Annotated in this window: 92 protein-coding genes and 1 tRNA gene (1 of these 93 only partly in view); 35 read left to right on the top strand and 58 right to left on the bottom strand. The window is 68.4% G+C overall.

The genetic code is table 11. From position 1 onward, the window contains the following. The first annotated feature begins 118 nt into the window (after positions 1-118). On the top strand, positions 119-964 hold the full coding sequence (locus ACZ5PO_RS14030) for an arylamine N-acetyltransferase family protein (RefSeq protein ID WP_464194415.1): 846 nt from the start codon (positions 119-121) through the stop codon (positions 962-964). A 157-nt stretch (positions 965-1,121) separates the two neighbouring features. On the opposite strand, the gene ACZ5PO_RS14025 is transcribed toward ACZ5PO_RS14030, so the two are convergent. After that, a complete protein-coding gene (locus tag ACZ5PO_RS14025; protein WP_464194413.1) occupies positions 1,122-1,250 on the bottom strand; it encodes a hypothetical protein in 129 nt (42 codons plus the stop codon). Positions 1,251-1,432: 182 nt separating this feature from the next. Here ACZ5PO_RS14025 and ACZ5PO_RS14020 point away from each other — a divergent pair, with 182 nt between their 5' ends. After that, entirely contained in the window at positions 1,433-2,656 is a 1,224-nt protein-coding gene (locus ACZ5PO_RS14020; RefSeq protein ID WP_464194411.1) for a reverse transcriptase/maturase family protein, read from the top strand. 423 nt (positions 2,657-3,079) lie between these two features. Further along, positions 3,080-4,570 carry an ApeA N-terminal domain 1-containing protein gene (locus ACZ5PO_RS14015; protein ID WP_464194409.1) on the top strand — a complete coding sequence of 497 codons (1,491 nt, stop codon included), beginning with the start codon at positions 3,080-3,082 and terminating at the stop codon, positions 4,568-4,570. A gap of 107 nt (positions 4,571-4,677) precedes the next feature. Here ACZ5PO_RS14015 and ACZ5PO_RS14010 read toward each other — a convergent pair whose 3' ends face one another. The 7 genes from ACZ5PO_RS14010 to ACZ5PO_RS13980 form a co-directional block, all read right to left on the bottom strand. After that, a complete protein-coding gene (locus ACZ5PO_RS14010) occupies positions 4,678-5,772 on the bottom strand; it encodes a hypothetical protein (RefSeq protein WP_464194407.1) in 1,095 nt (364 codons plus the stop codon). A 436-nt stretch (positions 5,773-6,208) separates the two neighbouring features. Continuing rightward, on the bottom strand, positions 6,209-9,058 hold the full coding sequence (locus tag ACZ5PO_RS14005; RefSeq protein ID WP_464194405.1) for a DUF4114 domain-containing protein: 2,850 nt from the start codon (positions 9,056-9,058) through the stop codon (positions 6,209-6,211). Between the two features lie 468 nt (positions 9,059-9,526). Next, entirely contained in the window at positions 9,527-10,351 is an 825-nt protein-coding gene (locus ACZ5PO_RS14000) for an extensin-like domain-containing protein (RefSeq protein WP_464194403.1), read from the bottom strand. Positions 10,352-10,428: 77 nt separating this feature from the next. After that, a complete protein-coding gene (locus tag ACZ5PO_RS13995) occupies positions 10,429-11,436 on the bottom strand; it encodes a L,D-transpeptidase family protein (protein ID WP_464194401.1) in 1,008 nt (335 codons plus the stop codon). 43 nt (positions 11,437-11,479) lie between these two features. Continuing rightward, positions 11,480-14,323, bottom strand: a complete 2,844-nt coding sequence (locus ACZ5PO_RS13990) for a DUF4114 domain-containing protein (protein ID WP_464194399.1) — start codon at positions 14,321-14,323, stop codon at positions 11,480-11,482. Positions 14,324-14,652: 329 nt separating this feature from the next. Continuing rightward, the gene (locus tag ACZ5PO_RS13985; protein WP_464194397.1) at positions 14,653-17,502 is read right to left on the bottom strand and encodes a DUF4114 domain-containing protein; all 2,850 of its coding nucleotides are present in this window, start codon (positions 17,500-17,502) and stop codon (positions 14,653-14,655) included. Positions 17,503-17,836: 334 nt separating this feature from the next. Beyond that, positions 17,837-20,683, bottom strand: a complete 2,847-nt coding sequence (locus tag ACZ5PO_RS13980; RefSeq protein WP_464194395.1) for a DUF4114 domain-containing protein — start codon at positions 20,681-20,683, stop codon at positions 17,837-17,839. Positions 20,684-20,981: 298 nt separating this feature from the next. Between ACZ5PO_RS13980 and ACZ5PO_RS13975 the strand changes: the two genes are divergently transcribed. Beyond that, a complete protein-coding gene (locus tag ACZ5PO_RS13975) occupies positions 20,982-22,154 on the top strand; it encodes a lactate 2-monooxygenase (protein ID WP_464194393.1) in 1,173 nt (390 codons plus the stop codon). Between the two features lie 262 nt (positions 22,155-22,416). Here ACZ5PO_RS13975 and ACZ5PO_RS13970 read toward each other — a convergent pair whose 3' ends face one another. Next, positions 22,417-22,833: a PaaI family thioesterase gene (locus ACZ5PO_RS13970; protein WP_464194391.1), complete on the bottom strand. Its 417-nt coding sequence runs from the start codon at positions 22,831-22,833 to the stop codon at positions 22,417-22,419. Next, positions 22,830-23,303 (bottom strand): PaaI family thioesterase, encoded by a 474-nt coding sequence (locus tag ACZ5PO_RS13965; protein ID WP_464194390.1) that lies wholly within the window; start codon positions 23,301-23,303, stop codon positions 22,830-22,832. The genes ACZ5PO_RS13970 and ACZ5PO_RS13965 overlap by 4 nt, the downstream gene beginning before the upstream one ends. A gap of 61 nt (positions 23,304-23,364) precedes the next feature. Between ACZ5PO_RS13965 and ACZ5PO_RS13960 the strand changes: the two genes are divergently transcribed. From ACZ5PO_RS13960 to ACZ5PO_RS13950, 3 genes are all read left to right on the top strand, one after another. Then, positions 23,365-23,949 carry a TetR/AcrR family transcriptional regulator gene (locus ACZ5PO_RS13960; RefSeq protein ID WP_464194388.1) on the top strand — a complete coding sequence of 195 codons (585 nt, stop codon included), beginning with the start codon at positions 23,365-23,367 and terminating at the stop codon, positions 23,947-23,949. A 629-nt stretch (positions 23,950-24,578) separates the two neighbouring features. Further along, positions 24,579-25,994, top strand: coding sequence for a D-alanyl-D-alanine carboxypeptidase family protein (locus tag ACZ5PO_RS13955; protein WP_464194386.1), 1,416 nt, complete (start codon positions 24,579-24,581; stop codon positions 25,992-25,994). Beyond that, positions 25,991-27,202, top strand: a complete 1,212-nt coding sequence (locus tag ACZ5PO_RS13950; protein ID WP_464194384.1) for a CobW family GTP-binding protein — start codon at positions 25,991-25,993, stop codon at positions 27,200-27,202. The genes ACZ5PO_RS13955 and ACZ5PO_RS13950 overlap by 4 nt, the downstream gene beginning before the upstream one ends. 71 nt (positions 27,203-27,273) lie before the next feature. Here the strand turns inward: ACZ5PO_RS13950 and ACZ5PO_RS13945 are convergent, their stop codons facing one another. Next, on the bottom strand, positions 27,274-28,500 hold the full coding sequence (locus tag ACZ5PO_RS13945) for an MFS transporter (RefSeq protein WP_464194382.1): 1,227 nt from the start codon (positions 28,498-28,500) through the stop codon (positions 27,274-27,276). A 341-nt stretch (positions 28,501-28,841) separates the two neighbouring features. On the opposite strand from ACZ5PO_RS13945, the gene ACZ5PO_RS13940 reads away from it, so the two are divergent. Then, complete coding sequence (locus ACZ5PO_RS13940) at positions 28,842-29,732, top strand: DUF3108 domain-containing protein (protein WP_464194380.1); 891 nt, start codon at positions 28,842-28,844, stop codon at positions 29,730-29,732. 89 nt (positions 29,733-29,821) lie between these two features. Here ACZ5PO_RS13940 and ACZ5PO_RS13935 read toward each other — a convergent pair whose 3' ends face one another. Further along, entirely contained in the window at positions 29,822-30,616 is a 795-nt protein-coding gene (locus tag ACZ5PO_RS13935; RefSeq protein WP_464194378.1) for an enoyl-CoA hydratase/isomerase family protein, read from the bottom strand. Positions 30,617-30,875: 259 nt separating this feature from the next. On the opposite strand from ACZ5PO_RS13935, the gene ACZ5PO_RS13930 reads away from it, so the two are divergent. Then, on the top strand, positions 30,876-31,475 hold the full coding sequence (locus tag ACZ5PO_RS13930) for a TetR/AcrR family transcriptional regulator (protein ID WP_464194376.1): 600 nt from the start codon (positions 30,876-30,878) through the stop codon (positions 31,473-31,475). Next, positions 31,472-32,284 carry an amidohydrolase family protein gene (locus ACZ5PO_RS13925; protein WP_464194374.1) on the top strand — a complete coding sequence of 271 codons (813 nt, stop codon included), beginning with the start codon at positions 31,472-31,474 and terminating at the stop codon, positions 32,282-32,284. Before ACZ5PO_RS13930 ends, ACZ5PO_RS13925 begins: the two co-directional genes overlap by 4 nt. An 84-nt stretch (positions 32,285-32,368) precedes the next feature. On the opposite strand, the gene ACZ5PO_RS13920 is transcribed toward ACZ5PO_RS13925, so the two are convergent. The 3 genes from ACZ5PO_RS13920 to ACZ5PO_RS13910 form a co-directional block, all read right to left on the bottom strand. After that, on the bottom strand, positions 32,369-33,415 hold the full coding sequence (locus tag ACZ5PO_RS13920) for an MBL fold metallo-hydrolase (RefSeq protein ID WP_464194372.1): 1,047 nt from the start codon (positions 33,413-33,415) through the stop codon (positions 32,369-32,371). Between the two features lie 157 nt (positions 33,416-33,572). Next, complete coding sequence (gene arfB / locus ACZ5PO_RS13915) at positions 33,573-33,995, bottom strand: alternative ribosome rescue aminoacyl-tRNA hydrolase ArfB (RefSeq protein ID WP_464194370.1); 423 nt, start codon at positions 33,993-33,995, stop codon at positions 33,573-33,575. Between the two features lie 44 nt (positions 33,996-34,039). Then, a complete protein-coding gene (locus tag ACZ5PO_RS13910; protein ID WP_464194368.1) occupies positions 34,040-35,872 on the bottom strand; it encodes a potassium/proton antiporter in 1,833 nt (610 codons plus the stop codon). 499 nt (positions 35,873-36,371) lie between these two features. Between ACZ5PO_RS13910 and ACZ5PO_RS13905 the strand changes: the two genes are divergently transcribed. Further along, positions 36,372-38,675, top strand: coding sequence for a transglycosylase domain-containing protein (locus tag ACZ5PO_RS13905; RefSeq protein WP_464194366.1), 2,304 nt, complete (start codon positions 36,372-36,374; stop codon positions 38,673-38,675). A gap of 25 nt (positions 38,676-38,700) precedes the next feature. Here ACZ5PO_RS13905 and ACZ5PO_RS13900 read toward each other — a convergent pair whose 3' ends face one another. Then, complete coding sequence (locus tag ACZ5PO_RS13900; protein WP_464194364.1) at positions 38,701-39,474, bottom strand: M48 family metallopeptidase; 774 nt, start codon at positions 39,472-39,474, stop codon at positions 38,701-38,703. Positions 39,475-39,732: 258 nt separating this feature from the next. Between ACZ5PO_RS13900 and ACZ5PO_RS13895 the strand changes: the two genes are divergently transcribed. Together ACZ5PO_RS13895 and ACZ5PO_RS13890 are read left to right on the top strand one after the other, a co-directional pair. Beyond that, the gene (locus ACZ5PO_RS13895; protein ID WP_464194362.1) at positions 39,733-41,079 is read left to right on the top strand and encodes an ActS/PrrB/RegB family redox-sensitive histidine kinase; all 1,347 of its coding nucleotides are present in this window, start codon (positions 39,733-39,735) and stop codon (positions 41,077-41,079) included. A 308-nt stretch (positions 41,080-41,387) separates the two neighbouring features. Continuing rightward, positions 41,388-41,948: an ActR/PrrA/RegA family redox response regulator transcription factor gene (locus tag ACZ5PO_RS13890; RefSeq protein WP_188611130.1), complete on the top strand. Its 561-nt coding sequence runs from the start codon at positions 41,388-41,390 to the stop codon at positions 41,946-41,948. Positions 41,949-42,011: 63 nt separating this feature from the next. On the opposite strand, the gene ACZ5PO_RS13885 is transcribed toward ACZ5PO_RS13890, so the two are convergent. Next, positions 42,012-42,497 (bottom strand): MmcB family DNA repair protein, encoded by a 486-nt coding sequence (locus tag ACZ5PO_RS13885; RefSeq protein WP_464194358.1) that lies wholly within the window; start codon positions 42,495-42,497, stop codon positions 42,012-42,014. A gap of 117 nt (positions 42,498-42,614) precedes the next feature. Further along, entirely contained in the window at positions 42,615-44,282 is a 1,668-nt protein-coding gene (locus ACZ5PO_RS13880) for a GMC family oxidoreductase (RefSeq protein WP_464194356.1), read from the bottom strand. 387 nt (positions 44,283-44,669) lie between these two features. On the opposite strand from ACZ5PO_RS13880, the gene ACZ5PO_RS13875 reads away from it, so the two are divergent. From ACZ5PO_RS13875 to ACZ5PO_RS13845, 7 genes are all read left to right on the top strand, one after another. Next, positions 44,670-47,210, top strand: a complete 2,541-nt coding sequence (locus tag ACZ5PO_RS13875) for an ABC transporter transmembrane domain-containing protein (protein WP_464194354.1) — start codon at positions 44,670-44,672, stop codon at positions 47,208-47,210. Positions 47,211-47,281: 71 nt separating this feature from the next. Beyond that, positions 47,282-48,172: an MBL fold metallo-hydrolase gene (locus ACZ5PO_RS13870; RefSeq protein ID WP_464194352.1), complete on the top strand. Its 891-nt coding sequence runs from the start codon at positions 47,282-47,284 to the stop codon at positions 48,170-48,172. Between the two features lie 202 nt (positions 48,173-48,374). After that, positions 48,375-49,382 carry an MraY family glycosyltransferase gene (locus ACZ5PO_RS13865; protein ID WP_464194350.1) on the top strand — a complete coding sequence of 336 codons (1,008 nt, stop codon included), beginning with the start codon at positions 48,375-48,377 and terminating at the stop codon, positions 49,380-49,382. A 96-nt stretch (positions 49,383-49,478) separates the two neighbouring features. Then, positions 49,479-50,624, top strand: a complete 1,146-nt coding sequence (locus ACZ5PO_RS13860; RefSeq protein ID WP_464194348.1) for a polyamine ABC transporter substrate-binding protein — start codon at positions 49,479-49,481, stop codon at positions 50,622-50,624. 90 nt (positions 50,625-50,714) lie between these two features. Further along, entirely contained in the window at positions 50,715-51,092 is a 378-nt protein-coding gene (locus ACZ5PO_RS13855; RefSeq protein ID WP_464194346.1) for a TIGR02300 family protein, read from the top strand. A 93-nt stretch (positions 51,093-51,185) separates the two neighbouring features. Next, positions 51,186-51,261: transfer RNA gene (locus tag ACZ5PO_RS13850), tRNA-Ala, on the top strand. A gap of 458 nt (positions 51,262-51,719) precedes the next feature. Further along, positions 51,720-52,778, top strand: coding sequence for a DUF2252 family protein (locus ACZ5PO_RS13845; protein ID WP_464194344.1), 1,059 nt, complete (start codon positions 51,720-51,722; stop codon positions 52,776-52,778). A gap of 92 nt (positions 52,779-52,870) precedes the next feature. Here the strand turns inward: ACZ5PO_RS13845 and ACZ5PO_RS13840 are convergent, their stop codons facing one another. Beyond that, positions 52,871-53,155, bottom strand: a complete 285-nt coding sequence (locus ACZ5PO_RS13840) for a GlsB/YeaQ/YmgE family stress response membrane protein (protein ID WP_464194342.1) — start codon at positions 53,153-53,155, stop codon at positions 52,871-52,873. A 248-nt stretch (positions 53,156-53,403) separates the two neighbouring features. Between ACZ5PO_RS13840 and ACZ5PO_RS13835 the strand changes: the two genes are divergently transcribed. Beyond that, positions 53,404-55,029, top strand: coding sequence for an NAD-dependent malic enzyme (locus ACZ5PO_RS13835; protein WP_464194340.1), 1,626 nt, complete (start codon positions 53,404-53,406; stop codon positions 55,027-55,029). Positions 55,030-55,303: 274 nt separating this feature from the next. Here ACZ5PO_RS13835 and ACZ5PO_RS13830 read toward each other — a convergent pair whose 3' ends face one another. After that, positions 55,304-57,715 (bottom strand): phosphoketolase family protein, encoded by a 2,412-nt coding sequence (locus ACZ5PO_RS13830; protein ID WP_464194338.1) that lies wholly within the window; start codon positions 57,713-57,715, stop codon positions 55,304-55,306. Between the two features lie 424 nt (positions 57,716-58,139). Between ACZ5PO_RS13830 and ACZ5PO_RS13825 the strand changes: the two genes are divergently transcribed. Then, a complete protein-coding gene (locus tag ACZ5PO_RS13825) occupies positions 58,140-59,303 on the top strand; it encodes an acetate/propionate family kinase (protein ID WP_464194336.1) in 1,164 nt (387 codons plus the stop codon). 3 nt (positions 59,304-59,306) lie between these two features. On the opposite strand, the gene ACZ5PO_RS13820 is transcribed toward ACZ5PO_RS13825, so the two are convergent. From ACZ5PO_RS13820 to ACZ5PO_RS13755, 14 genes are all read right to left on the bottom strand, one after another. Beyond that, the gene (locus ACZ5PO_RS13820) at positions 59,307-60,590 is read right to left on the bottom strand and encodes a DNA-binding protein (RefSeq protein ID WP_464194334.1); all 1,284 of its coding nucleotides are present in this window, start codon (positions 60,588-60,590) and stop codon (positions 59,307-59,309) included. Next, positions 60,587-61,240, bottom strand: a complete 654-nt coding sequence (locus ACZ5PO_RS13815; RefSeq protein ID WP_464194332.1) for a tetratricopeptide repeat protein — start codon at positions 61,238-61,240, stop codon at positions 60,587-60,589. Before ACZ5PO_RS13815 ends, ACZ5PO_RS13820 begins: the two co-directional genes overlap by 4 nt. 7 nt (positions 61,241-61,247) lie before the next feature. Next, positions 61,248-62,171 (bottom strand): VWA domain-containing protein, encoded by a 924-nt coding sequence (locus ACZ5PO_RS13810; protein WP_464194330.1) that lies wholly within the window; start codon positions 62,169-62,171, stop codon positions 61,248-61,250. Next, positions 62,168-63,166: a VWA domain-containing protein gene (locus tag ACZ5PO_RS13805; protein ID WP_464194328.1), complete on the bottom strand. Its 999-nt coding sequence runs from the start codon at positions 63,164-63,166 to the stop codon at positions 62,168-62,170. The genes ACZ5PO_RS13810 and ACZ5PO_RS13805 overlap by 4 nt, the downstream gene beginning before the upstream one ends. Beyond that, a complete protein-coding gene (locus ACZ5PO_RS13800) occupies positions 63,166-63,639 on the bottom strand; it encodes a DUF4381 domain-containing protein (RefSeq protein ID WP_464194326.1) in 474 nt (157 codons plus the stop codon). The genes ACZ5PO_RS13805 and ACZ5PO_RS13800 overlap by 1 nt, the downstream gene beginning before the upstream one ends. Continuing rightward, positions 63,636-64,586 carry a DUF58 domain-containing protein gene (locus ACZ5PO_RS13795; protein WP_464194324.1) on the bottom strand — a complete coding sequence of 317 codons (951 nt, stop codon included), beginning with the start codon at positions 64,584-64,586 and terminating at the stop codon, positions 63,636-63,638. Before ACZ5PO_RS13795 ends, ACZ5PO_RS13800 begins: the two co-directional genes overlap by 4 nt. Before the next feature lie 17 nt (positions 64,587-64,603). After that, positions 64,604-65,590 (bottom strand): AAA family ATPase, encoded by a 987-nt coding sequence (locus ACZ5PO_RS13790; RefSeq protein ID WP_464194322.1) that lies wholly within the window; start codon positions 65,588-65,590, stop codon positions 64,604-64,606. A gap of 163 nt (positions 65,591-65,753) precedes the next feature. Beyond that, positions 65,754-67,412: an arylsulfatase gene (locus tag ACZ5PO_RS13785; protein WP_464194320.1), complete on the bottom strand. Its 1,659-nt coding sequence runs from the start codon at positions 67,410-67,412 to the stop codon at positions 65,754-65,756. A gap of 58 nt (positions 67,413-67,470) precedes the next feature. Continuing rightward, entirely contained in the window at positions 67,471-68,490 is a 1,020-nt protein-coding gene (locus ACZ5PO_RS13780) for an HAD family hydrolase (RefSeq protein ID WP_464194318.1), read from the bottom strand. A 98-nt stretch (positions 68,491-68,588) separates the two neighbouring features. After that, positions 68,589-69,035, bottom strand: coding sequence for a hypothetical protein (locus ACZ5PO_RS13775; protein WP_464194316.1), 447 nt, complete (start codon positions 69,033-69,035; stop codon positions 68,589-68,591). A 116-nt stretch (positions 69,036-69,151) separates the two neighbouring features. Beyond that, a complete protein-coding gene (locus ACZ5PO_RS13770) occupies positions 69,152-70,765 on the bottom strand; it encodes an arylsulfatase (RefSeq protein WP_464194314.1) in 1,614 nt (537 codons plus the stop codon). 74 nt (positions 70,766-70,839) lie between these two features. After that, on the bottom strand, positions 70,840-72,489 hold the full coding sequence (locus ACZ5PO_RS13765) for an arylsulfatase (RefSeq protein WP_464194312.1): 1,650 nt from the start codon (positions 72,487-72,489) through the stop codon (positions 70,840-70,842). 464 nt (positions 72,490-72,953) lie between these two features. Further along, on the bottom strand, positions 72,954-74,759 hold the full coding sequence (locus ACZ5PO_RS13760; protein ID WP_464194310.1) for a hypothetical protein: 1,806 nt from the start codon (positions 74,757-74,759) through the stop codon (positions 72,954-72,956). A gap of 103 nt (positions 74,760-74,862) precedes the next feature. Further along, positions 74,863-75,129: a hypothetical protein gene (locus tag ACZ5PO_RS13755; protein ID WP_464194308.1), complete on the bottom strand. Its 267-nt coding sequence runs from the start codon at positions 75,127-75,129 to the stop codon at positions 74,863-74,865. Between the two features lie 504 nt (positions 75,130-75,633). On the opposite strand from ACZ5PO_RS13755, the gene ACZ5PO_RS13750 reads away from it, so the two are divergent. The 6 genes from ACZ5PO_RS13750 to ACZ5PO_RS13725 all read left to right on the top strand — a co-directional run bounded on the left by ACZ5PO_RS13750 (position 75,634) and on the right by ACZ5PO_RS13725 (position 81,265). Next, the gene (locus ACZ5PO_RS13750; RefSeq protein ID WP_464194306.1) at positions 75,634-76,368 is read left to right on the top strand and encodes a SphA family protein; all 735 of its coding nucleotides are present in this window, start codon (positions 75,634-75,636) and stop codon (positions 76,366-76,368) included. 65 nt (positions 76,369-76,433) lie between these two features. Further along, positions 76,434-77,837, top strand: coding sequence for a DUF1254 domain-containing protein (locus tag ACZ5PO_RS13745; protein WP_464194304.1), 1,404 nt, complete (start codon positions 76,434-76,436; stop codon positions 77,835-77,837). Between the two features lie 35 nt (positions 77,838-77,872). Continuing rightward, positions 77,873-78,916, top strand: a complete 1,044-nt coding sequence (locus ACZ5PO_RS13740) for a DUF1254 domain-containing protein (RefSeq protein ID WP_464194302.1) — start codon at positions 77,873-77,875, stop codon at positions 78,914-78,916. A 35-nt stretch (positions 78,917-78,951) separates the two neighbouring features. Beyond that, positions 78,952-79,206: a DUF3302 domain-containing protein gene (locus ACZ5PO_RS13735; protein ID WP_464194300.1), complete on the top strand. Its 255-nt coding sequence runs from the start codon at positions 78,952-78,954 to the stop codon at positions 79,204-79,206. Next, positions 79,203-80,144, top strand: a complete 942-nt coding sequence (locus ACZ5PO_RS13730) for an HlyD family secretion protein (RefSeq protein ID WP_464194298.1) — start codon at positions 79,203-79,205, stop codon at positions 80,142-80,144. The genes ACZ5PO_RS13735 and ACZ5PO_RS13730 overlap by 4 nt, the downstream gene beginning before the upstream one ends. Before the next feature lie 158 nt (positions 80,145-80,302). Further along, positions 80,303-81,265, top strand: a complete 963-nt coding sequence (locus tag ACZ5PO_RS13725; protein ID WP_464194296.1) for a helix-turn-helix domain-containing protein — start codon at positions 80,303-80,305, stop codon at positions 81,263-81,265. Between the two features lie 212 nt (positions 81,266-81,477). Here the strand turns inward: ACZ5PO_RS13725 and ACZ5PO_RS13720 are convergent, their stop codons facing one another. The 10 genes from ACZ5PO_RS13720 to ACZ5PO_RS13675 form a co-directional block, all read right to left on the bottom strand. Beyond that, positions 81,478-82,884, bottom strand: a complete 1,407-nt coding sequence (locus ACZ5PO_RS13720) for an amidase (RefSeq protein ID WP_464194294.1) — start codon at positions 82,882-82,884, stop codon at positions 81,478-81,480. Between the two features lie 186 nt (positions 82,885-83,070). Beyond that, entirely contained in the window at positions 83,071-83,292 is a 222-nt protein-coding gene (locus ACZ5PO_RS13715) for a CbtB domain-containing protein (RefSeq protein ID WP_464194292.1), read from the bottom strand. Between the two features lie 50 nt (positions 83,293-83,342). After that, positions 83,343-83,705 (bottom strand): nitrile hydratase accessory protein, encoded by a 363-nt coding sequence (locus tag ACZ5PO_RS13710; protein WP_464194290.1) that lies wholly within the window; start codon positions 83,703-83,705, stop codon positions 83,343-83,345. 8 nt (positions 83,706-83,713) lie between these two features. After that, positions 83,714-84,073 carry an SH3-like domain-containing protein gene (locus tag ACZ5PO_RS13705; protein ID WP_464194288.1) on the bottom strand — a complete coding sequence of 120 codons (360 nt, stop codon included), beginning with the start codon at positions 84,071-84,073 and terminating at the stop codon, positions 83,714-83,716. Next, a complete protein-coding gene (locus ACZ5PO_RS13700; protein WP_464194286.1) occupies positions 84,073-84,399 on the bottom strand; it encodes a hypothetical protein in 327 nt (108 codons plus the stop codon). The genes ACZ5PO_RS13705 and ACZ5PO_RS13700 overlap by 1 nt, the downstream gene beginning before the upstream one ends. A 13-nt stretch (positions 84,400-84,412) precedes the next feature. After that, on the bottom strand, positions 84,413-85,012 hold the full coding sequence (gene nthA, locus ACZ5PO_RS13695; RefSeq protein ID WP_464194284.1) for a nitrile hydratase subunit alpha: 600 nt from the start codon (positions 85,010-85,012) through the stop codon (positions 84,413-84,415). Between the two features lie 212 nt (positions 85,013-85,224). Continuing rightward, the gene (locus ACZ5PO_RS13690) at positions 85,225-86,262 is read right to left on the bottom strand and encodes an ABC transporter permease (protein WP_464194282.1); all 1,038 of its coding nucleotides are present in this window, start codon (positions 86,260-86,262) and stop codon (positions 85,225-85,227) included. After that, complete coding sequence (locus tag ACZ5PO_RS13685) at positions 86,259-88,745, bottom strand: ATP-binding cassette domain-containing protein (protein WP_464194280.1); 2,487 nt, start codon at positions 88,743-88,745, stop codon at positions 86,259-86,261. The genes ACZ5PO_RS13690 and ACZ5PO_RS13685 overlap by 4 nt, the downstream gene beginning before the upstream one ends. An 11-nt stretch (positions 88,746-88,756) precedes the next feature. Further along, positions 88,757-89,797 (bottom strand): substrate-binding domain-containing protein, encoded by a 1,041-nt coding sequence (locus ACZ5PO_RS13680; protein WP_464194278.1) that lies wholly within the window; start codon positions 89,795-89,797, stop codon positions 88,757-88,759. A gap of 330 nt (positions 89,798-90,127) precedes the next feature. Next, positions 90,128-91,351 (bottom strand): MFS transporter, encoded by a 1,224-nt coding sequence (locus tag ACZ5PO_RS13675; protein ID WP_464194276.1) that lies wholly within the window; start codon positions 91,349-91,351, stop codon positions 90,128-90,130. A 77-nt stretch (positions 91,352-91,428) separates the two neighbouring features. Here ACZ5PO_RS13675 and ACZ5PO_RS13670 point away from each other — a divergent pair, with 77 nt between their 5' ends. Beyond that, entirely contained in the window at positions 91,429-92,391 is a 963-nt protein-coding gene (locus ACZ5PO_RS13670; protein WP_464194274.1) for an AraC family transcriptional regulator, read from the top strand. A 111-nt stretch (positions 92,392-92,502) separates the two neighbouring features. Here the strand turns inward: ACZ5PO_RS13670 and ACZ5PO_RS13665 are convergent, their stop codons facing one another. Beyond that, on the bottom strand, positions 92,503-93,003 hold the full coding sequence (locus tag ACZ5PO_RS13665; RefSeq protein ID WP_464194272.1) for an ester cyclase: 501 nt from the start codon (positions 93,001-93,003) through the stop codon (positions 92,503-92,505). A gap of 53 nt (positions 93,004-93,056) precedes the next feature. After that, the gene (locus ACZ5PO_RS13660; protein WP_464194270.1) at positions 93,057-94,118 is read right to left on the bottom strand and encodes a phenylacetaldoxime dehydratase family protein; all 1,062 of its coding nucleotides are present in this window, start codon (positions 94,116-94,118) and stop codon (positions 93,057-93,059) included. Positions 94,119-94,551: 433 nt separating this feature from the next. Between ACZ5PO_RS13660 and ACZ5PO_RS13655 the strand changes: the two genes are divergently transcribed. Both ACZ5PO_RS13655 and ACZ5PO_RS13650 read left to right on the top strand, forming a co-directional pair. Next, positions 94,552-95,058 carry a CinA family protein gene (locus ACZ5PO_RS13655; RefSeq protein WP_464194268.1) on the top strand — a complete coding sequence of 169 codons (507 nt, stop codon included), beginning with the start codon at positions 94,552-94,554 and terminating at the stop codon, positions 95,056-95,058. Positions 95,059-95,077: 19 nt separating this feature from the next. Beyond that, positions 95,078-96,334: a NupC/NupG family nucleoside CNT transporter gene (locus tag ACZ5PO_RS13650; protein WP_464194266.1), complete on the top strand. Its 1,257-nt coding sequence runs from the start codon at positions 95,078-95,080 to the stop codon at positions 96,332-96,334. A gap of 16 nt (positions 96,335-96,350) precedes the next feature. Here ACZ5PO_RS13650 and ACZ5PO_RS13645 read toward each other — a convergent pair whose 3' ends face one another. Beyond that, a complete protein-coding gene (locus ACZ5PO_RS13645) occupies positions 96,351-97,142 on the bottom strand; it encodes a helix-turn-helix transcriptional regulator (RefSeq protein ID WP_464194264.1) in 792 nt (263 codons plus the stop codon). A 102-nt stretch (positions 97,143-97,244) separates the two neighbouring features. Between ACZ5PO_RS13645 and ACZ5PO_RS13640 the strand changes: the two genes are divergently transcribed. Continuing rightward, positions 97,245-98,453 (top strand): ABC transporter substrate-binding protein, encoded by a 1,209-nt coding sequence (locus ACZ5PO_RS13640; RefSeq protein ID WP_464194262.1) that lies wholly within the window; start codon positions 97,245-97,247, stop codon positions 98,451-98,453. Positions 98,454-98,499: 46 nt separating this feature from the next. After that, a complete protein-coding gene (locus ACZ5PO_RS13635) occupies positions 98,500-99,957 on the top strand; it encodes a flavin-containing monooxygenase (protein WP_464194260.1) in 1,458 nt (485 codons plus the stop codon). Here the strand turns inward: ACZ5PO_RS13635 and ACZ5PO_RS13630 are convergent, their stop codons facing one another. From ACZ5PO_RS13630 to ACZ5PO_RS13605, 6 genes are all read right to left on the bottom strand, one after another. Further along, positions 99,958-100,161: a hypothetical protein gene (locus ACZ5PO_RS13630; RefSeq protein WP_464194258.1), complete on the bottom strand. Its 204-nt coding sequence runs from the start codon at positions 100,159-100,161 to the stop codon at positions 99,958-99,960. A 194-nt stretch (positions 100,162-100,355) separates the two neighbouring features. Then, positions 100,356-101,711, bottom strand: a complete 1,356-nt coding sequence (locus tag ACZ5PO_RS13625; protein ID WP_464194256.1) for a peptide ABC transporter permease — start codon at positions 101,709-101,711, stop codon at positions 100,356-100,358. 201 nt (positions 101,712-101,912) lie between these two features. Then, positions 101,913-102,791, bottom strand: coding sequence for a 3-hydroxyisobutyrate dehydrogenase (gene mmsB / locus ACZ5PO_RS13620; protein WP_464194254.1), 879 nt, complete (start codon positions 102,789-102,791; stop codon positions 101,913-101,915). A gap of 257 nt (positions 102,792-103,048) precedes the next feature. Next, on the bottom strand, positions 103,049-104,191 hold the full coding sequence (locus ACZ5PO_RS13615) for an isobutyryl-CoA dehydrogenase (protein WP_464194252.1): 1,143 nt from the start codon (positions 104,189-104,191) through the stop codon (positions 103,049-103,051). 32 nt (positions 104,192-104,223) lie between these two features. Beyond that, the gene (locus tag ACZ5PO_RS13610; RefSeq protein WP_464194250.1) at positions 104,224-104,406 is read right to left on the bottom strand and encodes a hypothetical protein; all 183 of its coding nucleotides are present in this window, start codon (positions 104,404-104,406) and stop codon (positions 104,224-104,226) included. A 50-nt stretch (positions 104,407-104,456) separates the two neighbouring features. Then, positions 104,457-105,953, bottom strand: a complete 1,497-nt coding sequence (locus tag ACZ5PO_RS13605; protein ID WP_464194248.1) for a CoA-acylating methylmalonate-semialdehyde dehydrogenase — start codon at positions 105,951-105,953, stop codon at positions 104,457-104,459. Between the two features lie 241 nt (positions 105,954-106,194). On the opposite strand from ACZ5PO_RS13605, the gene ACZ5PO_RS13600 reads away from it, so the two are divergent. Continuing rightward, positions 106,195-107,088: a LysR family transcriptional regulator gene (locus ACZ5PO_RS13600; protein WP_464194246.1), complete on the top strand. Its 894-nt coding sequence runs from the start codon at positions 106,195-106,197 to the stop codon at positions 107,086-107,088. Positions 107,089-107,561: 473 nt separating this feature from the next. Next, positions 107,562-108,146 carry a TIGR00645 family protein gene (locus tag ACZ5PO_RS13595; RefSeq protein WP_464194244.1) on the top strand — a complete coding sequence of 195 codons (585 nt, stop codon included), beginning with the start codon at positions 107,562-107,564 and terminating at the stop codon, positions 108,144-108,146. A gap of 76 nt (positions 108,147-108,222) precedes the next feature. Here ACZ5PO_RS13595 and ACZ5PO_RS13590 read toward each other — a convergent pair whose 3' ends face one another. The 5 genes from ACZ5PO_RS13590 to ACZ5PO_RS13570 all read right to left on the bottom strand — a co-directional run. Beyond that, positions 108,223-109,911, bottom strand: coding sequence for a thiamine pyrophosphate-binding protein (locus ACZ5PO_RS13590; RefSeq protein WP_464194242.1), 1,689 nt, complete (start codon positions 109,909-109,911; stop codon positions 108,223-108,225). A gap of 1 nt (position 109,912) precedes the next feature. Beyond that, the gene (locus ACZ5PO_RS13585; protein ID WP_464194240.1) at positions 109,913-111,115 is read right to left on the bottom strand and encodes a CaiB/BaiF CoA transferase family protein; all 1,203 of its coding nucleotides are present in this window, start codon (positions 111,113-111,115) and stop codon (positions 109,913-109,915) included. Between the two features lie 7 nt (positions 111,116-111,122). Then, positions 111,123-112,346 carry an acyl-CoA dehydrogenase gene (locus ACZ5PO_RS13580; RefSeq protein ID WP_464194238.1) on the bottom strand — a complete coding sequence of 408 codons (1,224 nt, stop codon included), beginning with the start codon at positions 112,344-112,346 and terminating at the stop codon, positions 111,123-111,125. Between the two features lie 137 nt (positions 112,347-112,483). Then, entirely contained in the window at positions 112,484-113,467 is a 984-nt protein-coding gene (locus ACZ5PO_RS13575; protein WP_464194236.1) for a transporter, read from the bottom strand. Positions 113,468-113,764: 297 nt separating this feature from the next. Then, positions 113,765-115,343, bottom strand: partial view of an inorganic phosphate transporter gene (locus tag ACZ5PO_RS13570; protein ID WP_464194234.1) — the 3' portion only. 32 nt of this gene lie beyond the right edge of the window; the window shows 1,579 of its 1,611 coding nt (coding positions 33-1,611); its start codon lies off the right edge, out of view; it ends in the stop codon at positions 113,765-113,767.

The raw sequence follows: 115,343 nt of genomic DNA, 5'->3' as shown, positions 1-115,343 counted from the left end.
ATTAATGAGAGTACTCGCTCAGGCCTTCCGGTGACGATAACATCGCCGGGCCGGGCGATAAGTCGTTTTTAATACTGCATCGAGAGCTCAACAGCGGTTCAACATAGGAAGCCGACGGATGACGCACGCGCCCTTGAACGACGACGATACGACCCTGACCGCTGCCCAGCTCGAGGCCTACCTCGCAAGGATCGGCATGGAGCGGCCGGGCTCCCTCGACATCCGCAGCCTGTCAAGACTTCACCGCGCGCACCTGATGACCTTCACCTGGGAGGCGCTCGATGCGTTCATGGGATGGCCATCCTCCATTGCCCCGGCATCGATCTTCACCAAGATGGTGGACGGCAAGCGCGGCGGCTGGTGCTACGAGCAGAACGGCCTCTTCGGCGCCGCGCTCGCGGCGCTCGGCTTCCAGGTGACGCGTCTTTGCGGCGGGGTTGACCGGGAGAAGCATGGCGATATGGCCATCGGCAATCACCTCACGCTGCGGGTCGATCTCGACCGTTCCTATCTTGCCGAGGTCGGCCTGGCGGATGCCATCGTCGAGCCCGTGCCGATGGCCGTCGGACCGATCAGCCAGCGCGGTTTCGATTTTTCGATTGCGCCGGTGCAGGGCGGCTGGCTGCGCTTCAACAACCATGCTCGCGGCATTGCGAAAACGCTCGATTTCCGGCCCGACCACTGCGACGAAGCCGCCATGGCCGCGACCCATGGCTGGCTGATGCAGGATTCCGGCTCGCCGTTCACCAATGCGCTCGCCGTCCTCCGGCATACGAGCGACGGCTATGTGGGCCTGCAGAACGATTGCCTGCGCCGGGTGACGGCGAGCCGCCTCAGCGAGCAGTCCATCACGAGCGCCGACCATCTCGCCGACACGCTTGCAACCGTCTTCGATATCGACGTTCCCGGGCCGGGACGTGTGTGGGAGAAGATCCAGAGCATCCGGCGCGACAAGGCCGCCTGAATAGGCGCCGCTTTCACCTACCAGAGTATGTCATGGCCGAGGTGCTCGCTCGGGTGCAACCGCTGTGCGACGGACCGCAGCTCGTAGCCCCTTGCGCAGGAAAAAAGGTGGAGAGGGCCACGAGGTGCCCTTGCGGAACAGACTGGCAACCTCCACCTTAGCCGGGCCGCCGGAATTGGCCGTCGGTACGGTCGTTGAAACTGTCAACCTCATACAGGGCCGCATCGACGATGCCGACGAGCGTCAGCATCATCGCCGCGATCCGTATCGACGAGACTTCGAGCATCGCTCGGACCTCCACGACCACACTATACTGCCTAGCGTTATTTGACCCGCGTTGGGGGAAGCCTGGTCTGACGAGAACGGGACGATGCTGACGGATTGAGGCGTGCGTTTGGGGGGCGTTCGGTGCAGACCGAGGCTCTGGGTCGGAGCTAGCCCCCCAGACACTGCAATAGCGGGATAGCGATGCGGCCAGCCTGGTTCACCAAGCGTGGATACAAGCACTTCGACGCGCCGGTCGGTGAGTCCTATGCCTGCGGCCTCGAGGCTGGTGCCGGCATCCATGGGCATGCGTGGTCGCCGCTCATCCATTTTGAAAAGCGGGTCAAGCGCTACAAGCCCAAGGACGGCAAGACAGTCTACAAGATCAGGCCGATCATGTACGCCTCACATCGCGACGCGTGCATCCTGTCGAAGTATGCCTTCGAGCTGACAAATCGCCTCGACGATCTCTACGAAAGCGAACGCCTCACCTCTCACGTGATCGGCTACCGCCGTCTCGGCAAATCCAACTACGATTTTTCCGCGGATGCCTACCGGTTCGCGAAGACCAACGCACCCTGCATCGTTTTTTGCTTCGACATCACCGGCTTCTTCGACCATCTCGACCATCGGCTGCTCAAAGAGCATCTCAAGCGATTGCTCGGCACGGCGGAACTGAGCAAGGACTGGTACAATGTCTTTCGGCATGTGACCCGATACCACTGTGTGAGCCGGGAAGCCCTCGCAGCGCATCCGGATATCGGTCCAAGATTGAAGTCGCCAAAGCCCGAACCTGTAGCGTCGATCGCCGAGGTGAAAGCCGCTGGCGTACCCATAAAACCAAACCCCAACGCTTTTGGCGTTCCCCAGGGGACGCCGATCAGCAGCGCGTTCTCGAACCTCTATATGATGGATGTCGACCGGGCGATGGCATCGCTTTGCCGCGCCCACGCTGCGCTGTACCAGCGCTACTCCGACGACATCCTCGTGATCTGCAAGCCCGAGCAGGAGGCAACGATCCGGGCCGCTTTGATGGCGGCCATTGCGGCAGCGAAGCTGGAGATCAAGGATGAGAAAACGGAGCGCGCTGTTTTTGATAGCAGTGGCAATGCAGGCTTCCAGTATCTGGGCTTCAACCTCACCGAGGCGGAAGCGACGATCCGACCCAGCTCGTTCGCTCGGCAATGGCGCAAACTGAAATACAACATCAAGAAGACACGCAAGATCGGGGCGCGGGCCATAGCTGAAGGGCGTGCCAACAAGATCTATACCAAGCGGCTAAGGCGCAGGTTCTACCCTGTCGGCGTCAGGAATTTCTCGGCCTATGCGCGCCGGGCGGCCAAAGCCTTCGAGTCGAACGCTATCGCCCGGCAAGTGCTTCGCCTGGAACGCTATGCCGACAAAGCCATTCGCGATCTGACGACCTGATGGCGTTCGCTATGTTCACCCGGCCAGGGCGGCCCCGGCAACTGTTTGAGCAGAGAATTAAACGCCGTTCACGCAGTGTAACGTTGTTTGGCAAATTCGAATAGCGGTCGCGCAATAGGCGTCCGGCGACGAGTAGTGGGCACCCCGCCAGCAAAACACGCCAGAAGCAGAAGTTGGGCATCCCGCGCTTGGGCGACTGAAACGGGCCCCGGAAGCGAACGGTTGGCTCCGGACTAGCAACTTTAGGAAAGCTGCCGCATGCTTGGTGTCGATCGAGTGCGTTCTGCTCAACGTCGACGAGGACAACGAGGCTGGCATGAGAAATGCGCGCCACCCACGATCTGCGTCGAGACCGACCGCATGATCGATGCGCTCTCAACCCCTTACACTCGGAGCTAGTGATGATGTGCGCGGGAGATCTCGATGCGGCTTGAGAGTTTCGAGGAATGGTTCGCCGTTCGTCCGAACCATAGCAACGAAGCCGATCACCTGCCCGGACGCCTCACCTTCGATTTGGATGAGGGGATATATCTGGACACGATTCGCTTCTCGGGGAGCAGCGAGAACCAGGAGGCATTTCTCGTCAGCGGTCAGACCTTGACAGGATGGCTAGACTATCAGCGGCCGGCAACACTCATCCAGCCGTGGCTTCAGAGAACCGGTGGATTGAACATCAGCATGGATACCCCGGCAATGCGGGAGTCCCAGCGGTTCGTCGCTAGCGCCCTCCTCAAGAATGTCTTCTTAGAGGACATCAGCGCCCCCATCTTCACGGGACTCGTGGTCGAACACCCGGCATTTCATGCTTGGGTAAATCCTCGCCTTGTCAATCGAGGCTGGTCGCGGCCCGAGGACGTTGGTCTCCCTTCCCTTTCTGTCGACGTTCAGCCGCCACAGCAGCGCATTTTCACCTTGGCAGATGGAACGCAGGCGAAAGTCACCAGCGCGACCCGCGTTCCCCGCGGCGAGGCCACGACGCTGGAAGAGTACACCGTGCTGGAACTGCAGTTCCCCGAACCTGTCGATTTCGACGCGATCACTCGTGTGGCGTGGCGGCTTTCCGCCCTGTTCGAATTTCTGATCGGCGCACGCGTGCAGGCACCTACCTTTCATCTCCCTACGACGCATAAACGCCTGTGGAATGGAGAGGAACGCGAGGTCGTCGCCGAGTTCTGGTATCGTCCTATCTCCAGAAAGAATCGCCGAGACACTCCACCAGACGTACACCGTCGCTTGACGTTCGAGAAACGGTCCCCTGTTCCGATGGAAGCGCTGCTGAACCACCTCTCGGGAGGCAGTGACGAACTCATCTTCCTGGCCGACCAAATTCAGAGCGTGGAAGATTACGATCTCTCCCCCACTCAAGGATATGGTGAGCTTCTTGGCTGCCTAGAAGCCTTTGACGATCGCACCTTCGGATCGGGATCGGATGAAAATTTCAAGCAGGATATGAAGAGTCTGAAAGATCTTGTCGAGAATCATGGCTCAACTGCGGACATTGACTTATTCAGACGAATAAGCGGAGCCGCATCCAATAGATTTTCTCTTCTAAAACGTCTCGAACGTCTGCATCAGATGTGGAAAGAGGATGGGTTTAGGGGAAATCCGGACCTTAAGCGTATCCGAGATTTACGAAATATCGTTCCACACGGACGGGGGCTGGAAGTGTCCAGTCACGTTGCAAAGGAAATGATGAGTTATCTTCGCTACCTCACGGCGTTAGGTCGCTATCATGTTCTGAAGGTGCTCGGATTCACCGGGGATGAGATCGGAGCCGCCTTCTTGTGGCAGGCGCATCCCTATGTAATGTTTATCCCGGAGCGGATGATCCCGTCACATCAAGGGATCGATGACGATAGCAGGGTTGGAGACAATGCGGCGTCTTTAGACTTTAATGCCCAGGCGCCGTCATGAAAAAGGTTCTGGCTTCCGTCCCTTGCTCTATGAATCGGCTGGCCGGCAGCAACATGACGCCCGAGCGGATCGGAACGGGCGCAAAGCGTGGAAGTGACGCGGGAGACCTAAGCTTTGACGGAGACGCGGATCAAAATTCGCGAGAGGAGGTATTCACCAGATTGGACGTGGAGCCCCCAAAGCCCCTCACGATCAAACGTCGTGCCGATCATTACCGGCCAGATGTAGCTGAGACCGGATAGGGCTGTCTGCGGCAGTCCAATTGCAATTCTCGACACCTCCTCGCCATTTGGATTCGTGATGCAGATCTGCAGTCCGCGCGTGCGACCAGGCTCAAGCTTCTCCCAACCGACTATGCAGATTATCTGCCACGCTGCCTCGCAAGGGAATTCGGGCACGTAGAAAGTTTCCCAGGCACCGCCTAGTACGTGTAGCCGCCCCTGATGGAAGTCACATGAGTCAAATGGCATGAGAGTGGAAACTTGAAAGCCGCCATCAAGGTCAGCCGCAGTAATCGTGGGCCAATCGTCGAGGAGCTTGCCCGATTTACCCCCCTTGCCGCCTTTAGTGCGATACTCTCGGATCAGCTCCCCGGCTGCCGTTCTATGTCGGAGGACCGTATCACCGCCGGATGCTGGGTGTTGCCCAGGCTGAAGTGGGCTTTTCCCACCCTCCCCAATCTCGATATCGAAGACGTCACCCGGCTGCACTTCCGCAGTGAATGACATGCCATCACCACCGTCACCGCCATCGCCGCCGATGGCACCCGGATCGATTACTCCTGCGCCACCTCCGCCAGATCCGGGCGCAGGTAAGCCGCCCGACATTAGGAAACGCTCGAGTTCCTCCGGAGGCAACGGATCTCCGTCTGCATCCGTGATCCGCCCCCCATCTCCACCGCGTCCCGCGCGTGCTCCCTCACCGATAGCACCGCCTCCACCTCCACCAGCGCCAGGGGCCCGACCGCCTTCGCCGCCTAGGTGTACGATTGCGTCACGGATGGAAATCGCCGCGTCCTTGGACGCCAGCAGCGCTTCGTCAGCCATTTTGCTTGTGATTGGCCAGCCTTCGCTTCGACGTCGGTGCTCCGCTAGCTGTTCCTCCTTCCAAGTGCGCAGGAGTTCTGCAGGATAGGACTGCAGCGACAACGGGTCGTCGATGACGCTCGCGTGTGCGATGCACATCAGGATGAGGTTCTCCACGGACCGGTTTCGCTCGCTCGTCTGGTGCGCGTCCCATCTAGGACCACCCTCGCTGCGCGCGCAGATGTGGCAGATCCGGGAATTCAATACCCAAATTCCGGACACAGGATCTTCCCGAAATAGAGGCTGGCTACAACTAGGGAAGGCGCAGGAAAAAGCTCGTGCGTATAGCTGCTTGACAACCGAATTTGTGGGCGGCTGATGTTCAATTGTCATGTAAATTTTACGTATTATCGGAGCGAACTGATTTCAGTGAAATCGAGATCTAGAATTCAACATCGATCTAGCAACTCCGACCCAAAAGTACACACGGAAGTGCGACTTGACATCCGGCTCCAGACGCACTGCCTATAAGCAGGCGTTCCGAATTTCTCAGAAGGGCCACGAGCAGTCCATGAGGTGTAGTTGAAATACCCGCGCCGCGGTCCGACACTTGTCACACCACCCCCTTCCCCGCCGCGCCCGTAAAATCCAGCTGCACCACCAAATCGTTATAATCCCGGTCGCCGCCGCCGAAGAGGTCTTCCCAGCCCCAGGTGTTGAGGCCGTAGCTCCACAGATGCGGCACGTGGTAGCCGTCGACCTGCTCGTTGCCCTCGGCGAAGCTGGAGTAGGTGTGGCCGCCACTCTTGAGCTCCATGGCGATGAGGTCGCCGGCGTCGATGCCGGTCAGCTCCGTCTCGCTGTACTGGCCGTAGCCGCCGCCGTGGATCCAGATCTCGCCGGTCTTGTCCGCGTAGGCGCGGGCCAGCGCCGCGAGGTCGTAGCCGGGGTCGCCGGGCGCGAGATCGCCGATCTTTCCGGCGAAATCGTCGACCTTGTAGAACATCACCTGCTGGTCGCTGGTGCCGTTCTGGCGCAGGCGCACGAGGGCGTCCTGGTCGTCGGCCGCCTGCGCCGTCTCGGCGACGGCGACCGGGCGCGCCGCCCGCACGGTGCTGCCGCTGTCAGCGGCGACGAAATCGACGAAGCCGAAGGGGGCGGAGAGCGTCGCCTGGGGCGTGGTGACGGCCGCCCCGCCGATGGCCACCGCCACCGTCTCGCCGCTCTTCACGTCGGCCTGGATGGTCGCGCCCTGCGCCTGCTGGTCGAACATCGTCACGAGCTCAGGCGAGAAATCCGACTGCAGGCTCTGTTGCGCGAACTGGCTGGTCCAGGCGAAGGCGCCGCCGGCGTGGCCGGCGACCTCCGCGCCACCGGAGCCGATGCCGACGAACAGGTTCGCATCGGTGCCGAGCGCCGACTGGAACAGCAGGCTCTGGTCGACAGGGCTGGTCCAGCCGCCGCTGCCGCTCACGAGCACGTCGGGTGTGTCGAAGTAATACTGCGAGGTGGCGATGGCCGAGAGCGAGCGGGCGAGCAGCGTCGCATTGGGTGAGCCGAGGCCGGTCGCCAGGTCGTAGCCGGGCGCGGCCTGGTTGCCGAAGCCGGTGGGGGTGAGGAAGCCGTAGGCGCCGTCCTTGCCGACCGGCGCCATGAGCGGGCCGCCGTCCACATAGGTGGAGATGTTGTTGCCCAGCGTGATGTCGTTGAACGAGGCCGGCGCCACCACCGAGGCGGTGTAGAAGAGATCGTTGGCATAGCCCAGCTGCGGCAGGCCGATGGCCGCGAGCTCGGCGTTGATGTGCGCGGCGATCGAGGCCCAGAACGGCGTTGCGGCGCTGGTGCCGAAATCGTCAGAAATGCCGGTCATGTCCTCGTGCGGCGTCTTGTAGAATAGGCCGCCGCCGGCGAGCGCCGAGACGTCGGGCGTGCCGCGGCCGACCTCGTGCAGCGGATCCGCGGTGACGGGGTAGAGGCCGTAGGCGAGCTGGTATGAGGGGATCGGGTGGCTCGGATCGGCGCCGCCGGAGCCCGCGTCGTTCTTGAGATAGCCGGGGTCGAGCAGCGTGCCGTTCAGGCTATAGGAGTTCCAGACGGTCTCGACCTCGCGGGTGGTGAGGGAGCCGGCCTGAGGCAGCGCGGTCAGGCCGCCGGAGACGAGCTGCCAGATGGTGGCGAGGTCCCCCGCCGCGACCTTGGCGGCGATGTCGGTGAGCGTCGCATCGGCTACCACCTGGCCGGGCGAGCTCATCGCCGTGCCGCCGACCATCATGTTGTAGGGGCTCATGTAGACCCCGTACAGATTGGCGAGGCCGGTGCCGATCTCGCCGCCGGAGCCGCCGTCGCCGTTGGCGGCGTAGACCGAGATGTTGCGCAGCGCCGCATCCACGAACAGCTCGTTGGCGGCGTCGTAGAAGGGCGAGCCCGGCGCCGGCCGCTGCGGGCCGCCGAAGGAGGAGGAGATGACGGTGGGGTTGTTCGCCGTGTCCCAGAAGGCGGCCTGGTAGGCGGTGTAGGTGGTGGAGGCCGCCGCCCCGTTGAGGCCGGAGCCCACATAGAGGCCGATGGTGCTGCCGGGCGCCGCCGAAGCGACGACGCCGACGTCGAGCGAGCGCTCGCCGGCGGAGTCGTTGAAGGCCTGGCCGGCGGCGTTCTGGGTGTAGTACGAGCCGCCGGTGGTGATGCCGGCCTTCTCGCGAAAACCGTCGAGCAGTTGGCCGAAGGTCTCGATGACGTTGTCCGGCAGGGCGCTGCCGACGCCGGGCTCGATCAGGCCCACGGTGCCGGTGGCCTGCGTCGCCCAGCTGTCCGGGAAGTTGTAAAAGTCCTGGCCGATCTGCTGGGAAAAATAGGCCGGCTTCACGGTCGAGCTGTTGCCGAGGCTCTGCGGCCCCTGCGGCAGGGCGGCCGCGACGTCGCCGGCCAGGTTGGAGACGGCGTGCGGCGACTGCACGTCGGGCCAGAGGCCGGTGACGTCCCAGCCGTCGGGTAGCGACAGGTTGCCGTTCCAGAAGATCAGGCCCTTGTCGTCGCCGGAGACGACGCGCAGCAGCGGCGTGCCGAACAGTTTTTCGAAATTGGCGCTGTCGAGCGTCACCCAGATGGTGCGGGATTCGACCGAGCTGACATAGCCGCCCGCGCCGGTGGCATCGCCCAGGAGCGGGATGCCCAGGGCGGCCAGGCCGTTCACCACCTGCTGGTATTCTGCCGGATCGGCACCGTAGGTGGACCACAGGCTGCTGCTCTTGTTGAGATCGATGAGCGCCTTCTGCCGGCTCGCCCAGTCGCCGTTCAAGAGCGCCGTGGGGTCGTTGGCACGGTCGAGCACCAGGGCCACGTTGACGACGGAGCCGGTCTTCTGGACATCGGCGGGGTCTATGCCGTAGGCGGCGTACGGATCGGTGGCCGACGTGGTGCGGTAGCTGGTGAAATCGAGAAACGACGAATTGGCGATTTCAGCCATGAGTCGACCCCCCTTGTTTCCCCGCCATCAGGAGTAGCGAGGGGTGGAGCGGCTGACAAGGCGGGAGCTTGGCCTCGGGAGCTTGCGCGGATACTTCGGCGGCGCGGCGAACCGGCGCACATCACCTTGCGAATAGGGATAGCACCGCGCTCACCGCGTCATGGCCGGGCTTGACCCGGCCATCCATCGATCGCAACAGCTTCAGCCCGCCAGGGCTGGCCGTATGGCGGCGTTCCCGCGTGGATGGATGGCCGGGTCAAGCCCGGCCATGACGGCGAGGGAGATGGACCGTGGCAAGCTAAGCCCAGCCGCGGTGAATGCTCATAACCTTTTGGATCTGGGGCGCTTCGCTTGCGATTGGGTGACCCCCCACTCGATCGCAGGCGCTCAAGGCCAACATCGGCCGGCGCATCAACGTCGAGCAGCCTCGGATATGTGAATCCGGTCGCCCCAGGCGGAGTACGACCCTCAGTCGACGTTCCACTGACAGAGTCGGAAGCCGCCCCGGCGCTGGCGCATGTCGACGTGAAGATGTTCTGCGTGGGAACTGTCTGCGCCGGGGCCGAGGACGGTCGCGAAGCGCGCGCAGGCGCTCTTCTGAACCGCTTCGCGGAAGGCTTTGGTACCTGGGTCGGCCTGCGCGAGCGCGATCACGCGCCCGTCGGCCAGCTTGATGGCGCGCAGGTCGAAGGCGTTGCCGCTGGCGTGCTCGCTGATCGGCGCGCCCGCCTGGCCGTTGCGCGGGCGGCAGGCGTAGCCGCCGACGCCGATGACTTGGGCCAGCGGCGCGCCGTGGCGCACAGCGATGGCAGTGAGGTCGTCACGGATCCAGCTGACCAGCTCGACGGCCAGCGTGCATCGCACGGTCACCGCGCTGTCGAGGGTGACGGCGGCCCCATCGGGCAGGCGCACGCGCCCGAATGTCACCGGCCCGGGGATGGCGCAGGCGCCGCCCATGTCGGCGGAGCCCTCCGCGGCCCGCGGCGGCGTCGCCTCGCCGCCGCGCGCCGCGAAATCCCTGAGGCAGGCGGCAAGCGCCGCCGGGTCGATCGCCGGCGGGGCCGCGGCGCTCCCGGCCTGGGCGCCGGGCGGAGCCGGCAGGTCCGGCGGGCGCGGCGGCGGCAGTGGCGCCGTGGCGGGGACGGGCGTGGACGCGCGCCACACCGCCTGCTGCGATACGGGCGAACGCCCGCTCGCCCGCGCCTCCGCGGGCTGGGCCGGCATCAGCGCGACATGCGTGAAGGCGGCGACCATCACCCCGATCACCGACGCAATCTGGCGCACGGCCCGCATGCGGGGTGTCGCGCCCCGCCCGCCTCGGCCCGGGTGTCCGCGTCGATGGAGGGTCGGGACATGCCTTGCCAGCGCCGTTACTCCACGAAGCGCACGGGCACGCCGGGCTTCACCATGCCCGCGAGCTCTTCGGCATCCCAGTTGGTCAGGCGCACGCAGCCGTGGGACGAGGTCTTGCTCACCTTCGACGGTTCGGGCGTGCCATGGATGCCGAAGGTCGGCTTCGAGAGGGCGATCCACACCGTCCCCACCGGATTGTTGGGCCCCGGCGGCAGGGTGAGCTTCCGCCTGTTGCGGCCCTGCTGGAAATTCTTGTCGGGATCGTAATGGTAGGCCGGATCGTGGGCGATGCGCGCGACCTTGTATTCGCCCGTCGGCGACGGCGTCTCGCTGCTGCCGATGGTGGCGGGATAGCTCGCCAGGATCTGCTCGCCCGGCCCGTAGACGACGACCATGCCGGTGCTCTTGACCGCGTCGATGCGCTCGACCGCGGCATCCGACGGCTGGCGCGCCGCCGAGACCACTTGCAGCCGTTCGCCGGCCTTGGCCGGATTCGCCTTGGGATTGAGGGCGTTGAGTAGCTCCTCGCTCATGTGGAAGCGCTCGGCCAGCATCTCCCTGGCGCCGGTATAGCCGAGCCGCCGCATGGCCGCCTGCCTGGCGTAGTCGTGCGGGATGCGGCGCACGAAATCGGTCGAGGCCTCCTTCTCCGTCACCGTATACTCGGTCACGATGGCGCCGGTGCCGTCGCCCCCCAGCGCCTGCCACGTCGGTGCATCCATCCCGTCGCCCTCCCCGAGCCCGTTCTGCCGGCGGAACTGGGCTATGGCCTTATGGTAGTTCTCCCCGTCGACGCCATCGATCTCCCCGGGCGAGATGCTGCGCCGGCTGAGCAGAACCTGGGCCTTGACGATGAAAGGATCGGGCCGCTTGTGGGATTCACGAGCCGCGCCGAAGGCCGCCCGGTTCACGTCGTCCGCCGTGAGCGCCAGGGCGGGACCGGCGGCGAAGGCGGGCAGCAGCGCCAGCGCCAGGAGGACTATACGCGGCGCCTTCGCCAGCGTCCGATGCGGTGACACGACCATACAATTGATACGGCCGACGGCCTTCGTTGTTCCGCGCTTCGTCTTACGCCAGCCCCTTGCTGGCGGCGCTCGTAAAGTCGAGCTGCACCACCAGATCATTGTAGTCCCGGTCGCCGCCGCCGAAGAGGTCTTCCCAGCCCCAGGTGTTGAGGCCGTAGCTCCACAGGTGCGGCACGTGCTGGCCGTCCACCTCTTCGTTGGCGTCGGCGAAGGCGTAGTAGCTGTGGCCGCCGCTTTTGAGCTCCATGGCGATGAAGTCGCCGGCGTCGATGCCGGTCAGCTCCGTCTCGCTGTACTGGCCGTAGCCGCCGCCGTGCAGCCAGATCTCGCCGCTGGTGTCCTGGTAGGCGCGGGCCAGCGCCGCGAGATCGTAGCCGGGATCGCCCGGCGCGAGGTCGCCGATCTTTCCGGCGAAATCGTCGACCTTGTAGAACATCACCTGCTGGTCGTTCTCGCCGTTCTGGCGCAGGCGCACGATGGCATCCTGGTCGTCGGCCGCCTGCGCCGTCTCGGCGACGGCGACGGGGCGTGCGGCCCGCACCGCGCTGTCACCGGCCACGAAGTCGACGAAGCCGAAGGGAGCCGAGAGCGTCGCCTGCGGCGTCGTCACGGCGGCCCCGCCGATGGCCACCGACACCGCATCGCCGCTCGTCACCTCGGCCTGGACGATGGAGCCTTGCGCCTGCTTGTCGAATAGCGTCACCAGGTCCGACGAGAAGTCCGGCTGCAAGCTCTGCTGGGCGAACTGGCTGGTCCAGGCGAAGGCGCCGCCCGCCTGACCGTCGATCGCCGTGCCGCCCGAGCCGATGCCGACGAACAGGCTCGCATCGGTGCTCAGCGTGCTCTGGAACAGCAGGCTCTGGTCGACCGCGCTGGTCCAGCCGCCGTTCCCCTGCGCCAGCACGTCGGGCGTGTCGAAGTAATACTGCGACGTGGCGATGGTCGAGAGTGAGCGTGCCAACAGCGTCGCGTTGGGCGAGCCCAGGCCCGTGGTGAGGTCGTAGCCCGGCGTGGCGCTGTAGCCGTAGCCCGTGGGCGTGAGGAAGCCGATGGCGCCCTCCTTGCCGACGGGCGCCGACAGCGGCCCGCCCTCCAGGTAGCTCGAGGTGTTGCCGCCCACGGTGATGTCGTTGAACGAGGCCGGCGCCACCACCGAGGCGATGTAGAAGAGGTCGTTGGCATAGCCCAGCTGCGGCAGGCCGATGGTCGCGAACTCGGCGTTGATGTGGGCGGCGATCGAGGCCCAGAACGGGGTGGCGGCGCTGGTGCCGAAATCGTGCCAGACCTCGGTCATGTCGTCGCTCGGCACCTTGTAGAATAGGCCGCCGCCGGCGAGCGCCGAGACGTCGGGCGTGCCGCGCCCGGATTCGTGCATCGGGTCGGAGGTGACGGGGTCGAGGCCGTAGGCGAGCTGGTAGGAGGGGATCGGATGGCTCGGATCGACGCCGCCGGAGCCGGCGTCGTTCTTCAGGTAGCCGGGATCGAGGCTCGTGCCGGTGAGCAGGTAGGCGTTCCAGACCGTCTCGATCTCGGTGGTGGTGAGCGCGCCGGTCTGCGGCAGCGTGGTCATGCCGCCGGCGACGAGCTGCCAGATGGTGGCCGGGTCCCCGGCAGCCGCCTTGGCGACGATGGCGGCGAGCGTCGGATCGGCCGCCGCCTGGGCCGGCGAGCTCAGCGCCGTGCCGCCCACCAGCATGGCATAGGGGCTGATATAGGCGTTGTAGACGTTGGTGAGGCCGTTGCCGACGAGGCCGCCGGAGCCGCCGTCGCCGTTGGCCGAATACACGGAGATGTTGCGCAGCGCGGCGTCGACCATGAGCTCGTCTGCCGCATCGGCGAAGGGCGACCCCGGCGCCGGGTGCTGTCCAGCGAGGAAGGACGAGGAGACGACGCCGGGGTTGTTGGCGGTATCCCAGAAGGCCGCCTGGTAGGCGGTGTATTCGGTTGCCTGGGCGACGTCGGTGCTGCCCGAGCCCACATAGAGGCCGATAGTGCTCGCCGGCGCGCCGGAGGCGACGACGCCGACATCGAGCGAGCGCTCGCCGGCCGACTGGGTGAAGGCCTGGCCGCCGGGGTTCTGGGTGTAGGTGCTGCCGGGCGTGGTGATGCCGGCCTTCTGGCGGAAACCGTCGAGCAGCGCGTCGAAGCTCCCGGTCGCGCCGTCTGGCAGGGCGCTGCCGACGCCCGGCTCGATCAGGCCGATGGTGCCGGTGGCCTGCGTCGCCCAGCTGTCGGGGAAATTGTAGAAGTCCTGGCCGATCTGCTGGGAAAAATAGGCCGGCTGGAGGGTGGAGCTGTTGCCGATGCCCTGCGGCCCCTGCGGCAGGGTGACGGAGACGTCGCCGGCGAGGTTGGAGACGGCATGGTTGGCGTTGACGTCCGGCCACAGGCCGCTGACGTCCCAGCCGTCGGGCAGCGACAGGTTGCCGTTCCAGAAGATCAGGCCCTTGTCGTCGCCGGAAGCGACGCGCAGCAGCGGCGTGCCGAACAGCTTTTCGAAATTGGCGCTGTCGAGCGTCACCCAGATGGTACGGGATTCGACCGATGTGACGTAGCCGCTGGTGCCGGTGGGGTCGCCGATGATCGGGATGCCCAGCGCGGCGAGCCCGTTGACCACCTGCTGGTAGTCGGCCGGGTCGGCGCCGTAGGTGGACCAGAGGCTGCTGGTCTTGTTGAGGTCGATGAGCGCCTTCTGCCGGCTCGCCCAGTCGCCGCTGAGCAGGGCCGTCGGGTCGTTGGCGCGGTCGAGCACCAGGGCGACGTTGACGGACGTGCCCGTCTTCACGACGTCGGCGGGGTCGATGCCGTAGGCGGTGTACGGATCGGTGGCCGACGTGGTGCGGTAGCTGGTGAAATCGAGAAACGACGAATTGGCGATCTCAGCCATGAGTCGGCCCCCTTTGCTTCCCCGCATTCAGCGGTAGCCGTCGACGCAAGCCCTGACAAGGCGGACGCAGGGCGAAGCGACTTGCTGGCCGGATGCTTGGGTTGCGGCCCGCCAAGCCCGATATGATCTTGCGAATAAATGGAGAAGGTCACGCTCCACGTCATGGCCGGGCTTGACCCGGCCATCCATCGCTCCCGGCAACGTCAGCCCGCCAGGGCTGGCCGCATGGGGGTGTTCCTGAGCGGATGGATGGCCGGGTCAAGCCCGGCCATGACGCTGGGAGGGTGTGGCCATGCTTCCGAGCCCGGGGCAGCCGTGCCTCTCCCCTCCTACGCCAGTCCCTTGCTGGCCGCGCTCGTAAAGTCCAGCTGCACCACCAGGTCGTTGTAGTCCCGGTCGCCGCCGCCGAAGAGGTCTTCCCAGCCCCAGGTGTTGAGGCCGTAGCTCCACAGGTGCGCCACGTGCTGGCCGTCCACCTCCTCGTTGGCGTCGGCGAAGGCGTAGAAGGTGTGGTCGTCGCTCTTCAGCGCCATGGCGATGAAGTCGCCGGCGTCGACGCCGGTGATCTCACCTTCGGTGTAGGCGCCGTAGCCGCCGCCGTGCAGCCAGATGTCGCCGTTGGTGTTCTCGTAGGCGCGGGCGAGCGCGGCGATGTCGTAGCCGGGATCGCCGGGGGAGAGGTCGCCGATTTTGCCGGCAAAATCGTCGACCTTGTAGAACATCACCTGCTCGTCGTTCTCGCCGTTCTGGCGCAGGCGCACGATGGCCTCCTGGTCGTCGGCCGCCTGCGCCGTTTCCGCCACCGCCACGGCGCGTGCCGCCCTGACTGCGCTGTCGGCGCCGGCGGCCACGAAATCGACGAAGCCGAAGGGGCTGGAGAGTGTCGCCTGCGGCGTCGTCACGGCGGCCCCGCCGATGGCCACCGACACGGCGTCACCGCTCTTCACCTCGGCCTGGACGATCGAGCCTTGCGCCTGCTTGTCGAACAGCGTCACCAGCTCCGGCGAGAAGTCGGGCTGCAAGGTCTGCTGGGCGAACTGGCTGGTCCAGGCGAAGGCGCCGCCGGCCTCGGCGGCAACGTCCTGGCCACCGGTGCCGATGCCGACGAACACGTTCGCGTCCTGGCTCAGCATGCCCTGGAACAGCAGGCTCTGGTCGACCGTGCTGGTCCAGCCGGCGCTGCTCTGGCTCAGCACGTCGGGTGTCTCGAAGTAATACTGCGAGGTGGCGATGGCCGAGAGCGAGCGCGCCAGCACCGTCGCGTTGGGCGAGCCCAGGCCGGTGGTGAGGTCGTAGCCCGGCCCGGCGTGGGTGCCGTAGCCCGTGGGCGTGATGAAGGCGAGCGTGCCTTCCTTGTCGACGGGCGCCGAGATGGTGCCGCCGTCGACATAGGTGGAGATGTTGTTGCCGAGCGTGATGTCGTTGAACGAGGCCGGCGCCACCGCCGAGGCGATGTAGAACAGATCGTTGGCGTAGCCCAGCTGCGGCAGGCCGATGGTGGCGAACTCGGCATTGATGTGCGCGGCGATCGACGCCCAGAACGGCGTCGCGGCGCTGGTGCCGATGTCGTCGGAGAGGCCGCTCAAGTCGGCCTTCGGCGTCTTGTAGAACATGCCGCCGCCGGCCAGCGCCGACACGTCCGGCGTGCCGCGCCCCGGCTCGGCCAGCGGGTCCGTGGTGACGGGATAGAGCCCGTAGGCGAGCTGGTAGTTCGGGATCGGGTGGCTGGGATCGGCGCCGCCGGAGCTGGCCTGGTTGGTGAGATAGCCCGGATCGAGCAGCGCGCCGTTCAGGTGGTAGGAGTTCCAGACGGCCTCGACCTCGGTCGTGGTGAGCGAGCCGGCCTGCGGCAGCGTGGTCATGCCGCCGGAGATCAGTTGCCAGATGGTGGCGAGATCGCCGACCGCGACCTTGTCGACGATCCCCTTGAGCGTCGGATCGGCCGCGGCCTGGGCCGGCGAGCTCAGCGCCGTGCCGCCCACCAGCATGCCGTAGGGGCTGACGTAGGTGGAGTAGACGTTGTTGAGGCCGGTGCCGGTGAGGTCGCCGGAGCCGCCGTCGCCGTTGGCGGAATAGACCGAGATGTTGCGCAGCGCCGCGTCGACGAACAGCTCGCTCGTCGCGTTGTAGAAAGGCGAGCCCGGCGCCGGCCGCTGCGAGCCGATGAACGAGGACGAGATGACGCCCGGATTGTGCTCGGTGTCCCAGAAGGCCGCCTGGTAGGCGGTGTAGGTGGTGGAGGCCGCCACCCCGTTGAGGCCGGAGCCGACGTAGAGCCCGATAGTGCTGCCGGGCGCGCCCGATGCGACGACGCCGACGTCGAGCGCGCGCTCGCCGGCCGAGCCGGTGTAGGACTGGCCGGCGGCGTTCTGCGTGTAGTGGTGGCCGGGCGTGGTGATGCCCGCCTTCTCGCGGAAACCGTCGAGCAATTGGGCGAAGGTTTCGGCCACGTCGCCCGGGAGGGCGCTGCCGACGCCGGGCTCGATCAGCCCGATGGTGCCGGTCGCCTGCGTCGCCCAGGTGTCCGGAAAGTTATAGAACTGCTGGCCGATCTCCTGGGAAAAATAGGCCGGATGGACGGTGGAGCTGTTGCCGACGCTCTGCGGCCCCTGCGGCAGGGCGGCGGCCACGTTCCCCGCCAGATTGGAGACGGCGTGCGGAGCGTCCACGTCCGGCCAGAGGCCGCTCACGTCCCAGCCGTCCGGCAGCGACAGGTTGCCGTTCCAGAAGACCAGGCCCTTGTCGTCGCCGGAGGCGACGCGCAGCAGCGGCGTGCCGAACAGCTTTTCGAAGTTGTCGTTGTTGAGCGTCACCCAGATGGTGCGCGATTCCACCGAGCTGACGTAGCCGCTCGCCCCGGTGGGGTCGCCCAGGATCGGAATGCCCAGCGCGGCGAGCCCGTTCAGCACCTGCTGGTATTCGGCCGGGTCGGCACCGTAGGTGGACCAGAGGCTGCTGGACTTGTTGAGGTCGATGAGCGCCTGCTGCCGGGCGCCCCAGTCGCTGTTCAGCAGTGCCGTGGGATCGTTGGCGCGGTCGAGCACCAGGGCGACGTTGACGGTCGTGCCCGTCTTCACGACGTCGGCGGGGTTGATGCCGTAGGCGCTATACGGGTCCGTGGCCGACGTGGTGCGATAGCTGGTTAGATCGAGATACGACGAATTTGCGATTTCAGCCACGACTCGCCCCCCTTGTGCCCCCGCATCAGCAGTAGCGGCCGGTGGAGGGGCTGACAAGGCAGTAGCGGAAGGCGCGCGCTTACTCGGCGAATGCTACCGGCGGCCGAGCGCAAACTCAGACATCACCTTGCGAATAGGGATAGTGCAGCGTTCACCGCGTCATGGCCGGGCTTGACCCGGCCATCCATCGATCGCGGCAACGTCAGCCCGCAAGGGCTGGCCGCATGGAGGCGTTTCCGAGTGGATGGATGGCCGGGTCAAGCCCGGCCATGACGCCGGAAGGTCGCAGCCATGCCTCGAAAGTCGCATGGCCCCGCAGAGGCGGCCGCCTCCCCTACGCCAGGCTCTTGCTGGCGGCGCTCGTAAAGTCGAGCTGCACCACCAGGTCGTTGTAGTCCCGGTCGCCGCCGCCGAAGAGGTCTTCCCAGCCCCAGGTGTTGAGGCCGTAGCTCCACAGGTGCGCCACGTGCTCGCCGTCCACCTCCTCGTTGGCGTCGGCAAACGCATAGTAGTTGTGGCCGCCGCTTTTGAGCTCCATGGCGATGAAGTCGCCGGCGTCGATGCCGGTCAGCTCCGTCTCGCTGTACTGGCCGTAGCCGCCGCCGTGCAGCCAGATCTCGCCGTTGCTGTTCTCGTAGGCGCGGGCCAGTGCCGCAATGTCGTAGCCCGGGTCACCGGGCGCGAGGTCGCCGATTTTGCCGGCAAAATCGTCCACCTTGTAGAACATCACCTGCTGGTCGTTTTCGCCGTTCTGGCGCAGGCGCACGATGGCGTCCTGATCGTCGGCCGCCTGCGCCGTCTCCGCCACCGCCACGGGGCGGGCCGCCCTGACCACGCCGTCCGCTGAACTCGCAACGAAGTCGATGAAGCCATAAGGCGCCGACAAGGTGGCCTGCGGCGTGGTGACGGCGGATCCGCCGATGGCGACCGACACGGCGTCACCGCTCTGCACGTCGGCCTGGACGATCGAGCCCTGGGCCTGCTTGTCGAATAGCGTCACCAGCTCCGGCGAGAAGTCGGGCTGCAAGCTCTGCTGGGCGAACTGGCTGGTCCAGGCGAAGGCGCCGCCCGCCTGGCTGGCGACGGCCATGCCGCCCGAGCCGATGCCGACGAACAGGCTCGCATCGGTGCTCAGCGTGCTCTGGAACAGCAGGCTCTGGTCGACGGTGCTGGTCCAGCCGCCGCTGCCCTGGGCGAGCACGTCGGGCGTGTCGAAGTAATACTGCGAGGTGGCGATGGCCGAGAGCGAGCGCGCCAACAGCGTCGCGTTGGGCGAGCCCAGGCCCGTGGCCAGGTCGTAGCCGGGCCCGGCCTTGTCGCTGTAGCCGGTGGGCGTGATGAAGCTGATGCCACCGTCGTAGTTCGGCGACGAGATCGTCCCGCCCTCGCGGAAGGTCGACATGTTGTCGCCCACGGTGATGTCGTTGAACGAGGCCGGCGCCACCACCGAGGCGGTGTAGAACAGGTCGTTGGCGTAACCCAGCTGCGGCAGGCCGATGGTGGCGAACTCGGCGTTGATGTGCGTGGCGATCGACGCCCACAGCGGGGTCGCGGCGCTGGTGCCGAAATCGTTCCAGATCTCGGTCATGTCGGCGCTCGGCACCTTGTAGAACAGGCCGCCGCCGGAGAGCGCCGCGACGTCCGGCGTGCCTCGCCCCGGCTCGGCCAGCGGGTCCGATGTGACGGGATAGAGCCCGTAGGCGAGCTGGTAGTCCGGGATCGGATGGCTCGGATCGGCGCCGCCGGAGCCAGCATTGTTCTTGAGGTAACCCGGCTCGAGCAGGTCGCCCCTGAGCACGTAGGAGTTCCAGACCGTCTCGATCTCGGTGGTCGTCGTCGAGCCGGCCTCGGGCAGCGTGGTCATGCCACCGGAGACCAGTTGCCAGATGGTGGCGAGATCTCCTGCAGCGACCTTGCCGACCATCTCCTTGAGCGTCGGATCGGCTGCCGCCTGGGCCGGCGAGCTCAGGGCCGTGCCGCCCACCAGCATGCCGTAGGCGCTGGAATAGGTGGAGTACTGATTGGTGATGCCGTTGCCGGTGATGTTGCCGGAGCCGCCGTCGCCGTTGGCGGCATAGGCGGAGATGTTGCGCAGCGCCGCATCGACGAACAGCTCGTTCGCCGCATTGGAGAAGGGCGAGCCCGGCACCGGGCGCACCTCGTCGATGAACGAGGAGGAGATGACGCCCGGATTGTGCACCGTATCCCAGAAGGCGGCCTGGTAGGCGGTGTAGGTGGTGGAATAGGCAGCACCATTGAGGCCCGAGCCGACGTAGAGGCCGATGGTGCTGCCGGGAGCGGCCGAGCTGACGACGCCGACATCGAGCGAGCGCTCGCCGTCGGAGTCCGTGTAGTATTGGCCGGCGGCATTCTGCGTGTAGTGCTTGCCGTCGGTGCCGATGCCGGCCGTCTGGCGGTAGCCGTTGAGCAACTCGCCGAAGGTCTCGATCACGTCGTCCGGCAGGGCGCTGCCGATGCCGGGCTCGATCAGCCCCACGGTGCCGGTGGCTTGCGTCGCCCACGCATCCGGAAAGTTGTAGAAGCTCTGGCCGATCTGCTGGGGGAAGAGGTCCGGCTGCACGGTGGAGCTGTTGCCGATACCCTGCGGCCCCTGCTTCAGGTCGACCGAGACGTCGCCGGCGAGGTTGGAGACCGCGTGGCCGGGATCGAAGTCCGGCCAGATGCCGGTGACGTCCCAGCCGTCGGGCAGCGACAGGTTGCCGTTCCAGAACAGATAATCGGGGTCGTCGGGCGGCCCGACGCGCAGCAGCGGCGTGCCGAACAGCGCCTCGAAGGCGTTGTTGTCGAGCGTCACCCAGATGGTGCGGGATTCGACCGAGGTGACATAGCCGCTGGATCCGGTGGGGTCGCCGATGATCGCGATCCCCATGGCGGCGAGCCCGCTCACCACCTGCTGGTAGTCGGCCGGGTCGGCGCCGTAGGTGGACCAGAGGCTGCTGGTCTTGTTGAGGTCGATGAGCGCCTTCTCCCGGCTCGCCCAATCGCCGTTCAAGAGCGCCGTCGGGTCGTTGGCCCGCGGGAGCACCAGGGCGACGTTGATGGTCGAGTTCTCGTGACGGATGTCGGCGGGATCGATGCCGTAGGCGCTGACCGGGTCCGTCGCCGACGTGGTGCGATAGCTGGTGAAATCGAGATACGAAGACTGCGCGATTTCAGCCATCGCCTGCCCCCCTGAGACCCCGCCTCAGCAGTAGCGGCGAGTTGAAGACGTGACAAGGGAATGGCGGGTTAAGCCCCACACCAGATGGAAGCTTCAATAAGGGCGTGTACGGGCGGTCGGCGTGTCGCGAAGCCGGAGATCACCTTGCGAATAGGATTGCGCGGCATCGCACACAGAGGCGCGCACCGACGGCGCCGCATCGCCCTCTCGCCGCAAGCGGGAGAGGTTTGCAGGCCCCTTGCCTGAACCAGGGCGAGCTGAAACTCTCGCGCCGACACAACAAGCCGGGAGCCCAGGGATGCCGCACTTCGGCGATTACCAGAACGAGATCTACTTCGCCGGCCTGATGGGCACGGTGCCCAAGCTGCCGATGAGCTTCCAGGAGCTGGAGGCGCGGGCGCAACAGGCCATGGCGCCGGGGCTGCTCTCCTATGTCGCCGGCGGCTGCGGCGACGAGCATACCCAGGACGTCAACGCCAGCGCCTTCCGCCATTGGGGCATCGTGCCCCGCATGCTGGTGGGCGCGGCCAAGCGCGACCTGTCCATCGAGCTGTTCGGCCTGAAGCTGCCGACGCCGGTCTTCATGGCCCCCATCGGCGTCATCGGCCTCTGCGCCCAGGACGGCCACGGCGACATCGCCACCGCCAAGGCCGCCGCCAAGAGCGGCGTGCCCATGGTGGCGTCGACGCTGATGGAGGACCCGATGGAGGTGGTGGCCAAGGAGTTCGGCGCAACGCCCGGCTTCTTCCAGCTCTACACGCCGACCGACCGGGACCTGGCGGCGAGCCTCGTGAGCCGCGCCGAGGCGGCCGGCTTCAAGGGCATCGTGGTGACGCTCGACACCTGGATCACCGGCTGGCGGCCGCGCGACCTCGCCACCTCCAACTTCCCGCAGCTGCGCGGCTTCTGCCTCGCCAACTACTTCTCCGATCCGCGCTTCAAGGAGCTGGTGGGCAAGCCGCCCGAGCACGATCCGCGCGCCGGCGTCATGACCTTCGGCCGCGTCTTCGGCAATCCGCTGACCTGGGCCGACCTGCCCTGGCTGCGCTCGCTCACCAAGCTGCCGCTGATCCTCAAGGGCATCTGCCACCCGGACGATGCCAGGCGCGCCATCGACGGCGGCGTCGACGGCATCTACTGCTCCAACCACGGCGGCCGCCAGGCCAACGGCGGCATCGCCGCCATCGACATGCTGCCGGCGGTGGTGAAGGCCAGCGGCTCGACGCCGGTGCTGTTCGATTCCGGCGTGCGCTCGGGCAGCGACATCGCCAAGGCCCTGGCGCTCGGCGCCACCGCCGTCGGCATCGGCCGCCCCTACGCCTACGGCCTGGCGCTGGGCGGCGTCGACGGCATCGTGCACGTGCTGCGCACGCTGCTGGCCGAGGCCGACCTGCTGATGGCGGTCAACGGCTTCCCCACCATCGCCGACCTCAAGGGCGTCGCCGTCCCCGCCGGCCCGCAGCCCGTGTAGGCGGGAGGCCATGTCGCCCAGCAACTATCCGACTAAGCTATTGTTCTGCAAGCCAAACGCAAGCTGGACCGCCCCCCACCCCTACCCCTCCCCGCCACTTCGTGGGGGGAGGGAGGTGCGCTTGCCTGATGTGTTTGGAGAGTTGCGAGGCGGCTAAACGAACGGCCTCCCCCTTGTGGGGAGGCTGTCCCGTAGCGAAGCGGAAGGGACTGGTGGGGGCGGGTCCAGCCGCCGCAACACGGCCAGGAAAGTCGCGCGCCTCTCACCCCTCGATCGGGACGAGGATGGCCTCGCCGGTGGCGACCAGCTTGCGCTCGGCGCTGGTCACGGCGGTGATCTCGGCGCGGGCGAAAACCTGGCGGCGGCCGGCCTTGACCAGCGTGCCCGTCGCGATGAAGCGCTCGCCGACGGCGGGGGCCAGGCAATTCACCGAGAAGTGGGAGGCGAGCACACGGCCGACCTGGGTCGCGGCGGCGTAGCCGCAGGCGGTGTCGGCGAGGGCCCCGACCATGCCGGCGTGGAGGTAGCCGGCGTATTGCCCGAAGTCGTCGCGCCAGGCGAGATGCAGCTCCGCGTGGCCCGGCCCCGCGTCCGCCACCTCGAAGCCCGCCCAGCGATTGAATGCGGCTGTCGCGTTGATACGCCGGAGCGTCTCCAGCGCTTCGTTGGTCCCGCTCATGCGGAGGCTCCTGTCGTTGGCGTGGTGCGCGGCACCACCCGGAACGTGGCGTTGGCCCGGGCACACAGGGTCTCGTCCGCCAGCACCTCGGCTGCGACGAAGCACAGGGTGGCGCCGGCCTTGAGCACCCGCGGGCGGATCTCGATCCATTGGCCGAGCCGGCCCGAGCCCAGGAAGTCGACCATCAGGCTGACGGTGACGAGCGAGACATCGGCGCCGCGCGCCTGATCTCCCCGCAGCGCCTCGCCGCAGCTCAGGCCCATGGCGTTGTCGGCGAGCGCGGTGATCAGGCCGCCGTGCACGAAGCCGCGCGAATTGGCGTGGGCGGCCGCGGCCAGCAGGCCGAGGCGCACGCTGCGCTCGCCGCGGCAGGAATAGAGCGGCTCCCACGGGTCGGTCAGGCCGCTCCTGCGGAAGTGCCGGTCGAAACCGGCCGGCGGGCTCCACGCCGCGGTGCTTTGTGTGATCATGTAGACCAGTCTACATAGTACCGTGGCTGGATCAAGACCGCCGCCAAGCTATAGAGGCCGCATGGCCCCAGCCCGCAAACACCGCGATTCGATTCTGGAGCACGCCGTGCGACTGTTCCGCGAGCGTGGCTACGCCTCGACCGGTCTCAACGACATCCTGACGGCGAGCGGGGCGCCCAAGGGCTCGCTCTACCACTACTTCCCGGGCGGCAAGGCGCAGATCGGCGCCGAGGCGGTGCGGCTCGCGGGCGAGAAGGTCGCCGGCACCCTTAGAGCCATCGCTGCCGAGGAAGCCGACGTGGCCGAGATCCCACGCCGCTATATCACCCTGCTCAGCGGCTGGCTCGCCGAGTCGGCCTTCCGCGATGGCTCGCCCATCGCGGCGACCCTGCTCGAGACGGTCGCCGACCACGAGCTCATCCGGGCGGAAGGGGCCGGCGCCTATGGCTCATGGATCGAGGTTCTGCAGCAGGCGTTCGTGGGCGGCGGCATCGAAGCGGGCCGGGCGCGGCGCCTCGCCGGGCTGGTGGCCGTCACCCTGGAGGGCGCCTTGCTGCACGCTCGCGTCTTTCGCGATGCGGCGCCGCTGCTCGACGCCGCCGAGGAGCTGGCCGCCGTAATCAACGAAGCGCGGCGGACGGCGTAGCTCCGGCTGGCGCAAATCACGCTGTCGAGCACGAATGCGCCCCACGAGCAGAAAAACGGCAAGTGTGATAAATTTGCCATAAACTGCCGGGCCCGCTGGCTGGCGCGGCGGCGCGCCGGTGCGCTCAACCGCTTGAAACGGTGGCGTTTCAGGGCCGGCGGCCACACACCGCGGACGCGACCGAGGGGGAGGCCGGCGACGCCTGCCGCGGCAGCCCGGCGCAGCCACCTCACGCATCGAGCCCGCACCGAAAAGCTCCACCCTTGCAATGGCTTGCCGCCTAAGCACCGGCGCCGCACCGCCCTGCCCGGCGTGTGTGAAAGCCTGTGGACGCCGCCGCCGGGTGCCCCGAGTGTGCCTCATTCGCTTCTTAGAGCGCCTTTCAGGCGGGTCGAACGATCCGGCACCGCGTGCCGCCCGCCCCACGCCTCGTTTGCACCGCCCGGCTCCGGCCGGGCCACCCGGCCCCAGCAACCGAATGGGCACGACGGCGGTGCCCTTGCCTAGGCAGAGGACGGCCTTTCAGGTTAGAAGACCGGAATGGGCCGTGGGGAATCACCTCTCGCTTGGGTTTGTCACACAGCGCGTCGGCATCCCGTATGTCGGCGTCGAACCCGGATCGGACCCGCATGAGCTCGCTTAAGCTTGCCCGCTTCGCCGCCGGTTTGGCTTTGGCCCTGCCGATCGCATTGTCCGCGCTGCCCGAGCGGGCGGAGGCCACGCCGATCCTCGTCGCCGACGTCAGCACCGGCCGGGTGCTCTACGCCAAGGAGGCGACGGAGCCCTGGTACCCTGCCTCCGTCACCAAGCTGATGACCGCCTACCTGACGCTGAACGCCCTGCGCGACGGCCGGCTGCACGCGGATACGCCGCTCAGGGTCAGCGCGCGGGCGGCGGCCGCTGTCCCCTCCAAGATGGGCTTCAAGCCGGGCATGGAGGTCACCGTCGAGAACGCGCTCAAGATGATGCTGGTGAAGTCGGCCAACGACATGGCCGTCGTCCTGGCCGAGGGCGTCGGCGGCTCGGTGGAGAACTTTGCCGAGATGATGAACGCCACCGCAGCGCAGATCGGCATGCGGCAGAGCAACTTCGTCAATCCCAACGGCCTGCCGGACGAGCGCAACCAGACGACGGCGCGGGATCTCGCCGTCCTCGGCCGCACCATCCTGCTCGAATATCCCAAGAACAGCGACCTGTTCGGCATCGGCGCGTTGCAGTTCGGCGGCCGCATCATCAAGAACACCAACGGCCTGATCGGCCGCTATCCCGGCGCCGACGGCATGAAGACCGGCTTCATCTGCTCGGCCGGCTTCAACGTGGTGGCGACGGCGACCCGCGGCAGCCGGCGGCTGATCGTCGTGGTGCTGGGCGCGCGCTCGGGCGTCGAGCGCACGCTGAAAGCGGCGGCCCTGTTCGACCGCGGCTTTGCCGACAGCGGCTGGGGCGGCCCCGGCACGCTCGACACGCTGCCGATCACCTACACCTCCGGCCCGCCCGACATGCGCAACTCGATCTGCGGCGCTGGCCGCTATCGCGGCGAGGAGGAAGCCGAGACCGCGAGCCAGACCACCACCACCGACAACCCGATCTTCGCCCTGTTCACCCGGGCCAAGGCGACCGACTGGGACGTGGACGTCTCCTCGCTCGGGCCGCTGGGACCGCGGGCCGAGTTCGCGCCGATCCCGGTCTTCGTCGGCCGCACGCCCGGCGCGGCGCCCTCGCCGACGGAACCCAAGCTGGCCAAGCGGCGCGGCTCCAAGACGGCGACCGCCTTTGCGCCGGATCAGGCGGATGCGGCCGAAACGGCCGAAGGGCAGCGGGCGCTCAAGGCGGCGACCAAGCCGGTCGGCAAGGCGGCCGCCAAGGACAAGACCCAGGCGGAGGCCAAGCCGCACGGCAAGGATAAGCCGCAGGGCAAGGACAAGACGGCCGGTGACGCCGCCAAGGCCCATGCCAAGGCCAAGACGCCCGCCAAGCCCGCCGCCGGCAAGGACGGCAAGGCGGCCGCCAACAAGGCAGGGTCGACGGCGCAGTCGAGCCAATGACCGGCCCGCACGCGGCCGACGCCGCCCCCCGGCCCGCCAAGGGGCCACAGCCGCCGATTCCGCTCGTCGTGCTCACCGGTTTCCTCGGCTCCGGCAAGACGACGCTGCTCAACCGCTGGCTGGCCGATCCGGCGCTGTCCGAGAGCGTCGTCATCATCAACGAGTTCGGCGAGATCGGCCTCGACCACCTGTTCGTCGAGGTGGCGGACCAGGGCCTGATCACCCTCGCCGCCGGCTGCCTGTGCTGCACCGTGCGCGGCGACCTGGTCGCGACGCTGGAAGACCTGCTGCGCCGGCGCGACAACGGCCGCATCATGCCGTTCCGCCGCCTGATCATCGAGACCACCGGACTGGCCGACCCGGCGCCGGTGCTGCAGGCTGTGCTGCGCCACCCCTACCTCGCCCAGCGCTATGCGCTCGCCGGCGTCATCACCACCATCGACGCGGTCAACGGCGCCGACACGCTCGACGCGCACGACGAGGCTGTGAAGCAGGTGGCCGTCGCCGACCGGCTGGTGCTGACCAAGACCGACCTGGCCAGCGCCGAGGCCGTGGCGGCGCTGACCGAACGGGTGCGCCGCCTCAATCCTCTGGCCCGCATCGTCACGGCCGAGGCCGGCTCGGCCGACGCCACGCTGGTCACCGGCCTCGGGCTGTTCGGCGTCGACGGCAAGATCGCCGACGTGCAGGCCTGGCTCGGCGCCGCGGACGACCATGACCATGGGCACGATCACCACCATGGGCATGGCCACGCGCACGGGCACGACCATCACCACCATCACGGCGACCACCGGCACGGCCATGACGTGAATCGCCAAGACTTGAATCGCCAAGACGTGAACCGCCACGACGCGCGCATCCGGGCGGTCTCGATCGTCGAGGAGCAGCCGATCGGACGCGGCGCCTTCGACGCGTTCACCGATCTGCTGCGCTCGGCGCACGGCCCCGACCTGCTGCGCGTCAAAGGGCTGGTGAAGCTCGCCGACGATCCGGAGCATCCGGTGGTGGTGCAGGGCGTCCAGCACGTCTTCCACCCGCCGGTGACGCTGCCGGCGTGGCCCGATCAGGACCGGCGCAGCCGCATCGTCTTCATCCTGCGCGACATGGACGAGGATTTCCTGCGCCGCATGTGGGACGCCTTCCTCGGCCGCCCCGCCATCGACATGCCCGACCGCACGGCGCTGACCGACAATCCCCTGGCGCTATAGCGCTGGTCGCTGGCGCTATAGCGCCGGCCTCATGGCCGGGCCTGACCGGGCCATGAGGCAGTGGGCTGCGCTCAAGCCGCCGCGACGCGGGGCTTGCGCTCGATGTGCGGCAGGAACCAGGCGAGCAGGCCGATCGCCGGCAGGAACGCGCACAGCCGGTAGACGAACTCGATACTGGTGGCGTCCGCCAGCTCGCCCAGCACCGCGGCGCCGATGCCGCCCATGCCGAAGGCGAAGCCGAAGAACAGGCCGGCGATCATGCCGACCTTTCCGGGCATCAGCTCCTGGGCATAGACGATGATCGCCGGGAACGCTGACGACAGGATGAGGCCGATGATCACGCTCAGCACCGGCGTCCACATCAGGTTGGCGTAGGGCAAGGCCAGCGAGAACGGCAGCACGCCCAGGATCGAGAACCAGATCACCGGCTTGCGGCCGAAGCGGTCGCCCAGCGGGCCGCCGACGATGGTGCCGACGGCCACCGCCCCGAGATAGAGGAACAGGTAGAGCTGCGCCTCCGGCACCGACAGGCCGAACTTGTGGATCAGGAAGAAGGTGTAATAGGTGCTGATGCTGGCGGTATAGAAGAACTTGGAGAAGATCAGCAGGCCCAGCACCACCAGGGTGGCGATCAGCTTGTTGCGCGGCACCACCGCGCCGAAACCGGCGGCGGGTGGCCCCTTGGCGCGCATCTTGGCGACGTGGTCGCGGTACCAGCGGCCGACGTGGAACAGCACGAACATGCCGAGCAGCGCCACCACGGAGAAATAGACCAGGCTCGACTGCCCCCGCGGCACGACGATGAAGGCGGCGAGCAGCGGGCCGAGCGCCGTTCCGGCGTTGCCGCCCACCTGGAAGAGCGATTGCGCCAGGCCGTGGCGACCGCCGGCGCCCATGCGGGCGACGCGCGACGCCTCCGGATGGAACACGGCCGAGCCGGAGCCCACCAGCATGGCGGCGATGAGGATCATCGGGAAGCTCGAGGCCACCGACATCAGCAGCAGCCCCACCAGGCTGCTCCCCATGCCGATGGCGAGCGAGAACGGGCTCGGCCGCTTGTCGGTATAGAAGCCGACCAGCGGCTGGAACAGCGACGAGGTGAGGTAGAAGCAGAGCGTGATCAGGCCGATCTGGCTGAAGTCCAGATTGTACGACGTCTTGAGGATCGGATAGATCGCCGGCAGCAGCGATTGCAGCAGGTCGTTCAGCAGGTGCGAAAAGCTGATCGCGGCCAGCACCCGGAAAGCAGTGCGGTCTTCGGCAGCGGGGATCGACGAGACGCTGGCGGGCGCGGTCAAGGCGGTGTCCTCTGGGCGCGGCTCGCGCCGGCCATTGGTCCGTCGTTGCTGCCGAACGGACGTTGCGACGTGACGGGGGATGCGCCCCATATCGGGCCGGATATGGGGGCGCGTTTGGTTCTTTACGCTGCAGGAAGCGTAAAATCTCGCCAATTTCCGCAGGTCTGGATTGATCCCACGGCAGGCGCCGGCCGCGGGACGGCGCGAGCGGGGCGGAGGTGCTCGCTTTTTGTCGCCCGGCACGTCACGATAATGTCTGATTCGCGCACGACACCAGCCTCCTCCCGCAGCGCCAGGTTCGTCGATTCGCCTGCCTGGAGATGGTCCATGAGGATCACATATTGACGTCGTCCGTTGTCCGGCGCCCCGGCAGGGCGGCCCGTCTGCTGCGCCGCCGCGCCATCGCGGGCTGCCTCGTGCTCCCGAGCCTCGTCGGCCTCCCGGCGGCGCGCGCCGACGACGGGGCCTTCACCGCGACCTACGACATTTCCCTCGCCGGCGTGACCATCGGCGCCGCCACCATGGTGGCCAACATCAACGGCGCGGCCTACACGGTCGACCTGCACGCCAAGCTGACCGGGCTCGCCGGCGTGCTCACCAGCGGCAAGGGCGGCGCCAAGGCGGCCGGATCGGTCAGCGGCGCCGCGCTGTCGCCGGCCTCGCTCGCCGTCGTCTCGTCCACCTCCGATACCACCCGCACCCTCAGGCTGGCGTTCGCGTCGGGCCACGTCGATGCCGTCGAGATCAAGCCGCCGCTGGAGGATTGGGACCGTCCCGACCGCGTGCCGGTGTCCGACGGCGACAAGCGCGGCGTCATCGATCCGCTGAGCGCCCTGCTGATGCCCGTCACCGCCGGCGCCGACCCCCGGTCGGCCTGCCAGCGCACCATCCCGATCTTCGACGGCGCCACCCGCTTCAACGTGGTGCTGTCCTACGTGCGCACGACACAGGTGGCCAGGGACGGCTACCGCGGCCCCGCCATCGTCTGCGCGGCGCGCTACGTGCCGGTCTCCGGCCACCGGCCGGCCCGGTCGGTGACGCGCTACATGGAGCAGAACCGGGACATGGGCGCCTGGCTCGTCCCGGTCGCCAACACCAACGTCTACGCGCCCTACCGCATCTCGGTGAAAACCATGATCGGCACGACCGTGCTCGAGGCGGCCAAGCTCAACATCGCCGGCACCCAGACGGCGGCGGCGCCGCCGTCGATCAAGACGAAGGCCAGGAACTAGAGCGCTTCGCGATTGGGTGGACTCACCCGATCGCAAAAGCACGCTCCGGGCCGCATGGAGCCCGACGGGCGCCGCCCGCCATCGGGCGCTCAGCCGGCGGAGGCCCTTTCGGCCCTCCCCCGCCGCAGCTTGGCAAGGGCCGCGGTGTTGGCGGCCACCGACCGCTCGCCCTGCCCGGCGCCGACGAAGCCGTCGTCCAGCTCGGCGGACAGGGATTCGATCCTGCGCATGGCCGGCGCCCTGAGTGCGACCTTCGAGGCGACGAAGGCCTCGACGGCGTCGGCGCTCAGCTCGTGGGCAATCTCGACGGCGCGGTCGAGCACGCAGTCCTGCGGCACGATCTCGTCCAGGTAGCCGTCGGCCACGGCCTGCTCGGGCGCATACTGCCGCCCGAAGAGCGTCCAGACGTTCGTCGCGCGATCGCCCACCGCGCTCCTGATGATTTCGACGTACACGCTCGGCATCCGCACGCCGATCGGCACTTCGTTGAGGGCGAACAGCGCGCCGGCCGCCGGGCCCACCCGGTAGTCGCAACAGAGCGCCGTGATGAGCCCGCCGGCGAAGGCATGCCCGTTCACGGCCGCGATCATCGGCCGCCGCGCCGCGAACAGCCGCACGTTCGTCGCACGATAGCGCGTCCACCATTCCGAGATGCGCCGGTGATCGCCGCTCGCAAAGATGGGGAACGTGTCATCCAGATCGAGGCCCGCGGAAAAGATCTGTCCCGTGCCGGTCAGGACGACAGGCGCGCTCGAAGCGTCCCGGTCCAGACGATCCAACGCGTCGTGCAGGTCGGCAAAGAACGTGTCGTTCTGCGTGTTGGCCTTGTTGGTGTTCATCGTCACGACGTGCGCGCGCCCGCGGCGCTCGATGCTCCAGCTCACTGCTTGCCTCCTCGTCTCGGGACAGAAATCCGTCCGGAATGCTTTGGAGCCACCCGCGCCCTTCTTCCCTGGAATCTTGCCGGGCTCCACAGGTGATCGCGCGCTCCGCCGCCTGGATCAATACTCTAGAGTACTGATCCACTTCGCAAGCCCGGCAACGACCGCCCCTCGGCCGCTCGCGATGTCCGGGCCCCGACGCGCTTGACAGCCGGATCCGATTGGAGCACTGCTCCAGAGTATTAATCCAACGGCCTCATCCATGCAGACGCGCGAGCGAATCCTTACGGCGGGCCTCCACCTCATCGACGAGCGCGGCTACGAAGCCGCCACCGTCGCGGCCATCCGTGCGAAAGCCGCCGTTTCCAACGGCAGCTTCTTCCACTTCTTCGATTCCAAGGAAGGCCTCGCCGCCCAGCTCTTCCTGGACGCCATCCGCGCCTACCAGCAGGCGATGCTCAGCGCCCTCCGCGACGGCCCTGACGCGGAGGGCGGAGTGGCCGCCCTCATCGAGGCGCACATCGGTTGGGTCACCACCGACCGGCCGCGGGCCCGCTTCCTCTTCGAGCAGGCCCGCGCCGAATGGTTCGAGAGCATCGTCGAGGCCCTGCAGGCGGAGAACGAGTACCTCCGGCGCGGCATCGATCAATGGCGGCTGCCGCTGGTCGAGGCCGGCCGGCTCCGGCCGATGCACGCGCTCGTGTTCCACAGCCAGGTCATCGGCCCGGCCCAGATGTTCTGCCGCGCGTGGCTGTCGGGACGCGACAGGACCAAACCGGACGAGCATGCGCAGGAGCTCGTCGATTGCGCCGTCAGGGCCGTCGTCGCGCCGGTGGACAAGACCAGGAGGAGACGGACATGATCGTGGACGCATGGATGCAGCATCCGACCGAGCGGCACTCCCGGCACGAGATGTTCGCGTCGCTCCGGCGCTGGACGGCGCAGACGGACCGCCCGGCCGTGATCGCGCCGGAAGCGACGGTCGCCGCCATGGATCAGGGCGGTGTCGACGTCGCACTGGCGTCGGCGTGGTGCGGGCCGGAGGGCTTTCTCATCTCGAACGACGAGGTCGCCGCGTTGGTCCGTCAGTTTCCGGACCGGATCGTCGGCGTGGCGAGCGTCAACCTCCACAAGCCCATGGAGGCCGTCCGAGAACTGCGACGGGCCGTCAAGGAGCTGGGCTTCCGTGCCCTTCGCATCGTGCCCTGGCTGTGGGGATATCCGCCCAACGACCGGCGCTACTATCCCCTCTATGCGGAGTGCATAGAGCTCGACATCCCCTTCTGCACGCAGGTCGGCCACACGGGGCCGCTGCGGACATCAGAAACCGGCCGGCCCATTCCCTACCTGGACGACGTCGCGCTGGAGTTTCCGGAGCTGACCATCGTCGCCGGCCATATCGGCTATCCCTGGACCCAGGAGATGATCGCCGTCGCGACGAAATACGAGAACGTCTTCATCGACACGTCGGCCTACACGATACGGCGCTATCCGCCGGAGATCGTGCAATACCTCCGGACGAACGGCCGCAAGAAGGTGCTGTTCGGCACGAACTATCCAATGATCACACCGGCCAAAGCCCTGGAAGGCATCGACGAGCTGGGACTGGATGCGGAAACTAGGCGGTTGTTCCTCGGCGACAACGCCGCGCGGGTCTTCGGCCTCCATTGAAGGGCGGCGGACGGTCCCGTCCGCCGCGAGGGATCAACGGTTGCGCAGCCGTCGAGCGACCGAAACACACCGAAAACGGGCGGCCTACGCCGGCTTGAGGCGGCGGATGCCGTCGCTGGTCTCGTCCCACACCAGCTGTTCTTCGTTGAGCAGGTAGTTCACGTGGGCGAGCACCTCGCTGAAGGCGAAGCTCATCTGGTGCGGATCGAGCACGCGCGGGAACATCACCGGCACCAGCTCGGCCACCGACAGCGGCTTGGCGCGGCAGGCGGTGAGGATCAGGTCGCAGCGCTGCACGTGGTGCTCCTCGAGCGCGTCGGCGCGCTCGTGCAGCCCGTAGAACGGCAGGTTGTGGCCCGGCAGCACCAGCGCATCATTGGGAATGCGGGCTTTGAGCTCCTTGAGCGAGCGGCGGTAGAGCCCCAGCGGATCGCCTTCCGGATCGACGGCCCAGACGCTGACGTTGGGCGTGATCTTGGCCATCACCTGGTCGGCGCCGAGGAAGAAATTGTCGTCCGGGGCATAGAGCATGATCTGCTCCGGCGAATGGCCGCCGCCCGACAGCACCTCGAAGCGGCGGCCGCCGATCTTGATCCGGTCCCCGCCCACCAGGCGGCGGAAGGTCGGCGGCAGTGGCGTCACCATGCGCAGATAGCCGTGGCCCTGCTTCAGCACGACGTTGGTCGTCGTCTCGTCGAGGCCGTGCTCGACGTAGAACTGACGGTAGGGCCCGGTCTCCATGCCGCCGGGGTTGAGCGCGATGGTCTGCCCCTCCAGGTATTCGGTCTGGCTCATCAGCAGCTTGAGGCCGAAGCGCTCGGTCAGCCAGCCGGCGAGACCGATGTGGTCCGGGTGGTGGTGCGTCACGATCAGCCGCGTCAGCGGCCGGCCGGCCAGCGGGCCGCTGACCAGGGCCTCCCACGTCTGCCGCGTCGTGTCGTTGGCGATGCCCGCGTCGAGCACGGCCCAGCCGTTGCCGTCGTCGATCAGGTAGATGTTCACATGGTCGAGCCGGAACGGCAGCTTGAACCGAACCCAGAGCACGCCGGGGGCGACCTCGACGGGCGTGCCCAGCTCGGGCGCGGCGGCGAACGGAAATTTGAGCAGCGGCTCTTGCAGCAGAATGGACATGGACACTTCACGGGTCTGGGCGCGCGCATCGGACGCACGCCGGGATTGGCTCGATTGGATCACGTCTAACCTAGATGCTTGCCGCAGCGCCGCATAGCGCGTCTGTGTCACACGAGATGGGACCGCACGGCAGGGGTCGAGCCCGCCCCTCCCGGTCTCACTCGTCGTCGGACGTCCGGCCGCGCAGGCTCTTGACGGCGCCGCGCTGCGCCTTCGCCTCCAGCCGGCGGCGCTTGGAGGCGAGCGTCGGGCGCGTCGGCCGCCGCGTCACCGGCCTGACCGCGGCCTGGCGGATCAGCTCGAACAGACGCTCGCGGGCATCCTCGCGGTTGCGCTCCTGGGTGCGGAAGCGCTGGGCGGAGATGACGATCACGCCCTCGCGCGTCAGCCGGCGGCCGGCGAGCCGCATCAGGCGGGCGCGCACATCCTCGGGCAGGCCCGGCGAGCGGGCGGCGTCGAAACGCAGCTCGACGGCGGTCGACACCTTGTTGACGTTCTGGCCGCCGGGGCCCCCCGCCAGCACGAAGCGCTCCTCGAGCTCTCGCTCGTCCAGGCTGATGGCGGAGGTGACGGGGATCATGGCGAAGGCGTCCGAAGCGGCGGCGGTCGAGCAGCGACCAGCGCTCAACCGAGCAGCGACGTCAAGCGGCGGCGGGCCGCGCCGTAGGCCTGCCCGACGGCGCGCCAGGCCGCCAGGAGCCGTGGCATGATCTTGGCAAAGGCGACGCCGGCCAGCGAGGCCTCCACCTCGACGGCCTCGTCGATCAGCAGCGTCACGGTGGTGGCAGCGCCGTCGTCGACGGCGCGGGCGATCAGCGTCACGGGCCCGAGCCCGATGCGGTCGCCCTCGCGCACGCCTTCCGGGAAGGTATCGGCGAACAGCTCTCCCAATGTCTGATTGGCCACGTCGGGCGCGAGCTCGAGCGAATAGGCGAGCGCGATTTCCGACAGCCGCGCCGCGGCGGGAAAGGTGAACACGCCGGCGAGCGAGCGTTCGCGATGGCCTTCGAAGCTGGCGAACAGGCGGTCGAGCCGGCGCACGCGCATGGGCGGACACAGGAAATAGCCGTAGTCGCCCGCCTGTAGCGGCCCGGCCTGCTCCGGCGTGAGCATGGCATTGCCGCGCATGACCAGCGTGGGCCGCACCCAGCTCGGCAGCCGGCCGTGATCGAGCACCGGGCTGTCGGCCAGGATCGGATAGCCCACCAGCTCGAGATCGGCCTGGCCCGGCAGGTCGATCTCGACCCGGTCCACCGCCGGGGCCGGATCGGCGAGCGCCACCGACAGCCGCCGCGCCGTCCACGGCAGGCTCCAGCCCTGCACCACGAGCGAGACCAGCACCACGAAGAAAGCGACGTTGAAGTAGACAGCCGAATTGGGCACGCCGGTCAGCGTCGGAATGGTGGCCAGGAAGATCGATACCGCGCCGCGCAGCCCGGTCCAGGAGACGAACAGCTTTTCGGGCCGGCTGAAGCGAAACGGCCAGAGGCTGAGCCACACCGCGGCCGGACGCCCGACGACCATGAGGAAGACCGCGACGGCGATGCCCGGGACGGCGTAGTGTATCAACGTCTTGGGCGTGACCAGGATGCCGAGGACGAGGAACATGACGATCTGGCAGAGCCAGGTCGCCGCGTTGTGGAAGGAAATGACCGACGGCAGGGCGCGCACCGGGCGGTTGCCGACCACCAGCCCCGCCAGATAGACCGCGAGGAAGCCCGATCCCTCCGCCACCGACGCCACCGCGAAGATGAAGATGGCGCAGAACACCACGAAGAGCGGATGCAGGCCCGCCGGGAAGGCCAGCCGGTTGAGCGCGACGGCGATGGCGCTGCCGCCCACCAGGCCGAAGATGCAGCCGACGGCGGCGCTGAGCGCCAGGTGCTCGATCAGGGTCAGCGCCGACGCGCCCTGCGGCGCGAGCGCCAGCTCGACCAGCGCCAGCACCAGAAACACGGCGATGGGATCGTTGGTGCTGGATTCGATCTCCAGCGTGGCATTGACCCGCCGGCGCAGCGCCAGGCCGTTCGAGCGCAGGAGGAAGAAGACGGCCGCCGCATCGGTGGAGGCGACCACCGACCCCACCATGAGGCCGCCCAGCAGGTCGAGCCCGAGCGCCACCATCGCGAACAGGCCGGTCAGCAGGCCCGTGACGAGCACGCCGAAGGTCGCCAGGGTCACGGCCGGCGCGATGGCCCCACGCAACTCGGCGACCCGGGTCCGCAGGCCGCCGTCGAACAGGATCACGGCCAGCGCCAGCGAGCCGATCAGATAGATCGCCCGGTAGTCGTCGAAGACGATGCCCAGGCCGTTTTCGCCGACCAGCATGCCGAGGCCGAGGAAGACGAGCAGCAGCGGCGCGCCGAAACGGGACGCGACCAGGCTGCTCAAGATGCCGAGGACCACCAGGCCCGACCCGACCAGAAGCGCCGTATTGATCAAGGCGATGCTGTTCATGCTCCTCCGCGCCGCCGCTCGAGCATTTCGTCATTGGATGGGATCATCCCATGACAGAGAAATGCTCATAACCTTTTGAATCTGGAGCGTTTCGCGATTGGGTGATGCCACCCGATCGCGAAGCGCTCCTAGGGCGAATGGGCTCGTGTCTGCTGGCGGGCGGCCGCCCGCGACATCGCTCCAGGGCGAGGCGAAGTCCGGGGCCGCGCGGGCGGAAGCGAAGAGGCGCATCGGGGACGGCTCCCTGCGCCGGATCGAGCTCCCGCCGGGGCCGATGCGCGATCGCGCCCGTCCCGCAATCGATATGGAGACAAGCCACCCTGCTGACGCTGCAATGCGGCAGAAGCAAGCCTCAGCGTGGCCGCGGGGCAAAAAATCACAGCTGCGAGCGCGATACGGGCGCCGCCTTAACGGCCCCTTAAACCGCCACAATTAACGTCTGTGTCCGAGCCGTGGAGTGCGCGGCGTGCTCCCGTTCAGCAGGAATCACGGGAGGCTCATGGCGCGCTCCAACGGCCCGTTCGACCGACGCGAGCCCGTCCTCGGCGAGGGGGCGGCGACGCGTCCGTCCGGGCGACACGTCGGCGGCGATCTTCGCCTGTCGGCCGCGGACCGGCCAGCCCCGACGGGCCGACCGGCACGATCGGCGGAGGCGAAGCCGGAGGGTACGCCGGGGCGGCGCGAGCCGCGCCTCGACGGCGTTCCGGCCGGCGCCGACGATTTCGACCGCAGCGCCGGGCCGTATGCGGAGGACTTGAACGCCGATCCTCGTCGTGCGCGAGGCGTCGCAGCGGAGGCGGGATTGGCGAGCAGGAGGGCGAAGGGATCGGGCGCGCGGCGCCCCGAGCGCGCGCGGCGCAGGCGCTCGTTCATCGGCCACATCGTTCGCTGGACCTTTCTGCTGGGCCTCTGGGCGGTGGTCGGCGCGGGCGGCATCGTCGCCTATCAGTTTGCGAAGCTGCCGCCGATCGACCAGCTCGCCGTACCCAAGCGGGCCCCGAACATCGCCATCGTCGCCGCCGACGGCAGCCTGATCGCCAACAAGGGCGACATGGGCGGCCGCGCCATCGACATCAAGGAGCTGCCGCCCTACCTGCCCAAGGCCTTCGTCGCCATCGAGGACCGGCGCTTCTACGACCACATGGGCATCGATCCGGCCGGCATCGGGCGCGCGCTGCTGCGCAACGTCAGCGCCGGCGGCGTGTCGCAGGGCGGCTCGACGCTGACCCAGCAACTCGCCAAGAACCTGTTCCTGACCCAGGACCGGACCATGTCCCGCAAGATCCAGGAGGCCATCCTGTCGATCTGGCTGGAGCAGAAGTACACCAAGGACCAGATCCTCGAGCTCTACCTCAACCGGGTCTACTTCGGCTCGTCCGCCTACGGCGTCGAAGCCGCCGCCCAGCGCTATTTCGGCAAGCCGGCCAAGGATGTGACCCTGGCCGAGGCGGCGATGCTGGCGGGCCTGGTGCAGGCCCCCTCGCGGCTGGCGCCCAACCGCAACGCGGAGGCGGCCCAGGCGCGCGCCGGGCTCGTGCTCGCCGCCATGGCCCAGGAGGGCTTCGTCAGCGACCAGAAGGCCAAGGCGGCGATGATGACGCCGGCGATGCCGGTGAAGCACGCCGGGCCCGGCTCGGCCAACTATGCGGCCGACTACGTGATGGACGTGCTGGACGATTTCGTCGGCTCCATCGAGCAGGACATCGTGGTGCGCACCACCATCGACCCGGCCCTGCAATCGACGGCGGAGCGCGCGCTCGTCGAGGAGCTCGGCCAGAAGAGCGGCAAGTTCGGCGTGAGCCAGGGTGCGGTGGTGACGCTGGCGGCCGACGGCGCGCTGAAGGCGCTGGTCGGCGGCCGCAACTACGCCGACAGCCAGTTCAACCGCGCCACCGTGGCCAAGCGGCAGCCGGGATCGTCCTTCAAGCCCTTCGTCTACCTGGCCGCCATGGAGCGCGGCCTGACGCCCGACACGGTGCGCGAGGACGGGCCGGTGAACATCCGCGGCTGGACGCCGGAGAACTACTCGCGGCGCTATTCCGGGCCGATGACCCTGTCGACGGCGCTCGCCCATTCCATCAACACCATCGCCGTGAAGCTCGGCGTCGAGGTCGGCGCCAAGACGGTGGTGCGCACGGCGCAGCGGCTGGGCATCACCTCGCCGCTGCAGACCAACGCCTCGATCGCGCTCGGCACCTCCGAGGTGACGCCGATCGAGCTGGTCGCCGCCTACACCGCCTTCGCCAACGGCGGCATCGGCGTCATCCCCTACGTCATCACGTCGGTGAAGCAGACCGACGGCAAGGCGCTCTACACGCGCGTGCCCACCAGCCTCGGCCCGGTGATCGATCCCAAGGCCGTCGGCATGATGAACGCCATGCTGCGCGACGTGGTCACCAGCGGCACGGCCAAGAGCGCCAACCTGTCCGGCTGGGACGTGGGCGGCAAGACCGGCACCTCCCAGGATTTCCGTGACGCCTGGTTCATCGGCTTCACCAGCCAGGTGGTGACCGGCGTGTGGCTCGGCAACGACGACAACTCGTCGACGAAGCACGCCACCGGCGGCACCCTGCCGGTCGATATCTGGAACCGGGTGATGAAGGTCGCCACACGCAACCTCAAGCCCACGCCGCTGCCAGGGATCCCCTACATCTCCAACCGCGCGCCGGCAGTGGCCTGGAGCGATGCCCCGCGCGCGGCCTCGCCGCAGCCTCAGCCCCAGGCCGGGCGCAACGACGACGCCGCCGCCGCGCCGCAGCCGGTCCGCGAGAAGAACTTCTTCGAGAAGCTGTTCGGCGGCTGAGCCGCCCCGGCACCTTTCGGCCCGATCAGAGGTGATCCGGATCGGGCCGAAGCGCGCCCCCGTAGCGGTGCAGTTCGGCGCCGTGGGCCTTCAGCCACGCTTCGGCCTCGTCCGTCCGCGGGCACAGGCTGCCCAGCAGCCGCCAGAACCGCGCCGAATGGTTCATCTCCTTGAGATGCGTCACCTCGTGCGCGGCGAGATAGTCGAGCACGTAGGGCGGCGCCATGATGAGCCGCCACGAGAAGCTCAGCCGCCCGGTGGCCGAACAGGAGCCCCAGCGCGACTTGGTATCCCGAATGGTGATGCGCCGGGCCGGAATGCCGAGCAACTCGGTGTACTTGGCGACGGCCCGGTCCAGGTCACGCGTCGCCTGCTGCTTGAGAAAGTCCGCCACGCGCCGCTGCACGTGCGCCGACTCGCCCGACACGGCGATGACCGGAGAGCCGATCTCGTCGCGTGTCGCCAGCACGGCCGCCCCCAGATCGGGCCGCCGCACGATCCGGTGCGGGATGCCGCGCAGCGGCATCCGCACGCCGGGACGGAACTCGATCCGCCGCGGCACGCGCTGAACGCGCTGGGCGATCCAGGCGCCATGCGCCTCGACGAAGTGAACAGCAGCCCGGAAATCGCTGCGCTGCGGGACGGTGAGCGCGATCTCGCCGGTGGCTTGAGAGACGCGCAAGGTGAACCGGCGCGCCGCCGGACGTCGGCGCACGGCCACCTCGAACTGATCACCGCCGTAGGCAATCGTTATCCGGTCCGGGTCGGGCGCCGTGCGCCGGAATAGGCTGATCCGCATGGGTTTGTGATGTGTGCTTCCCCCAGGCTAGATTTGTCACGCCTCGGCCAGCGCGTCTAATCCAGAATGCGGAGGGGAGTTCTGCATGCGGCGGAAAGTCGCAGCGCGGTAGGACGATCCTTTTCCGCGATGAACGCGTTGATTTACCCCTATAACCGCAAGTTGCACCATCGTACGATGCCCGCGGCGGGCGGTGAGAGCCACTGCGATCGTACCGATTTCATTGAAATCGCAAGCTGATAGGTGCTCTATAGGGGGATGAGGGATCTCTTCACCCCAACGCTCGATCCGCGCCTGGGCCGCCTGCGGCTCGACACCCTGGTGCGGCTGCGCTGGCTCGCCGTCATCGGCCAGAGCGTCGCGGTCGCCGGGGTGCATTTCGGGCTCGGCTTCTCCCTGCCGTTCGGGCTGTGCTTCATCGTCATCGCCATCTCGGCGTGGCTCAACATCACGCTGCGCATCCGCTACCCGATGAGCCATCGGCTGAGCAACGGCGCCGCCTGGATGCTGCTGGCCTACGACGTGCTGCAGCTCGCCGGATTGCTGTTTCTCACCGGCGGCCTGCAGAACCCGTTCTCGATCCTGTTCCTGGCGCCGGTGCTGATCTCGGCGACATCGCTGCCGCCGCGTCACACGACGGCGCTCGGCGTCATCACCGTGTCGCTCGTCACCGCGCTCGCCTTCGTGCATCTGCCGCTGCCCTGGTCGCCCGACGAGGTCCTCAGGCTGCCGCAGCTCTACGTCCTCGGCATCTGGGCCGCGATCTCGCTGGGCATCGGCTTCACCGCGGTCTACGCGTGGCGCGTCTCGGAGGAATCGCGGGTGCTCGCCGAGGCGTTGTCGGCGACGGAGCTGGTGCTGGCGCGCGAGCAGCACCTGTCCCAGCTCGACGGCCTGGCGGCGGCGGCGGCGCACGAGCTCGGCACGCCGCTCGCGACCATCGCCCTCGTCGTCAAGGAGCTGGAGCGCGAGGCGCCCAAGCTGGGCGGCTTCGCCGAGGACATCGGGTTGCTGCGCGAACAGGTGGAACGCTGCCGCGGCATCCTCTCCAAGCTCACCTCGCTCGGCGCGGAGGGCGACGTGAGCGTGCTCGAGCGCCTCACCCTCAGTCACCTGGTGGAGGAGGTGGCCGGCCCGCACCGGAACTTCGGTGTCGCCATCGCCGTGACGCACGACGGCTCCGGGCCCGAGCCGGTCTGCCGGCGCAATCCGGGCGTCATCTACGGCCTCGGCAACATCGTCGACAACGCCGTCGACTTTGCCGACGAGAACGTCACCATCGAGGAGCGCTGGACCGACCAGATGGTCGAGATCGTGGTGCGCGACGACGGGCCCGGCTTCGCGCCCGAGGTCATGCTGCGCATCGGCGAGCCCTACATCACGACCCGCGGCGCGGGCCAGAGCCACGCCGACGAGCCGGCCCGCGGCCTCGGGCTCGGCCTGTTCATCGCCAAGAGCCTGATCGAGCGGACCGGCGCCAACCTCACCCTCGCCAATGCCGCGCCTCCGGCCCAGGGCGCCATCATCACCATCCGCTGGTCGCGCCGGGCCTTCGAGCGCGATGTCGAGGCGGCAGTGTCCGAAGCCATGGCGCCTGCTGCATAAGGTCTCAGTTCGCCCTTGATTCAGGCGACATCACGACGCACATGTGACACAGCAATCATACACGGCGGCAAGGACTTGACGCGATACGCCGCGCCATTCGCCCATAAATGCCGCACGGAATGACGAAGGGGCGGGCAGGTCCGCCGATCGATCGAAGGACGGACGAGCCTAGAGCGCTTCGCGGTTGGGTGGGACTCACCCGGCGGCAGGCGAAGCGTTTCAGATTCAAGAGGTGGTGAGCATTTCTCTGCCATTGGATGGGTTCCATCCCCTGGCGAAATGCTCTAGCGGGACCGCAGAGAATGCCAATGGACACAGCCCAAGCCCCCAGCGCCGAGCCCCTTGGCGAGCGCAGCCTCCTCATCGTCGACGACGACCGCCCCTTCCTGACACGGCTGGCTCGCGCCATGGAGAGCCGGGGCTACACCGTGCGGACCGCCGAATCGGTCGCCGACGGCGTCTCCGCCATCGAGAGCGATCCGCCGGCCTTCGCCGTGATCGACATGCGCCTGGGCGACGGCAACGGCCTCGAGGTGATCACCAAGCTCAAGGAGCGGCGCCCGGACTCGCGCGGCGTCATCCTGACCGGCTACGGCAACATCGCCACCGCCGTGACCGCCGTGAAGCTCGGCGCCTTCGACTATCTGGCCAAGCCCGCCGATGCCGACGAGGTGCACGCGGCGCTGATGGCGCTGTCGAACGGTCGCGCGGCGCCGCCCGACAACCCCATGTCCGCCGATCGCGTCCGCTGGGAGCATATCCAGCGCGTCTACGAGCTCTGCGGCCGCAACGTCTCCGAGACGGCCCGCCGCCTCAACATGCACCGGCGCACGCTGCAGCGCATCCTGGCCAAGCGCGCGCCGCGGTAGGACCGCGATCCACTTCCGGCAGGGGGGTGGAGCCAGCCGCCTCGACGACAGCAGAGATTGCTCTCAATCCATAAACCCGGCGGCCCCGTCGGGGTCGGCGAGGGCGTGCAGGCGGCCGGCGGCGGCGCGGGCGAAGCGCAGCGTCATGGCCTTGCGCCGAGCCGGTGCGAGCGCCAGCGGCTCGCCCTCGCGGACGAGCGCTGCGCCGTAGGCGTCGGCGATCAGCAGGCCGGCCTCGTCCGGGATGATCTCGGCCGGAAACTCTGGGCCGACGGCGAACAGAAAACCGTCGCAGAAGGCGCCGTAGTCGCGCCATTTGCCGTCCGAGCGATAGTCCGCGAGGCTCGACTTGATCTCCACGATGACGATCCGCCCGTTCGGCAGCAGTGCGGTGACGTCAGCGCGCCGGAACGAGGCAAGCGTCAGCTCGGTGATGGAGACCGCCCCCAGGCCGGCGAAATAACGGCGCACGCCCCGCTGGATGGTAAGCGCCGCCTCGGACTGCCGGCCGTCGGCCGGCAGCACCAGCGCCTCGGCTCTGGCCGCCATGCATTGCTCCTGCTTCAGCTGAGCGCGGAAGTCCTCCAATGGAATCGTCCACGGCCTCCACGCGTCGGCGGAAGCATCACCGCCCACGGAGAACATTTCAAGTACGGAGACGACGCCTCACCGGGCCGCGGCATCGGCGAGGATCATCTCCGCGCCTTTCTCCGCCATCATCATCGTCGGTGAATTGGTGTTGCCCGAGGTGATCGCCGGCATGGCCGAGGCATCGACGACCCGCAGGCGATCGATGCCGCGCACGCGCAGACGCCCGTCGAGCACGGCGCCCGGATCGCTGTCGGTGCCCATCTTCGCCGTTCCCACCGGATGGAAGATGGTGGTGCCGATAGCCGCGGCGGCGGTGGCCAGCTCCTCATCGGTCTGAAAGCCGGCGCCCGGCTTGTACTCTTCCGGCCCGAAGCGGGCCATCGCCGGCGCCGCGACGATCCGCCGGGTCAGCCGGATCGAATCGACGGCGACCCGCCGATCCTCCTCGGTCGACAGATAGTTTGGATCGATGGCCGGCGGCTGTCCCGCCAGCGGCGAGCGGATATGCACGCTGCCGCGGCTGCTCGGCCGCAGGTTGGCGACGCTCGCCGTGATGGCGGCGAAGCTGTGCAGCGCCTCGCCGAAGGCATCGAGGGACAGGGGCTGCACGTGGTACTGGATATTGGCGGTCGCATAGTCCGGCGACGATCGGGTGAAGATGCCGAGCTGCGACGGCGCCATGGTGAGCGGGCCGCTGCGCAGCAGCGCATACTGGAGCGCCATCTGCGCCCGCCTGTGCAGCTTGCCGTAGTCCACGTTGAGGGTGCGCACCCCGCTGACCCGGTAGGTCGGCCGCAGCTGCAGGTGATCCTGCAGGTTCTCCCCCACCCCCGGCAGATTCCGTCGGACCTCGACACCGAGGCCGGCCAGCCGCTCGGCCTGGCCGATGCCGGAGAGCTCGAGCAGTTGCGGCGAGCCGACGGCGCCGGCCGAAAGCACCACCTCGCCGTCGGCATGGGCGACGAAGCGCGCGCCGCCGCGCGTGAAGACGACGCCGGTGGCGCGCCCGCCGTCGATGACGACGCGCTCCACCATCACGTTGGTCTCGAGCCGCAGGTTGGGCCGCTTCAGCGCCGGCACGAGGAAGCCGCGTGCCGCGCTCCAGCGGCGGCCGCGCTTCTGGTTGACCTGGAAGTAGGACGAGCCCTCGTTGTCGCCGCGGTTGAAATCGTCGACCTTGGCGATGCCGATCTGGGCCGCCGCCTCGCGGAACGCATCCAGCACGTCCCAGCGCACGCGCGGGTGCTCCACCCGCCATTCGCCGCCCGCGTGCTGGAGCTCGTTGCTGGGCGCCGCATGGTCCTGCATCCGCAGGAAATAGGGCAGCACGTCGGCCCAGCCCCAGCCGGCGAGCCCAAGCTGGCGCCAGCCGTCGTAGTCGGCCGCCTGGCCGCGCATGTAGATCATGGCGTTGATCGCCGACGAGCCGCCGATCACCTTGCCGCGCGGATAGGCGAGGACGCGGCCGCCCAGGCCCGCCTGGGCTTCCGTCTTGAACATCCAGTCCGAGCGCGGATTGCCGATGGCGAAGAGATAGCCCACCGGGATGTGGAACCAGATCCAATTATCGCGACCGCCGGCCTCGAGCACGAGCACGCGACGGCCCGGATCGGCCGACAGGCGGTTGGCCAGCACACAGCCGGCCGAGCCGGCGCCGACGACGATATAGTCGAAGCGGCCGAGCTCGGCGGGCCGGCCGTCCCGGTCGCCGCCGGCTTGCGGCTGAGAGGGTTGCTGCGCCATGTCATCTCCTCCGCCCGCTTTTGAGCGCAGCTGCGGCGCGGACGCAAGTCATGGCCCGTTTTGCGATTTGAAGTTCCCCGACGCCGATGCCATGAAGGACTAGTGTGGCGAATCCGAAATTCGCACCACCTCGGGGCAGCGCTCGGAGCGAATTTCGGATTCTCAAGCCACACTAGCAACTCTATGATTCTAGTGTGGTTTAGTGGATCTGAAGTTGCTGAACGTGGATGCCATGTGGGGGGCAGGAACTTCAGATCCACCACACCAGGACCTTCATGCCCCGGATTGATTTCGTCGGGGATCGTCGTGATCTAAAAGCCCGACCGAGGGCTCGCCCACCCGCTCGCCCGGTCGGCGCCCTTCAATCTCCTGTCCTATCCCGGGCCGATGGAACGCAATCCTCTCCGCTTCGTCTGGCAGCACAGCCGGCTGATCCATATCGGCGTGGCGTTGGCGCTGCTCCTCGTCGTCCCCATCAACTGGCTGCTGCTCGACATCCCTCGGCTGCTCGTCGACGACGCCGTGCTCGGCCACGCGTTCTCAGGCCATGCCACGGCCCCGTTCCTGCCGCTGACGCTGGACCTGCCCCCGCCGTGGCTCGACAAGCCGCTGCCGTTGTTCAAAGGCCTGACGCTCGACCGCCACGACTATTTCCTCGCCAGCTGCCTCGTCATCGCCGGACTGATCGTCGTGCGGGCCCTGATCTTCTGGCTCGTGTCGGCGGCGCGCAACCTGCTGGCGCGCCGGATGGCGCGGGAGCTGCGCACCGGGCTGTTCCGCCGCCTGCTCGCGGCGCGCGCCGCGGCCCGCGACGACGCGACCGTCGCCGCCAATCTGTCCGGCGCCGGCATCGCCGCCATCGCCTCCTTCCTCGGCGACGCCATCATCGTCCCGGCGATGGCGCTGAGCCTCGTCGTCATCATCGTCATCTATGCCACGACCTTGGGCCTGTGGTTCGGTGGCCTGATGCTCGTCGTCGCGCTCGGTCACGCGGCGATGGCGGCATGGGTCGCCACGACGCAGGAAGCGCGGGTGAGAGCCAGGATCGCGCGCGAGCGGTCGATCGCCCAGGCGACCCTGGAGGCGAGCGGGCGGGCCCTCGCGGTGCGCGTGCACGGCACGGCGGACACCGAAGAGGGGGCGTTCGCCGCCACGCTGCGGCGGCTCGACCAGGCCTGGACCCGCGTCACCCAGCGGGTCACCGTCGCGCTGCAGTCGCGGGACGGCTTGCGCGAGCTCGCGCCGCTGCTGATGACCGGCCTCGCCAGCTACGGGATCATGACCGGCAGGCTGTCGGTCGGCGGCCTCATCGCGCTGCTGTTCGCCGTGATCCAGCTGCCGCGCCCGGTGGCGGCGCTCGTCTCCTGGCGGCGCGAGCGCGACGAGGCGCGCGCCGTCTTCCAGGACATCGCCCGCACCAACGGCGCGCTGCTCGCCCGCGAGCGGCGCGAGGCGACGCAGCCGGAGCTGGCAACGGCCAGCGGTCCGCTCGTCGCCTCCGACGTCGCCGCCTACGACCCGCAGAGCGGCGTGCGGATCGCCGGCATTACCGCGTCCGTCGAGCTGCCGGCCCATGTCGCGCTGGTCGGCGACACCGGCTCGGGCGCCGACGTCTTCGCCCGGCTCCTCGGCGGCGGCGTCGATACCTCCTCGGGAACGCTGACGCTGGCCGGCATCGACCTCGGCCGCCTGACCGGCAAGGCGCGGGCGAAGCGCATCGCCTACGCCGGAGGCGCGCCGGTGATCATGCCCGCCAGCCTGCGCGACAACCTGCTCTACGGGGCGCTGAAAAGCCCGATCGCCGACCGCACGCTGATCGACGCCATCACGGTGGCCGGCATCGACGACGAGGTCTACGCGCTGGGCCTGGCCGGCAACATCGACGGCAACGCCGATCCTGCCACCACGACCACGGTGCTCAGCGCCCGGCGCAGCGTGCGCGAGGCACTGGCTGCGGCCAACAGCGCCGACCTCGTCGATCCCTTCGACCCCAAGGTCTACAACACGCACGCGACCGTGGCCGAGAACCTGATGTTCGGCGTGCCGGTGGGCGATACCTTCCGCGAAGCGAACCTGGCGCGCCATCCCTTCGTCCGCGCCGTCCTGGAAGCGGAGGATCTGACCGGCCTGCTGGAGGAGAAGGGGCTCGCCATCGCCCGCAGCATGGTGGAGATCTTCGAGGGCGTGCCCGACGGCCATCCGCTGTTCGAGCGCTTCTCGTTCTTCAGCGCCAGCGAGCGCGGCGCCTACGAGGATTTGCTGGCCCGGCACACCCGGGCGGAACGGCAGCGGGGCGCCGCGGCCGCCCGCGACCGCGAGCTGCTCGTGGCGCTCGCCTTCCGCTACGTCGAGACCCGCCATCGCCTGGGGCTGCTGGACTCCACGCTCCAGGAGCGCATGATCACGGCGCGCGCGACATTCCGCTCGCTGCTGCCGCCGAGCCTGGGCCCGGCGGTCGAGTTCTACGATCCGATGCTGATCTGCTCGGCCGCCTCCCTCGCCGACAATCTGCTCTTCGGCCGGGTGGCCCATGACGTCGCCGGCGCCGAAGACAAGGTGCAGGGCATCGTGCGCCGTGTGCTGGCCGACCGCGGTCTCGACCATTTCGTCTTCGAGGTCGGCCTCTCCGCCCAGCTGTCCGAGCGGGAGCCGCGCAGCCTGATGGGCAATATCGTCGGGCTCGATCTGGCGCGGTGCCTCATCCGCGAGCCCGACATCCTCGTCGCCAGCCAGGTCGTCGACGGACTGGGCACGGCGGAGACCGAGGCTCTCGTCGAGCGGCTGCGGCGCAGCATGGCCGGCCGCAGCCTCGTGCTGCAACTGCCCGACCCACAGCGGGCCGAGGGCTTCGACGCCGTGCTGCGCTTCGAGCGGGGGACGCTTGCGGCGCCGGACGATCGGCGCGATGCTGGGACGCAGGCTGTGTAACAATTTTGCGATCAATGTGCGCTGGCGCACATCGATTTCCAAGCCAGCGGGCCTACATTTCGGGGATGTACGTGTCAGGCAACAATCGGGCCGATACCCTGGAAGTCCGCTTCTGGGGAGTACGAGGGTCCCACCCCGTGTGCGGTCCGAACTACGCGACGTTCGGCGGCAATACGCCGTGCGTCGAGTTCACCCTGGGGGAGCGGCGCTTCGTCGTCGACGCCGGCAGCGGCATGGCTCCGCTAGGCCTCAAGCTGCTTGAGGATCCGCCGGAGCGGGTGGACCTGCTGCTCAGCCACCTGCACCACGATCACATCAGCGCTTTGCCGTTCTTCAAGCCGGTGATGCGACACACGTGCGTGGTACGCACGTATTGTGGCAATCTTGGGGGCGCGAGCGCCGAGACGGCCCTCGATCGCATGTTCGCGCCGCCGCTGTTCCCGGTGCGGCTCGACCAGCTGCCGGGCCGCTACGAGCACCACGGCTTTCACGCCGGCGAAACCCTGCATTTCGAGGACGGCCACTCCGTCCGTACCTGCCCCCTGAAGCACCCCTCCGGCGCCACCGGCTATCGCTTCGATTGGGGCGGCCATTCGGTCTGCTACGTCAGCGACATCGAGCACGAGGACGCCGGGCCGCCGGCGGAGCTGCTGGCCTTTGTCGACGGCGCCGACCTGGTCATCTACGACGCCATGTTCTCGGCCGAGGAATATTGCAACTGCGTCGGCTGGGGCCATTCCACCTGGCAGCAGGGGGTGAAGCTCTGCCGCCTCGGCAACGCCAAAGCCATGGCCATGTTCCACCTCCACCCGCTCCGCGACGACCAGCAGCTGCTCGCCATCGAGCAGGATCTGGCCCAGGCGCTGCCCGGCTCGTTCGTGGCCCGTGAGGGCCAGGTGATCAGGTTCGGCGGCCGGCGGCGGAGCGCCGATCTGCCGGCCCGCGTCTCGCAGTCGCTGTAGCCGTTTCTCGTCGAGCGGATTTGGGGCGGGCGCATCGGGCTCGGCCGTAGCGGCCCCCTCGCCTCGTGGACGGGCTTGACCCGGCCCGCCATCCCCTCAAGAACACGTCAGCCCACCGACCCATCCCCCGGCAGCTGATGTGTACACACGATAGCCCCAAGCGCACGCCCAACGGCCGCCGGCGCCGACAAGGCGCCCGAGCGTGAGCCTCGCCGGGGCGCTTGCCGCCGCGGTCGCCGTCGCCGCCGTTGCCAGCCTCATCCTGATCCGCCTCTTGCGGCCCCTGCTCGTGCGCTACGCGCTGGCGCGGCCCAACGCCCGTTCAGGCCATCGGGTGCCGACGCCCCAGGGCGGCGGCATTGCGGTCCTCGCCGCCATGCTCGCCGGCGCTGCCGGCCCGCTGCTGGCGGGGGCGCTGCCGGCGGCGGCCGGGCCGTTGCTCGTGCTGGCCGTCGCGGCGGTCGGCATCGCCGTGCTCGGCGCCATCGACGACATCCGGCCGCTGCCGGTCATCCCCCGTCTCGCCGGCCAGATCGTGGCCGTCGCCCTGGCGCTCTACGCCGGCGGCGCCGAGCTGCGGCTGCTGCCCGGGGTACCGCTCGCCGTCGAGCGCGGGCTCGAGCTGTTCGCCGGCCTGTGGTTCGTCAACCTCACCAATTTCATGGACGGGCTCGACCTGATCACCGCGGCCGAGGCGGTGCCGCTGGCGGCAGCGCTGGCCGGGCTCGCCCTGGCGGGCTGGCTTCCCCCTGCCGCCGGCGTCGTCGCCGCTGCCCTGCTCGGCGCCCTGCTCGGCTTCGTGCCCTACAACTGGCCCGTGGCCCGGCTGTTCCTGGGCGACGTGGGCTCGCTGGCCATCGGCCTCGTGCTGGCCTGGCTGCTCTATCGGCTGGCCGCGGCCGGCGCCATCGCTGCCGCCGTGCTGCTGCCGATGTATTATTGCCTCGACGCCACCATCACGTTGCTGCGGCGGTTGCGCCGGGGCGAGCGGATCTGGCAGGCGCACCGCGACCATTTCTATCAGCAGGCGGCAGACCGCGGCGTGCCGGCGCTGACCATCGTCGCCTGGGTGGCGGGCCTCAACCTCGTCCTTGCCGCACTGGCGGTCCTGAGCCTGATCTACGATGGCGTCGCCGCGCAGGTCGCGCTGGTGGCCGCCGGCGCGGCGCTCACGGGCCTGCTCCTGGCCCGCTTCGCCGGCCGCCTCTGAGCGCCGCGAGGCCGCGCGCGAGCTGCCCTGGTGCAGCGCATGTAGGCGCCGGACGGAAGTTGCGATAAGAGCGCACGACGCGCACTGGAGATTACGATGGGGTCGAGCCGCTTGCCGTTCCGCCGAGCCTCCTCCGCCCTTCGACGCTACGGCGCATTCGCGGCGGCCCTCGTCGTGCTCGGATTGCTCTGGCTGCCGGGCGCCCCAAGGGCCGGCGAGCGCGTCGTCAACGTCTACAACTGGTCCGACTATATCGACCCCAAGATGCTCGACGCCTTCACCAAGGAGACGGGCATCAAGGTCGTCTACGACACCTACGACAACAACGAGATCGTCGAGAGCAAGCTGCTCGCCGGCCGCTCCGGCTACGACATCGTGGTCCCCTCGGGGCCGTTCCTGCAGCGCCTGATCAAGGCCGGGGTGTTCCAGAAACTCGACAAGGCGAAGCTGCCGAACCTGACCAATCTCTGGCCCGAGGTGACCCAGCGCCTCCAGGCCTACGACCCCGGCAACCTCTACGCCGTCGACTACATGTGGGGCACGACCGGCATCGGCCTCGCCACCGGCAAGGTGCGCGCCGTCCTGGGGGCCGACACGCCGCTCAACAGCTGGGATCTGGTGTTCAAGCCCGAGCTCGCCGACAAGCTCAAGGCATGCGGCCTCTACATGCTCGATGCGCCGGAGGACGTGCTGCCGAACGCGCTGCGCTACCTCGGTCTCGACCCCAATTCGAAGGCCCAGGGCGACCTGCAGCGGGCGGCGGACCTGCTCATGAAAGTGCGCGGCGACGTCCGCAAGTTCCATTCCTCCGAATACATCAATGCGCTGGCCAACGGGGACATCTGCGCCGCCGTCGGCTATTCCGGCGACATCCTGCAGGCGCGCAAGCGCGCGCGGGAGGCCGGCAACGGGGTCGAGATCAGCTACCTCGTCCCCAAGGAAGGCGCGCTGATGTGGTTCGACAGCTTCGCCATCCCGGCCGATGCGCCCAACGTGGCGGAGGCGCACGCGTTCATCGACTTCATGCTGAAGCCCGAGGTGGCCGCAGCCAACACCAACTTCGTCTCGTTCGCCAGCGGCAATCTCGCCGCCAAGGCCTTCATCGCGCCGGCCATCCTGAACGATCCGGGCATTTATCCGGACGGAGCGACGATGGCGCGCCTGTTCACCAACACCGCCTACGACGACAAGACCCAGCGGGTGATCACCCGTCTGTGGACGCGCGTGCGCACCGGCCATTGACGGCCGGGCCGTTCGGCGGCAAAGCCGTGTTGACAGCGTAAACCCGCTTGACTAACGGGAGCGCTCACATTTTCCGAGAGAGATTGCTCTGTGGCTAACCCGGAACTTGGGACGAAGCGCGTCTGTCCGACGACGGGCCGCAAGTTCTACGACCTGAACAAAGATCCCATTGTCTCGCCCTACACCGGCGAAGCGTTTCCGCGCAGCGTCTTCGAGCCCCAGGCGAAGGCGGCCCGTCCGGCCGCGGCCGAGTCCGATGACACGGCGGCCGACACCGCCGGGGCGGAGCTCGTGTCGCTCGACGACGTGGAAGCGGCGGAAGACGCAAAGACGGATGTCGACACGGACGATGAGGCCGACATCGACGCCGGCGAGGCCGACGACACCTTCCTGGAGGAAGAGGTCGAAGGCGACGACGACGTGAGCGACCTCATCGACGGCGACATCGAGGACGACGAAGAAATCTGAGAAAAAGTTGAAATCAGCGCTTGAGTCCGAGGAAGCCGGTGACTATACCACCGCTTCTTCGGCGGCAGCCGCCCCATCGGCTGCCAGCGACGTGGGGCCATAGCTCAGTTGGGAGAGCGCTTGAATGGCATTCAAGAGGTCGGCGGTTCGATTCCGCCTGGCTCCACCATCTCTCCGCAGGCCCTGCTAACGGTCGCCTCCTGCGAACGCGTCGTGCTCCAGCATCGGGGACGCGGACAGCCGAAGCACCGCACGCACACCAGCAAGGTCGATGAGCGCTACCGTGATGGTGCGCTAGGGCGGCCCCGATCCAGGGCTTGACGCAGACCAGTTCAGCGCGACGGCGATTAAGCGCGAGCCCTCCGCGACCGCCTCCCCCTTCCGCCGAGAAGCCGACAACCGCCCGCGCCACGACGAATCGTAGCCGCGGACCATCGAGCCGCTGGGTAGCCCGCGCCGCTTACGATCTCGCGCCCCCCGTCGCTTGCAACCAGACCGTGAAATAAACATACTCGGTTGCGAAGCCGCGATGCATCGACGTCTTGGTCTTGAAGCGGCAGGCGCCCCTGGCGGTCGCGCACAGGCGTGCGCGCATCCTCCGTTCTCCCGAACGCGCAGGACATCTGCATGGTTTCGATCAGGGAATCCGCCGCGGCCTATGAGACCTGGCTGAAGGCGGCGGTCGGCCGGGACTTCGTGGCCGACGACCTCGAGACGAAGCATGACAAGATGCGGAAGAATGCCTTCACCTTCCTGCGCGCGACCTATTGGCGTTGGGCCGAGATCATCCTCGGCGTCTGTCCTGACATGGTCGCAGCTCCGCAGATCCTCGCCATCGGCGATACGCATATCGAGAATTTCGGCACATGGCGCGACGTGGAGGGACGCCTCATCTGGGGCGCCAACGACTTCGACGAAGCCGCCGTGATGCCCTATCCGCTCGATCTCATCCGTCTCGCCGCCAGTGCCCTGCTGGCGCGCGGCCCCGGCGATGCGAGCTGCGCCGACATGTGCGACGCCATCCTTACGGGCTATGACAGGGGCCTTTCCGACCCCGCGCCCATCGTGCTCGAGCGCGACCACAAATGGTTGCGCAAGTCGATTCTCCTGCCCGAGCGCAAACGGGCGAAATTCTGGGCCAAGTTCGAGTTGGAGAAGGGCGCACGCGTCCCTACGCGCTATCGCAGATCACTCCGCAGCGCATTGCCCGATCCGGTCGCTTGCTTCGTCGCGGCACCGCGCACGGCCGGCACCGGCAGTCTCGGGCGACCGCGTTTCGTCGCGCGCAGCGAATGGAAGGGCGGCCCGGTCGTGCGGGAGGCGAAAGCGCTCGTCATGTCGGCCTGGTCGCGCCACTTCACCCCGAACACGGCCGTCATCAGAGCAGCTGACATCGCCACCGGGCGTTTCCGGGCGCCGGACCCACACTACCGCGTGGCGGACTCCATCGTCGTGCGACGGCTGTCGCCAAACAGCCGCAAGATCGAGGTGAAACGCGACGCTGCGCGGCTGGTATCGCCCGACATGCTCGAGTTGATGGGGCTGGAGATCGCCAACTGCCATGCGGACAACCCGGCGCTCCTGCCCGCGCTGCGGGACGACCTCTCAAGTCGCGCGCCGGGCTGGCTCCATGACGCGGCTAACGCAGCCGCCCGTGCCACCACGCGCGACTATGAGGCGTTCTGATGGCTGAGCTTCAGGGCGCCGACGTGATGTCGCGGCAGCGCTCGAGGCCGGCACGGGACGCCCACGCCCATCACCAACGACCGCGCCGCCGCTCAGGTCGTACGTCCGCGGCGCCAGAACCACAGCGCGACGAGCACGATCAGCGAGCCGACGAGGGCGGCGACCACGTCGCGCAATGAGATCGAGATCCTGTCGAGCCCCTGGAACAGCCCGAGGAGACGGAACAGGAGGCCGCCGATGAGCGCGCCGGCCAGGCCGAGGCCCAGGTTGCGGAGCATGCCGAAGCCCCGGCGCTCGCGCGTCGTCACCAGGCCGGCGAGGCTGCCCCCCAGGAGGCCGACGATGATCCAGACGATGAATTGGCTGAACGCAGGCATCCCCACCTCCTCGTTAGCCCCCGATGCCCTCGTCTTCGCGTTCGACATCGGCAGGGCCGGGTAACCGAGCGCCCGCACGCGAGGCCGGCGACGAGCCGGGCGGGTGCGGACACATCCCTTTACCCTATGGCCCAGCCCTCGCTCGTGTCACGCGCCGAACACCACGTCGCGCCATATTTCACGGCGGGCAGGCCTTGCAAGCTGGCGGGATTGCTGTCCAATCCGCACCGGGGAAGAGGAGGGACGACATGGCTGGGCAAACGGCGCTGGCCGGCTACGGCTTGCTGCGCGATCCTCGCACCAACAAGGGCTCGGCCTTCACCGAGGCCGAGCGCCGCACCCACGGCCTGGAGGGGCTGCTGCCGCCGGGCGTCAGCACGCTGGAGCTGCAGGTGGCCCGCACCCACGCGGAGCTCGCGGCGCTCGACAACGACTTGCAGAAATACCTGCTGCTGTCGGACCTGCAGGGCCGCAACGAGACGCTGTTCTTCGCGGTGGTGATGAGCGACCCGGCCACCTTCATGCCGCTGGTCTACACGCCGACGGTGGGGGAGGCCTGCCAGAAGTTCGACCACATCTTCCGGGCCACGCGCGGCCTCTACCTGCCGATCACCGCCCGCGGCCGGCTCAAAGAGCTCCTCGGCAACTGGCCGCAGCGCGACGTGCGCTTCATCGTCGTCACCGACGGCGAGCGCATCCTGGGCCTGGGCGACCAGGGGGTCGGCGGCATGGGCATCCCCATCGGCAAGCTGGCGCTCTACACCGCCTGCGCCGGCGTGCCGCCGCAATACTGCCTGCCCATCACGCTCGACGTCGGCACCAACAACCAGGAACGGCTGGACGATCCGCTCTACCTGGGCCTGCGCCAGGAGCGCGTGCGCGGCGCCGACTACCTCGCCTTCATCGACGAGTTCGTGGCCGCGGTCGAGGCGCTCTATCCCAAGTGCTGCATCCAGTGGGAAGACTTTGCCAACATCAACGCGGTGCCGATCCTGGAGCGCTTCCGCGACCGCACCTGCACCTACAATGACGACATCCAGGGCACGGCGGCGGTGGCGCTGGCCGGCATCTTCGGCGCGCTGCGCCTGTCCGGCGGCAAGCTGACGGACCAGCGCTTCCTGTTCCTGGGCGGCGGCTCCGCCGCGACGGGAATCGCCGAGCTGATCAGCCAGGCCATGGCGCTCGACGGGCTGCCGCTCGATCAAGCGCGGGCTCGCAACCAGCTGTTCGACATCAACGGCCTGATGGTCACCGCGCGCACCGACCTGGCCGATTTCCAGAAGCCGTTCGCCATCGACCATGCGCCGCTGACGAGCTTCGTCGACGCGGTGAAGGCGCTCAGGCCGACGGGCATCATCGGCGTCAGCACGGTGCCCAAGCTGTTCAATCAGCAGGTCATCGAGGCCATGGCCGCGATCAACGAGCGGCCGATCATCTTCCCCTATTCCAACCCGACGTCACGGTCGGAATGCACGGCCGAGGAGGCCTACCGCTGGTCGCAGGGCCGCGCCATCTTCGCCAGCGGCAGCCCGTTCCCGCCGGTGGACCTGGGCGGCAAGACCTTCGTGCCCGGGCAGGGCAACAACGTCTACATCTTCCCGGCCATGGGCATGGCGGTCTACGCCACCGAGGCGACGCGGGTGACCGAGGAGATGTTCATCACCGCCGCCAAGGCGGTGGCCGAACAGGTGACCGACGAGAACCTGGCGACCGGCCTGATCTATCCGCCGCAGAGCGCCATCTTCGATGCCTCGCTGCACGTGGCCGAGCGCATCGCCACGCACATCTTCGACAAGGGCCTGGCCCGCGTGCCGCGGCCCGCCGACGTGGCCGCTCACATCCGGGAGATGGCGTACCGCCCGGCTTACGCGTGAGGGGCCCGGCCCTTCGCCTGCGTCATGGCCGGGCTTGACCCGCAGCCGTCGCTCGGACGTGCTGCCCTCCCCAGGCGGACGAGCCCGGACATCCCACAGCGCCGTTATGGGAGGGGCGGTCGCCCCCTCCGCCATGCTGCGCATGGTCCCCCTCCCCCGCTATGCGGGGGAGGATCAATCCGTTGCCGCTGCGCCTGTTCCTTCTCCGCGCAGCGGCGGGGGGCAACCGCCAGCGCATTTCGCCACTGGATGGACCCACCCAATCGCAAAGCGCCTAGGTCCAGCCGCCCCAGTTGCGGATCTCGGGCATGTCCTCGCCATGCTCGCACACGTAGGCCCGGTGCTCGATCAGCTTGTCGCGGAAGCGCTGCTTGACGTGGCCGGCCGCGGCATTGACGCCAGCCACCCGCTCGATCGCGGCGATGGCGAGGTGGAAGCGGTCGAGCCGGTTGAGCACCACCATGTCGAACGGCGTCGTGGTCGTCCCCTCCTCCAGGTAGCCGTGCACGTGGAAATTGGCGTGGTTGGTGCGCGAGTAGGTCAGCCGGTGAATCAGGTGCGGGTAGCCGTGGTAGGCGAAGATGACCGGCTTGTCGGTGGTGAAGATGCCGTCGAACTCCGCATCGGTCAGCCCGTGCGGGTGGTCGTCCTTGGACTGCAAGGTCATCAGGTCGACGACGTTGACCACGCGCACCCGCAAGGAGGGCAGTTGCTGGCGTAGCAGGTCGGCGGCGGCCACCGTCTCGAGCGTCGGCACGTCGCCGGCGCAGGCGAGCACCACGTCGGGCTCTTGGCCATCGTCGTCGTTGCTGGCAAAGCCCCAGATCCCCAGGCCCGCCTCACAGTGGCGCTTGGCCTCCGCCATGGTGAGCCACTGCGGGGCCGGCTGCTTGCCGGCGACGATGACGTTGATGCGGTCGTAGGTGTTGAGGCAGTGCTCGGTGACCCAGAGCAGCGTGTTGGCATCCGGCGGCAGATAGACCCGCACGATGTCCGCCTTCTTGTTGACGACGTGGTCGATGAAGCCCGGATCCTGGTGGGTGAAGCCGTTGTGGTCCTGACGCCAGACGTGCGAGGTCAGCAGGTAGTTGAGCGAGGCGATCGGCGCCCGCCACGGCAGGTCGCGGGAGATCTTCAGCCATTTGGCGTGCTGGTTGAACATCGCGTCGACGATGTGCACGAAGGCCTCGTAGCACGAGAACAGGCCGTGCCGGCCGGTGAGCAGATAGCCTTCGAGCCAGCCCTGGCAGAGATGCTCGGAGAGGATCTCGACCACCCGCCCGTCGCGGGAGAGGTGGACGTCGTAGGGCTCGATCTCCTCCATCCACACCCGGTCCGTCACCTCGAACACCGCGTCGAGGCGGTTGGAGGCCGTCTCGTCCGGCCCGAACACGCGGAAGTTCCGCGTGTCGGCGCTCAGGCGCATGACGTCGCGCAGATAGGCGCCCATGACGCGAGTGGCCTCGACGCTGCCGCTACCCGGCCGCTCGAGCGTCACCGCGTAACCGTCGATCGACGGCAGGTTGAGCTTGCGCCGCTTGAGGCCGCCGTTGGCGTGCGGGTTGGCGCTCATGCGCCGCGTGCCGTCGGGCGCCTGCGCCCTGAGCTCGGCCCGCAGGCGTCCGTGCTCGTCGAACAGCGCCTCGGGCTTGTAGCTGCGCATCCAGGCCTCCAGCAACGCCCGGTGCGCCGGATCCTCCTTGGCCTTGTCGATCGGCACCTGGTGCGAGCGCCAGAAGCCCTCGACGCGCTTGCCATCGACCTCCTTGGGACCGGTCCAGCCCTTGGGGCTGCGCAGGATGATCATCGGCCAGCGCGGCGCGGTGGTCGCGCCGGAGCCGGCATCGCTGCGCGCCCGCTGCTGGATGGCGTGGATGCGGTCGAGCGCCTGATCGAGGGTGGCGGCCATCTGCCGGTGCATCGGGCCGGGATCGGAGCCCGAGACGATCAGCGGCTCGTAGCCGTAGCCCGTGAACAGATGGATCAGGTCCTCGTCGCTCATGCGGCCGAGCACCGTCGGGTTGGCGATCTTGTAGCCGTTGAGGTGCAGGATCGGCAGTACCACGCCGTCATGGACCGGGTTGAGGAAGGTGTTGGAGTGCCAGGACGCCGCCAGCGGCCCGGTCTCGGCCTCGCCGTCGCCGACCACGCAGGCCACCACCAGGTCCGGGTTGTCGAAGGCCGCGCCGAAGGCGTGCGCCAGCGAATAGCCGAGCTCGCCGCCCTCGTGGATGGAGCCGGGGGTCTCCGGCGCCGCGTGGCTCGGAATGCCGCCGGGGAAGGAGAACTGGCGGAACAGGCGCTGCAAGCCGTCCACGTCTTCGGTTACGGTGGGATAGACCTCGGTGTAGGTGCCCTCCAGATAGGCGTTGGCCACCATGCCGGGGCCGCCGTGGCCGGGCCCGCAGATGTAGATCACGTCGAGATCGCGGGCGCGAATCACCCGGTTCAGGTGGGCATAGATGAAGTTGAGCCCGGGTGTCGTGCCCCAGTGGCCGAGCAGACGCGGCTTGACGTGCTCGGGCCCGAGCGGCTCGCGCAGCAACGGGTTGGCGAGTAGGTAGATCTGGCCGACGGAGAGATAGTTGGCTGCCCGCCAATAGGCGTCCAGCTGGGCGAAGTCGTCGTCCACCCGGCTCGCCGCACCGCTCTGATCGACAGGGTTCGCATTGACGCGGTCACTCATCGAGCGTTCTCCTTATCTGTCGTATCGGATGTTCTGTCACGTCGGGCTCCATGCCGGACAGCGGCTGCGCAGCAGAGCGAATCTGACGGCAAGGCACGACGAGCCGATGAAGGGCGCGCGCCGTTCGCCGCGGGCGGCCGTCGCGCGTCGTCGGAAGGCCTATACAAACGGCACCTTCACGTATTGACCTCGATCAGCGGCTCGTGCGTCCGTTCATGCGATCTGCGCGTTGCCCGCGACATCGGACGCGGGGGCGCCTCCCCTCGGTCCGGCGATGGCCGCCGGCCCGGGCGAGGCGCGTCGGGAGCATAACGGGCCGGCTCGCATTGTTGAATAGTGAGACGGGCAAACAGCCGCCCCGACGAAACGAAACAGCGAACTGCCAAGTTGATCCCCTGCGCCCTGCGCGACCGGAGCATCTGACGTGAGCAACGCCATCCTGGTTCTCAACGCCGGCTCATCGAGCATGAAGTTCGCGCTGTACGACGCCGATACGCTCGAGCCGCTGGCCCGCGGCAACGTGCGCGGCATCGGCGGCGAGACCAGCCTCGACGTCAGCGGCCCGGAGGCTGCGATCTTCGGCGCGCCGCGCTCGCTCTCCCATCACGCGGACCACAATGCCGCGATCGCCTGGATCCTGAAACGGATTCACGAGGAGCCGGCGCTCACCCTGCGGGCGGCCGGGCACCGGGTGGTGCACGGCGGGGCGCGCTTTGCCGCCCCGGTGCTCGTCAACGACGAGATCATGGTCGAGCTGGCGGCGCTCACGCCGCTGGCGCCGGCGCACCAGCCCCATAACCTGGCCGCGCTGCGCGCGGTCGCGCAGGCCTGGCCCGGCCTGCCGCAGGTGGCCTGCTTCGACACTGCCTTTCACCGCACCCAGCCGCGCCTGGCGCAATTGATGCCGCTGCCACGATCATTTGCCGACGAAGGAATTCTACGCTACGGCTTCCACGGCCTGTCCTATCAGCATATCGCCGAGACGCTGCCGGACGTCATCGGGCGCCGTAGCGAGGGCCGGATCATCGTCGCGCACCTCGGCAACGGCGCCAGCCTCTGCGCCATGCGCGAGCGGCGCAGCGTCGCCACGACCATGGGCTTCACGGCGCTCGATGGGCTGATGATGGGCACGCGCAGCGGCGCCGTCGACCCGGGCCTGGTGCTGCATCTCATCCAGGAGCGCGGCATGGCCCCCGCAGCGGTCGCCGAGCTGCTCAACAAGAAGTCCGGCCTGCTCGGCATGTCCGAGCTGAGCGACGACGTGCGGCTGCTGACCGAGAGCGGCGATCCCCGCGCGGAAGAGGCGCTCGAGCTGTTCGCCTACCGCGCGGTGCGCGAGGCCGGCTCGCTGATGGCGGCGCTGGGCGGCCTCGACGTGCTCGTCTTCACGGCCGGTATCGGCGAGCACGCGCCGGGCATCCGCGCCGCCATCGCCTCGGCGCTCGCCTGGGCCGGCATCGACTTCGACGGCGAGCGCAACAAACACAACGCGCAGCGCATCAGCCGCGACGGCTCGGCCGTGGACGTGCTGGTCATCCCCGCCAACGAGGAGCTGCCGATCGCCCGCGCCGTGCGCGGCCTGCTGTAGCGCCTATCCGGGACGGACGGGCGCGCCCGGATTGAGCGGCGGTAGCGCCGGCGCCCGGTCGCGGTCGGGTGCCCACAGCGCCGCGCGGGCTCGCGCCGCGCCGTCGGCCAGCCGCTTGGCTTGTGCGGCCGACCAGGCGCCGCGCTCCGCACCGAACAGGGCCTGCTCCAGCGGTGCAGCCAGCGGCGCAAGCCGCCCGGCCGCCTCGGCCGGCAGGCGCGCGCGCCAAGCCGCAAGGGCCCGGTAGATCGCCTCCGGGCCGCCGCCGCGGCAGGCCTCGGCGAAGTCGCGGAAGGCCTTGGCCTCCGATTGCTCCCATCGCTGCCGGCGCCGCGCCTGCCGGGCCCGCAGCCGCGGCAGCGTCCAGAGCAGCAGCGCCACGACGGCGGCGAGCCCAACGGCCAGTGCCGCCAAGAGCGGCCACGACCATCCGCCCCGGCGCGCCGGGTTGCCGCCGGCCGGCGCCGCCGCCACCGTGACCGTCACGCCCGTGCCGTCGGCCTGGCGCAGCCCCCGCGCGCCGAGATCCCACCAGGGCTGCACGACCTCTGGCAGCGCGTAGTGGCCCTCCCGCTCGAACACGTAGGTGACCCGGTCGGTGCGCCGGCCGGTGACCGCGCCGCGGGCGACGCTGTCCTGGCTGACCGGCGTGTCCACGTAGACCCGCACGCCGGGCGGCGCGATGAACCTCAGGTCGCGCATGGCGAGACCCGGCACGTCGTCTGCCGTGCGCGTGATGGTGCGGACGATCGCGCCACCCGCCTTGAAAGCGCCGCCCGGCTCGGGCGCCCAGCTTTGCGCCAGGTCGACGCGGGTCGAGGCGATCACCGGCGCCGACACGTCGACGCCGGGGGGCACGGTCACCGCGACGGTAACCGGCTCGCCGCGCACGGTCGACGTCTCGTCGCCGACGCGGTCGAGCACGGTGACGATCGCCGGCGGCACCGCGAAGACGCCGCCACGGCGCGCGTAGATGGCGAACTCGAAGCGTTGCCCCACGTAGGAGGCGCCCGCGACGGTGTCGTTGATCGTCGTCGCCTGCGACTCGAAGCGGATGATCTGGGTGCCCGGCAGCTCCGGCACGCTGACCCGCGGCGGCCTCGGCATGTCGCCGCGAAACAGCACGTCGACGTAAAGCGCGATGCGCTGCCCCACGACGGCGCCCTGCGCCGGACTGACCGAGGTGCGCACCACGATGGGCGGCTGTGCCGACGCATCGGCGGTGGGCTGCGCCTGGGCAGGCAGCACCAGCCCCAACGCCAGAAGACAGAGCCACAGCGCCCTCATGGCCCGCCTCCGGCCGCCGGAGGCGCCTGCAGCTGGTAGGCGAAGCGGGCTCGCAGGAAGTCCGCCGGCCGCGTCTGCACCCGCTTGAGCCACAGCGCCCGCACCTCTGCATCGCTCATGGTCTGGCCCGCGGTGTCGGTGTCCTGGCCGCCCTGGTTCTTCTTGTCCTTGTCGTAGACGATCTGATCGGCGCCCTCCTCCTGATCGCCGGCATCGGCGCCCGGCGCTTTGAGCCGCTCGGCCCGCGTCTGGGCGAGAATCCGGTTGGCTGACGCGTCGGCCCACCCCGGCCGCAGCTCCAGCGCGCGGTCGTAGCGGGCCACCGCCTGTTCGTACTGGCCCAGCATCACCAGCGCATTGCCCTGGTCGTAGGCGGCGAGCGCCGTATCTAGGCCGCCCAGCACCTCGGCCGCCTGCTTGAAATCGCCGGCCCGCAGCAAGGCCACGCCCCGCCACAGCGGATCGCGGAACGCCGCCGCGGCCTCGTCGTAGCGCTGGCGCTCGAACAGCCAGCGGCCGCGCTGGTCCGGGCTCGCCCAGAGGTCCCGCCAGCCCAGGTGCCAGGCGCCCAGCACCAGCGCCGCGACAGTCAGCGCGCCCACCACTGCCAGCGGGTGCCTGGAGGCGAGCGATCTCACATGTGCGATCATGGCGCGCTCACCCCAGGACCCAGCCGCGGCGGAACCAGCCGAGCACGACGAGGGCGATGACGGGGGTCAGCCAATAGCCGGCCTCCTGCCAGCGCGCGGCCTCGCCCTCGGCGGACGCTTGCGGGGCGGCCTCGAGGCGCCACGCCAGGGCCGCCACGTCGGCCCCGTCCGGGGTGGTGCCGACGATACGCGCCGAGAGGCCTCGCGCCGCCTCGGCGAGCGCCGCGTCACCGTCGGCGATCGCCGGCGGCGCCATCGCGAACAGCACCGCGGGCACGCCGGCCTCCGCAGCGGCCAGGCCGTCGACCTGGTCCGGCGCCACCGTGTCGGTGACGATGAGCAGCGCCCCGCCCTGCTGGCCTTGCCGCAGCACGTCGCGGGCCAGGGCGACGGCCTTGGCGAGCGCATCGCCGCTGACCGGCATGATCTCCGGCGACAAGGCTCCGGCCATGGCGATCACCACGTCCTTGTCCGGCGTCGGCGGCAGCACCAGGTGGGCCGAGCCGCCGTAGGCGACGAGCCCGGTCGCGGCACCCGGGCGCTCGGCCAGCAGGTCGGCGAGCTTCTGCCGGGCACGATCGAGCCGGGTCGGCGCCAGATCCCGCGTCAGCATCGACGGCCCCACCTTGAGCACGATCATCACCGGCGGCGACGGCGGCGCGAACGGCTGCGGCAGCTCGCGCCAGGTCGGACCGGCGACGGCGACGATGCCGAGGGTCCAGCCGGCCAGCAGCACGTCGACTGGCGCAAACCAGGAGCGGTGCTCGCCGCCGCTGCGCAGCAGCGCCAGGAGGTCGGCGTCCATCACCTTGGCCCAGGCCGTCGTAGGGTCGCTCGCCTGCCGTTCATGCCACCACAGCGCGAGCGCCGGTACCAGCAGCACGAGCCACCAGGGGCGCAGCAGATGCAGATGGGCCAGCATCTCGCTCATGCGGAGGCGGGCTCCGTGGCGCGATGGCGCCGGCGGCGCAGGGCCCCGAGCGCCTGGATCAGCATCGACAGCAGCGCCAGCGCCGCCAGCGGCCACCAATAGAGCTCCGTGCGCGGCGAGAACGATACCGTGTCGATCCTGCGCGGCTCGGCCGCGTCGAGGCGGCGATAGATGTCGTCCAACTGGCTGCGGTCGAGGGCGCGGTAGAAGCCGCCTCCGGTCAGCGCCGCGACGTCGCGCAGCGCTTGCTCGTCGAGCTTGTCCTCGCCGACCGCCGTCGGATCCCCGATGGCGACGGTGTGGATGACGATGCCGCTGTCCTTGGCGACCAGCGCCGCCTCCGCCGGTGGCACGGCGCTCGCCGTGTCGTTGCCGTCGGTCAGCGCAATGATGGTCTTGGCCGGCACGGTGGAGGCCGCGAACAGGTTGACGCCGAGGCCGATGGCATCGCCGAGCGCCGTGCGCGGGCCGGCCATGCCCACCTGCATCTCCTGGAGCAGGCGGCGGGCGAGGCCGAGGTCGGCCGTGAATGGCACCAGCAGGAAGGGCGCATCGCCGAAGACCACCACGCCGACGCGGTCGCCCTGGCGACGGGACAGGAAGTCGTCGAGCACCTGCTTGACCGCCGCGAGGCGGTCGATCCGCGCCCCCGACGGGTCGGTGAAATCCTTGGTGTCCATGGAGCCGGACAGGTCGACGAGCAGCAGCATGTCGCGCGCCGGCTTGTCGTGGTGAATCGGCGGCTCGATCCACTGCGGCCGCGCCAGCGCCAGCAGCGCCAGGCCCCAGCACAGGGTCAGGGCGACCAGGCGCACCAGGCCGCGCGGACGCACGACGGCGCCAGCCTGCGGTGTCGCACCGGTGAGCCGGGCGATCTTCGCCAGGAACGGCACCCGCACCGCCGCCCGGCGCCGCGCGTAGGCGGGCACGAGGTAGTGAACCAGGAGCGGCAGCGGCAGCAGCAGGGCGGCGAGCGGATAGGCGAAGGTCAGCATCAGGCCGGCCTCGCCGCGCCATGGCACGTGATCCAGCGCCGTGCCTCGCGCACGAGCGCCACGCCGTCGGACGGCACCGCGCCGCCGAGCGCGGCGGCGATCTCCCGCCCGGGCCCGCGCATGAAGGCTTCGGTGGCGCCGGTGCGGTCCAGGAAGGCGAGCCAGGCGGTGCCGGTGAGCGAGGCCACCGTCTCGCGCGGATAGGCCACGAGGGCTGCCCGCTTCAGCACGGCCGAGAGGCGCTGCGCCGCCTCGGCTGTCGCCACCGGCCCGATGGCATCGAGCTCGCGCAGCGCCTGCCGCCGGTAGGCGTTGCGGCGGTAGCGCGCGACGGCCGCGGCCAGGACGATGAGCAGCGCGATCCCCAGGGCCGCCGCCAGGATCCACCAGCCGGGCGCCGGCGGCCAATAGGCGGCCGGGGGCGGCAGGGCGATGTCGTGCAGCTGGGAGAGGTCGGCCGGATCGGCGCTCATGACCGCGCCCCCGCGGCCCCGGACCGCCGCGCGGCGACGCGGCGGCCGAGCAGCTCGCGCAGCTGGTCGAGCACCGGCTGATCGGTGGCGATCGGCAGCACCGGGATGGCCCGATCCCGCGAGAAGCGCTCGATGGCGGCGCGGCGGTCGCGAAAATCCGCGGCGAAGGCCGAGCGGAGGCGGCCCGGCGAGGTGTCCACCTCGATCTGCTGCTCACCCTCGGCCATCGCCGTCTCGCCGATCGCCGGCAGCTCCGTCTCCAGGGGATCGAACACGAACACGGTGAGCACGTCGTTGTGCGCGGTGAGCCGGGTCACCAGTTGCACCGTCTCGCCGTCGGCGCCCAGGGTGTCGGTGATCAGGCAGACCAGCCAGTCGTGGCTGGCGAGCCGCACGGCCCGGTGCAGCGCCTCGTTCAGCAACGCCGGATCGGCCGGGCGAGGATCGCCCGCGTTGAGCTTGCCGTTGTGGCGCACGACGGTGTCGAGGATGCGCAGCACGGCGCCTTCGCGCGCCAGTGGCCGGATCTCGTCGATGCCGTTCTCGGAGAAGACGATGGCGCCGACCCGGTCGCCCAGCGAGGTGACGCGCCAGGCCGACAGCGCCGCCGCCTCCGCCGCGGCGACCGATTTGGTGGCAAGCCGGCTGCCGAAGAACATGGAGAGCCGCTGATCGACGACGAGCAGCACCGGCCGGTCGCGCTCCTCGGTGAAGACGCGGATATAGGGCGCTCCCAGGCGCGCCGTCGCCGGCCAATCGATGGCGCGGGTATCGTCGCCCTCGACGTAATGCCTGAGCTCCTCGAACTCGAGCCCGCGGCCGCGCAGGCGCGAGGCGTGGCGGCCGTTGAGCAGGCTGTGGACGGGCTGGCGCGGCAGGAAGCTGAAGCCCTTGGCGCGGTGGCGCAGTCGGGTCAGCTCATCCAGCGTGACGTAGGCGCGTGCCACTGCACCCTCCCTGGCCGCTACACCGCCACTGCCACCTGCTTGACGATCTCGTCGATGACATCGTCCGCATGGATGCCCTCGGCGCTCGCCTCGTAGCTCAGCGACACCCGGTGGCGGAGGCAATCGTGGGCCACGGCCTGCACGTCCTCGGGCACCACGTAAGCTCGCTTGTTGAGCCAGGCATAGGCCCGCGCGCAGCGATCGAGCGCCAGCGTGCCGCGGGGGCTCGCGCCGATGGCGATCCATTTGCCGAGCTTGTCGCCGAACTCGGCCGGACGCCGGCTCGCCGCGACGAGCGCCACGATGTAGCTCTCGACCGCGGGCGCGCTGGTCACGGCGTCGATCTCGCGCCGCGCATCGAAGATCACCTGCTGGGCGACCTTGGCCGGCTCGGACGCCGCGTGGCCCGGCGCCTCGGCTTCCGCCTTCTCGGCCCGCACCAGCTGCATCACCTTGATCTCGTCGGCATCGGTCGGATAGCCGATGCGCACGTGCATGAGGAAACGGTCCATCTGCGCCTCGGGCAGCGGATAGGTGCCCTCCTGCTCGATGGGGTTCTGCGTCGCCAGCACCATGAACAGCTGGGGCAGCCCGTAGCGCTTGCCCGCCACTGTCACCTGCCGCTCCTCCATGGCCTCCAGCAGGGCGGACTGCACCTTGGCCGGCGCCCGGTTGATCTCGTCGGCGAGCACCAGGTTGCCGAAGATCGGGCCCTTGCGGAATTCGAAGCTGCCGGCGCCGTCGCCGTCCGAGCGGTAGATCTCGCCGCCGGTCACGTCCGACGGCAGCAGGTCCGGCGTGAACTGGATGCGGCTGAACTCCGATTCCAGCGCCTTCGACAGGCTCTTGATCGCCCGCGTCTTGGCGAGGCCGGGCAGGCCCTCGAGCAGCACGTTGCCGTCGGCGAGGAGCGCGATGATCAGCCGCTCGACGACCTGCTCCTGGCCGATGATGGAGGCGTTGACGCGGGCCTGGATGGCGGCGATCTGATCGATGGACGACATGTGACCGGCGTCTCCTCGTCGTTGGGATCGAGCGTCGGGGCGACAGCCCGGGGACAGGGTGCCCTTCTTGCGGACCAGATGGGCGCCAGCTCCGTCGTCCCCGGTCCAGGCGAGGAAAGGGGCGGCCCTCATGCCGTCCCCTTCGAGACACGTCAGACGCGGCTCACCGCGCAGGAGTCAGCCGCTCCAGCTCGTTGAGGCGCTTGAGCGCCGCCTGCTGGCGCAACAGGCCGTAGTTGATCCCGCCCGCGTTGAGCGAGCTGCCCTCCTGGTAGGGGTACTGGTCGAAGTCGGCGAAGAATTCCTTGATCTTCCCCTGGATGGGAACCAGGAGCCACATGTTGCGCGCCAGAAACTCGATCGCGCCGCCGCCCTCCTTCATGCCGCGCTCGTAGGGGTCCATCCTCAGATTCGCAATCAGGGCCCAGCTCGGCGATTCACGGATCGCGGTCGCGATGTTGCCTTCGCTGGCGGTCGCGAAGCTCAGCTTCCAATCGTTCCAGCGAATGGCGTTCAAATTGCCGCCCTGGTCGAAATAATACATGACGTCGCGCGGCGGCGCCTTCGCTTCACCCTTCAGAAGCTGGGTCAAGTCGTAGCCGTCGAGATGGACCTTGAAGGTCTTCGAGCCGGCCGGGAAGCCCGCCTTCATCTTCTCCTTCAAGTCGGGAATGCCTGCGGCCGTGGCGAAGGTCGGCATCCAGTCCATGAGCGTGACGATCTCGTTGATCTGGATGCCCGGCTTCACCACCCCCGGCCAACGCACCATCATGGGAATGCGCATGCCGCCTTCCCAGGTCGTGCCCTTCTCGCCGTGAAACGGCGTCATGGCCCCGTCCGGCCAGAGCGCGAGCTCCGCGCCGTTGTCGGTCGTGTAGAGGACGATGGTGTTGTCGGCGATGCCGAGGTCGTCGAGCTGCTTCAACAGCTGGCCGACATGCCCGTCGTGCTCCACCATGCCGTCCGCCTCGAGCCCCTTGCCGGTCTTGCCCTGGCTCTCTGGCTTGAGATGCGTGAAGACGTGCATGCGGGTGGAGTTGAACCAGACGAAGAACGGCTTGTCGGCCTTGTGCTGGCGATCGATGAAGTCCTTCGCCGCCGCCAGGAACTCCTCGTCGATGGTCTCCATGCGCTTCTTGTTGAGCGGCCCGGTATCCTCGATACGCCCGTCGGCGTGCGAATGGATCACCCCGCGCGGGCCGTACTTTTTCCGGAACTCCGGATCCTTCGGGTAGAAATAGCCCTCCGGCTCCTCCTCGGCGTTGAGATGGTAGAGGTTGCCGAAGAACTCGTCGAAGCCGTGGTTGGTCGGCAGGTGCTGGTCCTGGTCGCCCAGGTGGTTCTTGCCGAACTGGCCGGTCGAGTAGCCCTTTGTCTTCATCACGTCGGCAATCGTGGGCATCCAGTCCTGGATGCCGTGGGGATCGCCGGGCATGCCGATGGTGAGCAGGCCGGTGCGGAAGGGCTCCTGGCCGAGCAGGAAGGAGGCGCGGCCGGCGGTGCAGCTCTGCTGGCCGTAGGAATCGGTGAAGATCGCCCCTTCGGACGCGATGCGATCGATGTTCGGCGTGCGATAGCCCATCATGCCCATGGTGTAGGCGCTGATCTGGGAGACGCCGATATCATCGCCGAAGATCACGAGGACATTCGGTGTGCGGCCAGCGGCCGCCGATGATCCTGGTTGCCGGGCTTGCGGCTGAGGCTGTGTCGTCTGGGCCAGCACCGGGCCACCCGACACGGCGGCGGCAAGCGCCGTCCCACCGAGCAAGAGGTTGCGTCTGTCGACTGTGTTGGCCGCAGTGGCCTTCGTGTCCGAACTCATGAACGTCACTCCTCCCGTTTCATGTATCGAATGAAGACGACTGCCCGGCTGTGCCGGGCTACTTCTGGAAGGGGAAGACGACCTTCCAGTCGCTCTTCATGTCGACCACGAGCCAGCCCCGCTCGGGCGCCTGGTCGAGCGCCTTGGCGAGGCGGCCGACCGGCGAATTGCGGTCATAGGCCCACTCCCGCTCCGCGTCGGTGTGGTGGACGATGAGCGCAAAGCGCGGGCCGGTGTTGAGCGTCGTCCATTGCAGCATCTCCAGGTCGCCGTCGGAGTTGCCGGCGGCGAACACCGGCCGGCGACCGATGAAGCGGTTGATGCCGACGGGCTTGCCCGGCCCATCGTCGACGAACTCGATCTCCGGCAGCTTGAGGATCTCGGGCTTGTCGCCGTCGAGCTTGAACTCGGTCTTGCCGCTGGAGCCGACGATCTGCTCGGGCGGGATGCCGTAGGCCTTGGGCGCCCACGGCCGCATGAACTCGATGCCGCCGCCCGAAACGATGAAGGTCTTGAAGCCGTTGGCCCGCAGATACGCCAGGAGCTCCTGCATGGGCTGATAGACGAGATCGGTATAGGGCCGGTCGAAGCGCGGATGCCGGGCCGTCTTCAGCCAGTCCTTCACCAACGCCTCGAAGTCGGCGACGGTCAGGCCGGTGTGCGTCAGCGCCAGGATCTCAAGGAAGCCCTTTTCGCCCAGGGCCGCCAACGCCGCCCGGTCGTTCGACAGCACCGCCTTGTAGGGCTGGATCTCCGCCAGTGCCGGATTGGCACTGGCGATCGCCTTGAGCCGGTCCTCCGCAAAGATGATCTGGAAGTACATGGGCTGCTCGGCCCACAGCGTGCCGTCATTGTCGAAGGTGGCGATGCGCTCCTCCACCGGCACGAAGTCGGCCGAGCCGGGCGTCGTCACACGCCGGACGAAGTCCATGATGGACGCCTTCGTCCGGCCTTCATTCCATGAGGGCAGCGGGTCGGTCTGGGCGAAGGCCGAGAGTGAGGGCGCGAGGAGCAGGATCAGCGTGAGGAGGACAGGTTGAAGCCAGATTCGTGGGCGCATGGCCCCGACAGCCCGCATGATGCTCCTCCTTCGGCCACTCGAACGGCGGCACATCGATGTATGTTAGCGCGCTCGACGGCATAATCATCCGCATCTGACCGGCCCGGCCCCGCGGCCTACTTGAAGCCGATCAGCACCCCGTCCGCCCCCAGCGACAGCTGCAGCCCCTGCCGGCGTGCGACGAGGCGCAAGGCGACGCCCTTGCCGTTCCTGAGCCAGAGCCGGCCGCGGCCCTGATCGCCCAGCGCCCAGCCTTCGCGGACCTGCACGTAGGCGCCGGCGAAATCGCCCAGGCGCCTGAGGCCGTAGACCGTGCCGGTGGCCTCCAGGCGCGAGGCGCCGATGCCGCCGACCCCGAGCCCGCCGACTGTGATCGGGTAGGATCGGCCGCGGAACATCAGCGTGCCGCCGCCGACGCTGCCCGAGCCGATGAAGGCGACCTGCACCTGCTCGATGCGCACGGACCCCGTCGGCCGCCCGAGCCCGGCATTTTGCGCGAGCGAGGGGGCCGACAGCAGCACGCTCGCCGCGATCGCGAAGATCATTGTCCGCAAGGCCGTCATCTATGGATCTCCTTTTATTCCCGAGCCCTCCACGCGCCGATGGCATCGGTCAAGGCAGGACTGCGTCGGGCTAGTTTTCTGAAATCATGGCGTTCGGCACGATGTCGAGACAGCCGCTAATTCTTCGGGCTGAGCTTGTTCATGACCTCGTCGAGGTTGAAGCTCGCCGGTTTCTGGCGGATCGGGAAATCCTTGAAGCTGGCAAGCCATTTGCCGACGAGCGCCTGCATGGGCACGACGACGAACGCCCGGTCGAAGAACCACTTCTCGTATTCCATGGACGAGTCCCCGCGCTCGAAGGGATCCGCTCGCAGATTGAAGAGTTTGGGCGCGCGGAAGCTGGTGAACTCTCGCCGCCAGATGTCGATGCCCTCGTGCTCCTGGGCCTTGAACACGGTCTTCCAGTTCTCGAAGCGGACGGCGACGAGCTCGCCGTCGTCGTTCCAATACATGAACTCCTTGCGCGGCGCGTCCTTCACCTCGCCCTTGAAGAAGGGGATCAGATTGTAGCCGTCGAGGTGCACCTTGTAGGTCTTGCTTCCGAACTGGCTGCCCTTCAGGCACTGGGCCACCACGTCCGGGTTGCCGCCGGCGGCGCAGAAGGTGGGGATCAGGTCGTAGTGGGCGAAGGGCTCGTTGTAGATGGTGTTCGGCTTGATCACGCCCGGCCAGCGGATCAGCATCGGCACGCGGTAGCCGCCCTCCCAGTTGGTGGCCTTCTCGCCACGGAACGGCGTCATGCCACCGTCGGGCCACGTCATCACCTCGGCGCCGTTGTCGGTGGTGTAGACGACGATCGTGTTGTCGAGCACGCCGAGGTCCTCGAGCTTCTTGAGCAGCAGGCCGACGTGGCCGTCGTGCTCCACCATGCCGTCCGGGTAGATGCCGAGCCCGGTCTTGCCGTCGGATGCCGCCTTCAGGTGCGTGTTGACGTGCATGCGCGTGGAATTGAAGTAGCAGAACCACGGCTTGCCCGCTTTGTGCTGGCGGTCGATGAAGTCGATCGCGGCGGCCGAGGTCTCGTCGTCGATGGTCTCCATCCGCTTCTTGGTGAGCGGCCCGGTATCCTCGATCTTGCCGTCGGCGCTCGACTTGATGACGCCGCGGGGGCCGAAGCGTTTGCGGAATTCCGGATCCTTCGGATAGTCGGGGTTCTCCGGCTCCTCCTCGGCATTCAGGTGATAGAGGTTGCCGAAGAACTCGTCGAAGCCGTGCGCCGTGGGCAGGAACTCGTCCTTGTCGCCGAGGTGGTTCTTGCCGAACTGCCCGCACATGTAGCCGAGCGGCTTCAGGAGCTCCGCGACCGTCGGATCCTCCTTCTGCAGGCCGAGATCGGCGCCCGGCAGGCCGACCTTGGTCAGCCCCGAGCGGATCGGCGATTGCCCGGTGATGAAGGCCGCGCGACCGGCGGTGCAGCTCTGCTCGCCGTACCAGTCGGTGAACATGGCGCCTTCGTTGCCGATGCGGTCGATGTTGGGCGTGCGGTAGCCCATGATGCCGCGGTGGTAGATGCTCGGATTGAACCAGCCGATGTCGTCGCCCATGATCATCAGGATGTTCGGCTTGCCGGCGGCGGCCGGCTGCGCCTGGGAGCGCTCCCCCTGGGCGACGGCGCGGGTGCCGGAGAGGCCGGCCGCGGCGACGGCCGTGCCGGCCAGCAATATGTTCCGCCGGCTCACCGCGTGCGATGAAGCGGGCGGGGCAGGCGCATCCTTGCTCTTGTCGCTCATGGGCCTTCTCTCCTTCCCTCCGACGCCCATGCCCCGGCGGGCATGGGCCGATGCCGGTTATCGAGACCGCAGCTTCATTGCTTGGCTGACAGGCTCTTCTGCATCGCCTCGATGATCTGGTCGACGGTGAAGCTCGCCGCGCGCTGGCGAGGCGGGAATTCCCTGAAGGTGTTCAGGAACTTCTGCACCTCGGTCTGGGCCGCGAAAAGGATGTAGGGCTGCGACAGGAACCAGTCGTAGTAGGTGTTGGAGGTGATGTCGGCCCGCTCGTAGGGGTCGGAGCGCAGGTCGAACAGCTTGGGCAGGCGCAGCTTGGTGAACGGCTCGGCCCAGACCTGCATGGTGCCTTCCACCCGCTGCTCGGCGAAGACGATCTTCCAGTTCTCGTAGCGCAGGCCAAGCAGGTCGCCGTCGTCGCTGAAATAGAAGAACTCCTTGCGGGCGCCCTTGTCGCCGGCCCCGGTCAGCAGCGGCAGCTGGTTGTAGCCGTCGAGATGCACCTTGAAGGTCTTGCCGCCGGCGGAATAGCCCTTGAGCAGCTTGTCCTTGATGTCGGGCTCGCCGACGGCGGCCATCAGCGTCGGGAACCAGTCGAGCCCGCTGAAGATCTCGTTCGTCACGCTGCCGGGCTTGATCTTGCCCGGCCAGCGCACCAGGGCCGGCACGCGGAAGGCGCCTTCCCAATTGGTGTTCTTCTCGCTGCGGAACGGCGTCGTGCCGGCGTCGGGCCAGGAGTTCTGGTGCGGCCCGTTGTCGGTGGTGTAGAGCACGATGGTGTTGTCGGCGATGCCGAGGTCGTCGAGCTTCTTGAGGATCTGCCCGATCGTCGCGTCGTGCTCGATCATGCCGTCCGCATATTCGGTGCGCGCGGTCAGGCCCTTGGGGCCGCGGTGCTCCTCGCGCACATGGGTGCGGAAGTGCATGCGCGTCGAGTTGAACCAGCAGAAGAACGGCTTGGCCGCCTTCACCTGCCGGTCCATGAAGTCCATCGCCGCCGCCGAGGTCTCGTCGTCGATGGTTTCCATGCGCTTCTTGGTGAGCGGGCCGGTATCCTCGATCTTGCCATCGGCGCTCGACCTGATCACGCCGCGCGGGCCGAACGCCTTGCGGAATGCAGGATCGATCGGATAGGTGCGCTGCTCCGGCTCTTCCTCGGCGTTGAGGTGGTAGAGATTGCCGAAGAACTCGTCGAAGCCGTGGTTCGTCGGCAAATATTCGTCCCGGTCACCCAGATGGTTCTTGCCGAACTGGCCGGTGGCGTAGCCGAGCGGCTTCAGCATCTCGGCGATCGTGCAATCTTCCTTCTGCAGCCCCGCCGTGGCCCCGGGCACGCCCACCTTGGACAGGCCGGTGCGCAGAGGCGACTGACCGGTGATGAAGGTGGAGCGGCCGGCGGTGCAGCTCTGCTCGGCATAATAGTCGGTGAACTTGAGCCCCTCGTTGGCGATGCGGTCGATATTGGGCGTGCGGTAGCCCATCAGCCCGAACGAATAGGTACTGAGATTGGTCTGGCCGATATCGTCGCCGAAGATGATCAGGATATTCGGCTTGCCGGCGGCGGCGGCACCGGTGGCCGGGGCCGGCTGCTGCTGCGGGGCCTGCGCTACGGCGGTAGCGGCGGACAAGGCGGTTGCCGCAAGCGCCGTGCCGCCGAGGAGAAGATTGCGCCGATCGAGGCCAGGCGACCGCTCGCGCCCCGTGGGGTTCCTGTCATCGCTGCTCATGGACGGTCCTCTTCTCGTTTGGCGCTACGGGAGCCTGTATGGCTCGTCGACGTGTCAACTGGATGCGGGTGCCGGGCGGCAAGCGGATACCCGCCGCAATAATCTGGCGCGCATCGGAGCGCGCCGCCGTTCACGACCTTGCGAGTGATGCGGATCGTGGGCGCATGCGGAGCGTAGCCGTCGCCCCCGCGCGCAGCGGCGAGGATGCAATCGTTAGCCGCCGTCGCAGGGGAGCGGTGGTTGCCATCGGCCGTTGGGCGCATGTCCGTTCTCGTCATGGGGCTCAACGGGGTGGGGCGCAACGGGCGCTGCTGGGTCCGACGGAACGTCGTCGGCAAAGCGATCGCCGGGCCAGGGGAGCGGGTCGGCAAACCGATCGCCGGCCTTCGGGGCCGGGTTTCCCGCACCATGGCATGGCCTGCGCGCGAAACGACCCTTGTAACGGTTACGAAACTTGCGCGCGCCTACTCCACATCCAGGCCGGCCTTGCGCAAACCGTCGGCGATCATGTCGATCATCGGCTCCGTTATGTGGCGCGCACGCAAGCTGCTGCGCATCTCGCGGCCGTAGTTCGGCCGGCTGCGCAGCAGCGCGTCGAGAAACGGTCGCGCCGCCTCCGGGCGGCCGAGCTTGCCGAGCGTGGCGGCGTGAAGCAGGGGCACGCCCGGATAGCCCGGCGCATCGATGGTCCTGACCTGTCTGAGGGCTTCTTCGAATTCGTCGCGACGATAGTGGTCCAGCGCGAACGTCAGGCGGTCGACCGCAGGCAGGCGCAGGCTCCGCTCGGCCGCGCGCCGCACCAGCGCCACGCCCTCGTCCCAGTGGCCGCGGGCGAACAGGCGCAGGCCGAGGCCCGACAGCAGCTCGGGGTTGTCGGGGTTGAGCTCGAGCGCCCGCCGGCCGGCCCGCTCGGATTCGTCGAAACGGCCAGCCCGATAGGCGACCTCCATCAGTGACGCGAGGGCGAGCTCGGAATCGGGGGCCAGTGCGACGGCGCGGCGGGCCGCTGCGTCTGCCCGCTCGTCGGCGGGCTTGCCGCCCGTGCGGACGTTGAAGCGGTTGCGAAGCTCGTCGAGGTACACGATGGCGAGCATGGCCCACGCGTCGCCGTAGTCCGGGGTCGCCGCGACGGTGGCCTCCAGGCAATCCCTGATCTGCGCGTGCGGCGCCGGGGCCGGCGCCGCCGCATAGGCGCGAGCCCGCAGCACGCAGGCGTAGCCCGTAGTGGTCGCGGCGCTCGCCGCCAGCTCGCGGCGCGCCACCGGCCCGGCCGGTTGCCCGATGAGGGCCGCCACCGCATGCGCCAGGCTGTCCTCGACCGGGATCGACGCGCCACTGCTCCACGATCTGTCGGCCGTCGCCGCCCAGACGGTCTCGCCCGAGCGCAGATCCACCAGGCGCCACCAGAAGCGCAGCAGGTCGCCGTCGCGGCGGATGTTCGACTGCACCGAGTAGAGCGACACACGGCTGCCCGCGTCCGCGCCCATCCGCTCGGCGGCGGCCGCGACCGTCATGTCGGCAGGCACGGCGAACACGCGCAGTCCGCCAAAGCGGCTCAGCGCCATCTCGAGCGTCTGCCGAAGCCCGCCGGCGATCTCGGTGGCGGTGGCGTCGGCGGCAGGTGCGGCCACGGGCTCGATCAGGATGGCCGGGGCGAGCCGTGCAGCCGGTCCGGCGCGCATGAACGCGAGAGCCGCAGCGCAGACGGCAAGGAGCGTGCCGATGGCTCCGAGCCAAGGCAAGGACCCGCGCCAACTCCGCCTCGGACCGGCCGGCGCAGCCCCTTGAACGGTCTCGGGGAGCGGTCTGTCGGCGTCGGGCTCATCGGCCTGGCGCGGATCTGCGCCCACCGGGGGCGACGGCGGCTCCGCGTCGGCGCCCGCCGGCGGCAAGCTATCGGGCGGCTGGAACGACGGGACGTAGGAGCCTTTCGGGATATCGAAACGCAGGGGCTCGGTGGCGCCAGGGCCGGCATAATAGGCCGCCAGCGCCGCCCGCAATCGCGTCGCCTCGATGCGGACGATGGGATCCGTGGTCGCGTCGAAATCCGCCGGACGGCCAAACACGTCCACAGCAATCGTATAGGACTTTATTCTGGACGCTCGACCGGCGAGCGTCTCCTCGACGATAAAGTGGAGAAAGCCTCGGTTGCGCTTCGAGGCGCGGAACGCCGGATCGTCGAGCAGCCGCGCCAGCGCGTCCCGGACGGTGCCGGCATCGGCGCGATTCAGCTCCAGCGCGGCGCTGAGCCGGGAACTGCCGTCCGCCACCCCGCTGTACTCCCCGCTATTGGCGTCTCCCCGCGGGGCACTTTAGGCCAGAAAGACAGCCGGATCATCCCAAACGGCACAATGGCGGCCGCCGAAATCGTCCTCACCGGGTTGTGATCGGCAGGCCGAGCGCCTCGCGAATGTCCGCTTCAAGCGCAACCATGAGGTGCTCGTACTCGCTGACCAGATCCGCGGCGGTGGAGCCGCCGGCGCGGCGCCAGCCGTCGAGCGCCACTGCGGCCTCCTCGTAGCTCTCGCACAGCGCGAGCAGTTCGGGCGTCCTGCGCGGCTCGTCCATCATGTGTCGGCGCAAATCCGGCGCCTTGAGCAGCAGCCGACTCAATCCACGGCGGTAAGCGGAGCTCGTCATGGCGGGTTCCTCGGCGCAATGTCCGCGGGCCGTGCAATCCTATTGCCATGGTGGCATCCAAGTGCATCCTGTAACCGTTACAGCTTGCACCGGCGCGCCGGAGCGGGCTGCCTGGGCGCTCGGCGGCCGGAGCATGTCCTGAGCCAGCGCATGTCCTGATCGGATGGGTTCATCCTGTCGGACAGAGATGCTTTGGGATCTTGCATCGGGAACGCTTCGCGATCGGGGGGACGAAGCCGTGGGGCGCAGCAACACGACGAGCCGACGGAGCTGGCGCCGTGCCTGCGCCGCGCTCACGGTGCTCGGCGTCGTGGCCGCGTCCACGCCGCCGGCCAAGGCGACCGAGGGCGGCATCGGCATCTACCTGCTGGGCTTTCGCGGGCAGCTGGCCGGCTTCGTGCCGCCCCCGGTGTCTACCTCGAGAACGACTATTACCAGTACGACGGCCACCTGGGCGGTGGCCGCTCGTTCCAGACGGGCGGTCTCGTCGCCGCTCGCGTCAAGGTGCAGACCCGGCTCGATGCGGTGACGCCGATCTGGGTGACGCCGTTGGAGGTCCTGGGCGGCAACCTGGGCTTCTCCATCACCGGCGCCTTCGGCAGGCCGGACGTGAGCGCCGGCGTCATCGTCGACGGTCCCCGCCTCAGCTCGCCCATCGGCCGCAAGCTGCGCGACGGTGACCCGAACTTCGGCGACGTGCTGGCGTCGACCTTCGTCGGCTGGCATGCCGGCAACTTCCACTGGAGCGTCACCGCCACCGCCAACATCCCGTCGGGCACCTACCAGGTGGGCCAGCTCTCCAACCTGTCGCTGAACCGCCCGGCCTTCGACATCTCGGGCGCCCTCACCTACTGGGATCAGGCCGCGGGCTATGAGCTGTCCGTGGTGCCCGGTTTCACCTTCAACTGGAAGAACTGGCAGACCGACTACACCTCCGGCACCGAATTCCACCTGGAAGGATCGGCGACGAAATTCTTCACGCCGCAGATCTCGCTCGGGGTGGTCGGCTACTACTACCAGCAGCTGACCGACGACACAGGGGCCGGCAACGCGCTCGGACCGAACAAAGGCCGCGTCGCCGCCCTCGGCGGCCAGTTGGGCTACAACTTCAAGCTCGGCGATCTGCCCGTGACGAGCAAGTTCAGGGTCATGCGCGAGTTCGAGGCCAAGAACCGCTTCACCGGCACCCTGGCCTATCTCACCCTGTCCGTGCCCGTGCCGGCGCTGTCCGGGCACTGACGTGGCCGCAGCATCCGGCCGGCCCCGCCGGCCGGATGCTCGGCAGAGCCCGAAGGAGCCTCGCCATGCCTAAGCCGATCGCCACTGCGCTGCTGACGCTCCTCCTCGCCGTCCTCGGTCCCGCCGGGTCCGTCCGGGCCGAGCCATCGCCGACGGACGCGCAGGCGATCGCCAAGCAGGCCTATATCTACGGCTTTCCGCTGGTCGACAGCTATCGGGTTCAATATTCGTACTTCGTCGACCGCGGCGGGCCTGAGTTCAAGGCGCCGTGGAACCAGATCTACAACAATGCCCGCGTCTACACGCCGGACGACAAATCGATCCAGACCCCGAATTCCGATACGCCCTACTCCTATGTGGGCGCCGACCTGCGGGCGGAGCCCCTCGTCTTCACGGTGCCGGAGGTCGAGAAGGGACGGTACTACTCGATCCAGTTCATCGACATGTACACGTTCGATTTCGCCTACGTCGGCAGCCGCGCCACCGGCAACGGCGCCGGCGCCTACCTGCTCGCCGGGCCGTCGTGGAAGGGCCGCAAGCCGAAGGGCATCAAGGCCGTCATCCGCTCCGAAACCGAGTTCGTGTTCGCGCTCTATCGCACGCAGCTGTTCAATCCCGGCGACATCGACAACGTCAAGCGCATCCAGGCCGGCTACAAGGTGGAGCCGCTCTCGCGCTACCTCGGCCAGCCTGCGCCGCCGACGCCCGCCGCCGTCGACTTCCCCAAGCCGCTGACGCCGGAGCAGGAGCGCAGCTCGCCGGAGGTCTTCGGGCTGCTGAATTTCATCCTGCAGTTCTGCCCGACGCACCCGTCCGAGCGGGCACTGATGGCGCGCTTCGCCACGATCGGCGTCGGGGCCGGCAAGCCCTTCGATGCGGCCACGCTGTCGCCTGAGCTCAAGGCGGCCGTTACCGCCGGAATCGCCGACGCCTGGCGCGCATTCGACGAGCTCAAGACGACACAGCTCGACACCGGCAAGAAGACCAGCGCCGACGCCTTCGGGACGCGCGCCTTCCTCAAGAACGACTATCTCCAGCGCATGAGTGGCGCCGTGCTCGGCATCTACGGCAACGCCAAGGACGAAGCACTCTATCCGGCCTATTTCGTCGACGCGGACAAGCAGAAGCTCGACGGCGCGAAGCGTTACACGCTGCGCTTCGCACCCGGTCAACTGCCGCCGGTCAGGGCCTTCTGGTCGCTGACCATGTACGAGCTGCCCCAGAGCCTGCTCTACGCCAACCCGCTCAACCGCTACCTCATCAACTCCGGCATGCTGCCCGACCTCAAGCGCGATGCCGACGGCGGCATCACGCTCTACGTACAGAACGAATCCCCGGGCCCGGACAAGGAGGCCAACTGGCTGCCGGCGCCCAAGGGGCCGTTCTTCACGGTCATGCGGCTCTATTGGCCGAAGGCGGCAGCGCTGAGCGGCCAATGGAAGGCACCGCCGCTGGCGCCGGCGCGGTAACCACTCCCCGTCAATCGCGGTGAAAGGACACGACCATGCAGCCATCGTCCATCGCAGCGGCCATCGCCGCCTCGCTGACGCTTGCCACACCGGCCCTCGCCCAGACACCGCCGGCCGCAGCGGCCGGGAAGCCGGTGCCGGTCACCGTCGACAACTTCGCCCGCGCCGAGAGCGACCGTTACTTCGGCGGCCTCGTCAAGGACGGCGGCCTCGGCCAATTCAACCATCGTCGTGAGGTGGCGGCCATCGACAACCAGACCGTCATCCGCCTCAACCGCGACACGCTCTATTCGTCCGCCGTGTTCGACCTGGATGCCGGACCGGTCACCATCACGCTGCCGGATCCCGGCAAGCGCTTCCTGTCGATGCAGGTCATCGACGAGGATCAATATACCCACGGCGTGTTCTACGGAGCCGGCACGCACACGCTGACGCGCAAAGGGATCGGGACGCGCTATGTCGTCGCCGCCGTCCGCACCCTGGTCGATCCCAACGATGCCAAGGACGTCCAGCAGGTGCATGCCCTGCAGGATGCCATCAAGGTCACGCAGAAGAGCGCGGGGACGTTCGAGGTGCCCAATTGGGACCAGGCCGGCCAGAAGAAGGTGCGCGACGCGCTGATCGTGCTCGCCGACACGCTTCCCGACAAGAACCGCATGTTCGGCAGCCGGAGCCAGGTCGACCCCGTGCGCTTCCTGCTCGGCGCAGCCTCGGCCTGGGGCGGCAATCCCGACAAGGAAGCCGTCTACCTCAACTTCGTGCCGAGCAAGAACGATGGGACGACAGTCTACAAGCTCGACGTGAAGAACGTCCCCGTCGACGGGTTCTGGTCGGTCAGCGTCTACAACGCCGACGGCTACTATGAGAAGAATCCGCTCAACGCCTATTCTCTCAACAACATCACGGCGAAGAAGGAGCCCGACGGCTCCGTCGCCGTCCAGTTCGGCGGCTGCGACGGCAAGGTTGCCAATTGCCTGCCGATCATGAAGGGGTGGAACTATCTGGTCCGCCTCTATCGGCCGAGCCGCCAGATCCTGAGCGGACGATGGAAGTTCCCCGAGGCGCAGCCGGCGAGCTGAGTGCCGCCACTGCGCCAGGCTGAAAGGCGCGATCCATGGCCTTCATCGATATTTTCGCGATCATCGTGCTGGCCGTGGCGGTGCTCTCCGCCATCGCCGTCCTGTTGATCATCGGCATCGCCCCCGGCTACGTCGCCCGCCGGCGCGGCCATCCCTGGGCCCAGGCGGTCGGCGTCGCCGGCTGGATCACCCTGATCTTCGGCCTCGTGTTCTGGCCCCTCGCCTTCATCTGGGCCTACGTCGACATTCCGGCCCGGCCGCAGGCACCGCGACGGGAGCCGGCGCCATGATCGTCTTTCTGCTCAACGCCTATATCCTCGTTCTGGTGGTGCTGATCTGGCTGAAGATCATCCCGGCCAACCTGTTCTGGAAGATCTCGCCCGTCCTGGTGCTTCTGGCCCTGTTGGTCGGGCTGTTCATCCCCATGGGCTGGGGCGCTCCGGCCGGCACGGCGCTGGTCGGGCGGCAATCGGTGCAGATCGTGCCGGATGTCGCGGGGGAGGTGAGCGACGTGCCCGTGCAACCCAATCAGCCGCTCAAGGCCGGCGACGTGCTGTTCAAGATCGATCCGACCCCGTACCAGGCCCAGCTCGACGCGCTCACGGCCCAGTACACGCTGGCGGATACGCGGCTGAGGCAGATGCAGCAATTGCAGCGGACGGCGGCGGGCCGGGCCTTCGACGTCGAGGAGCGCCAGGCCGAGGTGAAGCGGCTCCAGGCGCAGATCGACAGCGCCAAATGGAACCTGGACAAGACGGTGGTGCGGGCGCCGGCGGACGGCTACGTCACCAATCTGGCGCTGCGCAAGGGCGCCCGCGTCGCCAACCTGCCGTTGGCGCCGGTGATGGCCTTCATCGACACCGCCGACACGATCGTAGTCGTCGAGGTGCCGCAGATCTACGCCCGCTTCATCGAGCCGGGACAGAAGGTGGAGCTGACCTTCAAGTTCCTGCCCGGCGAGATCCACACCGGCACGGTGGAAACGGTGCTGCAGGCGATCTCGACGGGCCAGGCCGCCCCCTCCGGCACCGCCGCGCCACCCCGGCAGATCGAGGCGGGGCCGTTCGTCGTCCGCGTCAAGCTCGACGAGGCCGGGCTGGGCGAGCACCTGCCGGCCGGCAGCGTCGGCGACGCCGCGATCTACACCGACCACGTCAAGGTGAGCCACATCATCCGCCAGGTGCTGTTGCGCCAGACGGCGATCCTCAACTTCGTCAATCCGTTCTGAGCCGGCTTGCGAGATTGACGAGCCCACCGGCATGATCAAGTCTGTTGGCGAGGGACCTCGCCCAGCGGCAATGCTTCATCGGCGGCTCGACGCCGGAACGCTGGCACGTTCCTTGCTCGACACGTTCCTTGCTTGAGCTTCGAGAAAGGACGATGGCCATGCCGGCGGTCTTCGATACGGGCTCATTGCGGCCGGATGAACGCTTTGCCTATTGGCGCGAGGTCGTCTGCAAGCGTTTCGTCACGGCCGCCTGCCTCGACCGCGGTTCGGGGCCGTTCGACGCGCAGCTGTCGTCCAGCGATCTGGGCCCGTTCGGGTTCGGCGCGCTCAAGGCGCCGCGGCACTTCTGGTCGCGGGATCCGCGCGATATCCGCGCCGACCACCAGGACGATATCCTGGTGAGCTACGTGGTCAGCGGCGACGGGCAATTGACCCAGGACGGACGCACGGTTCGGCAGGCGCCCGGCGATCTCAGCCTGTACGACGCCCGCAAGCCGTTCGCCTACGAGCTCGGCGCCGAAATCATCGTGATGAAGGTGCCGCGGGACGTGCTGACCGCGAACTCGCGCATGGGCGAGGCCTTATGTGCGCGCCAGATCGGCGCCGGCAACCCGCTGAAGGCGATCTTCGGCAGCACGCTCATGCAATGCGTCGAGCCCGCGTCGCCGCACTTGCTGAACCCCATGGCCGGTGCGCGGCTCGGCACGTCCGTCTTCAACATGCTGCTGGCGCTGATCGACCTGGAGGTCGACGGCGGCGAAGCCATGGCGTCATCGCAGTTCGCGCAGCTCGAGCGCGGCAAGCGCTATGCCGTCGCCAATCTCGGCGATCCGGACCTGACCAGCGAGAAGATGGCCGAGCACGCCGGCGTGTCGCTGAGGACGCTGAACCGGCTGTTCGCGAAGGCCGGCACGACGCCGATGCGGTGGGTCTGGCAGCAGCGGCTCGAGGTAAGCCACCACGACATCGCCGCCGGCCTGGTGCAGAACGTGACCGACGCCGCCTTCCGCGTCGGCTTCAAGGAGCTCTCGCACTTCAGCCGCAGCTTCAAGGCGGCCTACGGCGTCACGCCGCAATCGATGCTGGCGAAGCGGGTGAAGGGGCGCGCTGATCTCGGCTGACGTGGTGCACGGCCGGATGGCCTTTGCCTCGATGGAGCCCTTGCGCGCCGTCATGGCCGGGCTTGACCCGGCCATCCATCAACGAAGTGAGTCAGCCCGCAGGGCTGGCCGAAAACCATTCTTTTCCAAGTGGATGGATGGCCGGGTCAAGCCCAGCCATGACGGGCGAGGGGTGTGGACCGTTGGTGTTCAAGCCCGCCCCGGCCTCCCGCTCAGCCGTCCAGTTGCGGCGGTCGGCGCGTGTGCCAATCCGTCACCTGCTGGAAGGCGTGACCGGCGCGGCACAGCAGATCCTCGCCCAAGTGCCGGCCGACCAGCTGCAGGCTGAGCGGAATGCCGGCCTTGTCGATACCGGCGGGCAGCGTGATCGTCGGGCTGCCCGAGAAGTCGAAGGGGGCCGTGAAGCGGAGAATGGCGAGCAACACGTCCGGATCCTCGCCGTAGGCAGCCATCTGCTCGAGGCTCGGCACCGGCACCGGCATGGTGGGGACGAGGATCAGGTCCACGTCCTGGAACACGGCGGCGAGCGCGCCCGAGAAGGCGAGGCGCTCGTGATAGATCTGGCCGAGCTCTGCGCCCGACAGCCCGCGGCCCTGCTCGATCAGCGCCGCGAGATCGGGACCATACTCCCTGGCGCGCGCCGGATACGTCTCCTTGTGGGCGATCGCCGTTTCCACCGAGCAGAACGGAATCCAGCCGCGCACGAGCTGCGCCGTGGGCGGAAACTGGATCTCCACGATGCGGGCACCGAGGTCGGCGAGCGCATGCTCCGCCGCCGTGACCGCCGCCACCACCTCGCCGTCGATCCCGTCGCTGACGAAACGGCGGTCGATGCCGATCCTGAGGCCCCGGATGCTGCGGCCGGCCTCGGCCAGATAGTCGGGGACGTCGGCCTTGAGCGTGGTCGGGTCATGCGGATCGGCGCCGGCGATGACGCCCAGCATGGCCGCCGCGTCCGCCGCACTGCGCGTCATCGGGCCGATATGGTCGAGCGAGGCGGCGAGCGGGAACACGCCGTAGCGGCTCACCCGCCCCCAGGTCGGCTTGATGCCGGTCAGGCCGCAGGTGGCCGAGGGAAAGCGGATCGATCCGCCGGTATCGGAGCCGAGAGCGCCGTAGCAGAGGCCGGCGGCGGTGGCGACACCGGAGCCGGTCGAGGACGAGCCGACCCAGTGCCCGAGCCCCCAGGGGTTGAGCGGCGAAGGGTTCTGCGGGTGGTGGCTGGTGTAGGCCCCCTCGGTCATGCCGAGCTTGCCCAGGATCACCGCGCCGCCTTGCTCGAGCCGGTCGACCACCGTCGCGTTGTGATCGGGCACCACGCCGCGCAGCATCATGGTGCCGGCGCCGGTCGGCGCGAACGTGGTGTTGCAGAGGTCCTTGACCGCCACCGGAACGCCGTGCAGCGGCCCCCGCCAGATGCCCTTGGCGAGCTCCCGGTCGGCCGCCTCGGCGCGGGCAAGCGCGCGCTCGCCGAGCAACGTGGTGTAACTGCGGTAGGTCCCGTCCAGCCGCTCGATCCGCTTCAAAAGGGCCGCCGTCACCTCGGCCGACGATACGCTCCGGTTCCGTATAAGTTCCGAGATCCGCGTCAGGTTCTCGAAGCCGAACTCGTCCGGCATGATACTCACCTCTTCTTTCGAACGCTGGACATGACGGGCAGATCTGCCGGTGCTCTGCTTTTCCGCATCGGCTCCGACGGTCCAGCCGCGCACCTCGCCCCGCTTGCGGGGAGAGGGTGCGCGACGGCTCGTCCAATGCCCAATTGGCCAGGCCATGACGTTGGCGCGTGGCTGAACTGGTGCGGCTCAGTGACAGGGAAAGCCGAGCAGATGCCGGCCGTCGTGCACGAACTCGTGGATATAGCTGCCGCTGAACAACGCGGCCGCCCCTTCCTCGACGCCGATGAAGTAGACGGCGAGAAGAAGCAGCAGGCCGCCGAACAGCAGCCACGGCGCGATCTCCTTGAGCGGCAGCGGCTCCGCTGCCGGGCCTGCGGTGATGCCCGGAACGACAACAGCACTCGACATGGGTAGGCTCTCCTTTCGTCGACCTGAACCTCAGGCCGCGGATGGACGGGTCACGCGACGCAAACCGGCTCGCGCCGGGCCACATGGTCGTGTGGAACGGGATGGTCGATCAAATATTGATGACGCTCGTCGACGCTCCGGCTGTCCAGCAGCTGCTTGCTCGCCAGCAGCCGCTCGAGCGCCGCGAACCAGACATGGTAATAATCGTGCCCGTCATCATCGGGATGCTCGGCATCGTGCGCCTTGATCTCGCGTGAGAAGCACTCCACCCACTCGGGCCACGTGAAATGGCCCGCCTTGCTCAGCTCGACCGCGATGGCGAAGGCCGACGCCTCCCAGGGCTCGCGGAACACCGGGCCGTCGGCATCGCCGGGCTGGCCGGGGGCCTGCCCGATTCTGACGTTGTCCGCCATGGCACACCTCAACTCTTGTCGTCGACGATGTAGTCTTCGAACATGTCGATGTAGATCTTGTCCTTCGCTGGAGCCGCCTCGCCCCAGAGCTCACGGGCGGAGAACACGACGCTGTAGACGTGCTGGGGCTTTTCGCCCTTCAGCTCGGCGTTCGTATCCGGGAAAACGAAGACCCCGTGATCCTTGTGCACGACGCCGCGCTTGCCCCTGACGTAGCGGGGCAGCCGCGTGTGCGTGACCGGATTGATGTTGAGCACCATCACCTTGTCGCCGGGGGTGAACCCGGGCGCGACCGCGGTGTCGACGCGGCAGGAGCCGCCGGTCTTGACCAGCAGGTCGACGTTCTCGGCAGGAAACATCTGTGGCATCACGCTTGCCCCTGTATGGTTTGCCCCTGTCTGATTTCAGCCATCCGCTTGTCGATCTCGGCCTCGGTGAGCGAACCGTTGGCGACGCACCACGCCTCCAACGAGTGCAGCCAGTGCTCGTAATACGGAGACTCGAGGTAGTGACTCGGGCTCATCTTCTCGATTGCGGCCCTGAACTGGTCGATATTGAAGTGTCCACCCGCGAAGGCCAGGATGAACATGCCGAACATGCGGCGCTCCCAATCGGCGCGGAAGATCGGCTGGCCCGGATCGATGTCGATCGGCCCGAGGCCGTGCATGCCGCCGAGGTCGTGGATTCCGTTCATCGCCGCACCTCCCTCACTTCGAATCGGCCGGCAGGCCGACGCCGACCATGCTGTCGCGCGTGACCAGTTCGGCGAGCTGGCTTTCGTCGAGCCCCTCCGTCCCGGCCGGGCGCATCGGCAGGACCAGGTAGCGCAGCTCCGCGTTGCTGTCCCAGACGCGAACCTCGGTGTCCTGGGGCAGCTCGACGCCGAACTCCTTGAGGACGCTGCGCGGCTCGATCACGGCCCGCGACCGGTAGGGCGCCGCCTTGTACCAGTTGGGCGGCAGCCCGAGCGTCGGCCACGGGTAGCAGGAGCACAGCGTGCAGACGACCATGTTGTGGACGTCGGGCGTGTTCTCGACCACGACCATGTCCTCGCCCTGGATGCCGGAATAGCCGAGCTCGGCGATCGCCGCCGTGCCGTCCTCGAGCAGGCGCTGCTTGTAGGCCGGGTCGGACCAGGCGCGCGCCACCACCGCCGCGCCGTTGTGCGGACCGATCTTGTTCTCGTAGGCGTCGATCAGCAGATCGACGGCCTTGGGATCGAGCAGTCCTTTCTCGACCAGCAACGATTCGACAGCCTTGACGCGCAATGCAATGTCAGACGGTTGGTGATGTTGATGATCCGTCATCGCGACCTCCTGTTATGGCGACATGCGAAACCGGGCTTCGGTACGCTCTCGGCGGGGCGACGTGGGCCGTGAGCGACGGCGGCCGGCCGGACGGATCACCCGACCGGACAAGCAGCGTTCCAGCTTCGGCAAGCTGGAGCATCTCGGGCCGACCAGCTGCGCATCCGATCGAGAGATGCTCGAGCGCTAGCCGTCGCTCTGCATGGCCGGAGCTATGCACGGATCGTCCCCCTCTTTGAGCCAATAGTCGAGAGCAATTTCTGCGCCGCCGCGACCGGAACGCGCCGGATCGACGTCGCGATCACGATCGCCGCCGCCTGGACGAGCAGCTGCTGGGCGGGACCGGCGCCGAGCGCCAGAACCATCTGCCCGAGCTGTGCCATGAAGAGCGCCGCAGCGCCGCTGGCCACCACGCTGCCGCGGCCGCCGGTGAACGGCGTCCCGCCGACCACGACCGCCGCAATCCCGGGCAGCAAGTAGTCGTCGCCGGCGGTCGGCGAGGCATAGCCGATGAAGGCGGCGAGGAAGATGCCTGCCAGCGCGTAGAGCATGGCGGCGATCACGTAGGTGCCGATCCGATAGCGCAGGACCACCACGCCCGAGCAGAGCGCCGTCTCCGGGTTGACGCCCACGGCGACGAAGCGGCGCCCGACGATCGTCCGCGCCATCAGAACGGCGACCACGGCGATCATCGCATAGGCGCACACGATGCTGAGCGGGAGGCCGAGCACCGTCGCGTGCGCCAGGTCCTGGAGCTGCGGCGCGATCGGCAGCGCGCTGCCCTTCGCCTGGAGCCGCGCGATGCCGGAGACCAGGGCACCCGTCGCCAGCGTCGCGACGATCGGGCTGATATTCACCTTGGCGACGAGGAAGCCGCTGACGAAGCCGATGGCGGCGCAGGCCAGAACCGTCGCGACGACGCCCAGCGCCGGCGAGCCGGACATGCCGCCGAGCTTGGCGGCCAGGATGCCGGCGACGGAAATGATCCCCGCCGCGGCCATGTCGAGGCCGCGCTGCTGGATGACCAGGGTTTGCCCCACGGCGACGATCGACAAGGCGGCTGCGAACGGCAGCATCGCGGCGATGGAGCCGGGACGCAGCGTGCCCGGCGCCAGCACGGCGCTGGCCGCGACCAGCACGGCCAGTGCGATCCAGATCCAGGAGAACTCGCTGACCCGGATGGCCCGCCGCGGCGGCCTGGCCGGATCCGCGACGGCGGATGGCAACGGCATGGGCAGCGGCCTGCTCATCGCGCCACCACCAGCTGCCGGCCCTTGGAATAGAAGGCGACCGCGAGCACGATGAGACTGCCGAGCAGCAGGGAGCGCCAGGCGTCGTTCAAGCCGATGAAGCTGGTGACGACGTTGACCTGGGAAATGAGGAACGCCCCCAGCAAGGCGCCGATGAACGAGCCCCGGGCGCCGAACAGGCTGGCGCCGCCGATCACCGCCGCGGCGATGCTGGCGAGCGTGTAGTTGCTGCCGCTCTTGGGATCGCCAATGCCGACCTGCCCCATCATGGCGATGGCCGCGAGCCCCGCGATGACCGAGCACGCGACGTAGGCGGCGAGCCGGGTGGCGCGCGGCGAGATGCCCGCGAGGCGCGCCGCCTCGGGACGTGAGCCGAAGGCGCGGAACCTGACGCCCCACGGGGTGTGGAACAGCGCAAACTCGAGCGCGGCGACCAGGCCGGCCCCGACGATCAGCATGACCGGAACGAGGCCCCAGCGCGCGTTCACGGCATCCATGATGCCGTCGTCGATGAGGCCGCCCGGGATCGGGCGGAGCGTCAGGGACAAGGCCTGCAGCGCCATGAACGTCGACAGCGTCGCCACCATGGGATGCATGCCGATAGGATCGACCAGCGCCCAGTTGAGCAAGCCGACGGCCACCGATACGGCGATCGCCAGGCCCCACCCGACAGCCTGCTCGGCCGGCGTCGCGCCGGTCACGAGGAAGTAGGATTGGACCACGACCACGAGCCCCATCAAGGGGCCCACCGACAGATCGATGCCGCCGACCAGCATCAGCATCTGCTGCGCGCACGCGACGAGAACCAGCGTCGACGCGATGGCCAACATCCCGCCGATGTTGAAGGCCGTCAGATAGTGCGCGTTGATGAGCGAGGCATAAAGACCCAGGAGGGCGATGATGGCCGCCACCATGACGAGCGGCGCCCAATAGCCGGCCAGCCACTGGAGCAGGCGGTCCGACCGGCTGGCGCGGTGGCCGGAACGGCCGCGCAGGCTGCCGGAGGTCAGGACCGCGGTGGTGATGGCGCTCTCGGACACGGCGGCGCCGTCGAGCTCCTGCACGATCTGGCCGCGCGAGAAGACCGCCACCCGGTCGCTCAGGCCGGCGACCTCGGCGGCGTCGGACGAGATCAGCAGGACCGCGGCTCCTCGCCCGGCCGCATCCCGCAGGGTGCGGTAGATGGCGGCCCGCGCCCCCACGTCGACGCCCTGGGTAGGCTCGTCGATGAGGATCACCGCCGGCTCGCGCGCCAGGACGCCGGACATGGCGACCTTCTGCTGGCTTCCGCCCGACAGCGCCGCGATCGGGGTCTCGATCGTCGGCGTCTTCACGGCGAAGGCCTCGACGGCCTGGCGCGCCCGTCCGGCCTGGTGCGATCGACCGATGAAGCCCGCGACCGCGTCCTTGTCGAGGCTGCGGAACGAGAAGTTCTCGCGCACCGACAGGTCGGCGAAGATCCCCTCCTTCTGCCGCGCCCCGGACAGATACTGAATCCCGGCGGCGGTCGCATCGCCGCTGTTGCCCAGCCGGACGGGGCGGTCGCCGACGCGGGCCGAGCCGCTGCCCGGCGCTATCCCCGCCAGCGCGCGCATGAACTCGCGCTTGCCGTTGCCGTCCATGCCGCCGAGGCCGACGATCTCGCCGGGGAAGACGTCCAGCGCGACGCCCGAGAAGCCGTTGCCGGTATAGCCCGCGACGCTGAGGGCCGGGCTGCGTCCGTCGATGGCCCGCGCCTTGGGTGGGAACTCGTGCTCGGCATCGGTGCCGACGATCAGCTCGACGATCTGCGCTTCGGTGAGCTCGTCGGCGCCGAACGTGCCGCGCGTGATGCCGTCGCGCAGCACCGTGACGCGCGTGCTGATCTCCTTCACTTCGCGGATGCGGTGGGAGATGTAGACGATGCCGGCGCCGGTCGCGGCGACGCGGCGAATCTGGTCGAACAGCCGCCCGACGTCGTCGGCCAGGAGATGCTCGGTGGGCTCGTCCAGGATGAGAACGCGCGGCTCGACCGCCAGCGCCTTGGCGATCTCGACGATGAAGCGCTGCTCGGAGTTCAATTGGTCGACGCGACGGCTGGCGTCGATGGCCGCCTCCGGGTCCCATCGGGCGAGGACGGCCTCGGCCCAGGAGCTCAGCCGAGCGATCGGCGGCCGCCGGCCGGCCGGCATTCCCAGATAGAGATTCTCGGCCACCGTCAGGTCCGGCATGAGCGCCGGCTCCTGCCGCACGATCGCCAGGCCGCTGTCGCGGGCGCGCTCGGGGTCGCCGCTCACCGGCATGCCCGCGATCAGCACGCGGCCCTCGTCGGGCGCCATGGCCCCCGAGGCGACGGCCATGAGGGTGGACTTGCCGGCGCCATTCTCGCCGACGAGGCCATGCACCTCGCCGGGAGCCACGTCGAAGGTGACGCCGCGCAGCGCCCATACGCCGGGGAAGCGCTTGGAGATCCCGGAAACCGCCAGGACGGGCTGGTCGACCATGAAAGACGCCCCTATTCCGAGAGAAGCGTCTTCAGCTTGGCGTCGGACAATTGCCCCGACATGTCGGCGTCCGGCGGCAGGCTCGGATCGCATTTGGGAGCAATGCCGGCTTCGCTGTCGGCATAGACATAGGGAACGACGGCCTTGGGCTCCTTGTTCTCGGTTCCTTCGTAGGCCGCGAGCGCGCGCCTGGCGGCGAAGCGGACCAGTGAGGTCGTGCCGTCGAGGGAGAAGTACTTCCAACCCTTGCCGGCCGCCTTGTCGGCCAGGAACTTGCAGTTGAGCTCGTTGCTGCTGGCGAGGGTGGCCTGGGCCGGGACGGGCAGCCCCGCCTGCTGGAACGCCTTGATCGCGGCCATGGTCGTCACCCCGTAGTCCGACGCGATGCCGTCGATCTTGGGATACTTGGCGATCAGGGCGGCAGCCGCCTTCTGGCCGTCCACCGGGTTCCAGTTGGTGACGATGTAGTTGTCGTCGAGCAGCTTCACGTCGGGAAACTTGGCGAGCCCTTTCTTGAACCCGTCCATGAACTTCTGCGACGACGTCGCGCCCGCCGGGCCGCCGAGGAACACCACGTTGCCGGACTTGATGGTGTTGCCGAGCCAGTCGGCCCACATGCCGCCGTCGGCGATCGGATCCTGGTACACGATCGCCGCGTAGTCCTTGCCCTCGGTGCCGGCGATCTGGCTGAAATAGGGAACGACGGTGACGCCGGCCCTGGTCGCCATCTTGAACGCCGACAGCGACGCGTCGCCGAAATGGGTGAACGACACCAGAACGTTCACGCCCTGCGAGACAAGGCTGTTGATGTCGCTATTGTACTTCTGCTGATCGTTGTTCGCGTCGAGATACATCACCTTGGTGACGTTCGGGCACTTGCCCATCTCGTCCTTGAACTCGGCGGCGGCCGTCTTGAACCAGGTCGCGCCGCCGAAGCCGTCGGTCAGGGCGACGACGGCCGGCTTGGTGCCGCACATGGACGTGATGTCCGCATGCTTGTTCATCACCGAATGGGTTGCGTCCTCGGCGCCGGCGCGGCCAGCCATAGCCATCGGGATAGCCAGGGAGACCGCCCAGGCCACCGCAGCGCTTGCCCGAAGCGGCGGGCTCCTTCCATGACATCGTGCCATTGCAACCCCTCATGTTTTCATTTTGTCGACGCGCGGGCCGGTCGGGCCGGCCGTGCCGTCGAAGCGATGATCCGATGCTAGGGGGGAGCGCCCGGCGTCGCTTGCTTCTCACCGCCAATGTGTTTGCCTGCCGCTGCCAGCTCGACTCGAGCGCTTCGCGGCTGGGTGGACTCACCCAACCGCAAGAGAAGTGATCCAGATTCAAGGAGTTGGAGTATTTCCGCCGATATGCCCGGCGCAACGGCAGGCCGGTCAGCCCTCCGACGGCAGCGTCGGACGGGCAGCCGCAAGCATGACGAGGCCGCCCAGCATGACGGCGGCGGCGCAATAGCCGATGGCGCCCGGCGCTCCGAAGCCATCGACCAGCAAGCCGCCCATGATCGCGCCGGAGGCGATGGCGACCTGGAACGTCGAGACCAGGAGGGCGCCCGCACTCTCCGCGTGATCCGGCGCGGCCTGCGTGTTCCAGGTCTGGATGCCGACGGGCAGCGCCCCGAAGGCAAAGCCCCAGGTCGCGGTCGCGAGCATCGAGACGGGCACCGACGTGCCGAACCCGATCAGCGCGAACGCCATCGTCGCCAGCAGCAGCGAGGCCAGCCCCACGGCCCGGCGAGCGCTGCGCTCGGCGACGAAGCCGCCGGCCAGGTTGCCGAAGAAGCCACCGATGCCAAAGGCGAGCAGGACGAGGGAGATCATCCCGACGTCGAGCTGTGGAACCTGCTCGAGGAAAGGCCTGACGTAGGTGAAGCCGGAAAAATGACCCGAGATCACGAGCATCACGATGATCAGACCGATCCGGATGCGCGGCCGCCGCAGCAGCACGAGAAAGGTGCCGAGGCCTTGGCTCCCGACCGGCGGCAGCTTCGGCATGGCGAGCAGTTGCGCCGCCAGCGCCAGCAGACCGACGGCTGCCGCGACCAGGAAGGTTGCGCGCCAGCCCCAGAGATCGCCGAGGTAGGCCCCGACCGGGGCGGCGCAGACTGTCGCGGCCGACACACCGGTGAAGATGATCGACATCGCCCGCGGCATCAGAGCAGCAGGGACGAGGCGCACGGCCAGCGCCGCCGCCAGGGACCAGAAGCCGCCGAGCGCAATGCCGAGGGCCACCCGCGCGACCAGCAGCACCGCGACGTGCGAGGCGAAGGCCGAAAGAAGGTTCGAGGCCACGAGCAGGATCGTCAGCCCCCACACGATGAGGCGGCGGTCGACACCGCCGGTCCCGACGACGATCGCGGGCCCGGCCACCGCGGCGACCATCGCCGTCGCCGTGACGGTCTGCCCGGCCGTGCCGTCGGAGACGCCGAGATCGGCGGCGATCCGCGTCAACAGGCTCGCCGGCAGAAACTCGGCCGTCACGAGGCCGAAGACACCGAGCGCCAGCGAGACGATGGCGGCCCAGGCCGCCGGCGCCGTCGCCTCGTCGGGCGTGCCGGGCCGTACAGTGTCGCCTGTGGGGACGCAGGTGAGGTCGGACATGGGCGATGGGGCTCCGGAGGGATCGGGCCGCAGAACTAGGCGCGTCCCCTTGGAGTTTCCATGCTATAAACACCGACATGCTTGACCATTCGTCCAACCCGCCGGGTCCCCTCGCCAGCGACCCGCTCACCGACATGCTCCGCGGCGTGCGGCTGGACGGGGTCGAGTATGCGCGTTGCCGGCTGGCGGCACCCTGGGGCTTCTCGTTTCCCGCCCAGCAGGCGGCCCGCTTTCACTTCGTCGCCGAACGGGGCTGCTGGCTACTGACACCGGCCGACGAATGGGTGCCGCTCGGTGCGGGCGACGCCGTCCTGCTGCCGCGTGGTGCGGCCCATGCCCTGGCGAGCGAGCCGGGCGCGCCGACGCCGCCCTTCCTCCGCCGCGACTGCGCAACCATCTGCGACGACATCTTCGACTTCCGGTCCCGCGGCGATGGCGATGGCGAGAGCTGCCTGCTGTTCTTCGGTTCGATGGATTTCAATCTCGATGGGCTTCACCCGCTTCTCCGGATGATGCCCGACGTGATGCGCGCCAACGAGCTCATCGGCAGCGAGCCCGCCATTCCGCATCTGCTGGAAGCCATGGGCTGCGAGATCGCCATGGATCGGGTTGGCGCGGCCGGCATCGCCGCCCGGCTGGCCGATGTGCTCGCCGCCAAGATCATCCGCTCCTGGGTCGAACACGGCTGCGGCGACACGACGGGCTGGCTCGCGGCGGTCCGCAACCCCTATATCGGACGGGTGCTGGCAGCGATTCATCTCCAGCCGGAGCGCGACTGGACCGTCGAGGCGCTGGCCCGGATCATGGGCGCCTCGCGATCGAGCTTTGCCGAGAAATTCGCGGCAATCGTCGGCGAAACACCCGCCAGCTACGTCGCGCAGGTGCGCATGCATCAGGCGCGGCAGTGGATCTTGCGTGATCGGGCCCGCATTTCCGAGGTCGCGCGCCGGCTCGGCTACGATTCCGAGGCCTCTTTCAGCCGCGCCTTCAAGCGCGTCATGGGCACCGCCCCGAGCCACCTGCGCACGCGCGCCGGCTAGAGCCTTTCGGTCATTGGATGGGATCATCCAATGACCGAGAAATGCTCGTAACCTTTTGAGTCTGGAGCGCTTCTCTTGCGATTGGGTGAGTCCACCCAATCGCAAAGCGCTCTAGATGAGCACCGGAGGCAGGATGGTCGGGGCGCTTGTTTCCTGCAGCGAGCTCACGCCCATCTGGCGCAGGAGACTGTAGGTGTCGCGCACGACGACGTCCTGAACGATCAGCCCGCTGTCGAACGTGAGCAGGTGCACCTCCCCCCACGTGACACGCTTGCGCGTGGCCGTGACGGCGGCAAAGCTGCCGGTGTGCGTGCCGCGCATCACCACGAAAGCCGCGACGCGCTCCACGACGCGGCCCTTGCCCACCTCGTGAGTGCCGACCTCGGCAATCAGCCACCCGCCTTCGATGAGCGAGTTCAGATCGCCGAAGCCGGCGCGAAGGCCCCGCACCCAGGCGCTGCATCCCTCGGGCCCCTTCACGGGCTCGGCCACGTCGGGAAGATAACCGACGAACTCATCGTGGAAGATCTCGTCCACGACCGTCAGGTTGCCGTTGTTGACCGCCTGATCGAGAAATCTGGAGAAGGCAGCCTTGTTGTCCCACATCGACATGGTGGCCTCGCTTCATGTCCGTCACGATTGGGGGCACGCTCGGTATCGGCGTGTCAGGCCTCGTCCTGCGTCATGTAGTAGGGGATCAGGCCCGTGCGGTCGTGACAGTTGACGTATTCGACTTCGACGCTGTCACGCGACAGGATGTGGGCTTCCGCCCAGATGACGAATTCAGGCGTGATCGACGCCTCGCCCAGCTCCGTCATCATGCCCATGTAGGTATTGTACAGCGCCACATGGGACGGCTGCGTCCTGGCCGCCCGCTCCATGTGCCGCAAGCTGACGAAATAGATCAGCGTATTGTGCTTCTCGTAGTCTGCCCCGGTCTCCAGATCCTGCTCGATGGTGTCGCGCAGGCAGACCGCGCCGCTCAGCGAAGGATAGTCGCGCAGATAGGCGATCCACTTCTCGAAGACCGGCTTGATCCGGGTGTTCCAACCCTCGCGTTCCTTGGGATTCGTGATGTAGGTGGTCTCGGCCCCCTCACGGACGAAGCATACGTTGCGGGGCAGCTGAACCTTGACTCGCCTCCCTTTCGTCACCCTGTTCGGCACCGGCTTTATGTCGGCCTCGAATTCAGGGTCGAACGCATCCGCCTTCGAAGCAACGAACCGGTCGCGGTAGCCGCCCCAGTATCCCCACTTCTCGCTGGCCTTGGAGCGGACGGCATGGATGCAGCCGACCCGCCGGTTTTCATTCAAGCCGAAGCCGAGGAAGCCGAAGCGGTCGGCGTCCGGCGCCAGGATCTCCCGCCAATAGCCGAGCTCGCCGCTCGCCGACAGACCGTCCCACCAGGACACGACCTCCGGCTGCCCAAGCCACGCACGATATCTGTCAGTATCCATCCAATAGGCCATCAGAATATCCTCGTGATATCCTGCGGCATCCCAGTGGTGGCATCGCTCGACGCGGCGGGGACCACTCGCCAGGGCGAAGAGATTACGCATGGTGCCGACGAATTCGAGGCCGCAGTCGGCGCGCGGCCCTTGCACTCCGAATTGGGCAAAGACGATCTGCCGGACATCGGCTTCACGCCCCGGGCTGTCGCTGAAGTCCTCGTTCAGCACATAGTCCTCGGATATCGATGGTAACTGCCCGTGACTATCCGCAGACATGATGGTCTCCCCTGCGAGTCTAGAAGCGTTCCAGAAGTTACACCCTATGGCCGGGGGGCGACGGCCGCTTGTCTGAGGCCGCCAAGTTGAATGCCTGGCGCTGCCACCTGCACCTTGGCGGGCTTTGCGGACGCCGCGCCGAGACCGGCGTTCGGCGCGGCGATGAAGGTCTGACGTTTGCGGCGGGAGGGCCGAGCACGCCCGGCCCGGCTGAAGCAGCGGCCCGGCCGTCCGGCCGCCAGGCGCAACGCACCGAATTGGCCAAGCCACAGCCTAGAGCATTTCGCCATTGGATGGGGCCATCCAATGGCTGAGAAACGCTCATAACCTTTTGAGTCTGGAGCGCTTCTCTTGCGATTGGGTGAGTCCACCCAATCGCGAAGCGCTCTAGCCGGGCCTTGACTTATTCCTGCCTTAGCCCAAACCAAAAGGCATGAGCGCCGATACCATACCGCCCCGCCTCACCCGTCTGGCCCAGGCTTGCGCCGAACGGCTGGTCGCCCGCCAGGAGACGATCGGCGTCTCGGAATCCTCGGCAGGGGGCCTTGTTGCGGCCGCCCTGCTCTCGGTGCCCGGCGCATCGGCTTATTTCATCGGCGCCAGCGTCACCTACTCGCGCCCCGCGGCGCGCGGCCTCCTCGGCGTGGAGCGCCTGCCGCCGGGCATCCGCAGCTCGAGCGAGCCCTACGCAGCGTTCATGGCCGAGACCGTGCGCCTGCGGCTCGGCGCCACCTGGGGCCTGTGCGAGACGGGGGCATCGGGCCCGAGCACCAACCGCTACGGCGACCCGACCGGCCACACGTGCCTGGCCATCGCCGGCCCGCGAACGGAGACGCGCACGCTGCGTACCGGGATCGGCGAGCGCGAGCCCAACATGATCGCCTTCGCCGAAGCGGCCCTGCAGCTGCTGCACGACACGCTGGCGGCGCACGACAGCTAACGCGCGAAGAGAGGTCCCGATGATCGCCGAGCGGCTGCAATCGGGGCTTGGCATCGTCGTCATCCTCGCGGTCGCCTGGCTGCTGAGCAACAACCGCAGGGCCGTATCCTGGCGCCGGATCGCGGCTGCGCTGGCGCTGACCGTCGCCGTCTCGACCCTCGCCCTGCACGTTTCGCCCATCGTCGCCCTGCTCAGCTACGCCAACGGCGCCGTCGACGCGATCTCCGAGGCGACGCGGGCCGGAACATCGTTCGTCTTCGGCTACGTCGGCGGCGGCCCTGCGCCCTACGAGGTCAAAAGCCCGGGCAACGGCTTCATCCTGGCTTTCCAGGCACTGCCGATCGCGCTGGTGGTCAGCGTCCTCACCACCCTGGGGTTCTACTGGGGGATCCTGCCGCCGGTGGTGCGGGGGTTCTCGTTCGTGCTGGAGCGGCTGCTCGGCGTCGGCGGCGCCGTCGGGCTCGCCACCGCCGCCAACATCTTCGTCGGCATGGTGGAGGGGCCGATGTTCATCCGGCCCTACCTGGCCAAGCTGACCAGGAGCGAGCTGTTCATCGTCATGACCGGCGGCATGGCCGGCATCGCCGGCACGGTGTTCGTCGTCTACGCCACCATCCTGCGCGACGCCATTCCGGACGTGGCCAGCCACCTGATCGTCGCCTCCATGCTCGGCGCTCCGGCGGCGATCCTCATCGCGCAGCTGATGGTGCCGGAGACCGAGGCCCAGCAGATGCCGGGCACGCTCGGCCCGATGGAGCCGGTCGCCTCGAGCACCATGGATGCCATCGTCAAGGGCACCACCGTCGGCCTCGAGCTGCTGCTCAACATCGTCGCCATGCTCATCGTGCTGGTGGCGCTGGTGCACCTGGTCAACGCCATGATCGGCCTCCTGCCGCCGGTAATGGGCGCGCCGCTGACCTTGCAGCGCATGCTCGGCGCGGTGATGGCGCCGCTGTGCTGGCTGATGGGCATCCCCTGGTCGGAGGCGCCGACGGCCGGGGCGCTGATGGGCACCAAGACCATCCTCAACGAGTTCATCGCCTACCTCGACCTCGCCGCACTGCCGCCCGACGCGCTCACGCCGCGCAGCCGGCTGATCATGCTCTACGCCATGTGCGGCTTCGCCAACCTGGGCTCGCTCGGCATCATGGTCGGGGGGCTCACGGCGCTATCGCCGGCCCGCCGTGACGACATCCTCAGGCTCGGGCCGCGCACCGTCGTCTCCGGCACGCTCTCCACCTGCCTGATCGGCGCTATCGTCGGCGCCATCGGCTGAGCCGGCAAAGCGACATCTAGGCGCCGATCGGGCCGAGCATGCCGAGCTGGGCCGCCAGCGCCACCGCATGCGCCCGGTTGGCGGCGCCGAGCTTGCGCACCACGTTGTCCAGGTGGAAGCGCACGGTGGTGGCCGACACGCCGCTGAGCTCGGCGACCTCGCGCTCGCGATAGCCCTGCGCGGTGAGGCGCAAGCATTCCCACTCGCGCGGCGTCAGCCGCGACAGCTCCTCGCTCGCGAGCCCTCGCCGGCCGGCCCGGCGCCGCAGCACATGCATGAAGAAGTGCCCGGCGGCCAGCAGCTCGGCGCCGGCCTCCGCGATGATCGCCGCGGCACCCGCCGCCCCGAAGCCGCCGGCCCATGTCACCATGGCGACCTGTCCGCGGGGCAAATGGACCGGCACGGTGATCATCGCCGTCAGCCCCATGGCCAGCACGATGGCGCTCGCCCGGCGCTGCTCGGGCGGGATCGGCACGGCCGGGTGGCGCGGCGGCGCCAGCAGGTCGGTGACGAACGGCAGGTGCTCGAAGCGGCAGCGGATGTAGAACGGCATCTTGAGCGTGGCGTGATCGTCCCACCAGATCCGCATGATCTCGTCCGGCCAGCCCTGACGCCGGTGGAACGCGTCCATGAGCGGGTCGAAGTACGGCTGTGACAGATCGGGCGCCCACGCCGTCTTCGCTGCGCCGATGGCGACGGCGATGCCCTCGAGCTCCGAGGTCGCTTCGTCGAGCACGGCCGCGCCGCGCAGGGCCGCCAGATGGAGGCGCAGCCGCCGCATGGCCAGCGGCTTTACAGGTCCATCCATGGCCGCATCCCTACGCTTTTTGAGAGGGCCATTTCGCCGTGCGCCCGTCTAATCCTAGCTGCGGAAGGCGTCGACAGGAACGCCGCGCAACGGGAGGAACGGATGAAGCATCGCATGGCGGCCTGGGCCTCGGTCTTCGCCCTCGCATCGCTCGCCTGCGGGCCGGGCGTCGCCGGCACCTACGACGAGGGGGCGAGCGACACCACCATCAAGATCGGCAACGTCGCCGCCGCCAGCGGCGCGGTGGCGATCTACCTGCCCTATCGCGAGGCGCTGAGCCGGTGCTTCGACAAGATCAACGCCGACGGCGGCATCCATGGCCGCAAGATCGAGCTCATCTCCTACGACGACGGCTACAACCCGGCCCGCACCGTGGAGCAGACGCGCCGCCTGGTCGAGGCCGACGGGGTGCTGTTCCTGATCGGCGGCGTCGGCACGGCGACGAGCCTCGCCGCCGCCCCCTACCTGGCTCAGAAAAAGGTGCCCCATCTCTTCGTCGCCTCGTCGGCCAGCAAGATATCCGACGCGCAGCTCTACCCATGGATGACGGGCTGGCAGCCGGCCGCCGCGCAGGAGGGCGCGATCTTCGCCCGTTACATGGTCGACAAGCTCGGCACCTCCAAAATCGGCATCCTCTACCAGAACGACGACTTCGGCCGGGACTTCCTGGCCGGCGTGAAGGCCGGGCTCGGCGCCGACGGCGAGAGCAAGCTGGTCGCCGCACGGCCCTACGAGGCGGCCGAGCCGACCATCACGTCGCAGATCGCCCAGATCAAGGCCGCGGGCGCCGACACGATCTATCTCGCCGCCACCGGCAAGTTCGTGGCCCAGGGGATCAAGGCGATCCGCGAGCTCGGCTGGCAGCCGAACATCTTCATTCCCTACGTGGCCAACTCACCCGAGCTGGTGCTGAAGGCGGCCGACCTCAAGGGCGACGAGAAGCTGTTCTCGGCGGCCTTCCTCAAGGATCCGGCGGATCCGCGCCAGGCCGGGGCGGACGACGTGCAGGAGTGGCTGGCCTGGATGGACAAGCATTATGCCGGCGGCAACAAGAGCGAGGTCTTCAACGTGTGGGGCTGGTCGATCTGCCAGACCGTCGCCCACGTGCTGCGCCAGGCCGGAGACACCCTGACCCGCGCCAACGTGCTGAAGGCGGCGAACTCCCTGCACGACTACCGGCCACCGCTGGTGCTGCCGGGCATCCTGCTGTCGTCGAGCCCGAGCCAGCACCGGCTGGTGAAGTGCTTGCAGCTGCAGCGCTTCCAGGCCGGCCGCTGGATGTCCGAGGGAGACGTGGTCTGTGCCGAATGATCCACCTATGATGCATAGGCATCATAATCGCGGGAGAAGCGCCTCCATGTCTGGCTCCAACAGGCCGCTCAGAATTGCCGTCATCGGGGCGGGCGCCGGAGGCATCGCCTCCGCCGTCCGCCTGCGCGAGAGCGGCATCGACGACATCACCATCTTCGAGAAGGCGCACGACGTCGGCGGCACCTGGCGGGACAATACCTATCCGGGGCTCGCCTGCGATGTGCCGTCCCATCTCTACCGCTTCTCGTTCGCCCCCAATCCGGACTGGAGCCGGCGCTATTCGCCCGGCGGCGAAATCCAGGCCTACATGAAGAAGGTCGCCGACGAGTTCGACGTCACGCCGCTGGTTCGCTTCGACAACGAGGTGACGTCGGCGGCCTGGGACGGCGGCGCCTGGCGGATCGAGACGTCCAAGGGCGATCAGGGCCGCTTCGACGCCGTCATCTCGGCGGTGGGGGTGCTGCACCATCCGGTCTACCCGGCGATCGAGGGGCTGGCGGACTTCGCCGGCGCGGCCTTCCATTCCGCCCGCTGGGACCACCGCGTCGACCTCGCGGGCAAGCGCGTCGGCATCATCGGCACGGGCTCGACCGCCGTTCAGATCTTGCCGGCGATCGTCGACGAGGTGGCCAAGGTCTCACTGTTCCAGCGCACGGCGCAGTGGATCCTGCCAGAGCCCAACCCGCCCATCCGGGAGGAGCGCAAGGCCGCCTTCCGGGCCGAGCCGGCGCTGATGGCGGAGCAGTACCAGCGGCTCGGCGAGACCTTCAACGGTGCGTTCTGCGCAGCGCTCGTCGGCGAGAACCCGGAATGGTACGGTGAGATGCAGGCGGCCTGCCAAGGCAACCTCGACACGGTGCAGGATCCGCAGCTCAAGGCCCGGCTCACGCCGCACTACCAGCTCGGCTGCAAGCGGCTCATCGTGTCGGACCGCTTCTATCCGGCCATCCAGTCGGCCAACGCGGAGCTGGTGACGGACGCCATCGCGCGGATCGAGCCGGGCGGCGTGCGCACCAGCGACGGACGATTGCATGAGCTCGACGTGCTGGTGCTCGCCACCGGCTTCGATCCGCACCATCCGATGGGCAAGACCCGGGTTCAGGGGCAGGACGGCCTGACCCTGGAGGAGGCGTGGGCCGAGGGCAACGTCACCTATCGCGCCGTGGGGGTACCCGGGTTCCCCAACTGGTTCATGCTGGGCGGCCCCTACAGTCCGATCGGCAATTTCTCGTTTCTCATGACGCTCGAGCGCCAGCTGAGCTACGTGCTGCAGCTCGTCGCCCTGCTGCAATCGGGGGAAGCGAGTTGCATCGGGCCGGGCCTGGAACCGACGCGCGCCTACTACGAGGCGATCAAGGCCAAGGCGCGCACCTCGGTCTGGGCGTCCGGGTGCAGGAGCTGGTACATCGACAAGCTCGGCAACGTGGCCTCCTATCCGTGGGGCTACGACGTGTTCGAGCGCGACATGGCCCGGCCCGTGCTAGCCGATTTCGAGATCGCGTGATCAGGCCGCCAGGCCGAGCGCCGGCGCCGACGACACGCCCTTGGTGGCGCTGTTGGGCACGTCGTCCGTCACCTTGGCGCCCAGGAAGACGACCCCCGCGGCGATGGCGGCCAGCAGCAGGCCGACGACGAGAACATAAAGAACCGGCCGGCCGAGGCGGCCCTGGCGCGCCTCGGTCGGAGTGACGTGTTCGGTATCGATCACGTTCGCTCTCCAATGTTGGCCGAGGAACCGGGCCCACACGCCATCCGGCATGCGGCCGCCGGCGCGGCTCGCGCAGAGGCGCGGCCGACGAACCCGGTCCTGTCATGGCCTTCTGGATGCGAACGTCGTGCGGCCGAGCCCGGTTCCGCTCCGCGTCGGGCGGGCTCCCCGCGGGCGAACACCCGCGACGCGCCCTACGGCGCCGGCGCGCCCTGCGTTCCACCCGCCGCCGGCGGATCGGTCGCGCGGCGCACGCGCAGCAGCTGGATGCCCGGCCGATGGGTGCGGAACTGGCCGCGCTCGACGGCGACGAAGGTGAGCACGACGGCGCCGACGACCGAGAGCCACCACGCCTGGGCGTTGGCCGTGCCGACGCAGGCAATGGCGAAGGCGCTGCCGTAGCCGGCGAGCACGCCGGGGATCAGCACCCTGTTGAGCCGCCCGGACGAGGACAGAGCGAAGAACAGGGCGACGGCACCGGCCAATGCGCCGATCAGGCCGAGCTCGTACCAGATCTCGAAAGGCAGCGTCTGCGGCGCCCCGATCGGCAGCAGCCCGACGAGGCGCGCCCTGAGACTGGTGTCGAGCCCATGGCCGGTGATCAGCCGCAGCGGATCGCGGCCGACCTCGTCGGCCCAGATGCGCAGGGCGGCGGCGCCCGGGTAAAGCGGGCCATGGAAGAACTTCAGGAACGGCCGCACCAGGAAGGGCACCAGCGGCGCGATCGCCAGGATCGCCGGCAGCACGACGGCGATGACCCGCACGCCGTGCCGGCGCCCGAGCGCAGCCACGCCGTAGACGATGGCGCCGACCAGCAGGGCGACGATCGACGCGCGATCCGCCGCCATCACGGAGGCCAGCGCCACCACCGCCACCAGCCCGGCGGCGCTGCCCGGGCGGCTGCGCGAGACGAGCCAGGCCACGCCGGGCCAGACCATGACCGCCAGGATCACCAGGCCGCGCTCCAGCGGGTCGAGCTCGCTCGGCACCGCGAGGCCGGCCTTGAGCCTGAGCACGACGACGGCGACCGCCGCGATGGCCGCAATGCCTGCGCCGAGTGGGATCAGGTAGAGGTTCGCCGCGCGCATGCGCAGGGGCAGGCTGGCGATGCCGGCGAGAGCCACCGCAATGGTGCCGACGATGTTGACGATCTTATCCGTCGCCGTGGCCGGAAACGGCGTCCAGGCGATCGACAGGGCCGCCCAGCCGAGCAGCACCAGGGCACAGATGCCGCCGTTGGAGAGGAGCGCCTGGCGGAGCGTGCGCACCGGCGTCGTCGCCGCCCGGTCGAGCACCGCGGCCAGGACGAGCAGCGCCGTCCCGACAGGCACCAGGATCACCGTGGCGCGCCGAGCCCACATCGCCGCGACCGGCACGGCGAAGACCAGGATGAAGAAGCCCAGGCGGCGCAGCAGGACCGCGGCGTCCTGGGCCGGGTCGAACCGCAACTGCTGGGGCCGGGTTGCGGGACGCGACGGCGCGCCGGATGCCGAAGCCTTCAGCGGTGCCTTGGGCGGGGTCGATTTGGACGTGGGAGCCCTGATCTCCATGACGATGGCACGTTGGGGGTTGATCTCGGTTCCCCTAACGGTAGTCGCCGTTCACCCGCTGCGCTGTAGAGATGCGGCAACACTATCGAACCGAAACAATCCACCCGACGGGAGCAGGTCCCGGTCAGGCCGGGTCGCCCGGCCTGACCGCGCTCGGATGATGATGCCCGAGCGCATGAAAATGTTCCAGACGATCTCGCCTCAGGCGCCGCGCAGGAACTTGATGATGCCGGAGAAGTCGGCGCCGCCGTTGCCGGCCGCAGCGAACAGCGCATAGAGCTGGGCTGCCTCCGCTCCCAGCGGCGTGGCGGAGCCGCTGCCGAGCGCCGCCTCCTGGGCCAACCTCAGGTCCTTCAGCATCAGATCGGCGGCGAAGCCCGGCTTGTAGTCGTTGTTGGCCGGCGAGGTCGGTACCGGGCCCGGCACCGGGCAGTAGGTGTTGATCGACCAGCACTGGCCCGACGACGTCGAGGCGACGTCGAACAGGGCCTGGTGCGACAGGCCGAGCTTCTCGCCGAGCGCGAAGGCCTCGCAGACGCCGATCATCGAGATGCCGAGGATCATGTTGTTGCAGATCTTGGCCGCCTGGCCGTTGCCGGCATCGCCGCAGTGGACGATCTTCTTGCCCATGGCCTCCAGCAGCGGCTTGCCCTTGGTGAAGGCATCGACGCCGCCACCGACCATGAAGGTGAGGGTGGCGCCCTGGGCGCCGCCGACGCCGCCGGACACCGGCGCGTCCAGCGACAGCGCCCCGGCCTCCTTGGCCATGGTGTGGGCCGCGCGGGCACTGGCCACGTCGATGGTCGAGGAATCGATGAACAGGGCGCCCTTGGGCGCCGCCGGCACGATCTCGCGCCAGACGCCGAGCACGTGCTTGCCGGCCGGCAGCATGGTGACGACCACCTCGGCGCCGGCCACCGCCTCGACCGCATTGGCCGAGATGGTGACACCCGCCTTTGCCGCAGCCTCGCAGGAGGCGACCGAGAGGTCGGCGCCACGCACCGTGTGCCCGGCCTTGACCAGGTTGCCGGCCATGGGGCCGCCCATGTTGCCGAGGCCGATGAAGGCGATGGTGGTCATTGCGTCTCTCCCGCTTGAAATTTGCTGAGCGGATGGATGGCCATCCGTCGCCTAGTGGACTTGACGGTTAGGTGGCAACGGAGCCGCTGCGCACCCCTCTCCCCGCTTGCGGGGAGAGGGAGGGGTGAGGGGGCTCGCCGCGTGGCGTGACCGCATCGAGATTCTTCCGGTTGCCCCCCTCACCCGCCTTGCGCTGGCGCGCAAGGCGACCTCTCCCCGCATGCGGGGAGAGGTGAGCGGCTGCACCGCTGGCGATCTCATCGGCCGATCAGGCTGCGCGAGACGATCACGCGCATGATCTCGTTGGTGCCCTCGAGGATCTGGTGGACGCGCAGGTCGCGCACGATCTTCTCGACGCCATACTCGGCGAGGTAGCCGTAGCCGCCGTGCAGCTGGAGCGCCTGGTTGGCGACCTCGAAGCCGACATCGGTGCCGAAGCGCTTGGCCATGGCACACAGCCGGGACGCGTCGCCATCCTTGCGGTCGAGGGCGGCGGCGGCCCGCCACAGGAAGGTGCGCGCCGCCTCCAGCTCGGTGGCCATATCGGCGATGCGGAACTGCAGCGCCTGGAACTCGTCGAGACGCTTGCCGAAGGCCTTGCGCTGATTGATGTAGGCCAGCGTCTTGTCGAGAGCGGCCTGGGCGCCGCCGATCGAGCAGGCGGCAATGTTGAGCCGGCCGCCGTCGAGGCCCGCCATGGCGATCTTGAAGCCGATGCCCTCCTCGCCCAGGCGGTTGGCGACCGGCACGCGGGCGTTGTCGAAGATCACCGCGCGGGTAGGCTGGGCGTTCCAGCCCATCTTGCGCTCGTTGGCGCCGAAGGAGAGGCCCGGCGTGTCCTTGGGCACCACCAGGGTGGAAACGCCGCCGGCCCCCTCGCCGCCGGTGCGCACCATGACGACGTAGACGTCGGTGGAGCCGGCGCCGGAGATGAACTGCTTGGCGCCGTTGAGGACGTAGTGATCGCCGTCGCGCACCGCCTTGGTGGCGAGCGCCGCCGCATCGGAGCCGGCGTTGGCCTCGGTGAGACAGTAGCTCGCCATCCACTCCATGGTGGTGAGCTTGGGTAGGAAGCGCTGCCGCTGCTCGTCGCTGCCGTAGGTGTCGATCATCCACGACGCCATGTTGTGGATGGAGATGAAGGCGGAGACGGTGGGGCAGCCGCTGGCCAGCGCCTCGAAGATCAGCGCCGCGTCGAGGCGGGTGAGGCCGGAGCCGCCCACGTCCTCGCGCACGTAGACGCCGCCCATGCCGAGCGCCGCCGCAGCGCGCATCTCCTCGACCGGGAAGTGCTTGGCCTCGTCCCAGGCCAGCGCGTGCGGCGCCAGCTGCTCCTCGGCAAACGTGCGCGCCATATCGCGGATGGCGACGTGCTCCTCGCTGAGGGCGAAGTGTGTCATGGCGTCCTCAGGGCTCCCCATTGGCTACTTGCTTACGGCGCGTTCGACCGATCGGCGATGGCCGGAGCCGCACCCGTGCCGGCGTCTCGCACCACCGCCATCTTCGCTCGCTTGTGGCCGATGCGCTCCGGCGCCATCGCGACCACCTCGCCGTCGCCGGGCTCGTGGCGCCCGGGCTGGGTGTCGCCCCAGCCCGGGAACTCGTCGAGGGTCATCCGGGCTCGCGGCTGGATGACCATGCGATGGGCCGAACCTGCCTGTCCCGTCACCCCATCGTCGGGATGACGAACTCGGCTCCCTCCTTGACGCCGGACGGCCAGCGCGAGGTGACCGTCTTGGTCTTGGTGTAGAAGCGGACGGCGTCCGGGCCGTGCTGGTTCAGGTCGCCGAAGCCCGAACGCTTCCAGCCGCCGAAGGTGTAATAGGCGATCGGCACCGGGATCGGCACGTTGACGCCGACCATGCCGACGTTGACCTTGGCAGCGAAGTCGCGCGCCGCATCGCCGTCGCGGGTGAAGATGGCGACGCCGTTCCCGTACTGGTGCTCGGAGGGCAGCTTGAGGGCCTCGTCGTAGTCCTTGGCGCGGACGACGCTGAGCACGGGCCCAAAGATCTCCTCCTGGTAGATCTTCATCTCGGGCTTCACCTCGTCGAAGAGGCAGCCGCCCATGTAGAAGCCGTTCTCGTAGCCCTGCATCTTGAAGTCGCGGCCGTCGACGACGAGCTTGGCGCCCTCCTTGATGCCGAGGTCGACGTAGCCCTTGACCCGCTCCAGCGCCTCGCGGGTGACCAGCGGGCCGTAGTCGGCGGTGGGATCGGTGGAGAGGCCGATCTTCAGGCTTTCGACGCGGGGGACGAGCTTCTCGATCAGCTTGTCGGCGGTCGCCTTGCCGACCGGGACCGCCACCGAGATCGCCATGCAGCGCTCGCCGGCCGAGCCGTAGCCGGCGCCGATCAGGGCGTCGACGGTCTGGTCCATGTCGGCGTCGGGCATGATGATGGCGTGGTTCTTGGCGCCGCCGAAGCACTGCGCCCGCTTGCCGGTCTGGGCCGAGCGCTCGTAGATGTACTGGGCGATCGGCGAGGAGCCGACGAAGCCGACGGCGCGGATGTCCGGGTCGTCGAGGATGGCGTCGACCGCCTCCTTGTCGCCGTTGACCACGTTGAGGATGCCCGCCGGCAGGCCCGCCTCGATCATCAGCTCGGCGAGGCGCATGGGCACGCCCGGATCACGCTCGGACGGCTTCAGGATGAAGGCGTTGCCGCAGGCGATGGCCGGCGCGAACTTCCACATCGGGATCATCGCCGGGAAATTGAACGGGGTGATGCCCGCGACCACGCCCAGCGGCTGGCGCATGGAATAGATGTCGATGCCGGGGCCGGCGCCTTCCGTGTACTCGCCCTTCATCAGGTGCGGGATGCCGCAGGCGAACTCGACCACCTCCAGGCCGCGCTGGATGTCGCCCTTGGCGTCGGGAACGGTCTTGCCGTGCTCGCGCGCCAGGAGCTCGGCCAGGCTGTCGTACTCCGCCTGCGCCAGGTCGAGGAACTTCATCAGCACGCGGGCGCGGCGCTGCGGGTTGGTGTTGCCCCAACCCACCTGGGCGTCGCGGGCGTTCTCCACCGCCGCGCGAAGCTCGGCCTTGGTGGCCAGGGCGACCTTGGCCTGAACCTCGCCCGTCATGGGCTCGTAGACGTCGGCAAAGCGTCCGGACGTGCCGGGGACGTTCTTGCCGCCGATGAAATGGCCGATGGTGCGCATGGCGCCTGCTCCCGAGTTTCAGATCCGCGCGGGCCGGCAGCATCGGCCGGTCCGGGCGCAAGGTCCAGATCCCCATGATACGCGAGAAGCGGCCGCCGCCCCATCGCACTCACGGATCCTGCTGCGATGGATTGGTCGAGTATCATTGACATCTGTGCACGGCTATAGGCTTTCTTGAAGCTCTGCCGTGCATTTTTGCGTTAGCGCTCCATCCACCGACTGCCCGGCCATGAAGGTACGCATGACCGGTTTCGATTGGGACGACCTGCGCTTCTTTCTTTCCGTGGCTCGCGCCGGGCGGCTGACCGTGGCGGCCCGCCGGCTCGGCGCCGACCATGCCACCGTGTCGCGGCGCATCACCTCGCTGGAGGCCTCGCTCAAGGCCAAGCTGTTCGAGCGGCGGCCCCAGGGCTACCAGCTCACCGCCCACGGCGAGCGGTTGCTGGCCAAGGCGGAGGCGATCGAGACGGAGGCGCTGGCCGCCCAGAGCGAGATCGGCGGCGCCGACCTCAGGCTGTCGGGCACGGTGCGCATCGGCGCGCCGGACGGCTTCGGCACCTATTTCCTGGCGCCGCGCATCGGCCGCCTGGCGGAGCGCTACCCGGAGCTGGACATCCAGCTGGTGCCGATGCCGCGCATCCCCTCGCTCAGCAAGCGTGAGGCCGACATCGCCGTCTCGCTCAACCCGCCGCGGGAGGGCAAAATCGTCGCGCGCAAGCTCGCCGACTACGCGCTGGGCCTGTTCGCGGCCCGGGCCTATCTCGATCAGGCCCCGCCGCTCGACCGCGTCGAGGACCTCTTCGCCCATCAGATCATCGGCTACATCGACGACCTGATCTACACGCCCGAGCTCGACTACCTCGACGAGGTGGCCAAGGGACTCAGGGCTCGCGTGCAAAGCTCCAACATCGTGGCGCAGCTGATGGCGGCGCAGGCCGGCGCCGGCGTGTGCGTGCTGCCGCGGTTCATGGCCGCGCGGGCCGAGCTGGTGCACGTGCTGCCCGAGACCGTGGCGCTGGTGCGCTCGTTCTGGCTCATCGTGCACGCGGACCTCAAGGACGTGGCGCGCATCCGCGCCAGCGTCGACTTCCTGGTGCGCGAGACGCGCGCGGCGCGGGCCGAGCTGCTGCCCTAGTGTGGTGGATCTGAAGCTCCTGCTCCCCGCATGGCATCCACGTTCAGGAGCTTCAGATCCATTAAACCACACTAGAATCATAGAGTTGCTAGTGTGGCTTAGGAATCCGAAATTCGCTCCCAGCGCTGCCCCGAGGTGGTGCGAATTTCGGATTCGCCACACTAGTGTGGTGGATCTGAAGTTCCTGCTCCCCGCATGGCATCCACGTTCAGGAACTTCAGATCCATTAAACCACACTAGAATTATAGAGTTGCTAGTGTGGCTTAGGAATCCGAAATTCGCTCCCAGCGCTGCCCCGAGGTGGTGCGAATTTCGGATTCGCCACACGAGAGCATTTCGCCATTGGATGGACCCATCCAATGGCGAAATGCCCTGACCGCGCGCGGCGATGCGGCAAAAGCCTTGTGCGTTGCGATGACGGCCTCTATCTCCGGGCAGTCCCTTCCCTGCCGAGCCAAATCATCCCAACGACGATGTCGCCGAAGCCTCCGACCGTGACCGAGCCCATGCCCGCGCCCGAGCCCGTACGGCTGAGGCCGTTGCCGGCGGTGATCTTCAGCTCCCGCTGGCTGCAGCTGCCGCTGTACCTCGGCCTGATCGTCGCCCAGGTCGTCTACGTCTTTCTGTTCATGAAAGAGCTGTGGCACCTGATCTCGCACGCGACCGATTTCAACGAGCAGCAGATCATGCTGGTGGTGCTCGGCCTGATCGACGTGGTGATGATCTCCAACCTGCTGATGATGGTGATCATCGGCGGCTACGAGACCTTCGTGTCGCGGCTCGAGCTCGAGTCCCATCCCGACCAGCCGGAATGGTTGAGCCACGTCAACGCCAGCGTGCTGAAAATCAAGCTGGCCATGGCCATTATCGGCATCTCCTCGATCCACCTGCTGCGCACCTTCATCGAGGCGGGCAACCTCGGCACGCCCGACAAGACCAACTACACGGCGACCGGCGTCATCCTGCAGACCACCATCCACGTGGTCTTCATCCTGTCGGCCATCGGCATCGCCTACGTCGACCGCCTGTCGCAGCCGCCGGCGGACAAGGCGCACTGAGCCGGGACAAGAGCACCGGCCATCCATCCAAGCCGACGAGCCCGGCGCGAGCCGGGCCGGACACCATCCTGCAAGATCACTTTTCCGTGGCCCGAGCGCGATCACGGACCTGGGTGAGCGTCGTCACCGGGGTGATCGCCTCCGGGTCGATCAGGCAGTGGATGATCGCAGGCACGCCCGATGCCAGCGCCCGCTCCAGCGCCGGGGCGAACTCCTCCGTGCGGGCGACGGTCTCGCCGTGGCCGCCATAGGCGCGGGCCAGCGCGGCAAAGTCCGGGTTGGTCAGCGCCGTCGCCGAGATCCGGCCGGGGTACTCGCGCTCCTGGTGCATGCGGATGGTGCCGTACATGCCGTTGTCGACGACGACGACGACGATCGGCAGCCCATATTGCACCGCCGTGGCGAACTCCTGGCCGTTCATCAGGAAGCAGCCGTCGCCGGCGAAGGCCACGACGGTGCGTGACGGATCGAGGCGCTTGGCCGCCACGGCCGCCGGCACGCCGTAGCCCATCGACCCCGAGGTCGGCGCGAGCTGCGTGCCAAAGCCGCCGAAGGGCCAGAAGCGGTGCACCCAGGAGGCGTAGTTGCCGGCGCCGTTGCACAGGATCGCGTCCGCCGGAAGGCTCCGCCGCAGGTGCTCCATCACCGCGCCCATCTGCAAGGCGCCGGGAATGCGGATCGGCTCCGGGTCGCTCCAGGCGAGATAGTCGGCATGGGCCTCGGCGGCCGCGCCCGCCCACGTTGTCGCCAGTGGCGGCTGGACACCCTCGAGCGCAGCGCAGAAGGCGGCCGGGCTCGCCTGGATGGCCAGGCTCGCCCGGTAGAGCTTGTTCAGTTCTGCCGCATCCGGATGGACGTGGACGAGGTCGACGCCGGGCTCGGGGATGCCGAGCAGGGAATAGGACTGGCTCGGCATCTCCGACAGCCGGGCACCGACGAGAAGCAGCAGGTCGGCGGCCTTGACGCGGGCCAGGAGCTTGGGGTTGGGGCCGATGCCGAAGTCGCCGGCGAAACACGGATGACCGGCCGGGAACAGCATCTGCCGGCGGAAGCTGACGGCGACGGGCAGGTCGAAACGGGCGGCGAAGCGGCCCAGGGCCTCGACGGCGCGCCCCGTCCAGCGCGAGCCGCCGAGCAGCACGACGGGCGCGCGGGCGCGCCACAGGCGCTTCTGCAGCTCGGCCATGTCGGCGAGGCCGGGGTGGGCCTCGGCCGCTTCGGCGCGGCCGGCGTCAGCCACGGCGACGCGCTCGCGCAGCATGTCCTCCGGCAGCGCCACGACGACGGGCCCGGGACGGCCCTGCATGGCGACGTGGAAGGCCCGGGAGACGAGCTCGGGAATGCGGGCCGGATCGTCGATCTCCACCACCCATTTGGCGATGGAGCCAAACACCGCCCCGTAGTCCAGCTCCTGAAACGCCTCGCGCCCGCGCATGCGGCGGCCCACCTGGCCGACGAACAGGATCATCGGCGAGGAATCCTGGGCGGCGACGTGCAGCCCGGGCGACGCGTTGGTGGCGCCCGGGCCGCGGGTGACGAAGGCGATGCCCGGCCGCCCGGTGAGCTTGCCCACGGCCTCCGCCATCATGGCCGCGCCCCCCTCCTGCCGGCAGACGGTCACCTCGAGCGGCGCGTCGTGGAAGGCATCGAGGACGGCGAGATAGCTTTCCCCGGGAACGCAGAAGACGTGGCGCGTACCGTGCACGACCAGCTGATCGACGAGAACCGCTGCCGCACTGCGGTCGTTGGCATGCGCGCCGGGCACCTCAGCCTCCCTCGGCCTTGGCGGCCGCAGCGCCGCCCCAGGCCGGATCATGCAGCACGTCGTCCGTATCGGCGCCGAGCGCCGGCGACGGGGTGGGCGCGAACACCGGCTCGCCGTCGATGACGATGGGCGAGCGCAGCGAGGGGATGGTGCCGCCGGCCGCCAGGGCGTCGGGCAGCTCCACCCGCATGCCGCGGTGGAGCACCTGGGGGTGGGCGAACACCTCGTCCAGCCGGTTGATCGGCCCGACCGGGACGCCCACGGCGACCAGCCTGGCCAGCAGGTCGTCCTTCTTGAAGGTGGCCGTGCGGGCGGTGAGCAGCGCCATCAGCTCGGCACGGTTGGCCAACCGGTCGGCGTTCTTGACGAAGCGCGGGTCCTGGGCGAGCTCGGGCACGCCGAGCACCTCGCAGATCTTCGCATATTGGCCGTCGGTGCCCGAGGCGACGATGATATGGCCGTCGGCCGCCGGCACCACCTGGTAGGGCACGACATTGGAATGGGCGTTGCCCATGCGCGGCGGCGGCTCGCCGGCGACGAAATAGTTGAGCGCCTGGTTGCCGAGCACGGCGACCTGGGTGTCGAGCAGGGCCATGTCGATGTGGCAGCCGGCACCGGTCGCCTGCCGGCCCTGGAGGGCGGCGAGGATGGCGACGGTGGCGTACATGCCGGTGAAGACGTCGGCGAAGGCGACGCCGGTCTTGACCGGTTCCCCCTCCGGCTCGCCGGTGAGCGACATGATGCCGCCGAGCCCCTGGATCATGAAGTCGTAGCCCGGCCGCGGCGCGTAGGGCCCGTCCTGGCCGAAGCCGGTGACCGAGCAATAGATCAGCCGCGGGTTGAGCGCGCTCAGCGACGCATAGTCGAGCCCGTACTTGGCGAGCCCGCCGACCTTGAAGTTTTCGATCACGATGTCGGCGTGGGCGGCGAGCCGCCGCACCGTGGCGCGGCCGTCCTCGCTCTCGAAGTCGACCTCGATGGAGCGCTTGCCGCGGTTGGCCGAGTGGTAATAGGCGGCCGAGAGGTTGCGGCCGTCGGCGCCGCGCACGAACGGCGGCCCCCACTGCCGGGTGTCGTCGCCCACGCCCGAGCGCTCCACCTTGACCACGTCGGCGCCGAGGTCGGCGAGCAGCTGGCCGGCCCAGGGCCCGGCGAGGACGCGCGCCAGCTCGAGCACGCGCGCACCCTTGAGCGGTGTCTTCATGGTGGGCCTAGAAGAACGCCTGCAGGCCGGTCTGCGCCCGGCCCAGGATCAGCGCGTGGATGTCGTGCGTGCCTTCGTAGGTGTTCACCGTCTCCAGGTTCTGGGCGTGGCGCATGACGTGGAATTCCTGGGCGATGCCGTTGCCGCCGTGCATGTCGCGGGCGACGCGGGCGATGTCGAGCGCCTTGCCGCAATTGTTGCGCTTGACGAGAGAGACCATCTCCGGCGCCATCCGTCCGTCATCGAACAGGCGGCCGACGCGCAAGGAGGCCTGCAGGCCGAGCGCGATCTCGGTCTGCATGTCGGCGAGCTTCTTCTGCACCAGCTGGGTCGCGGCCAGCGGCCGGCCGAACTGCTTGCGGTCGAGCGTATAGGCCCGTGCCCGGTGCCAGCAGTCTTCCGCCGCCCCCATGGCGCCCCAGGAGATGCCGTAGCGGGCGCGGTTCAGGCAGCCGAACGGGCCCTTGAGGCCTGAGACGTTGGGCAGCAGCGCGCTCTCCGTCACCTCGACGTCGTCCATCACCACCTCGCCGGTGATGGAGGCACGCAGGCTGAGCTTGCCCTCGATCTTGGGGGCCGAGAGGCCCTTCAGCCCCTTCTCCAGGATGAAGCCGCGGATCTCGTTGTTATGGGCCGCAGACTTCGCCCAGATCACGAAGACGTCGGCGATCGGGGCGTTGGAGATCCACATCTTGGCGCCGTTGATCCGGTAGCCGCCGTCGATCTTCTCGGCCTTGGTCTTCATGCCGCCGGGGTCGGAGCCGGCGTCCGGCTCGGTCAGGCCGAAGCAGCCGACCCATTCGCCCGAGCCCAGCTTGGGCAGATAGGTGCGGCGCTGGCTCTCGTCGCCGTAGGCGTAGATCGGATACATCACCAGCGACGACTGCACGCTCATCATCGAGCGGTAGCCCGAATCGACGCGCTCCACCTCGCGCGCCACCAGGCCGTAGGAGACATACGAGGCGCCGGCGCAGCCGTAGTCCTCGGGCACCGTGACGCCGAGCAGCCCGAGCTCGCCCATCTCGTTGAAGATGGCGCGATCGGTGGTCTCGCGGGCGTAAGCCTCGATGACGCGCGGCGCCAGCTTCTCCTGCGCATAGGCACGCGCCGTGTCGCGGATCATGCGCTCGTCGTCGGTCAGCTGGTCATCGAGGAGGAACGGGTCCTCCCACACGAAGCCGGCTGGCCGGGCGGCGGACTCGTGCCGCTGGGATGGTTGCGCCTCGACCATGGCTCTCTCCTGGCATCGTTGGGCAGATCCTACGCCAGCGAGATAAGGCCAAGTGCACCTATGCGACAAGCCGCGCGGAAACAGGCATGGCGGCGCATACCCCGCCTCTACGTCATAGCGAGCCGACCCCGCAGTGCTCAGAGCAGGCGCATGCGCCGCAGCACCACCGCCGTCACGATGGCGACGACAGCGATGAGCAGCATGCCCCACCAGAAGCCGTAGTCGTTCTGCAGGCCCGGCAGGCCGCCGAGGTTCATGCCGAAGATGCCCGAGATCAGCGTCATCGGCAGGAAGATGACGGTGACGATCGACAGCACGTAGAGATTGCGGTTGGTCTCTTCCGCCAGCCGGCTCGACAGCTCGTCCTGGAGCAGGCGCGCCCGCTCCTGGATCAGGTCGAGGTCGTGGCCCAACGCGTCCAGGCGCTCGACGGCCTTGCGCAGCCGGGCGGCCTCCGGCTCTCCCACCCATTCGGGCAGCCGCGTCACCAGCGCCATCAGGGCGTGCTTCTGCGGCACCAGGTGGCGCCGGATACGGGCGGTGAGGCGGCGGACGCGGCCGAGGTCGGCGCTCTTGTCGGAGATCTGGCCGGCGAGGATCGGGTCCTCGACCTCGTCGAGCTGCTGGCCGAGGCGGTCCATGGCGCCGTCGAGCGCACTGGCGATGTAGTGGAACAGCTCGACGATGAGATCGATCGGCCGGCGCACCTTCAACCCGTCGGCGATCGCGTGGCGTAACTGGTCGGCGGCCTTGAGCGGCAGCCGCCGCGTGCTGATGACGCAGTGGTCGTCCACATAGAAGTGCAGCAGGCCGACGTCGTCGGCCTGGGTGTGGAGGTCGTGGTGCAGGTCGCCGACGACGCCGGCGATGCCGTCGCCCACCGGATCGATCCGCACGTGCCGGTCGTCGGCGAGGAGGACGTCGCGCGCCCGCCGCGGCACGTGCTCGCACGCATCGACCCACTCGCGGGCCCGCACGTCGGTGAGGTTGAGGTGCAGCCAGACGACGCCGCTGCGCGAGGCCAGCGCCTTGTCCATATCGCCCCAGGCGACGACCTCGGTGCCGTTCGGGTAGATGGCGAAGCCACAGATGAGGCCGGTGTGGTCGGTCAGCGCGATCATCGTCGGCCTCTCAGCCCAGAAGCAGCCCGTTGCCGTCGGGGGGACGAGCCCCGGAGCGCGTCTCGCCGATCAGATGCCCCCATCCGATCGGTAAGGCTCCAGAGCATTTCGCCATTGGATGGCGATCATCCAATGGCGCAGACATGCTCATAACGTTTTGAATCCGGAGCGTTCTTTTGCGATTGAGTGATTTCAGCCAATCGCGAGGCGCTCCAGGCGCGGTATGGCCGGGCACCTGGCCCGGCCATCCATCGACTGCGGGCCGGCGACGCGTGCGCCGCCGGCCGTGAGGTGTGCTCAGAAGATGTGGCGGAAGATGTAGAACAGCGTGGCCGAGAGCGTGATGGCCGCCGGCAGCGTCAGCACCCAGGCCAAGGCCAGGTTGCGGATGGTCGATAGCTGCAAGCCGGAGCGGTTGGCCGCCATGGTGCCGGCGACACCCGACGACAGCACGTGCGTGGTGGAGACAGGCAGGCCGTAGACATCCGCCGCGGCAATGGTGGACATGGCCACCAACTCGGCGGACGCGCCCTGGGCGTAGGTCAGGTGCGTCTTGCCGATCTTCTCGCCGACGGTGACCACGATCCGGCGCCAGCCGACCATGGTGCCGAGGCCGAGCGCGATGGCGACGGCGATCTTGACCCAGAGCGGAATGAACTTGGTCGCCGAGTCCAGGCTGGACTTGAAGCCCTTGAGGATCGCGACCTCGTCCGGCGACAGCTCGTTCTCCTTGTCCTTGAGCAGGAAGCGGATCGCCTCCGAGGCGAGGTACATGTCGTTACGGGTGTTCCCGACGGCGGCTGACGGCAGCTTGTCGATCGAGCCGTACTTGGTGACCTGGCTGCTCACGTCCTGCACCAGCAGCGACAGGGCAGGATAGGTGCCGCCGGTGATCTCGCGCCGCGACACATAGGCCGACACGACCGTGCGCGGGTCGCCGATGATGTTGTAGCCTTCCGCCTTGCCGGCGATGACCTTGGCGGCCGCCGTGGAGGTCTGCTCGTAGCGCGCCAGCTCGCTCTCCGGCAGCGACCGGTTCAGCGCGTAGGCGGTGGGCACGACGCCGATCAGGATCAGCATGATCAGGCCCATGCCCTTCTGGCCGTCGTTGGAGCCGTGGGCGAAGCTGACGCCGGTGCAGGTGAGGATCAGCAGGCCGCGGATCCACAGCGGCGGGGCGACGCCGGGCTTGGGCTCATTGTAGAGGGCGGGATTGCGCACCAGCACCTTGAGCGTCAGCAGCAACAGCGCGGCCGCGAAGAAGCCGACCATCGGCGACAGCAGCAGCGACCAGCCGATTTCGGTCGCCTTCGACCAGTCGACGCCCGCCGTGCCATCCTTGCCGCTCATCAGCGCGTTGGCGATGCCGACGCCGATGATCGAGCCGATCAGCGTGTGCGAGCTGGAGGCCGGCAGGCCGAGCGCCCACGTCCCGAGGTTCCAGATGATCGCCGCGATGAGCAGCGCGAACACCATGGCGAAACCGGCACCGGAGCCGACCTGCAGGATGAGCTCGACCGGCAGGAGCGAGATGATGCCGAAGGCGACCGCGCCGGTCGACAGCAGGACCCCGAGGAAATTCCACAGCCCCGACCACATCACCGCGACGTGGGGGTTGAGGGAGTTGGTGTAGATCACCGTGGCGACCGCGTTGGCGGTGTCGTGGAAGCCGTTCACGAACTCGAAGCCCAGCGCGATGAACAGGGCCACGCCGAGCAGGAGGAACGGCAGGACAGCCGTCGGATGGGCGTCCACGGCCACGACGTCGTGGTAGAGGCTGTAACCGGTGTAGAGCAGGCCCGCCGCCAGCAATCCCAGGAACAGGATGGCGGTGCCAGCCCCCATCGGGGCGTCGAGTTTCGGCCTGCCCGACGGC

The organism is Chelatococcus sp. KU-N122 (assembly GCF_055391085.1).
This window is presented reverse-complemented; position numbering and strand designations above follow the sequence as displayed.

What these genes read in the sequence shown, in the direction of transcription:
- ACZ5PO_RS13785 (WP_464194320.1), bottom strand. Translation starts at nt 67,412, where the DNA reads ATGAGTTCGGACACGAAGGCCACTGCGGCCAACACAGTCGACAGACGC.
- ACZ5PO_RS13755 (WP_464194308.1), bottom strand. Translation starts at nt 75,129, where the DNA reads ATGACGAGCTCCGCTTACCGCCGTGGATTGAGTCGGCTGCTGCTCAAG.
- ACZ5PO_RS13890 (WP_188611130.1), top strand. Translation starts at nt 41,388, where the DNA reads ATGGACACAGCCCAAGCCCCCAGCGCCGAGCCCCTTGGCGAGCGCAGC.
- ACZ5PO_RS13835 (WP_464194340.1), top strand. Translation starts at nt 53,404, where the DNA reads ATGGCTGGGCAAACGGCGCTGGCCGGCTACGGCTTGCTGCGCGATCCT.
- ACZ5PO_RS14015 (WP_464194409.1), top strand. Translation starts at nt 3,080, where the DNA reads ATGCGGCTTGAGAGTTTCGAGGAATGGTTCGCCGTTCGTCCGAACCAT.
- ACZ5PO_RS13905 (WP_464194366.1), top strand. Translation starts at nt 36,372, where the DNA reads ATGGCGCGCTCCAACGGCCCGTTCGACCGACGCGAGCCCGTCCTCGGC.
- ACZ5PO_RS13730 (WP_464194298.1), top strand. Translation starts at nt 79,203, where the DNA reads ATGATCGTCTTTCTGCTCAACGCCTATATCCTCGTTCTGGTGGTGCTG.
- ACZ5PO_RS13685 (WP_464194280.1), bottom strand. Translation starts at nt 88,745, where the DNA reads ATGGTCGACCAGCCCGTCCTGGCGGTTTCCGGGATCTCCAAGCGCTTC.
- ACZ5PO_RS13875 (WP_464194354.1), top strand. Translation starts at nt 44,670, where the DNA reads ATGGAACGCAATCCTCTCCGCTTCGTCTGGCAGCACAGCCGGCTGATC.
- ACZ5PO_RS13605 (WP_464194248.1), bottom strand. Translation starts at nt 105,953, where the DNA reads ATGCGCACCATCGGCCATTTCATCGGCGGCAAGAACGTCCCCGGCACG.
- ACZ5PO_RS13615 (WP_464194252.1), bottom strand. Translation starts at nt 104,191, where the DNA reads ATGACACACTTCGCCCTCAGCGAGGAGCACGTCGCCATCCGCGATATG.
- ACZ5PO_RS13580 (WP_464194238.1), bottom strand. Translation starts at nt 112,346, where the DNA reads ATGGTCGAGGCGCAACCATCCCAGCGGCACGAGTCCGCCGCCCGGCCA.
- ACZ5PO_RS14000 (WP_464194403.1), bottom strand. Translation starts at nt 10,351, where the DNA reads ATGCGGGCCGTGCGCCAGATTGCGTCGGTGATCGGGGTGATGGTCGCC.
- ACZ5PO_RS13790 (WP_464194322.1), bottom strand. Translation starts at nt 65,590, where the DNA reads ATGTCGTCCATCGATCAGATCGCCGCCATCCAGGCCCGCGTCAACGCC.
- ACZ5PO_RS13635 (WP_464194260.1), top strand. Translation starts at nt 98,500, where the DNA reads ATGTCTGGCTCCAACAGGCCGCTCAGAATTGCCGTCATCGGGGCGGGC.
- ACZ5PO_RS13805 (WP_464194328.1), bottom strand. Translation starts at nt 63,166, where the DNA reads ATGCTGACCTTCGCCTATCCGCTCGCCGCCCTGCTGCTGCCGCTGCCG.
- ACZ5PO_RS13770 (WP_464194314.1), bottom strand. Translation starts at nt 70,765, where the DNA reads ATGAGCGACAAGAGCAAGGATGCGCCTGCCCCGCCCGCTTCATCGCAC.
- ACZ5PO_RS13660 (WP_464194270.1), bottom strand. Translation starts at nt 94,118, where the DNA reads ATGTCTGCGGATAGTCACGGGCAGTTACCATCGATATCCGAGGACTAT.
- ACZ5PO_RS13680 (WP_464194278.1), bottom strand. Translation starts at nt 89,797, where the DNA reads ATGGCTATGGCTGGCCGCGCCGGCGCCGAGGACGCAACCCATTCGGTG.
- ACZ5PO_RS13725 (WP_464194296.1), top strand. Translation starts at nt 80,303, where the DNA reads ATGCCGGCGGTCTTCGATACGGGCTCATTGCGGCCGGATGAACGCTTT.
- ACZ5PO_RS13965 (WP_464194390.1), bottom strand. Translation starts at nt 23,303, where the DNA reads ATGATCACACAAAGCACCGCGGCGTGGAGCCCGCCGGCCGGTTTCGAC.
- ACZ5PO_RS13800 (WP_464194326.1), bottom strand. Translation starts at nt 63,639, where the DNA reads ATGAGCGCCGATCCGGCCGACCTCTCCCAGCTGCACGACATCGCCCTG.
- ACZ5PO_RS13955 (WP_464194386.1), top strand. Translation starts at nt 24,579, where the DNA reads ATGAGCTCGCTTAAGCTTGCCCGCTTCGCCGCCGGTTTGGCTTTGGCC.
- ACZ5PO_RS13665 (WP_464194272.1), bottom strand. Translation starts at nt 93,003, where the DNA reads ATGTCGATGTGGGACAACAAGGCTGCCTTCTCCAGATTTCTCGATCAG.
- ACZ5PO_RS13705 (WP_464194288.1), bottom strand. Translation starts at nt 84,073, where the DNA reads ATGCCACAGATGTTTCCTGCCGAGAACGTCGACCTGCTGGTCAAGACC.
- ACZ5PO_RS13845 (WP_464194344.1), top strand. Translation starts at nt 51,720, where the DNA reads ATGGTTTCGATCAGGGAATCCGCCGCGGCCTATGAGACCTGGCTGAAG.
- ACZ5PO_RS14030 (WP_464194415.1), top strand. Translation starts at nt 119, where the DNA reads ATGACGCACGCGCCCTTGAACGACGACGATACGACCCTGACCGCTGCC.
- ACZ5PO_RS13740 (WP_464194302.1), top strand. Translation starts at nt 77,873, where the DNA reads ATGCAGCCATCGTCCATCGCAGCGGCCATCGCCGCCTCGCTGACGCTT.
- ACZ5PO_RS13715 (WP_464194292.1), bottom strand. Translation starts at nt 83,292, where the DNA reads ATGTCGAGTGCTGTTGTCGTTCCGGGCATCACCGCAGGCCCGGCAGCG.
- ACZ5PO_RS13930 (WP_464194376.1), top strand. Translation starts at nt 30,876, where the DNA reads ATGCAGACGCGCGAGCGAATCCTTACGGCGGGCCTCCACCTCATCGAC.
- ACZ5PO_RS13675 (WP_464194276.1), bottom strand. Translation starts at nt 91,351, where the DNA reads ATGTCCGACCTCACCTGCGTCCCCACAGGCGACACTGTACGGCCCGGC.
- ACZ5PO_RS13900 (WP_464194364.1), bottom strand. Translation starts at nt 39,474, where the DNA reads ATGCGGATCAGCCTATTCCGGCGCACGGCGCCCGACCCGGACCGGATA.
- ACZ5PO_RS13745 (WP_464194304.1), top strand. Translation starts at nt 76,434, where the DNA reads ATGCCTAAGCCGATCGCCACTGCGCTGCTGACGCTCCTCCTCGCCGTC.
- ACZ5PO_RS13670 (WP_464194274.1), top strand. Translation starts at nt 91,429, where the DNA reads ATGCTTGACCATTCGTCCAACCCGCCGGGTCCCCTCGCCAGCGACCCG.
- ACZ5PO_RS13885 (WP_464194358.1), bottom strand. Translation starts at nt 42,497, where the DNA reads ATGGCGGCCAGAGCCGAGGCGCTGGTGCTGCCGGCCGACGGCCGGCAG.
- ACZ5PO_RS13820 (WP_464194334.1), bottom strand. Translation starts at nt 60,590, where the DNA reads ATGAGGGCGCTGTGGCTCTGTCTTCTGGCGTTGGGGCTGGTGCTGCCT.
- ACZ5PO_RS13970 (WP_464194391.1), bottom strand. Translation starts at nt 22,833, where the DNA reads ATGAGCGGGACCAACGAAGCGCTGGAGACGCTCCGGCGTATCAACGCG.
- ACZ5PO_RS13975 (WP_464194393.1), top strand. Translation starts at nt 20,982, where the DNA reads ATGCCGCACTTCGGCGATTACCAGAACGAGATCTACTTCGCCGGCCTG.
- ACZ5PO_RS13650 (WP_464194266.1), top strand. Translation starts at nt 95,078, where the DNA reads ATGATCGCCGAGCGGCTGCAATCGGGGCTTGGCATCGTCGTCATCCTC.
- nthA (WP_464194284.1), bottom strand. Translation starts at nt 85,012, where the DNA reads ATGACGGATCATCAACATCACCAACCGTCTGACATTGCATTGCGCGTC.
- ACZ5PO_RS13700 (WP_464194286.1), bottom strand. Translation starts at nt 84,399, where the DNA reads ATGAACGGAATCCACGACCTCGGCGGCATGCACGGCCTCGGGCCGATC.
- ACZ5PO_RS13775 (WP_464194316.1), bottom strand. Translation starts at nt 69,035, where the DNA reads ATGACGGCCTTGCGGACAATGATCTTCGCGATCGCGGCGAGCGTGCTG.
- ACZ5PO_RS13600 (WP_464194246.1), top strand. Translation starts at nt 106,195, where the DNA reads ATGACCGGTTTCGATTGGGACGACCTGCGCTTCTTTCTTTCCGTGGCT.
- ACZ5PO_RS13920 (WP_464194372.1), bottom strand. Translation starts at nt 33,415, where the DNA reads ATGTCCATTCTGCTGCAAGAGCCGCTGCTCAAATTTCCGTTCGCCGCC.
- ACZ5PO_RS13830 (WP_464194338.1), bottom strand. Translation starts at nt 57,715, where the DNA reads ATGAGTGACCGCGTCAATGCGAACCCTGTCGATCAGAGCGGTGCGGCG.
- ACZ5PO_RS13640 (WP_464194262.1), top strand. Translation starts at nt 97,245, where the DNA reads ATGAAGCATCGCATGGCGGCCTGGGCCTCGGTCTTCGCCCTCGCATCG.
- ACZ5PO_RS13990 (WP_464194399.1), bottom strand. Translation starts at nt 14,323, where the DNA reads ATGGCTGAGATCGCCAATTCGTCGTTTCTCGATTTCACCAGCTACCGC.
- ACZ5PO_RS14020 (WP_464194411.1), top strand. Translation starts at nt 1,433, where the DNA reads ATGCGGCCAGCCTGGTTCACCAAGCGTGGATACAAGCACTTCGACGCG.
- ACZ5PO_RS13815 (WP_464194332.1), bottom strand. Translation starts at nt 61,240, where the DNA reads ATGATCGCACATGTGAGATCGCTCGCCTCCAGGCACCCGCTGGCAGTG.
- ACZ5PO_RS14005 (WP_464194405.1), bottom strand. Translation starts at nt 9,058, where the DNA reads ATGGCTGAAATCGCCAATTCGTCGTTTCTCGATTTCACCAGCTACCGC.
- arfB (WP_464194370.1), bottom strand. Translation starts at nt 33,995, where the DNA reads ATGATCCCCGTCACCTCCGCCATCAGCCTGGACGAGCGAGAGCTCGAG.
- ACZ5PO_RS13860 (WP_464194348.1), top strand. Translation starts at nt 49,479, where the DNA reads ATGGGGTCGAGCCGCTTGCCGTTCCGCCGAGCCTCCTCCGCCCTTCGA.
- ACZ5PO_RS13625 (WP_464194256.1), bottom strand. Translation starts at nt 101,711, where the DNA reads ATGGAGATCAGGGCTCCCACGTCCAAATCGACCCCGCCCAAGGCACCG.
- ACZ5PO_RS13690 (WP_464194282.1), bottom strand. Translation starts at nt 86,262, where the DNA reads ATGAGCAGGCCGCTGCCCATGCCGTTGCCATCCGCCGTCGCGGATCCG.
- ACZ5PO_RS13645 (WP_464194264.1), bottom strand. Translation starts at nt 97,142, where the DNA reads ATGGATGGACCTGTAAAGCCGCTGGCCATGCGGCGGCTGCGCCTCCAT.
- ACZ5PO_RS13910 (WP_464194368.1), bottom strand. Translation starts at nt 35,872, where the DNA reads ATGAACAGCATCGCCTTGATCAATACGGCGCTTCTGGTCGGGTCGGGC.
- ACZ5PO_RS13895 (WP_464194362.1), top strand. Translation starts at nt 39,733, where the DNA reads ATGAGGGATCTCTTCACCCCAACGCTCGATCCGCGCCTGGGCCGCCTG.
- ACZ5PO_RS13765 (WP_464194312.1), bottom strand. Translation starts at nt 72,489, where the DNA reads ATGAGCAGCGATGACAGGAACCCCACGGGGCGCGAGCGGTCGCCTGGC.
- ACZ5PO_RS13880 (WP_464194356.1), bottom strand. Translation starts at nt 44,282, where the DNA reads ATGGCGCAGCAACCCTCTCAGCCGCAAGCCGGCGGCGACCGGGACGGC.
- ACZ5PO_RS13575 (WP_464194236.1), bottom strand. Translation starts at nt 113,467, where the DNA reads ATGATCGCGCTGACCGACCACACCGGCCTCATCTGTGGCTTCGCCATC.
- ACZ5PO_RS13595 (WP_464194244.1), top strand. Translation starts at nt 107,562, where the DNA reads ATGTCGCCGAAGCCTCCGACCGTGACCGAGCCCATGCCCGCGCCCGAG.
- ACZ5PO_RS14025 (WP_464194413.1), bottom strand. Translation starts at nt 1,250, where the DNA reads ATGCTCGAAGTCTCGTCGATACGGATCGCGGCGATGATGCTGACGCTC.
- mmsB (WP_464194254.1), bottom strand. Translation starts at nt 102,791, where the DNA reads ATGACCACCATCGCCTTCATCGGCCTCGGCAACATGGGCGGCCCCATG.
- ACZ5PO_RS13995 (WP_464194401.1), bottom strand. Translation starts at nt 11,436, where the DNA reads ATGGTCGTGTCACCGCATCGGACGCTGGCGAAGGCGCCGCGTATAGTC.
- ACZ5PO_RS13655 (WP_464194268.1), top strand. Translation starts at nt 94,552, where the DNA reads ATGAGCGCCGATACCATACCGCCCCGCCTCACCCGTCTGGCCCAGGCT.
- ACZ5PO_RS13720 (WP_464194294.1), bottom strand. Translation starts at nt 82,884, where the DNA reads ATGCCGGACGAGTTCGGCTTCGAGAACCTGACGCGGATCTCGGAACTT.
- ACZ5PO_RS13710 (WP_464194290.1), bottom strand. Translation starts at nt 83,705, where the DNA reads ATGGCGGACAACGTCAGAATCGGGCAGGCCCCCGGCCAGCCCGGCGAT.
- ACZ5PO_RS13925 (WP_464194374.1), top strand. Translation starts at nt 31,472, where the DNA reads ATGATCGTGGACGCATGGATGCAGCATCCGACCGAGCGGCACTCCCGG.
- ACZ5PO_RS13585 (WP_464194240.1), bottom strand. Translation starts at nt 111,115, where the DNA reads ATGAAGACACCGCTCAAGGGTGCGCGCGTGCTCGAGCTGGCGCGCGTC.
- ACZ5PO_RS13960 (WP_464194388.1), top strand. Translation starts at nt 23,365, where the DNA reads ATGGCCCCAGCCCGCAAACACCGCGATTCGATTCTGGAGCACGCCGTG.
- ACZ5PO_RS13610 (WP_464194250.1), bottom strand. Translation starts at nt 104,406, where the DNA reads ATGACCCTCGACGAGTTCCCGGGCTGGGGCGACACCCAGCCCGGGCGC.
- ACZ5PO_RS13840 (WP_464194342.1), bottom strand. Translation starts at nt 53,155, where the DNA reads ATGCCTGCGTTCAGCCAATTCATCGTCTGGATCATCGTCGGCCTCCTG.
- ACZ5PO_RS13810 (WP_464194330.1), bottom strand. Translation starts at nt 62,171, where the DNA reads ATGAGCGAGATGCTGGCCCATCTGCATCTGCTGCGCCCCTGGTGGCTC.
- ACZ5PO_RS13980 (WP_464194395.1), bottom strand. Translation starts at nt 20,683, where the DNA reads ATGGCTGAAATCGCGCAGTCTTCGTATCTCGATTTCACCAGCTATCGC.
- ACZ5PO_RS13735 (WP_464194300.1), top strand. Translation starts at nt 78,952, where the DNA reads ATGGCCTTCATCGATATTTTCGCGATCATCGTGCTGGCCGTGGCGGTG.
- ACZ5PO_RS13780 (WP_464194318.1), bottom strand. Translation starts at nt 68,490, where the DNA reads ATGCGGGCTGTCGGGGCCATGCGCCCACGAATCTGGCTTCAACCTGTC.
- ACZ5PO_RS13950 (WP_464194384.1), top strand. Translation starts at nt 25,991, where the DNA reads ATGACCGGCCCGCACGCGGCCGACGCCGCCCCCCGGCCCGCCAAGGGG.